The sequence below is a fragment of the Mesorhizobium sp. B2-4-14 genome, from assembly GCF_006442155.1.
Taxonomy (GTDB): domain Bacteria; phylum Pseudomonadota; class Alphaproteobacteria; order Rhizobiales; family Rhizobiaceae; genus Mesorhizobium.
The window spans coordinates 113,764-202,841 of sequence record NZ_VFVA01000007.1 but is presented as its reverse complement, the minus strand read 5'-3'; the positions used below and the strand labels follow the sequence as shown (position 1 = coordinate 202,841).

The 89,078-nt window shown below is 62.9% G+C and carries 80 protein-coding genes and 5 pseudogenes (1 of these 85 running past the window's edge); 47 read left to right on the top strand and 38 right to left on the bottom strand.

Annotation, left to right across the window (positions count from 1 at the left end; translation table 11 throughout):
- A pseudogene (locus tag FJ938_RS29850) lies at nucleotides 1-123 on the top strand (glutamine--fructose-6-phosphate transaminase (isomerizing)); the annotation flags it as partial.
- Between the two features lie 109 nt (nucleotides 124-232).
- Here FJ938_RS29850 and FJ938_RS09495 read toward each other — a convergent pair.
- Nucleotides 233-500, bottom strand: a pseudogene (locus FJ938_RS09495) (GIY-YIG nuclease family protein).
- A gap of 298 nt (nucleotides 501-798) precedes the next feature.
- On the opposite strand from FJ938_RS09495, the gene FJ938_RS09490 reads away from it, so the two are divergent.
- Nucleotides 799-1,551 (top strand): DUF502 domain-containing protein, encoded by a 753-nt coding sequence (locus FJ938_RS09490; RefSeq protein ID WP_140612374.1) that lies wholly within the window; start codon nucleotides 799-801, stop codon nucleotides 1,549-1,551.
- On the opposite strand, the gene recG is transcribed toward FJ938_RS09490, so the two are convergent.
- Nucleotides 1,503-3,611, bottom strand: coding sequence for an ATP-dependent DNA helicase RecG (gene recG / locus FJ938_RS09485; RefSeq protein ID WP_140693043.1), 2,109 nt, complete (start codon nucleotides 3,609-3,611; stop codon nucleotides 1,503-1,505). The two genes, FJ938_RS09490 and recG, sit on opposite strands and share 49 nt — an antisense overlap.
- Nucleotides 3,612-3,703: 92 nt before the next feature.
- Here recG and FJ938_RS09480 point away from each other — a divergent pair, with 92 nt between their 5' ends.
- From FJ938_RS09480 to FJ938_RS09470, 3 genes are all read left to right on the top strand, one after another.
- A complete protein-coding gene (locus tag FJ938_RS09480; RefSeq protein ID WP_140612378.1) occupies nucleotides 3,704-3,991 on the top strand; it encodes a succinate dehydrogenase assembly factor 2 in 288 nt (95 codons plus the stop codon).
- Between the two features lie 72 nt (nucleotides 3,992-4,063).
- Entirely contained in the window at nucleotides 4,064-7,561 is a 3,498-nt protein-coding gene (gene mfd / locus FJ938_RS09475) for a transcription-repair coupling factor (protein ID WP_140693041.1), read from the top strand.
- 214 nt (nucleotides 7,562-7,775) lie between these two features.
- Complete coding sequence (locus tag FJ938_RS09470; RefSeq protein WP_140693039.1) at nucleotides 7,776-9,149, top strand: 3-deoxy-7-phosphoheptulonate synthase class II; 1,374 nt, start codon at nucleotides 7,776-7,778, stop codon at nucleotides 9,147-9,149.
- A gap of 51 nt (nucleotides 9,150-9,200) precedes the next feature.
- On the opposite strand, the gene FJ938_RS09465 is transcribed toward FJ938_RS09470, so the two are convergent.
- A complete protein-coding gene (locus FJ938_RS09465) occupies nucleotides 9,201-10,271 on the bottom strand; it encodes a diguanylate cyclase (RefSeq protein ID WP_140693037.1) in 1,071 nt (356 codons plus the stop codon).
- A gap of 412 nt (nucleotides 10,272-10,683) precedes the next feature.
- Here FJ938_RS09465 and FJ938_RS09460 point away from each other — a divergent pair, with 412 nt between their 5' ends.
- The 3 genes from FJ938_RS09460 (at nucleotide 10,684) to FJ938_RS09450 (ending at nucleotide 12,254) form a co-directional block, all read left to right on the top strand.
- Nucleotides 10,684-11,100 (top strand): GFA family protein, encoded by a 417-nt coding sequence (locus FJ938_RS09460; protein ID WP_140693035.1) that lies wholly within the window; start codon nucleotides 10,684-10,686, stop codon nucleotides 11,098-11,100.
- Nucleotides 11,101-11,177: 77 nt separating this feature from the next.
- Complete coding sequence (locus tag FJ938_RS09455; RefSeq protein WP_140693033.1) at nucleotides 11,178-11,537, top strand: diacylglycerol kinase; 360 nt, start codon at nucleotides 11,178-11,180, stop codon at nucleotides 11,535-11,537.
- 129 nt (nucleotides 11,538-11,666) lie between these two features.
- On the top strand, nucleotides 11,667-12,254 hold the full coding sequence (locus tag FJ938_RS09450) for a hemerythrin domain-containing protein (protein WP_140693031.1): 588 nt from the start codon (nucleotides 11,667-11,669) through the stop codon (nucleotides 12,252-12,254).
- 8 nt (nucleotides 12,255-12,262) lie between these two features.
- On the opposite strand, the gene FJ938_RS09445 is transcribed toward FJ938_RS09450, so the two are convergent.
- Nucleotides 12,263-12,850 carry a DedA family protein gene (locus FJ938_RS09445; protein WP_140612392.1) on the bottom strand — a complete coding sequence of 196 codons (588 nt, stop codon included), beginning with the start codon at nucleotides 12,848-12,850 and terminating at the stop codon, nucleotides 12,263-12,265.
- Nucleotides 12,847-13,410 (bottom strand): DUF1003 domain-containing protein, encoded by a 564-nt coding sequence (locus FJ938_RS09440; RefSeq protein ID WP_140612394.1) that lies wholly within the window; start codon nucleotides 13,408-13,410, stop codon nucleotides 12,847-12,849. Before FJ938_RS09440 ends, FJ938_RS09445 begins: the two co-directional genes overlap by 4 nt.
- 88 nt (nucleotides 13,411-13,498) lie before the next feature.
- On the opposite strand from FJ938_RS09440, the pseudogene FJ938_RS09435 reads away from it, so the two are divergent.
- From FJ938_RS09435 to gltX, 4 genes and pseudogenes are all read left to right on the top strand, one after another.
- Nucleotides 13,499-14,214, top strand: a pseudogene (locus FJ938_RS09435) (DNA-3-methyladenine glycosylase I).
- Nucleotides 14,215-14,339: 125 nt separating this feature from the next.
- A complete protein-coding gene (locus tag FJ938_RS09430; protein ID WP_140693028.1) occupies nucleotides 14,340-16,016 on the top strand; it encodes an NAD+ synthase in 1,677 nt (558 codons plus the stop codon).
- A gap of 54 nt (nucleotides 16,017-16,070) precedes the next feature.
- Complete coding sequence (locus FJ938_RS09425; RefSeq protein ID WP_140693026.1) at nucleotides 16,071-16,475, top strand: GNAT family N-acetyltransferase; 405 nt, start codon at nucleotides 16,071-16,073, stop codon at nucleotides 16,473-16,475.
- A 255-nt stretch (nucleotides 16,476-16,730) separates the two neighbouring features.
- Nucleotides 16,731-18,104 (top strand): glutamate--tRNA ligase, encoded by a 1,374-nt coding sequence (gene gltX, locus FJ938_RS09415; RefSeq protein WP_140693022.1) that lies wholly within the window; start codon nucleotides 16,731-16,733, stop codon nucleotides 18,102-18,104.
- Here the strand turns inward: gltX and FJ938_RS09410 are convergent.
- The 3 genes from FJ938_RS09410 to FJ938_RS09400 form a co-directional block, all read right to left on the bottom strand.
- The gene (locus tag FJ938_RS09410) at nucleotides 18,022-19,221 is read right to left on the bottom strand and encodes a DUF2865 domain-containing protein (RefSeq protein ID WP_140693020.1); all 1,200 of its coding nucleotides are present in this window, start codon (nucleotides 19,219-19,221) and stop codon (nucleotides 18,022-18,024) included. The genes gltX and FJ938_RS09410 overlap by 83 nt on opposite strands.
- Nucleotides 19,222-19,293: 72 nt before the next feature.
- Nucleotides 19,294-21,618 (bottom strand): NADP-dependent malic enzyme, encoded by a 2,325-nt coding sequence (locus FJ938_RS09405; protein WP_140693017.1) that lies wholly within the window; start codon nucleotides 21,616-21,618, stop codon nucleotides 19,294-19,296.
- Between the two features lie 176 nt (nucleotides 21,619-21,794).
- Nucleotides 21,795-22,574, bottom strand: a complete 780-nt coding sequence (locus FJ938_RS09400) for an SDR family oxidoreductase (protein ID WP_140693015.1) — start codon at nucleotides 22,572-22,574, stop codon at nucleotides 21,795-21,797.
- A 120-nt stretch (nucleotides 22,575-22,694) separates the two neighbouring features.
- Here FJ938_RS09400 and FJ938_RS09395 point away from each other — a divergent pair, with 120 nt between their 5' ends.
- Nucleotides 22,695-23,510 (top strand): UDP-2,3-diacylglucosamine diphosphatase, encoded by an 816-nt coding sequence (locus FJ938_RS09395; RefSeq protein WP_140612408.1) that lies wholly within the window; start codon nucleotides 22,695-22,697, stop codon nucleotides 23,508-23,510.
- Between the two features lie 127 nt (nucleotides 23,511-23,637).
- Nucleotides 23,638-24,852, top strand: coding sequence for an MFS transporter (locus FJ938_RS09390; protein WP_140693013.1), 1,215 nt, complete (start codon nucleotides 23,638-23,640; stop codon nucleotides 24,850-24,852).
- Here FJ938_RS09390 and dgcA read toward each other — a convergent pair.
- On the bottom strand, nucleotides 24,823-25,806 hold the full coding sequence (gene dgcA / locus FJ938_RS09385; RefSeq protein WP_140693011.1) for an N-acetyl-D-Glu racemase DgcA: 984 nt from the start codon (nucleotides 25,804-25,806) through the stop codon (nucleotides 24,823-24,825). The two genes, FJ938_RS09390 and dgcA, sit on opposite strands and share 30 nt — an antisense overlap.
- A gap of 76 nt (nucleotides 25,807-25,882) precedes the next feature.
- Here dgcA and FJ938_RS09380 point away from each other — a divergent pair, with 76 nt between their 5' ends.
- From FJ938_RS09380 to FJ938_RS09365, 4 genes are all read left to right on the top strand, one after another.
- Nucleotides 25,883-27,070 carry an ABC transporter permease gene (locus FJ938_RS09380; protein WP_140612414.1) on the top strand — a complete coding sequence of 396 codons (1,188 nt, stop codon included), beginning with the start codon at nucleotides 25,883-25,885 and terminating at the stop codon, nucleotides 27,068-27,070.
- A 1-nt stretch (nucleotide 27,071) separates the two neighbouring features.
- Nucleotides 27,072-27,881, top strand: a complete 810-nt coding sequence (locus tag FJ938_RS09375) for an ABC transporter ATP-binding protein (RefSeq protein WP_140612415.1) — start codon at nucleotides 27,072-27,074, stop codon at nucleotides 27,879-27,881.
- A gap of 14 nt (nucleotides 27,882-27,895) precedes the next feature.
- Nucleotides 27,896-29,269, top strand: coding sequence for an MlaD family protein (locus FJ938_RS09370; RefSeq protein WP_140612417.1), 1,374 nt, complete (start codon nucleotides 27,896-27,898; stop codon nucleotides 29,267-29,269).
- An 88-nt stretch (nucleotides 29,270-29,357) separates the two neighbouring features.
- Nucleotides 29,358-29,954 (top strand): ABC-type transport auxiliary lipoprotein family protein, encoded by a 597-nt coding sequence (locus FJ938_RS09365; protein WP_140612419.1) that lies wholly within the window; start codon nucleotides 29,358-29,360, stop codon nucleotides 29,952-29,954.
- 26 nt (nucleotides 29,955-29,980) lie between these two features.
- Here FJ938_RS09365 and FJ938_RS09360 read toward each other — a convergent pair.
- Nucleotides 29,981-30,274: pseudogene (locus tag FJ938_RS09360) on the bottom strand (exonuclease); the annotation flags it as partial.
- A 94-nt stretch (nucleotides 30,275-30,368) separates the two neighbouring features.
- A complete protein-coding gene (locus tag FJ938_RS09355; RefSeq protein WP_140693009.1) occupies nucleotides 30,369-36,959 on the bottom strand; it encodes a kinesin in 6,591 nt (2,196 codons plus the stop codon).
- 272 nt (nucleotides 36,960-37,231) lie between these two features.
- On the opposite strand from FJ938_RS09355, the gene FJ938_RS09350 reads away from it, so the two are divergent.
- From FJ938_RS09350 to FJ938_RS09340, 3 genes are all read left to right on the top strand, one after another.
- Entirely contained in the window at nucleotides 37,232-37,600 is a 369-nt protein-coding gene (locus tag FJ938_RS09350; protein ID WP_140612423.1) for an Hpt domain-containing protein, read from the top strand.
- A gap of 99 nt (nucleotides 37,601-37,699) precedes the next feature.
- A complete protein-coding gene (locus FJ938_RS09345) occupies nucleotides 37,700-38,020 on the top strand; it encodes a 2Fe-2S iron-sulfur cluster-binding protein (RefSeq protein WP_010909663.1) in 321 nt (106 codons plus the stop codon).
- Nucleotides 38,021-38,102: 82 nt separating this feature from the next.
- Nucleotides 38,103-39,134, top strand: coding sequence for an NAD(P)/FAD-dependent oxidoreductase (locus tag FJ938_RS09340; protein ID WP_140612425.1), 1,032 nt, complete (start codon nucleotides 38,103-38,105; stop codon nucleotides 39,132-39,134).
- A 90-nt stretch (nucleotides 39,135-39,224) separates the two neighbouring features.
- Here FJ938_RS09340 and FJ938_RS09335 read toward each other — a convergent pair whose 3' ends face one another.
- Nucleotides 39,225-40,706 carry an MDR family MFS transporter gene (locus FJ938_RS09335; protein ID WP_140612427.1) on the bottom strand — a complete coding sequence of 494 codons (1,482 nt, stop codon included), beginning with the start codon at nucleotides 40,704-40,706 and terminating at the stop codon, nucleotides 39,225-39,227.
- 220 nt (nucleotides 40,707-40,926) lie between these two features.
- On the bottom strand, nucleotides 40,927-41,550 hold the full coding sequence (locus FJ938_RS09330) for a DUF922 domain-containing Zn-dependent protease (protein ID WP_181165720.1): 624 nt from the start codon (nucleotides 41,548-41,550) through the stop codon (nucleotides 40,927-40,929).
- A gap of 99 nt (nucleotides 41,551-41,649) precedes the next feature.
- Here FJ938_RS09330 and folP point away from each other — a divergent pair, with 99 nt between their 5' ends.
- The 3 genes from folP to folK all read left to right on the top strand — a co-directional run bounded on the left by folP (nucleotide 41,650) and on the right by folK (nucleotide 43,463).
- The gene (folP, locus tag FJ938_RS09325; protein WP_140612431.1) at nucleotides 41,650-42,510 is read left to right on the top strand and encodes a dihydropteroate synthase; all 861 of its coding nucleotides are present in this window, start codon (nucleotides 41,650-41,652) and stop codon (nucleotides 42,508-42,510) included.
- Between the two features lie 97 nt (nucleotides 42,511-42,607).
- A complete protein-coding gene (gene folB / locus FJ938_RS09320; RefSeq protein WP_140612433.1) occupies nucleotides 42,608-42,967 on the top strand; it encodes a dihydroneopterin aldolase in 360 nt (119 codons plus the stop codon).
- Nucleotides 42,951-43,463 carry a 2-amino-4-hydroxy-6-hydroxymethyldihydropteridine diphosphokinase gene (gene folK, locus FJ938_RS09315; protein WP_140612435.1) on the top strand — a complete coding sequence of 171 codons (513 nt, stop codon included), beginning with the start codon at nucleotides 42,951-42,953 and terminating at the stop codon, nucleotides 43,461-43,463. The genes folB and folK overlap by 17 nt, the downstream gene beginning before the upstream one ends.
- Before the next feature lie 6 nt (nucleotides 43,464-43,469).
- Here folK and FJ938_RS09310 read toward each other — a convergent pair whose 3' ends face one another.
- The 6 genes from FJ938_RS09310 to FJ938_RS09285 form a co-directional block, all read right to left on the bottom strand.
- Nucleotides 43,470-44,015, bottom strand: coding sequence for a DUF924 family protein (locus FJ938_RS09310; RefSeq protein WP_140612437.1), 546 nt, complete (start codon nucleotides 44,013-44,015; stop codon nucleotides 43,470-43,472).
- A gap of 14 nt (nucleotides 44,016-44,029) precedes the next feature.
- On the bottom strand, nucleotides 44,030-45,865 hold the full coding sequence (locus FJ938_RS09305; RefSeq protein ID WP_140612439.1) for a monovalent cation:proton antiporter-2 (CPA2) family protein: 1,836 nt from the start codon (nucleotides 45,863-45,865) through the stop codon (nucleotides 44,030-44,032).
- A gap of 321 nt (nucleotides 45,866-46,186) precedes the next feature.
- Nucleotides 46,187-46,738 carry a hypothetical protein gene (locus FJ938_RS09300; RefSeq protein ID WP_140612441.1) on the bottom strand — a complete coding sequence of 184 codons (552 nt, stop codon included), beginning with the start codon at nucleotides 46,736-46,738 and terminating at the stop codon, nucleotides 46,187-46,189.
- A gap of 125 nt (nucleotides 46,739-46,863) precedes the next feature.
- Complete coding sequence (locus tag FJ938_RS09295) at nucleotides 46,864-47,958, bottom strand: YcjF family protein (protein WP_140612443.1); 1,095 nt, start codon at nucleotides 47,956-47,958, stop codon at nucleotides 46,864-46,866.
- Entirely contained in the window at nucleotides 47,955-49,433 is a 1,479-nt protein-coding gene (locus FJ938_RS09290) for a YcjX family protein (protein WP_140693007.1), read from the bottom strand. The genes FJ938_RS09295 and FJ938_RS09290 overlap by 4 nt, the downstream gene beginning before the upstream one ends.
- A gap of 76 nt (nucleotides 49,434-49,509) precedes the next feature.
- A complete protein-coding gene (locus FJ938_RS09285; protein ID WP_140612447.1) occupies nucleotides 49,510-50,013 on the bottom strand; it encodes a histidine phosphatase family protein in 504 nt (167 codons plus the stop codon).
- Nucleotides 50,014-50,286: 273 nt separating this feature from the next.
- On the opposite strand from FJ938_RS09285, the gene dksA reads away from it, so the two are divergent.
- Nucleotides 50,287-50,703, top strand: coding sequence for an RNA polymerase-binding protein DksA (gene dksA, locus FJ938_RS09280; protein WP_006202025.1), 417 nt, complete (start codon nucleotides 50,287-50,289; stop codon nucleotides 50,701-50,703).
- 161 nt (nucleotides 50,704-50,864) lie between these two features.
- Here the strand turns inward: dksA and FJ938_RS09275 are convergent, their stop codons facing one another.
- Nucleotides 50,865-51,617 carry a flagellar biosynthetic protein FliO gene (locus tag FJ938_RS09275; protein WP_140693004.1) on the bottom strand — a complete coding sequence of 251 codons (753 nt, stop codon included), beginning with the start codon at nucleotides 51,615-51,617 and terminating at the stop codon, nucleotides 50,865-50,867.
- Between the two features lie 224 nt (nucleotides 51,618-51,841).
- Between FJ938_RS09275 and FJ938_RS09270 the strand changes: the two genes are divergently transcribed.
- Nucleotides 51,842-54,418 carry a PAS domain-containing sensor histidine kinase gene (locus FJ938_RS09270; protein ID WP_140693002.1) on the top strand — a complete coding sequence of 859 codons (2,577 nt, stop codon included), beginning with the start codon at nucleotides 51,842-51,844 and terminating at the stop codon, nucleotides 54,416-54,418.
- Nucleotides 54,419-54,502: 84 nt separating this feature from the next.
- A complete protein-coding gene (locus tag FJ938_RS09265; RefSeq protein ID WP_140693000.1) occupies nucleotides 54,503-55,216 on the top strand; it encodes a DeoD-type purine-nucleoside phosphorylase in 714 nt (237 codons plus the stop codon).
- Here the strand turns inward: FJ938_RS09265 and FJ938_RS09260 are convergent.
- A complete protein-coding gene (locus FJ938_RS09260; protein ID WP_140607073.1) occupies nucleotides 55,213-55,515 on the bottom strand; it encodes a ribbon-helix-helix domain-containing protein in 303 nt (100 codons plus the stop codon). The genes FJ938_RS09265 and FJ938_RS09260 overlap by 4 nt on opposite strands.
- Nucleotides 55,516-55,748: 233 nt before the next feature.
- Here FJ938_RS09260 and FJ938_RS09255 point away from each other — a divergent pair, with 233 nt between their 5' ends.
- From FJ938_RS09255 to FJ938_RS09245, 3 genes are all read left to right on the top strand, one after another.
- Complete coding sequence (locus tag FJ938_RS09255; protein ID WP_140607072.1) at nucleotides 55,749-56,144, top strand: VOC family protein; 396 nt, start codon at nucleotides 55,749-55,751, stop codon at nucleotides 56,142-56,144.
- A gap of 76 nt (nucleotides 56,145-56,220) precedes the next feature.
- Nucleotides 56,221-56,751 (top strand): gluconate 2-dehydrogenase subunit 3 family protein, encoded by a 531-nt coding sequence (locus tag FJ938_RS09250; protein ID WP_140692997.1) that lies wholly within the window; start codon nucleotides 56,221-56,223, stop codon nucleotides 56,749-56,751.
- A gap of 44 nt (nucleotides 56,752-56,795) precedes the next feature.
- Complete coding sequence (locus FJ938_RS09245; RefSeq protein WP_140692994.1) at nucleotides 56,796-58,367, top strand: GMC family oxidoreductase; 1,572 nt, start codon at nucleotides 56,796-56,798, stop codon at nucleotides 58,365-58,367.
- 70 nt (nucleotides 58,368-58,437) lie between these two features.
- Here FJ938_RS09245 and FJ938_RS09240 read toward each other — a convergent pair whose 3' ends face one another.
- Both FJ938_RS09240 and FJ938_RS09235 read right to left on the bottom strand, forming a co-directional pair.
- A complete protein-coding gene (locus FJ938_RS09240; RefSeq protein ID WP_140692992.1) occupies nucleotides 58,438-60,351 on the bottom strand; it encodes a PhoX family phosphatase in 1,914 nt (637 codons plus the stop codon).
- A 114-nt stretch (nucleotides 60,352-60,465) separates the two neighbouring features.
- Nucleotides 60,466-60,873: a hypothetical protein gene (locus tag FJ938_RS09235; protein WP_140607068.1), complete on the bottom strand. Its 408-nt coding sequence runs from the start codon at nucleotides 60,871-60,873 to the stop codon at nucleotides 60,466-60,468.
- 312 nt (nucleotides 60,874-61,185) lie between these two features.
- Here FJ938_RS09235 and urtA point away from each other — a divergent pair, with 312 nt between their 5' ends.
- The 6 genes from urtA to FJ938_RS09205 all read left to right on the top strand — a co-directional run bounded on the left by urtA (nucleotide 61,186) and on the right by FJ938_RS09205 (nucleotide 67,393).
- Nucleotides 61,186-62,496, top strand: a complete 1,311-nt coding sequence (gene urtA / locus FJ938_RS09230) for an urea ABC transporter substrate-binding protein (protein ID WP_140607067.1) — start codon at nucleotides 61,186-61,188, stop codon at nucleotides 62,494-62,496.
- Nucleotides 62,497-62,612: 116 nt separating this feature from the next.
- Nucleotides 62,613-64,229, top strand: a complete 1,617-nt coding sequence (urtB, locus tag FJ938_RS09225) for an urea ABC transporter permease subunit UrtB (RefSeq protein WP_140692989.1) — start codon at nucleotides 62,613-62,615, stop codon at nucleotides 64,227-64,229.
- Nucleotides 64,226-65,437, top strand: coding sequence for an urea ABC transporter permease subunit UrtC (gene urtC / locus FJ938_RS09220; protein ID WP_140692987.1), 1,212 nt, complete (start codon nucleotides 64,226-64,228; stop codon nucleotides 65,435-65,437). The genes urtB and urtC overlap by 4 nt, the downstream gene beginning before the upstream one ends.
- Before the next feature lie 2 nt (nucleotides 65,438-65,439).
- Entirely contained in the window at nucleotides 65,440-66,186 is a 747-nt protein-coding gene (gene urtD, locus FJ938_RS09215) for an urea ABC transporter ATP-binding protein UrtD (protein WP_140692984.1), read from the top strand.
- A gap of 69 nt (nucleotides 66,187-66,255) precedes the next feature.
- On the top strand, nucleotides 66,256-66,951 hold the full coding sequence (gene urtE / locus FJ938_RS09210) for an urea ABC transporter ATP-binding subunit UrtE (protein WP_140692982.1): 696 nt from the start codon (nucleotides 66,256-66,258) through the stop codon (nucleotides 66,949-66,951).
- A gap of 265 nt (nucleotides 66,952-67,216) precedes the next feature.
- Nucleotides 67,217-67,393, top strand: coding sequence for a hypothetical protein (locus FJ938_RS09205; protein WP_140607062.1), 177 nt, complete (start codon nucleotides 67,217-67,219; stop codon nucleotides 67,391-67,393).
- Nucleotides 67,394-67,444: 51 nt separating this feature from the next.
- On the opposite strand, the pseudogene FJ938_RS09200 reads toward FJ938_RS09205, so the two are convergent.
- From FJ938_RS09200 to FJ938_RS09160, 9 genes and pseudogenes are all read right to left on the bottom strand, one after another.
- A pseudogene (locus tag FJ938_RS09200) lies at nucleotides 67,445-68,574 on the bottom strand (GGDEF domain-containing protein).
- A 184-nt stretch (nucleotides 68,575-68,758) separates the two neighbouring features.
- Nucleotides 68,759-69,565: a DUF72 domain-containing protein gene (locus FJ938_RS09195; protein ID WP_140692979.1), complete on the bottom strand. Its 807-nt coding sequence runs from the start codon at nucleotides 69,563-69,565 to the stop codon at nucleotides 68,759-68,761.
- Between the two features lie 37 nt (nucleotides 69,566-69,602).
- A complete protein-coding gene (locus tag FJ938_RS09190; RefSeq protein ID WP_140607059.1) occupies nucleotides 69,603-70,061 on the bottom strand; it encodes a GNAT family N-acetyltransferase in 459 nt (152 codons plus the stop codon).
- Nucleotides 70,058-70,468, bottom strand: a complete 411-nt coding sequence (locus tag FJ938_RS09185; protein ID WP_181165481.1) for a DUF302 domain-containing protein — start codon at nucleotides 70,466-70,468, stop codon at nucleotides 70,058-70,060. The genes FJ938_RS09190 and FJ938_RS09185 overlap by 4 nt, the downstream gene beginning before the upstream one ends.
- Nucleotides 70,468-73,389: an excinuclease ABC subunit UvrA gene (gene uvrA / locus FJ938_RS09180; protein WP_140607057.1), complete on the bottom strand. Its 2,922-nt coding sequence runs from the start codon at nucleotides 73,387-73,389 to the stop codon at nucleotides 70,468-70,470. The genes FJ938_RS09185 and uvrA overlap by 1 nt, the downstream gene beginning before the upstream one ends.
- Nucleotides 73,390-74,110: 721 nt before the next feature.
- Nucleotides 74,111-74,407 carry a hypothetical protein gene (locus FJ938_RS09175; protein WP_140692977.1) on the bottom strand — a complete coding sequence of 99 codons (297 nt, stop codon included), beginning with the start codon at nucleotides 74,405-74,407 and terminating at the stop codon, nucleotides 74,111-74,113.
- A gap of 82 nt (nucleotides 74,408-74,489) precedes the next feature.
- The gene (locus FJ938_RS09170) at nucleotides 74,490-75,095 is read right to left on the bottom strand and encodes an ATP-dependent Clp protease proteolytic subunit (protein ID WP_140692975.1); all 606 of its coding nucleotides are present in this window, start codon (nucleotides 75,093-75,095) and stop codon (nucleotides 74,490-74,492) included.
- Nucleotides 75,096-75,117: 22 nt separating this feature from the next.
- Complete coding sequence (locus tag FJ938_RS09165; RefSeq protein WP_140692973.1) at nucleotides 75,118-75,594, bottom strand: SRPBCC domain-containing protein; 477 nt, start codon at nucleotides 75,592-75,594, stop codon at nucleotides 75,118-75,120.
- Between the two features lie 31 nt (nucleotides 75,595-75,625).
- Nucleotides 75,626-75,940, bottom strand: a complete 315-nt coding sequence (locus FJ938_RS09160; RefSeq protein ID WP_140692971.1) for a metalloregulator ArsR/SmtB family transcription factor — start codon at nucleotides 75,938-75,940, stop codon at nucleotides 75,626-75,628.
- Between the two features lie 226 nt (nucleotides 75,941-76,166).
- Between FJ938_RS09160 and ssb the strand changes: the two genes are divergently transcribed.
- Nucleotides 76,167-76,685, top strand: a complete 519-nt coding sequence (ssb, locus tag FJ938_RS09155) for a single-stranded DNA-binding protein (RefSeq protein ID WP_140692969.1) — start codon at nucleotides 76,167-76,169, stop codon at nucleotides 76,683-76,685.
- A gap of 129 nt (nucleotides 76,686-76,814) precedes the next feature.
- A complete protein-coding gene (locus tag FJ938_RS09150) occupies nucleotides 76,815-77,240 on the top strand; it encodes an OsmC family protein (RefSeq protein ID WP_140607052.1) in 426 nt (141 codons plus the stop codon).
- Nucleotides 77,241-77,264: 24 nt separating this feature from the next.
- On the opposite strand, the gene FJ938_RS09145 is transcribed toward FJ938_RS09150, so the two are convergent.
- Nucleotides 77,265-77,894, bottom strand: a complete 630-nt coding sequence (locus tag FJ938_RS09145; protein WP_140607051.1) for a MarC family protein — start codon at nucleotides 77,892-77,894, stop codon at nucleotides 77,265-77,267.
- A 185-nt stretch (nucleotides 77,895-78,079) separates the two neighbouring features.
- Entirely contained in the window at nucleotides 78,080-78,616 is a 537-nt protein-coding gene (locus FJ938_RS09140; RefSeq protein ID WP_140607050.1) for a hypothetical protein, read from the bottom strand.
- An 85-nt stretch (nucleotides 78,617-78,701) separates the two neighbouring features.
- Between FJ938_RS09140 and FJ938_RS09135 the strand changes: the two genes are divergently transcribed.
- Nucleotides 78,702-79,529, top strand: a complete 828-nt coding sequence (locus FJ938_RS09135; protein WP_140607049.1) for an AraC family transcriptional regulator — start codon at nucleotides 78,702-78,704, stop codon at nucleotides 79,527-79,529.
- Between the two features lie 7 nt (nucleotides 79,530-79,536).
- On the opposite strand, the gene FJ938_RS09130 is transcribed toward FJ938_RS09135, so the two are convergent.
- Both FJ938_RS09130 and FJ938_RS09125 read right to left on the bottom strand, forming a co-directional pair.
- Nucleotides 79,537-80,157, bottom strand: a complete 621-nt coding sequence (locus FJ938_RS09130) for a ParB-like protein (protein WP_140607048.1) — start codon at nucleotides 80,155-80,157, stop codon at nucleotides 79,537-79,539.
- Nucleotides 80,111-80,299 (bottom strand): hypothetical protein, encoded by a 189-nt coding sequence (locus FJ938_RS09125; protein ID WP_181169040.1) that lies wholly within the window; start codon nucleotides 80,297-80,299, stop codon nucleotides 80,111-80,113. The genes FJ938_RS09130 and FJ938_RS09125 overlap by 47 nt, the downstream gene beginning before the upstream one ends.
- Nucleotides 80,300-80,543: 244 nt before the next feature.
- Between FJ938_RS09125 and gyrA the strand changes: the two genes are divergently transcribed.
- Nucleotides 80,544-83,345, top strand: coding sequence for a DNA gyrase subunit A (gyrA, locus tag FJ938_RS09120; RefSeq protein WP_140607046.1), 2,802 nt, complete (start codon nucleotides 80,544-80,546; stop codon nucleotides 83,343-83,345).
- A gap of 85 nt (nucleotides 83,346-83,430) precedes the next feature.
- Here the strand turns inward: gyrA and FJ938_RS09115 are convergent, their stop codons facing one another.
- Nucleotides 83,431-83,583, bottom strand: coding sequence for a hypothetical protein (locus FJ938_RS09115; protein WP_140607045.1), 153 nt, complete (start codon nucleotides 83,581-83,583; stop codon nucleotides 83,431-83,433).
- A gap of 194 nt (nucleotides 83,584-83,777) precedes the next feature.
- On the opposite strand from FJ938_RS09115, the gene coaD reads away from it, so the two are divergent.
- The 6 genes from coaD to tgt all read left to right on the top strand — a co-directional run bounded on the left by coaD (nucleotide 83,778) and on the right by tgt (nucleotide 88,167).
- The gene (gene coaD, locus FJ938_RS09110; protein WP_140607044.1) at nucleotides 83,778-84,278 is read left to right on the top strand and encodes a pantetheine-phosphate adenylyltransferase; all 501 of its coding nucleotides are present in this window, start codon (nucleotides 83,778-83,780) and stop codon (nucleotides 84,276-84,278) included.
- Between the two features lie 110 nt (nucleotides 84,279-84,388).
- Nucleotides 84,389-84,883: a peptidylprolyl isomerase gene (locus FJ938_RS09105; RefSeq protein WP_226890686.1), complete on the top strand. Its 495-nt coding sequence runs from the start codon at nucleotides 84,389-84,391 to the stop codon at nucleotides 84,881-84,883.
- Nucleotides 84,884-84,910: 27 nt separating this feature from the next.
- Nucleotides 84,911-85,423, top strand: coding sequence for a peptidylprolyl isomerase (locus tag FJ938_RS09100; RefSeq protein ID WP_140607042.1), 513 nt, complete (start codon nucleotides 84,911-84,913; stop codon nucleotides 85,421-85,423).
- Between the two features lie 11 nt (nucleotides 85,424-85,434).
- Complete coding sequence (locus tag FJ938_RS09095) at nucleotides 85,435-85,884, top strand: DMT family transporter (protein ID WP_140607041.1); 450 nt, start codon at nucleotides 85,435-85,437, stop codon at nucleotides 85,882-85,884.
- Nucleotides 85,885-85,890: 6 nt separating this feature from the next.
- Entirely contained in the window at nucleotides 85,891-86,976 is a 1,086-nt protein-coding gene (gene queA, locus FJ938_RS09090) for a tRNA preQ1(34) S-adenosylmethionine ribosyltransferase-isomerase QueA (protein WP_140692964.1), read from the top strand.
- 60 nt (nucleotides 86,977-87,036) lie between these two features.
- Entirely contained in the window at nucleotides 87,037-88,167 is a 1,131-nt protein-coding gene (gene tgt / locus FJ938_RS09085; RefSeq protein WP_140692960.1) for a tRNA guanosine(34) transglycosylase Tgt, read from the top strand.
- A gap of 4 nt (nucleotides 88,168-88,171) precedes the next feature.
- Here tgt and FJ938_RS09080 read toward each other — a convergent pair whose 3' ends face one another.
- Entirely contained in the window at nucleotides 88,172-88,591 is a 420-nt protein-coding gene (locus tag FJ938_RS09080) for a DUF4864 domain-containing protein (protein ID WP_140607038.1), read from the bottom strand.
- 415 nt (nucleotides 88,592-89,006) lie between these two features.
- Here FJ938_RS09080 and FJ938_RS09075 point away from each other — a divergent pair, with 415 nt between their 5' ends.
- On the top strand, nucleotides 89,007-89,078 hold the start of the coding sequence (locus FJ938_RS09075; RefSeq protein ID WP_091574954.1) for an Lrp/AsnC family transcriptional regulator. The gene runs 165 nt beyond the window's last position; the window shows 72 of its 237 coding nt (coding positions 1-72); the start codon lies at nucleotides 89,007-89,009; its stop codon lies off the right edge, out of view.

Sequence of the window (89,078 nt, the reverse complement as noted above, 5' to 3'; positions counted from 1 at the left end):
GAAATCATCTCGCCGATCATCTACGCGCTGCCGATCCAGATGCTGGCCTACTTCACCGCCGTGTTCATGGGCACCGACGTCGACCAGCCGCGCAACCTGGCGAAGTCGGTGACGGTGGAGTAGGTTTCATCCTTTCGTCATCCTCGGGCGGAGCAGGCGCGAAGCGACTGCGCAGACCCGAGGATCCATTCCGTGACCTTTGTGGCGGATCAAAACGGTGCAAAACCGAGCGCTACCATCCGATTCCACGGAAAAGCTCGAACCACTCTGAATTGGCCTTTTCGATCAGTTCGATCTTTCATTGGCGGCCAGCGTTTCAGCGACTTCTCGCGCTGAATTGCATCGCGAATGTCGAAGTATTCCTCGTACCAGACCAGCCGCTGCACGCCGTAGCGCCCGGTAAAGCGCGAGCCTTCACCGGATTTGTGCTCTGGCATCCGGCGCCCGAGATCGTTTGTGACACCAATGTAGATGGTGCCGCGCTTCCTGCTTGCAGTCATGTAGACATAGCCCGTAACGAGCGAAGGGATAGCGGCCAGACGGCCCGGCGACAATCTTGAGGTTTTGCATTCTTCGGCGCACGTCACGGAATGGATCCTCGGGTCTGCGCAGTCGCTCCGCGACTGCTTCGTCCGTGGATGACGAAGGGAAGGATGTTTCGGCTAATCGAGGATGGAAGCGGCTTCCGCTCGAACCACTCGGGGCTGCGGCATAACAAGCGCTCTTTAAAAACTTCGCAGTTCCAAACCGGCTTCCGGTTCACTAATGTTGCGTTGCAACCCGCGCCTCCGGTGAACCATGTCCGATGCTCCGAAGACCTCCGGCATGACCCGGCTGAGGAACTATTTCCTCACGGGCTTCATCGTCTGCGCGCCCTTGGCGATCACCGCCTATATCGCCTGGTCGTTCATCGGCTGGGTCGATTCCTGGGTAAAACCCTATATTCCGGCACGCTACAGCCCCGATACCTACCTGCCATTCCCGGTGCCCGGGTTCGGGCTGATCGTCGCGCTTATCCTGATCACGCTGATCGGTTTCTTCGCCGCCAACATTGTCGGTCGTGCCATTGTGGGTTTCGGCGAGCGCCTGCTTGGTCGCATGCCGCTGGTGCGCGGCATCTACGGCTCGCTGAAGCAGATTTTCGAGACCGTCCTGTCGAACAAGGGCGACATGTTCCGCCAGGTTGGGCTGGTCGAATATCCGCGCAAGGGCGTCTGGTCGCTGGTGTTTGTTGCCAGCGAAAAGGAGACAGAGATCAATGAGAAGCTTGACCAGGAGGGCGACCCGCTGATCGCCGTGTTCATGCCTTGCACCCCCAATCCGACGACCGGCTTCCTTATGTATGTGCCGAAGTCCGACATCGTGCTGCTGGACATGACGATCGAGGACGGCGCAAAGCTGATCGTGTCGGCTGGACTGGTGGCGCCGGAAGTAAAAACCAAAGTGGTGACGCTGAATGGCGAGCCAATCAACGGAACCGTGGCCAACCCGCCGCTAGGACCTCATCCGGCGCGAAGAAGCCGAACGGCCTCGTCGCGACCGAACAAATAGAGCAGCAGGCGCAGCGCTTCCCCACGGTCGGATTGCAGCTCCGGGTCGCGCGACAGGATCAGCCTTGCGTCGTCGCGAGCGGCCTCGAGCAGATCGGCATGCGCCTCGATGCGCGCCACCTGAAAACCCGGCGTGCCGGACTGGCGGGTGCCCAGCAATTCGCCTTCGCCGCGCAATTTCAGGTCTTCCTCGGCAATCAGGAAACCGTCTTCGGTCTCACGCATCACCGACAGCCGGCGTCTTGCGGTCTCGCCAAGCGGATCCTTGTAGAGCAGCAAGCAGGACGAGGGTTTGTCGCCGCGTCCGACCCGGCCACGCAGCTGGTGCAATTGGGCAAGGCCGAAGCGTTCGGCATGCTCGATGACCATCACGGTGGCGTCCGGCACGTCGACGCCGACCTCAATGACCGTGGTGGCGATCAGAATGCGCGTCTCGCCCTGCTTGAAGGCACGCATCGCCTCGTCCTTCTCGGCACCCTTCATGCGGCCATGGACGAGGCCGATCCGGTCGCCGAACAGCGGTTTCAGCGAGGCGAAACGGTCCTCGGCCGACATCAGCTTGATCTCCTCGGATTCCTCGACCAATGGGCAGATCCAATAAATCTTCTGGCCACCGGCGACGGCGTCGATCATGCGGCCAACGAGTTCGTCGAGCCGCTCCAACGGCAAGGTGACAGTGCGGATCGGCTGGCGGCCGGCGGGTTTCTCCGTCAATTTCGACACGTCCATGTCGCCGAAGGCGGTCAGCACCAACGTGCGTGGAATGGGGGTTGCGGTCATCACCAGCATGTCGGGCGCATCGCCCTTGGCGGTGATGGCAAGCCGCTGGTGGACGCCGAAGCGGTGCTGCTCATCGATGACGGCCAGCACCAGATCATGAAAGGTGACGGTCTCCTGGAACAGCGCGTGGGTGCCGACGACGATGTCGATGTCGCCGCTTGCCAGGCCGGTCAGCGTGTCGATGCGCTCGCGGCCTTTCTCTCGGCCGGTCAGGATGGCGATGCGCAGCCCGACCCTGGCGGCAAGCGGCGCGATCGTCGCCAGATGCTGGCGTGCCAGGATTTCGGTGGGCGCCATCAATGCCGCCTGACCGCCAGCCTCGACGGCGCGCGCCATGGCCAGTAGTGCGACAACCGTCTTGCCGGAGCCGACATCGCCCTGCAGCAGCCGCAGCATGCGTTCGGGGTCGGCAAGGTCGGCATTGATCTCGGCGAGCGCGAATTCCTGGCTTGATGTCAGCGAATAGGGAAGGGCGGCGCGCAGTTTCTCAACGATGCTGCCGTCACCCACCAAAGGACGGCCGGACAGCCGGCGGACCTTTGCCCGGACCAGCGCCAGCGAGACCTGGCCTGCCAGAAATTCGTCATAGGCGAGGCGTCGCCAGGCCGCGCCCTCAACCGAGACGTCGATCGGATCCGCCGGGTTGTGAATACGGGAAAGCGTGTCGGCGAAGGCGGGAAAGGTGTGCCGGCGCATGAAAGCGCCATCCTGCCACTCCGGCAAATCGGGCACGCGCGCCAGCGCCTGGCCGATCGCGCGGCGCAGCACCTTGCCCGAGAGGCCGGCGGTGAGCGGATAGACCGGTTCGACGAGCGGCAGGTTTTCCGCTTCGCTGGCCAGCGCGATATGGTCGGGGTGGACCATGGTCGGGCGGCCGTTGAACCATTCCATGCGGCCGGAGACCACGACATGCTCGCCCACGGGCATTGCTTTTTCGAGATAGGCAGCGTGGGCATGGAAAAAGGTCAGGCCGATTTCGCCGGTATCGTCATGCGCGAAGACCCGGTAGGGTACCGACCTGTTGCCGCGCGGTGGCGGCTGGTGGCGATCGATGCGCACCTCGAGCGTGACGATCGCGCCTTGGGCGGCAAGCGCAATGCCGGGCCGGTTGCGGCGGTCGATGACGGTGTGCGGCAGCACGAACAGAAGATCGCCGGCGCGCGCGGCGCGATCGCCGAGATCGGCGGCTACCACCTTTTCGATCAGCGCGCCGACCTTCGGCCCGACGCCGGCAAGCGAAGTGATCGGGACAAACAGCGGATCGAGGATGGATGGGCGCATGATGTCAGCTTATGTCGCGACGGTCGCAGCGCAAGGCTGACAGCACCCTCTATCCACGCTATATGCGCCGCAGCAAGCGAGGATGCGGCACAATGACCGGAACGAAACGATCAAGCGAGGGGCTGGATGCCCGCCGCCGCAAACTCCTGTTCCGCTCCTGGCATCGCGGCCTGCGCGAGATGGACCTGATCCTCGGCACGTTCGCCGACGCCGAGATCGGTTCCTTGACCGGCGAGGAAATCGACCAATATGAGAGGCTCCTCGACATTCCCGACGCCGAATTCCTGCCGCTGGTCACCGGCGAGCGCCCCGTTCCGGCGGATATCGATTGTGCTGTCCTGCAAAAAATCCTGGCGTCCCGCCGGACCATGACTTTCTGAACACAAGCAATTCCAGGAAAAGTGCGAAGCGGTTTTCCGTCCGGAATTGCGACAACCAAGACCGTGATTTTGATGAGCCTCATTCCAACCATTGGCCTGCCGAAGGGCCGCGCCGGCCAGTTCATCGTCGACGGCGTCGCCGACGGCTATGAAGCTTTTGCCCTGGTGCAGACGGCCCTCGAAATCGCACCTGACAAGCCGGTGCTGTTCGTGGCGCGGGACGGCCAGCGCCTGCCGGCGATCATCGAGGCGCTGTCTTTCGCCGCACCCGGCCTGCCTGTGCTGGAGCTGCCGGCATGGGATTGCCTGCCCTACGACCGGGTCTCGCCGGGTTCGGATGCCGCCGCCAAACGGCTCGACGCGCTGACGGCGATGATTGCGCTAGCCAAGAAGCCGCATCGTGCCGTTATCCTCACCACCGCCAATGCGCTTCTGCAGCGTGTGCCGCCGGCCGATCTCGTCGAGGCGCAGACCTTCCATGCCAGGCCGGGCAACCAGATCGACATGAACGTGCTGATCGCGCGACTGGAAACGTCAGGCTTCGAACGCGTGCCGACGGTGCGCGGCATCGGCGAATTCGCGGTGCGCGGCGGCATTCTCGACCTGTTCGCCCCCGGCTGGACCGAGGCGCTGAGGCTGGATTTCTTCGGCGATACGCTGGAATCGATCCGCGTCTTCGACGCGGCCACCCAGCGCACAACTGGTCAGCGCAAGTCGATGGCGCTGCAGGCGATGAGCGAAGTGGCGCTCACGCCCGAAACCATCAGCCGTTTCCGCCGCGCCTACATCGAAGCGTTCGGCGCGCCGTCGCGTGACGACGGCCTCTACGCCGCGGTCAGCGAAGGCCGGCGCTTCGCCGGCATGGAGCACTGGCTGCCGTTCTTCTATGAGCGGCTGGAGACGGTATTCGATTATCTGCCGGACACGCCCGTCGTTTTCGACCATCTGGCGCATGAGGCGCTCGCCGAACGCCACACATTGATCCTCGATCATTACGAGGCGCGCAGGAAGCAGGCCGACAGCGCGCTAAGGGATGCCGTGCCTTACAAGCCGGTGGCGCCGGACCTGCTTTACCTCTCGCCGGAAAACCTGATCGCCTCGCTCGGACCGCGCGAAGCGATCGATTTCACGCCCTTCGACGCACCCGATGCCGGCGCCAAGAAAGTCTATCACGCCGGCTCACGCCATGGCCGCAGCTTCGTCGAGGAACGCGCCGATCCGAACGTCAATGTCTTCGATGTTGTCGTCAGGCATATCGCCGACGAACGCGCGGCGCGCCGCCGTGTCGTCATCGCCGGCTGGACCGAAGGTTCGCTCGACCGGCTTGGGCAAATCCTGGCCGAGCATCATCTCGGCAATCTCAAGCAGGTCGACACGCTGGCGGAGGCCGAACAGCTTGAGCCGGGGCAGGCGGCATTGGCCGTTCTGCCATTGGAATCCGGCTTCGAGACCGGAAAGCTGGTCGTCATCGCCGAACAGGACATTCTCGGCGACCGGCTGATCCGGCGCTCGAAGCGCAAGAAGCGCGCGTCCGACTTCATTGCCGAAGCTTCGGCCCTATCGGCCGGCGATATCGTCGTCCATGCCGACCATGGCATTGGCCGTTTCATCGGGCTGCGCACCATCGAGGCGGTCGGCGCGCCGCACGACTGTCTCGAGATCCATTATGCCGGCGACGACCGGCTGTTCCTGCCGGTGGAAAATATCGAGCTTCTGTCGCGCTACGGTTCGGATTCGGCCGAAGCGACGCTGGACAAGCTTGGCGGCGGCGCCTGGCAGTCGCGCAAGGCAAAGCTGAAGCGGCGCCTGCTCGACATGGCCGGACAGCTGATCCGCATCGCCGCCGAGCGGCAGATGCGCGCCGCACCGCCGCTGGTGCCGGCCGAAGGCCTCTATGATGAATTCGCCGCCCGGTTCCCCTACGAGGAGACCGACGACCAGCAGACAGCGATCGATTCGGTGCGGGATGACCTTGGCGCCGGCAAGCCGATGGACCGGCTGATCTGCGGCGATGTCGGCTTCGGCAAGACCGAAGTGGCGCTTCGTGCCGCCTTCATCGCGGCGATGGAAGGATTTCAGGTCGCCGTCGTGGTGCCGACGACACTGTTGTCACGCCAGCATTTCAAGACGTTCTCCCAGCGTTTCTCAGGGCTTCCCATCCGCGTCGCCCAGGCCTCCCGGCTGGTCGGCGCCAAGGAGCTCGCGGAAACGAAGAAGGCTTTGGCCGAAGGTCAGGTCGACATCGTCGTCGGCACCCATGCGCTGCTCGGATCCTCGATCTCGTTCAAGAATCTCGGCCTGCTGATCATCGACGAGGAGCAGCATTTTGGCGTCAAGCACAAGGAGCGGCTGAAGGACCTGAAGACCGATGTGCATGTGCTGACGCTGTCGGCGACGCCAATCCCGCGCACGCTGCAACTGGCGCTGACGGGCGTGCGTGAACTGTCGCTGATCGCCACGCCGCCGGTCGACCGCATGGCGGTGCGCACCTTCATCTCGCCGTTCGATCCGCTGGTCATCCGCGAAACGCTGCTTCGCGAGCGCTATCGCGGCGGGCATTCCTTCTATGTGGTTCCGCGCATCAGCGATCTCTCGGAAATTCATGATTTCTTGAAGGAATCCGTCCCCGAACTGAAGGTGGCGGTGGCTCATGGCCAGATGCCGCCTGGTGAACTCGACGACATCATGAACGCCTTCTATGACGGCCAGTACGATGTGCTTCTGTCGACGACCATCGTCGAATCCGGCCTCGACATCCCGACCGCCAACACGCTGATCATCCACCGCGCGGACATGTTCGGCCTGTCGCAGCTCTACCAGCTGCGCGGTCGTGTCGGCCGCTCGAAGGTGCGCGCCTACGCGCTCTTCACGCTGCCGGCCAACCGCAAGCTCACCGACACGGCCGAGCGCAGGTTGAAGGTGCTGCAATCGCTCGACACGCTGGGCGCCGGCTTCCAGCTTGCCAGCCATGATCTCGATATCCGTGGCGCGGGCAATCTTCTGGGCGAAGAGCAGTCCGGCCACATCAAGGAGGTCGGTTTCGAGCTCTACCAGCAGATGCTGGAGGAGGCCGTCGCCGAGGTGAAGGATTCCGGCGAGGTTCAGGATGGCGGCTGGTCGCCGCAGATCGCCGTCGGCACGGCGGTGATGATCCCGGAAAGCTATGTGCCCGACCTGCAACTCAGGCTGGCGCTCTACCGCCGTCTCGGCGATCTCGAAAACACCGAGGAGATCGATGGCTTCGGCGCCGAGCTGATCGACCGTTTCGGCCCGCTGCCGGAGGAGGTGAAGCATCTCTTGAAGATCGTCTTCATCAAGGCGCTCTGCCGCAAGGCCAATGTCGAGAAGCTCGATGCCGGGCCGAAGGGCGTCGTCATCCATTTCCGCAAGCGCGAATTCCCCAATCCGGTCGGGCTGGTCAAATTCATCGGCGAGCAGGGCTCGCTGGCCAAGATCAGGCCAGACCACAGTGTCGTCTTCGTGCGCGACTGGCCGAATGCCGAAAAACGCCTGGCGGGCTCCGCGGTTGTGATGACGCAATTGGCGAAGTTGGCGGAGAAGGCGGCCTGATCTGAGGTTTCAGGCCGTCTTGCGTGCGGCAACCCATTCGCCAGCGCTGAAATTCCGGTCTAGAATAGGAAATCGGCTTCGTGTATGGAGCCGCCACCCCATATCGGGGCAGATAGTGTGGGCGAGGTCGCCCATTCGTTGGTTTGACGCAATTCCGGACGGAAAACCGTCTCATACTTTCCTGGAATTGCTCGGAAAGAGCGTTGGTGCAGCGATGACGAAATGGTCGCCGAATTCTTGGAGAGCAAAGCCGATCAAGCAGGTCCCTGCCTATCCGGATCTTGCAGCTCTGAAGAACACGGAAGCCCAGCTCGCCACCTTTCCGCCGCTGGTCTTTGCCGGTGAGGCACGCAAGCTGAAGAAGCAGTTGGCGGCGGTCGCCGCCGGTGAAGCCTTCCTCCTTCAAGGGGGCGATTGCGCCGAGAGCTTCGCCGAACATGGCGCGGACAATATCCGCGACTTCTTCCGCGTCTTTCTGCAGATGTCGGTCGTGCTGACCTTCGCTGGCGCGCAGCCGGTGGTGAAGGTCGGCCGCGTCGCCGGCCAGTTCGCCAAGCCGCGCTCGTCCGACAACGAGACCAAGAGCGGCGTCACGCTGCCGAGCTATCGCGGCGACATCATCAACGGGATCGAGTTCGACGCCAAGTCGCGTATTCCCGATCCCGCCCGCCAGGAAATGGCATACCGCCAGTCGGCGGCGACGCTCAACCTTTTGCGCGCCTTCGCGCAGGGCGGCTATGCCAGCCTGGAGAACGTGCATCGCTGGATGCTCGGCTTCGTGTCAGACAGCCCGCAGGGCGAAAAATACGAGTCGCTGGCCAACCGCATCACCGAGGCGATGGACTTCATGAAGGCCGTCGGTATCACCTCGGAAACCAACTACGCGCTGCGCGAGACCGATTTCTACACCAGCCACGAGGCGCTGCTGCTCGGCTACGAGGAAGCGCTGACCCGCGTCGATTCTACCTCGGGCGACTGGTACGCCACCTCTGGCCACATGATCTGGATCGGCGATCGCACGCGCCAGCCCGACCACGCGCATGTCGAATATTGCCGCGGCATTAAGAATCCGCTCGGCCTGAAATGTGGTCCATCGCTGACGCCTGACGGTTTGCTGGAGCTGATCGACCTGCTCAATCCCGAGAACGAGCCCGGCCGGCTGACGCTGATCGCTCGCTTCGGTTCGGACAAGGTCGCCGATCATCTGCCGAAGCTGGTGCGCGCGGTGCAGAAGGAAGGCCGCAGCGTGGTCTGGTCATCCGACCCGATGCATGGCAACACGATCGAGGCCGCGGGCTACAAGACGCGGCCGTTCGACCGTATCCTGAAGGAAGTGCAGACCTTCTTCGAGGTGCACCGCGCCGAAGGCACGCATCCCGGCGGCATCCACGTCGAGATGACCGGCAAGAACGTCACCGAATGCACGGGCGGCGCGCGCGCCATCACGGCCGAGGAATTGCAGGACCGCTACCACACGCATTGCGATCCGCGCCTCAATGCCGACCAGGCGATCGAACTGGCCTTCCTGGTGTCGGATCTGCTGAAGAAGAGCCATCCGGTCCAGCAGAAGCACGCCGTCAACGGCTGACCCATGGCTGGTGCCTCCGCTGATACCGGCGCGATCGGCGAACAGGAGGCATCAGTCCTTCTTGTAGAGAAGCCAGCTCTTGCCGGAGCGGCCGGCCATCGTCGAATGCCTGGTGACGCGGTTGCGGCCGCTGACCTTGGAGCGATACAGCGCTCGGTCGGCCTTGGTGTAAAGGTCCTCGGGACCGTCGGCCTCGGATGCCATGCAGATGCCCATCGAGACCGTCACGGTACCGTATTTCATGCCGGTCTGGCTGCTGGTGAATGGCGTCTGTTCGATCAGCGCGCGAATGCGCTCCGCGATCTCGTAGGTGGCGTCCTCGCTGGCACCCTCGATGATCAGCGCGAACTCCTCGCCGCCGGTGCGCGCGACGAACATATCGCCGCGAATGCTGGTCTGGAAAATCTCGGCGATGACCTGGATGATCTTGTCGCCGACCGGATGGCCATACCGGTCATTGATGTCCTTGAACCGATCAATGTCGGCAAGGATTAAGGCATTGAACAGGATACCCTTGTTGCTGTTGTAGATTCGGGTGATTTCCCTGTCGAAGGCGCGGCGGTTCCAGATCTGGGTCAACGGATCGGTGTTGGCCAGCCGCTTGTATTCCTCGAGCTTCGACTTGACGCTCTCGAGTTCCGCCGTCTTGTCATTGAGCGTCGAGGCGACCTGTCGGCCGTGGTCGATCGTCGAATTGGTAGCGATCGACATGGCGTTGGCGATCTTTTGCAGAAGATCCTGGGAGAGCAGGCTGCGGCTGTTCAGGCCGTTTGATGTCTCATTGAGAATCCTGCCGTATTTCTCGATGTGGCTGCGCTCGCTGCGCAACAGCGATGCGACTTCCTCGAGTTCCCTGGCGATAACGTCCCGCGCATGCTCCACGATGCCTGGGCCATGGTTCTGGGCAAAGAAAGAACGGCCGATCTTGTCCAACTCGTCCTGTGTGGGCCGGCTGTTCAGCGAAAGCACCGCAACGCTGAGTTCGCGATTGGTGCCACTCAGTGCTTCATAGAAGATCTCGTAATTGCGCGGCAGGCCGAGCACGCCCAACTGGCGCATCGTGGCGACAACAGCGGATGCGATGTCAGTGTTCTGTTCGGTTGGTGCTGCTGCCGGCTGCATGTCTGGTACACTCTTCCCTTGGATTCCGACGCAGAAATGCGGGTCCACTGATCGCCGAACTGGGGGAGTGGCCTGCCGACATTCCAGAACATCTTGCGAAGAGACGCGTCCCCACCCACGACCTTTGCTTGAGAGACCATAATTGCGTCAGCGCTAAAGTTTCCTTAATTCGCATGACTTCCACGGGTTTTTCTCTACCTGTGGCTGTAGAGACATGAATTTCCGCACCACCAATCGGGAGACAACACGCAGTTTGGCGGCTTTGAATTCGAAACCTCGCGGCGCGCTGCTGAAAATGAAATTGAATTTCGAAATCGTCACGCCAGTCGGAGTCGTATTTGCTTGCGCGTAACCAACGCAAAGCTGGAATCCTGATGACGATGATGGACGAGGTTCTTCAAGGAGTGCCGAAATGAGTGACAGTCACCAGGGATCGTGCCTGTGCAAAGCGGTCCGCTTCAGGACGCGCGGCGCGCTGCGGGGCGTCGTCTACTGTCATTGTTCGCAGTGCCGTAAACAAAGCGGGCACTTCTATGCCGCGACCAATGTCGCCGACGCCGACATCGTGATCGAAGGCGCGGAAAACATCACCTGGTACGAGGCGTCCGACTTCGCCAGGCGCGGCTTCTGCAAAGTATGCGGGTCAGTGCTTTTCTGGAAACCGAGGGATCGAGACTACATTTCGGTCCTGGCGGGATCGTTCGACAAGCCGACAGATCTCAAGGGCGAATACCATATCTTCGTCGGCGACAAGGGCGACTATTATTCGATCCACGACGGGCTGCCGCAGTTTGAAAAGTCGACGCCGTCGATACTGGTCCCTGAATAAATTTTGGACAAGACGCCTTATTCCATTGACCGGGCCGTTGCTTTATCCCGTGCCGGTGGTTCGCAAAGGGGTCTAGCATGCAGCGGCTGATCGATGCTTTTATCAATTCGGTGCGGGCATTTCGCAAGCTCGCCGTTAGCGAGAAGGCTTTCCAGCAGGAACTGATGCTGCTGGTGCTGGCTTTGCCCGCGGGCTGGTTCATTTCGGTGTCGTGGCGCAGCTACGCGCTGCTGATCGGCGCAGTGCTGCTCCTGATCATGGTCGAGGTGCTGAACACCGGCATCGAGGCGGCCTGTGACGCAATTTCTCGTGAATTCCACATCGACATCCAGCTCGCGAAGGATTGCGGCTCGCTGGCGGTGCTGATTTCGGTCGTGATTGCTGGTGGCGTCTGGGGCATCGCTCTCATCGAGCGCGTTGCCGGGGTTCCGATCTGAGACTCTGATCCCTACATGACAGTCACCAGAGCCTGATCCCGAAGAAATCGGGACGCTCTGGTTTATGTTGGCCATGATCTTTTCCGAAAACCGATTCCACGTTTCGGGATCATGGCTCAGGAAACCGTCATGTCCGAATTTACAAACCCGCTGCTTCTCGAACGCAAAGGCTTGCCGGATGACCTGCGCTGGCTGACCGAGAAATATCCGCGCGAAACCTGGCAGGGCCACGCCAACATCCACGGCATTGCCAATATGTGGCTGCAGCGGCACGACATGTTCCGCGAGCTCGGCGGCATGCTCACCAACGGCATTGGCGACTATCGCGAAGGCAGGCTGGCGGCACCCGATTTCGCGCGCTGGTTCGCACCGCGTCTCAATCATTTTCTTGGAAATCTCAATGGTCATCACAATGTCGAGGACCATCATTATTTCCCGGTCTTTGCCAAGGCGGAGGCGCGGCTCAAGCGCGGCTTTGAAATCCTCGACGCCGACCACCACACGATCCATGAAGGACTGGAACGTAACGCCGAGGCGGCGAATGCCTTTATCCGCACGCTTCAGGAAGGCGAGGACAAGCAGCGCTTCGCCGCCGATGCCTATGCCGACGAGAACAGCCGGCTGATCGCGATGCTGACCCGGCATCTCGCCGACGAGGAGGATCTGATCATCCCGCTGATCCTCGACCGGGGCGATCGGGCGCTGGATATAGACTGACGATCAGCTCAGCTTTCCCTGGCTCGCTCCTTGCTGGCGACATGGCGCGCCACAAGCCAGGCAATGATGGCCACCGCCAGACCGATCCCCAGACCGATCAACAGCCGCTCGTGGCGGGCCAATGCCTTGCCGATAAGCTGCTCGGCTCCCAGCCCGAAGACGTAGCCGATCGTGCCGAACAGGATTGCCCAAACCGTCGACGAGACGGCGTTGAGGACGACGAAACGCAGCATCGAGATGCGCGACAGTCCGGCCGCTATGCCGCCGACGAGGCGCATGCCGTAGACGTAACGGTTCGACAGTACGAAGATGTTGGGATGGGTGTTGAGCAGATGGTAGGCGCGGCGGAAACCGGGGCGCCGGCGCAATCTCACGACATAGCGATGATCGGCAAAGCTTCGCCCAAGGATGAAGAAGCCCGTATCGCCGGCGAAGGCGCCGAGTGCTGCCGCGACGAAGGCATGCCACAGCACGAAGATATGCTGGTGGGCGAAGAAGCCGCCGAGGATGGCCGCACTTTCTCCTTCGGCAACGCAGCCGAGAAAGACCGCAAGCAGCCCGTATTGTTCGATGAAATGATGGATCGGGTCGGTCATGAAGCCGACTGCTGCTGCGACAGCCTTTCATCGATCCGTTGTACCTGTTCGGCCAGCCGCACGATCTCGTCGCGCATGCCGAGGATCTGGCTGTGGCGCAGTTCGTCGAGCTTTTCATGCAGCGCCATGATTTCGATCTCTGCCTTCAGATTGACCTCGTAGTCATGGGCGGCATCGATGCGGTCGCGCTCGGTCTGGCGGTTCTGCGCCATCATGATCACCGGCGCCTGAATGGCGGCAAGCATCGACAGGATGAGGTTGAGGAAGATGAACGGGTAGGGGTCGAAGGCATCGCGTGACAGAAGCCAGACATTGCCAGCGGTCCAAAGGACCAGGAAAGCCAGAAAGGCGAGGATGAAGGACCAGGAACCGCCGATGCGGGCGATGGTGTCGGCAAGCCGGTCGCCAAAGGTCTGGTGGAAGGCGACAGCCTTGTTGGTGTCCCTGGTGATGGTGGTGCGCTCGAACGTTGACTGCAGCACACGGCTCTCCAACTGGGTGAGGCCGTCCGGCCGTCGCTTGAACCAACGGTTCGCCAGTTCATCGATCGTCTTGTACATGGCTGTCTCCAGGTCTGGGCTGGCGATAGAGGTAGAGGCTGCCGGCTCCCAGGGGAAGTGATACATTGCGGCGGACAGCGAGGGACCGATGGCTGATTTTCAAAAAATTCGCCTGCGCGCGGCAAAACGCAAGGGCGGCGAAGCGGAGCTTTCGACGCTGCTCGGGCCGGTGCCCGACAACGCCGCCGTCGCCGAGATCGCGGACGACCGCATTCTCTCGACCATGGCCGAGCGGATCTTCGCCGCCGGTTTCGTCTGGCGGGTCATCGAGCAGAAATGGCCAGGCTTCGAGGAGGCTTTTCTGCGTTTCGAGCCGAAGCGGCTGTTGTTCCAGCCTGACGATTTCTGGCACGATCTGGCTTCCGATCAGCGCATCGTGCGCAATCCGCAGAAGATCAGGTCCGTTCGCGACAATGCCGCCTTCGTCGAGCGTGTGTCCAGAGAGCATGGCGGCTTCGGTCATTTCCTTGCCGAATGGCCGACCGACGACCAGGTCGGACTGATGGCCTATCTCGGCAAGCATGGCAGCCGGCTCGGCGGCAACACCGGCCAGTATTTCCTGCGCTGGCTGGGGTGGGATGCCTTCGTCATTCGACCGATATGGCGGCGGCACTTCGCGACGCCGGGCTCGACATCGCGGAAAGCCCGACCTCGAAGAAGGACCTGGACAAAGTCCAGGCGCAGATCAACCGGTGGGCTGCCGAGACAGGTTTGCCGCGGCGGCACATTTCGCGCATCCTGGCGATGTCGATCGGCGACAACCATTCTCCGCAAGCGCTGCGCGAGTATATGGGCCAGGACTGATCGTCGGTCTGGACACTGTTCACCCAGGTCATCCGGCCTGACACGACTGACGTATGTCACTTGGTCCGGGGTGGTCCAAGCGAACGCCATTGCGAGGCGGATTTTGCCGCGCTAAGTCAGCAGGCATGACCAAGAAGCCTGACATCCTGCGCATTGCAGTCGCCCAACTCAACCCGACTGTCGGCGATGTCGCCGGCAACCTCGCCAAAGCCCGCGAGGCGAGGGCGGATGCCGCCCGCCAGGGCGCCGATCTCGTGCTCTATACCGAGCTTTTCCTCGCCGGCTATCCGCCGGAGGATCTGGTGTTGAAGCCGGCCTTCCTGAAGGCCTGCGAGCGGGCGGCGCAGGATTTCGCCGCCGACACCGCCGATGGCGGCCCCGGCGTCATCATCGGCACGCCGCTGAAGCGCAAGAGCGGCACGCACAATTCGATCGTCTTCGCCGATGCCGGCAAGATCATCGCCGAACGCTACAAGCTCGATCTCCCCAACTACGGCGAATTCGACGAGAAGCGCGTCTTCCAGGCCGGGCCCGAGATCCAGGGGCCTATCAATTTCCGCGGCGTGCGCATCGGGATTCCGATCTGCGAGGACATCTGGGGTGAGATCGGCATCTGCGAGACGCTTGCCGAAAGCGGGGCGGAAATCCTGCTGGTGCCGAACGGCTCGCCCTATTACCGCGCCAAGATCGATGTCCGCCAACAGGTCGTCATCAAGCAGGTTATCGAGTGCGGCCTGCCGATCATCTATGCCAACCAGCTTGGCGGCCAGGACGAGCTGATCTTCGACGGTGCGTCGTTTGCTATTGGCGCCGACAGACGGCTTGCCTTCCAGATGAGCCAGTTCGAGGAAGCGGTCGACGTCACCACCTGGAAAAGACAGGACGATCATTGGGCCTGCTCTGAGGGGCCGATGTCGAAAATCCCCGAGCGGGAGGAAGCCGACTACCGGGCCTGCATGCTGGGCCTGCGCGACTATGTCAACAAGAACGGCTTCAAGAATGTCGTGCTCGGCCTGTCGGGCGGCATCGATTCGGCGATCTGCGCGGCCCTTGCCGTCGATGCACTTGGCGAGGAACGGCTGCGCGCGGTGATGATGCCTTACCGCTACACGTCGAAGGATTCGCTGAAGGATGCCGAGGACTGCGCCAGGGCGCTCGGTTGCCGCTATGACATCGTGCCGATCTTCGAGCCGGTCGAAGGCTTCATGCATGCGCTGACGCAGCTTTTCGAGGGCACCAAGGAAGGCATCACCGAAGAGAACCTGCAGAGCCGTGCGCGTGGCACCATCCTGATGGCGATCTCCAACAAGTTCGGCTCGATGGTCGTCACCACTGGCAACAAGAGCGAGATGTCCGTCGGCTACGCCACGCTCTATGGCGACATGAACGGCGGCTTCAACCCGATCAAGGACCTCTACAAGATGCAGGTCTACGCGCTGTCGCGCTGGCGCAACAGCCATGTGCCGCCGGGCGCGCTCGGGCCTTCCGGCGAGGTCATCCCGAAGAACATCATCGACAAGGCGCCATCGGCGGAATTGCGCGAGAACCAGACCGACCAGGATTCGCTGCCGCCCTATCCGGTGCTGGACGATATCCTGGAATGCCTGATCGAGAACGAGATGGGCGTCGACGACATCGTGGCGCGCGGCCATGACCGGGCGACGGTGACGCGTATAGAGCATCTGCTCTACATCGCGGAATACAAACGCCGGCAGGCGGCACCGGGCGTGAAGATCACCAGGAAGAATTTCGGCCGCGACCGCCGCTATCCCATCACCAACCGTTTCAGGGATCGCGGGTAGGCGCGTTTCGCCTGCTGACCGAAAATTTCGCCGCACTGTGGCGAGGACAGAGCCATGCCTGAGTGTGAAATCAGCTTCGACCTGTCGCGGATCGATTTCCGGGCGACGTCGGATCTGTTGATGGCGAGCTACTGGGGCGACGGGCGCAGCGATGAAACGCACCGCCGCGCCTTTGCCCATTCGTTCTGCGCCGCCGCCTATATCGACGGCAAACAGGTCGGCTTCGGTCGGGCCATCACCGACCGCACGGTGTTCGCCTATCTCGCCGACATCATCGTCTGGCCGCAGCATCGCGGGCGAGGCATCGGGTTGCGGCTGGTGCGGGCACTCATCGACCATCCGGAGCTAAGCACCGTTTCGCACTGGAGCCTGTCGACCAGCGATGCGCACGGCATGTACGAGAAGCTGGGTTTCAAGCCGTCCACCGATGGCCGATATATGCGCCTTGCGCCCGAATGACATCATGGCTTGTTCTAAGATCGATTTGCGCGCGAGCGCGTTTCGCAGTGTTCTTGGCTTCACTTTTCTCCATTGGCGGCGCCAGCCCTGGCGGCTTTCGCTGATCACTGACCAAGGGTCTGGTGGTCTGACCGAACCGGGGCCATGCGTGACGCATGGCCCCGGTCTTTTCAAGACGCGCGCCATGTTCTATGTCTGCGGCATGGTGCGGGGGCGCATCTTGTCAATCACAAAGGCATCCGGTACGCCCCGCTCATGACAGTTACCGTTCGTTTCGCTCCGTCACCGACCGGCCGCATCCATATCGGCAATGCGCGCACCGCTTTGTTCAACTGGCTGTTTGCCGTGAACAACAAGGGCCGCTTCATCCAGCGCTTCGACGACACCGACATCGCCCGCTCGAAGCAGGAATTCTCCGACGCCATCCTCTACGACCTGCATTGGCTGGGCATTTTCCCGGACGCCACGGAATATCAGTCGCGGCGTTTCGAGGTCTATGACGCGGCGGTCGAGCGGCTGAAGGCAGCGGGGGTTCTGTACGCCTGCTACGAAACGCCGGAGGAACTGGATCTCAGGCGCAAAGTGCGCCGCACGCGCGGCCTGCCGCCGGTCTACGGCCGCGAGGCCTTGGCGCTGACCCACGATCAGATTGCCGAATATCAGGCCGACGGGCGCAAGCCGCACTGGCGCTTCCTGCTGCCCAATTTCACCAGCGATCCGCAGCAGCCGGAGCGCACCGAGATCCACTGGAACGATCTGGTGCGTGGCGAGGAAACGGTCGATCTGGGCTCTCTGTCCGACCCGGTCCTGGTGCGGGAGGACGGCACGTACCTTTACACACTGCCATCCGTCGTCGACGACATCGATATGGGAGTCAGCCATGTCATCCGCGGCGACGATCATGTCACCAACACCGGCGTGCAGATCGCTCTGTTCAAGGCGCTGGGCGCCGAGCCGCCGGTCTTCGGCCACCACAATCTCTTGACCACCGTGTCGGGCGAGGGACTGTCGAAGCGCACCGGGGCACTGTCCATCGAAAGCCTGCGCGAGGATGGCATCGAGCCGATGGCCGTCGCTTCGCTGGCCGTGCTGGTCGGGACTTCGGAAAACGTCGCGGCCGCGCACGACCTGACGGAACTCGCCAGTCATTTCGACCCGGCCGCGACGTCAAAATCGTCGGCCAAGTTCGATCCGGACGAGCTTTTCGTGCTCAACCGAGCCCTGCTGCACCATATGCCGTTCGACGAGGCACGAGACAGGCTGATGGTGCTCGGTATCTCCGGCGAACAGGCCGAGCCCTTCTGGCTGGCCGTGCGCGGCAACCTTGACCGGCTCGCCGACGCCGTGGGCTGGTGGCGCATCCTGCGCGAGGGGCCGCAGGAGCGGTCCGAATTCTCCGCCGACGACCGCGATTTTCTGCATCAGGCCTTTGACATCCTGCCGGAGGAGCCCTGGAACGGGACGGTCTGGAAGGACTGGACGGGCAAGATCAGGGAAGCAACTGGGCGCAAAGGCAAGGGGCTGTTCATGCCGCTCAGACTTGCCCTTACTGGACTGCCTTCGGGGCCGGAGCTTGCAGATTTATTGCCGCTGATGGGTCGGGAAGGAACGTTGGCCCGACGACCCTGACCCTGCGCTGCTCCAGCGGCAGGGCCGAGACGGGCGACGTCACCGGCTTCGCGGAAAGCCGCTTGATGGCTTCGCGGTCGAGGCCGCCTTCTCTATTGGCCAGCGTTTCCGGGTCGGCACCCGGATCTGGCTTTGAGGCCGGAATGGGAACGAAAGGCGCGGCCGCTTCGGGCTGCGGTTGTGTCGGATTCGACGGATTGCCGCCAATGATCTGGAAATTCTGCGCGGCGTTGCAGCCGCAGGCCGGGGGCCGCGACATGTTGGACTGCTTGTAGAGATAAGCGGTCGGCAATTCACTGTAGGGCCTGCCGGTGACCGATGACGTCATCGAGGCCGAATCGTCATCCATGCCGCGCGAATAGAAGACCTGCATCTCGGTGCCGGGGCAGCTCGATTCGCAATTTTTCTGGTCGCGTTCGAAATCGCCGGCCGAGGCGGCGTTCGACATGGGAAAGAAATAGCCGTCGCAAGTACGCACGCAGGTGGTGTGGAACTCGCCGCCTGTGCCTGCAAAGTCCGGAGTGCCGGGCAGGTTCAGGACGCGGCGGACGTTGCGCTCCTCGCCGGAATCATCGGGCTGGTCCAATGTATCGACCTGTCGGCTGTCGCCGCCGAAAAGCTGGTCGAACAGGTTCGTGTTGTCGTCTTCCCCACGCTCGGCGTCCTGCAGCGGAGCGCGGTGTTGGGGGGCAGCATCGTCGCGGCAGCCATTGGCGTCGAGCGCCGCCAGGATGCGGCCACGATCGCGGCGTGAGCCGCCGCCGGCGAGCTGTGCACGCTTGGCCTGCAGGCTGTCGAGATTGGCGTTCATGCGGTCGATGGTGGCGTTGAGACCGGCGCATTGATTGATGTTGCGGGAAAACAGCGAAAATCCGCACCCGACGCTGCTCGCCTGATCGCGTGCCCTCGATATCTGTTGGCGCTGCCTATCGATCGCGGCATCGTATTTCCGGATCATTGCCGGACCTCCGCCCCCGCCGCGCGAAGCCGCGGCAAGATCGGCCTCCAACTGGCGGCAGACCCGCGAGGCGGCCTGCGGCTTGGTGATCGCGGCACCCGACAGGAAGAGGCCGAGCAGCACGGCAGCATGCGCCTGCTTCCACCCTCCGCCTGTCATCCGCCCAACTCCGCCATCGTCCGCAAGGCTACCGTGTTCGCGGTTAATCGCAGTTTACCGCGAAATCGTGGCTCAGCCCAGGTTGGCAATCGCCTGTGCCTTGTGCGCGGCCTCGACCACGGCCAGCGCCGTCATGTTGACCACACCGCGTGACGTGACCGACGGCGTCAGAATGTGCGCCGGCTTGTCGGTGCCGAGCAGGATCGGCCCGACATGCAGGGCATCCATCATGGCGCGCAGCGCCGTCAGCGTGATGTTGGCCGAATCGAGGTTCGGGAACACCAGCAGATTGGCTTCGCCCTTCAGGCGCGAATGCGGATAGACGCGCTGGCGCAGATGCTCCGACAAAGCGGAATCGGCATGCATTTCGCCGTCGCACTGCAGTTCCGGCGCGATCCGCGCCAGGATCGCCGCCGCCTGCCGCATCTTGAGCGCGCTCGGCGAATCGCGCGAGCCGAAGTCCGAATGCGAGAGCAATGCTGCCTTCGGCTCGATGCCGAAGCGCTGGATTTCCTCCGCCGCCAGCACGGTCATCTCGGCGATCTCCTCGGCCGTCGGGTCGACGGAGACGTGGGTGTCGGTGAGAAAGATAATGCCGCGCTGCGAGATCAGCATCGACAGCGTCGACAGGTCATGGTCCCTGATGCCGGCGCGCGGCCCGATGATCAGCGTGACGTTGCGCAGATGCCGCTCGAAGCGCCCTTCGAGGCCACAGACCATGGCGTCCGCATCGCCGCGCTTCAGCGCCAGGGCCGCGATCACCGTATTGTCGGTGCGCACCATCGTGCGCGCGGCCTCCGTCGTCACGCCGCGCCGGCCCGCGAGTTCGATCAGGAGGTCGACATAGTGGCGATAGCGCGGATCGTCCTCGGGGTTGATCAGGCCGAAATCGACGCCCGGCTTGATGCGCAGGCCGTAGCGTTTCAGCCTGACCTCGACGACATGCGGACGGCCGATCAGGATCGGCTCGGCGATGCCTTCCTCAAGCACCACCTGGGCGGCGCGTAGCACGCGCTCATCCTCGCCGTCGGCATAGATGACGCGCTTGGCGCTCGAAGCCTTGGCGGACGAGAACACCGGCTTCATCACCAGGCCCGAGCGGAAGACGAAGCGATTGAGCTTGTCGACATAGGCGGCGAAGTCGCTGATCGGCCGTGTGGCGACACCGGTGTCGCATGCCGCCTTGGCAACCGCCGGCGCGATGCGCAGGATGAGACGCGGATCGAAGGGCGAGGGGATCAGGAATTCGGGTCCGAAGATCGGCGTCTCGCCGGAATAGGCGCGTGCGGCGACGTCCGATGGCTCCTCGCGGGCAAGGGCGGCGATGGCCCGCACCGCGGCCATCTTCATCTCCTCGTTGATGGCGCTGGCACCGCAATCCAACGCGCCTCGGAACATGTAAGGAAAACACAGGACATTATTGACCTGATTGGGAAAATCGGACCGGCCAGTGCAGATCATGGCGTCGGGACGCGCCGCGCGCGCCACTTCCGGCATGATCTCCGGATTGGGGTTGGCCAGAGCCAGGATCAAGGGCTTCGGCGCCATATGCTCGAGCAGTTCCGGCTTCAGCACGCCCGCCGCCGAAAGGCCGAGGAAAACGTCGGCGCCTGGGAGGACATCGGCAAGCGTGCGCGCCTCGGTGTCCTTCACATAGGGGTCTTTCCAGCGATCCATCTCGTCGGCCCGGCCTTTGTAGGCGACGCCGAAGCGGTCGGTGACCCAGATGTTTTCGACCTTGGCGCCAAGCGAGACCAGAAGGTTCAGGCAGGCGAGCGCGGCAGCACCCGCGCCGGAGGTGACGATCTTGATGTCCGATATGGTCTTGCCGGCGAATTCCAGCCCGTTGAGCACGGCGGCGGCGACAATGATGGCGGTGCCGTGCTGGTCGTCGTGGAACACCGGAATGCCCATGCGGGCCTTCAGACGCTCCTCGACCTCGAAACACTCCGGCGCCTTGATGTCCTCGAGGTTGATACCGCCGAAAGTGGGCTCGAGAGCGGCGACGGTCTCGACCATGCGCTCGATCTCCGGGGCGTCGATCTCGATGTCGAAGACATCGATACCGGCGAACTTCTTGAACAGGACCGCCTTGCCTTCCATGACCGGCTTCGAGGCCAGCGGGCCGATATTGCCGAGGCCGAGCACGGCCGAGCCGTTGGAGACGACGCCGACGAGGTTGGCGCGCGCCGTGTAGTCGGCGGCGGTCGCCGGATTGTCGCGGATTTCGAGGCAAGGGGCCGCCACGCCGGGCGAATAGGCGAGCGCCAGGTCGCGCTGGTTGCCGAGCGGCTTGGTCGCCTGGATCTCAAGCTTTCCCGGCGTCGGATGCTTGTGGAAGTAGAGGGCGGCTTCGTCGAGATCCGAACGTGCCGTCTTCTTGTTCTCGCCTTCCATGCGGCCGCTCCCTCGAAACCTGCTTCGAGAGTCCTTTTAGCATGAGGTCAGCGGTTTTCGCGACGCTAATTGACGCGCCGATGGCTTTATGGGTCGGCACGTCGAAAATCACTAGATGTCAGATATTTGCGGCTGTTTCATGCCAGATGAGTCGCGCCGTTTTGCCGCCCCTCCGATCAGAAGGCGCTGACGTAGAGACCGCCGTCGACCGGTATGTTCTGTCCGGTCAGATAGCCGGCATGGACCGAGCACAGGAAGGCGCAGATCTGGCCGAATTCCTCCGGCGTGCCGAGCCGCTTGGCCGGCACATCGGCGCTGATGCGGGTCTTGCGCGCCGCGGCCGCCGCGGGATCCTCGACGGTACCGGCCTCGTGCGGGCCGCGCAGGCGGTCGGTGTCGAGCTTGCCGGGCAAGAGAGAGTTGATGGTGACGTTGCGATCGATCACCGTTCGCGCCACGCCGGCAAGGAACGAAGTCAGGCCGGCGCGCGCGCCGGACGACAGGTCAAGGCCGGGGATGGGGACATAGACCGACAGTGAGGTGATGTTGACGATACGGCCGAAGCCGCGCGCCGCCATGCCGTCGAGGACGGCCTGCACCAGCTCGATCGGCGTCACCATGTTCTGGGTGACGCCTTCAAGGATCTTGGCGCGATCGAGCTCGCGGAAATCGCGAAGCGGCGGCCCGCCATTGTTGTTGACGAGGATGTCGGGTTCCGGGCAGGCGGCAAGCAGCGCCTTCTGCACCTCCGATTTCGAAACATCGCCAACGACTTCCGTCACCGTCACGCCATAGCGCTGGCGCAGCTCGGCGGCGGTTTTCGCCACCAGCTCCGCGTTGCGGCCGTTGACGACGATATCGCAACCGGCTTCGGCCAGCGCCATGGCACAGCCTTTCCCAAGCCCCTTGCTCGAAGCGCAGACGATAGCCTTCTTTCCCCTGATACCGAGATCCATGACGAATTTCTCCTGTGATTTGCCCGGCAGGCTAGCGCCAGCGCTGGACCAATCGCAACCGTCATACGGTTGTTGCATGAATCGGCGCATAGGCTGCTCGAAAGCAAGGGTGAAATCGCGATGTCAGGCCAAGAGCCCCGCACTTTCCGCAGCATGTTCATTTCCGACGTCCATCTGGGCTCGAAGGCGGCGAAGGCCGAGTTCCTGATCGATTTCCTGCGCTATCATGACGCCGACATCATCTATCTGGTCGGTGATATCGTCGACGGCTGGCGGCTGCGGCGCAGCTGGCACTGGCCGCAAAGCCACAACGACGTCGTGCAGAAACTGCTGCGCAAGGCGCGCAAGGGCGCCAGCATCACCTATATCGCCGGCAACCACGACGAGTTCGCTCGCCAGTTCCAGGGCGTGCATTTCGGCGGCATCGTCGTCGCCGACCGTGCGATCCACGAAACCGCCGATGGCAAACGCCTGCTCGTCATCCATGGCGACCAGTTCGACACCGTCGTCCACAATCAGCGCTGGCTCGCCTATCTCGGCGATCATGCCTATGACGCCGCGATGATCGTCAACCGCGTGGTGACACGGCTGCGCCAATTGCTCGGCCTGCCCTACTGGTCGTTCTCGTCCTGGGCAAAGGTCAAGGTCAAGAAGGCGGTCAACTTCATCGGCTCGTTCCAGACCGTGCTCACCGAGGAGGCGCGCCGCTCGCATGTCGACGGCGTCATCTGCGGCCACATCCACCATGCGGCGATCGAGAATTTCGAGGACGTGCGCTACATCAACACCGGCGACTGGGTGGAGAGCTGCACGGCCGTGGTCGAACATTTCGACGGCCGGATGGAAATCCTGACCTGGGCGCATGTCCTGCCCGAGGCGCCGGACGAGCCTTTCATTCCGTTGCTCATCGAAGATCGGGTAGGGCAGGCGGCCTGAGCCGAATTTCCTCAGAGGTTCGGCACTAATCGATTAGTCCAACCGGTTTCGCCCGGTTTTCCCCTATGTTATGGGTCGACCCACGTTGCTGACCGGCTGACGGAATGCGGCGCAATTGGATCGATTCATGTCCCTGCCGCCGCTTTCGCCAGAACAACTCGTCAAGCCACGCCATTTCGAACTGCGCATGAGCCTGATCTTCGGCACGTTGTTCCTGTCGCTTGGCACGCATCTGCCCTATTTCCCGCTCTGGCTGCAGGCCAAGGGGTTTCACGCCGAGCAGATCGCCGTCATCCTGGCGGCGCCTATGTTCATGCGTGTGGTGACGACGCCGTTGCTGACCACACTCGCCGATCGGGCGAGGGACCGCGCCGATGTCTATGTCGCGCTGGTGGCGGCCGCGCTGCTTTTGTCGGCGGGGTATTTTCTCACGCCGACCTACTCGACGGTGCTGGCTGTGTCGCTGGCGCTGACTATCGTCTGGACGCCGCATTCGCCGATCGCCGATTCGCTGGCGCTTTCGGGCGTGCGCCGCTTCGGCTCGAACTACGCCAGCATGCGCAAATGGGGTTCAATCTGTTATCTCTGCGCCAATGTCGCGGGCGGCTTCATCCTGGCGGCCAGCGGTCCTCAAGCCGTTCCGGTCATCATATTCCTGGCCCTTGGCGCGGCACTCACTGCAGGGCTGCTGGCGCCGCGCATGGGGCGGCCGCGCAAGGCCTCGCCGTTGTCGGCGGTGGAAATCCAGCACGCGGCGCCGAGTCTCTTCAACGCCTATTTCCTCTACTTCACCCTTGGCGTCGGCATCATCACCGCCAGCCATGCATTCCTCTATGGCTTCGTTTCCATCTACTGGAAATCGATCGGCCTCAGCGATTCGGTCGTCGGCCTGCTGTGGGCCTGGGGCGTGGTGTCCGAAGTCTGCATGTTTTTGTTTTTCAACCGCATTTTTGCCTCTGTGCCCGTCGTCAGGGTGATGGTCATCGCCGGCATCGGGTCGATCGTACGCTGGATCATCTTTCCACTGGTATGGCCGCTCGGCCTTGGCATCGCCGGCTTCTTCGCAGTGCAGTCGCTGCATTCGGTGTCCGTCGCGATGGTGCTGATCGGCCTGCAGAAAATGATCGGCGAGACCGTCTCGGAAGAGCGCACGGGCGCTGCGCAAGGCATCGCCTATTTCTTCAACGGCTTCTTCATGGCCGCCGTCACGCTGGCTTCCGGTCCGCTCTATGATCGTCTCGGGGTCGACGGTTTCCTGGCGATGATTCCGATCGCCATCGTCGGCCTGGTGCTGATCGGGCTTGCCGCGCGCTCAGCCCCACAGCACCCGGTCCGGCGGTGAGACCAGCGAACCCTTGTAGACCAGGCCCGGCTGGCGGTCGCGCGCAAGCAGCAGCGGGCCATCGAGGTCGACGAAATCGGCTCCCTGCGCAAGCAGCACCGCCGGCGCCATCGCCAGCGATGTGCCGACCATGCATCCGACCATGATGCCGAACCCCAGATCCCGAGCCCGGTGGCGAAGCACGAGCGCCTCCGTCAGGCCGCCCGTCTTGTCGAGCTTGATGTTGACCGCGTCATAGAGGCCGACCAGCGAACCGAGGTCCTTTGTCTCATGCACGCTTTCGTCGGCACAGATCGGCACCGGATGCGCAATCCGGCGCAGGATCTCGTCGTGTCCGGCGGGCAGGGGCTGTTCGACAAGCGCGATGCCATGTTGTGCGGCAAAGGCGAGATTGGCCTCGATGTTCTCGTCGGTCCACCCCTCATTGGCATCGAGGATGATACGGCTTTGCGGCGCAGCCTCCGTGACAGCGCGAATCCTGGCCATGTCGTTGTCGCCCCCGATCTTGACCTTGAGCAGAGGCCGCATGGCATTGCCACGCGCCTGCGCCGCCATCGCCTCCGGTTCGGCGAGCGACAGGGTGTAGGCTGTTTCGAGGCTCGACAGCGGAGCGGAATGCATGGCGTCGGCCACCGGTATTCCGCTGATCTTTGCCTCGAGATCCCACAGGGCACAGTCGACAGCGTTGCGCGCGGCGCCGCCCGCCATGGCCGAGAGCAGGGCGGTCCGATCCATGCCGCCGGCAATCCGTTCGCGCATGGCCTCTATCGCGTCGCGCACACCGTCCATGGTCTCGCCGTAGCGTTTGTAGGGAACGCATTCACCGCGCCCGACATGTCCGTTTTCACGGATCGTGCAGGTGATGACCTCGGCCTCGGTCTTGGAACCGCGCGAAATGGTGAAGGTTCCGGCGATCGGGAAACGTTCCGCCTCGACCGAAATGACACGCGCCATATTTTTCTGCTCCGGCTGTGCGAGAAGGGTTGTCGGCAAATCGACAAGGTCGGACCCATCAGGCTAAACAGACGCCATGTTGACCATCGGCAAGCGCGACGCAAGCGGTACGACCGCCTCGGAGGCTGACCACGGCCCACGCGTGGCGGTCGGCGAGGAGGGCGACGTTCTCGGTTGCGCGTTCTCCGGAATCTGGACGACACGAACCGTCGCGCTGATCGACGCCGACATGCGCAAGATCGAGAAGCGAAGCGGTTTCAGGACCTTGGCCCTCGATCTTTCGAAAATCGAGAAGATCGATACCGCCGGCGCCTGGTTGATCGACCGGCTGGTCAGCGTGTTCGAGAAGAAGAACGTCGAGGTCCGGATGCAGGGCCAAAGCGAGATCGCCTCCATCCTGCTCGACGCCGTGGGCGAAGCCGTGCGCCGCGAGCCCGAATCGGGGCCGGCGCGGCCGCCGAACATCATCATTCGTGCCCTGGAGGCGGTTGGCCGGCGCGTTTACGAGATGCGCGACGATTTCCTCGCCTCGATGAACATATTGGGCGCCACCATCCGCGGCGCGCAGATGAAGCTCGGCCGCGGCCATGCCGTCAACCCGGCGGCGATCTTCAACCAGATCGACCGCATGGGCGTCGGCGCCATTCCGGTGGTGGTGCTGATGTCGGCGATCGTCGGTGCCATCGTTGCCCAGCAAGGCGCCTATCAGCTCCGCTATTTCGGTGCCGATATCTTCGTCGTCGACCTCGTCGGCGTGCTGATCCTGCGCGAACTCGGCGTGCTGATGACGGCAATCATGATCGCCGGCCGCTCCGGCAGCGCGATCACCGCCGAGATCGGCTCGATGAAGATGCGCGAGGAGGTCGACGCGCTGAAGGTCATCGGTCTCAATCCGATCGGCGTCCTGGTCTTTCCGCGCCTGGTTGCGCTGGTGATCGCCTTGCCGTGCCTGACGATCATCGCCAACTTCGCCGCACTCGGCGGCGGCATTGTCGCGGCCTGGCTCTATTCCGACATTCCACCGGCCGCTTTCCTCGACAGGCTCCGGGTCGCCATCGATCTCAGCACCATTTTTGCCGGGCTGATCAAGGCGCCGTTCATGGCGATGATCATCGGCACCATCGCTTCCGTCGAAGGCATGAAGGTCGGCGGCAGCGCCGAGTCACTCGGCCAGCACGTGACTGCCTCGGTGGTGAAGTCGATCTTCGTCGTCATCATCCTCGACGGGCTCTTCGCCATGTTCTACGCCGCGATCGAGTTCTAAGATGGCGAAGGGCAGTGGGATGACGACGCAGGAACAGGACGAGAGCGAAATCGTGCTCTCGGTGCGCGACGTCACCGTTGCCATCGAGGACAAGCTGATCCTTGACAAGCTGTCGCTCGACATCAGACGCGGCGAGATCCTGGGTTTCGTCGGTGCGTCGGGCGCCGGCAAGTCCGTCCTGTTGCGAACCATTCTCGGGTTGGTGCCGAAGCAGTCTGGAACGATCCGGCTGTTCGGGGTCGATGTCGACAAGGCAAGCGACATCGAGCGGCTGCGCATCGACATGCGCCTTGGCGTGCTGTTCCAGCATGGCGCCCTGTTTTCGGCGCTGACCGTGCTGGAGAACGTGCAGGTGCCGATGCGCGAATATCTCGACTTGCCGAAGAAGCTGATGGACGAGCTGGCGCTGCTCAAGATCGAGTTGGTTGGACTGCCGCCGGATGCGGCGCAGAAATTCCCCTCCGAACTCTCCGGCGGCATGATCAAACGCGCCGCGCTTGCGCGCGCCCTGGCGCTCGATCCGGACATCGTCTTTCTCGACGAGCCGACGTCCGGCCTCGACCCGATCAGCGCGGCCGAGTTCGACGAACTCGTCGTCAAGCTGCGCGACACCATGGATCTGACCGTCTATATGGTCACGCACGACTTGGACACCCTGTTCACCGCTTGCGATCACGTGGCGGTACTCGGCAAGAAAAAGGTGCTGGTCGAGGGCACAATCGACGACATGCTGAAGAGCGAGGAGCCGTGGGTAAAATCCTATTTCCGCGGAAAACGCGCCCGGCAACTTGATCTTGCCACGCGTGCATAGCCATAAGTGAAGCAATGGAAACCAGAGCCAACTACGTCATTGTCGGCATTTTTACGCTGGTTGCGATCCTGGCGGCGTTCGGCTTCGTCTATTGGACAGCCGCGATCGGCGACAGGGGCGAGACGGCCCTGCTGCGCGTGCGCATCCCGGGCTCGGCTTCCGGCCTCGGCCGCGGCAGCTTCGTGCTGTTCAACGGCGTCAAGGTCGGTGACGTCAAGCGTGTCTATATCGACGTCGACAATCCGACTGTCGCCATTGCCGACACCGAGATCGATCGGCTGACGCCGATCACCAAGTCGACGCAGGCCGATATCGGCCTTGCCGGTCTTACCGGGCAGGCCAATATCGAACTCAAGGGCGCCGATCCCAAGGAAGTGAAGCTGCTCGACCAGGCGGAAAAGGAAGGCAAGGTCGCCGAGATCATCGCCAACCCGTCGGCCGTGACCAATCTGCTGCAGACCGCGCAGAACATCTTCAACCGCGCCGACAAGGTGCTGAGCGAACTCGAGGGCTTCACCAAGGATGTCCGTGGACCGCTGACGCAGACCGTGCACAACGTGCAGACCTTCTCCGATGCGCTGGCCAGGAATTCCGACGGCATCGACAAGTTCCTGTCCAGCGTCAGCGCGCTCTCCGACGAGTTGAAGGGTGTGTCCGGCAAACTCGACGGCACGTTGAAGGCGGCGGAAGGACTGCTCAATGCCGTCGACAAGGACAAGATCAAGAGCATCGTGGCCAATGTCGATACCGTGACCGCGAACCTCAAGGAAACGTCACGGCAGCTCGACGGCGTCATCAGGAATGTCGATACCGCGGTCGGGTCGGTCAATGATTTCGCCAAGCAGACGCAAGGCACGCTGGCCAAGGTCGACGGGGTGCTCGACGGCATCGACCCGGCGCAGGTGCGTACGGCTCTAGCCAACATCCAGAAGGCCAGCGAAAGCGCCAACAAGGCCGCCGCCGATATCGCCGTCGTGACCAACAAGTTCGCCAACCGCGCCGACGATATCAACCAGACCATCAAGGACGCCAAGCAGCTTGCGCAACGGCTCAACGATGCTTCGGTGCGTGTCGACGGCATCCTCGCCAGGGTCGACACCTTGCTCGGATCGGGCCAGGCCGATGGCGTGATGGCCGATGCCAGGGCGACGCTGAAATCATTCAAGCAGGTTGCCGATACACTGAATGCGCGGCTTGGGACCATCACCGACAATCTGGCGCGCTTCTCGGGCCAGGGACTTTCGAATGTCGAGGCGCTGGTGCAGGACAGCCGCCGTTCGATCGGTCGCATCGAGGAGGCGGTGACAGATCTCAGCCGCAATCCACAGCGCATTCTCTCGGGTGGCGAAGGCGAGGTTCGGCAGTTCGACGGCAGGGCGCGGCGTTGACTTCGGCGTCTGCTCGCCTCAGAAACAATCATTGCGGATGTAGGTTATTTTTGAGGTCGATAAATAACGGGGATGGTAGGGGGCGTGCGTGAAGTCGATTGTGTCCAGATCGGGCGTGGCATTGCTTGCCTTGGCCCTCGCCAGCTGCGCGGCTCTGCCGGGCGGCGGACCCGCGCCACTCGACACGTTTGAGCTGTCGGCACCTTCGGTCGAGGCACATGGCCACAGCCGTCGCCAGATCCTGATCGCCCAGCCTTCGGCGCTCAAGGCGCTGGACAGCCAGAACATCGTCATCAAGCCCTCCGACCGCTCGATCCAGTATCTGAAGGGCGCGCAATGGGCTGACCGCCTGCCCCTGATCGTGCAGGCGCGGTTGGCCGAGACGTTTCAGCGCTCGGGCAGTTTTGCCGGCGTCGGCAAGCCGGGCGAGGGGCTGGCGATCGATTACCAGGTGATTGTCGAGATCCGATCCTTCGAAGTTCGCGTCGAGGGCGGCGAACATGCCGAGGTTGACCTGTTCGTGCGCATCCTCAACGACCGCAATGGCGAGGTGCGCGCTTCCAAGAGCTTCACCGCGACCGCGCCCGTTTCGGGGCGCGGCAATCCCGCCTATGTCAGTGCGCTCGACAGCGCGTTCGGCGATGCCGCCAGGCAAATCGTTCGCTGGACCGATTCGGTGATCTGAGCGGCAGGGGCGGCGACGCTTTCTGGCTATCTGTGCTCGAAGACATCAGGCCGCAGCTTTCCAGTCTTCATCAGGTGCTGCAGGGTATAGGTCGGGGACAGCGCATCGTCGAGCGCGTCTTGTCCCCTGCAACGCGGGTGGTCGACGCGATAATAGTCCGCAAGCCTTTTGCTCGGCGTCCTGGCCAAATCCTCGATCGGCATCCCAACCGCGATCAGCAGCTTTACGGCGTTGCCAAACCGGGTGGCCGGGACGGAAGGGGAAATGCCCGCGACATGGCAACTGATGACGATCGTGTTCAGTTCGTCCTTGCCCCAGGACAGAACAGCGCCCCATGGGGACAGGGTCAGCATGCGCCGGAAAGTTTAGGATAGTCACAGGCGAGGCCAAGGCCCCGCCTGTTCAATTCCCGGTTTAATGCAAGCGACCGCTGGCGTGGGCCAGCATGGTGTAGACCTTACCGGTGTCCGAGGTCAGATAGGTCTGCGCCATGATGTTGTCGCGATCGTTGCGCGAGACATCCTTGAGCAGCTTCTCGAAGTCGTCGCAGTAGCGGTCGACGGCGGCGCGGAATTCGGCCTCGGCCTGATATTTGCGGCGAATCTCGTCGAATGTCTGCTGACCCTTCAGCGTGTAGAGCCGGCGGGTGAAGACGTCACGTTCGCCGCGCCGATAACGGTTCCACAACTCGATCGAGGCATCGTGGTCGATGGCTCGCGCGATGTCGACTGAGAGCGAGTTCAGTGATTCCACGACATGCAGCGGCGAGCGCTGGGCAGGGGTTGCGCGCGGTGCTTCCGCGGGCGCCGCCGGTGCCGTGGGCCCGAGGTCTGCGTCGTTCGATGCCGCGGTCAGAAGATCGCGCACCCAGCCGCCCTGCGGCGTCCGGGCACTGGCGTCGGAGCGCGGGCGCGGTGGCGCTTCGGCCGGACGATCGAGGTCGAGCGTGCCGCGCAGCGCCGTGCCACCCAGCGGCGCCTGCGGCGCACGAAGTTCCGGCTGCGGTGCAGGGGCACGACGCGGCGGTTCGGCGGCGCGTGGCGCCGGCGGCGCCGGGCGCAGGCCGCGCGGCTCCGAGGCGTCGCCACCGCGACCGGACTTCGCAACGATGTCCGAAAGCTCCTTCAAGGCGTTGATCTGCTCCGAGACGGCGCGGCGGATGGCAGAGGTCGATTCCTTTGCCTCTTCCGGCATCTCGATGACGCCCTTCTTGAGTTCGGCGCGGGTGAGGTCGAGTTCGCTCTTGATCGAGCCGGCGGTGCGACGCATCTCCTCGGTCGCATCGGCGAAGCGCTTGGTGGCCGAATCAACGACATCGGTGATGGCGTTGCGGATCTTGTCTGCGGACTCCAGCGTCTTGCCCTCGGCGTTCTGCAACGTCTGACCGACGAGGTTTTCGAAGGAGCGCATGACCCTTTCGAGGTCCTCCGACTTCTTGACCAGGCCGACGGCGAGCTCTTCGAGCGACGACTGCCTTTCCAGCGTGTGCTCGAGGTTGCTCTGGGCCGAGCTCAGGAGGTCCGAGGCGCTGACCAGCAGGCGGCTGTGCTCGTCGAACTTGGTGGCGATCGATGCCACTTCGCGCAAGGTCGACGACGACAGCTCTGTCAGTCTCGTGGTGTTGGAATCAACCAGGCGCGCCGAGCTGGCAAAGGTCTGAGCCGCCTTTTCGGTGGTGGCCGCGAAGCTTTGCGTGCTGCCGGTCAGGCGTTCGTCGACCTGGCTGAGGTTGACCGCGGCCTGCTCGATCAACTGACCGAGCTGCGAACTGGACTTTGTCATGCGGCCGATGAGGTCGGCGACGCTGTCGGACAGCGACGAGCGGGCGCCTTCGACCGCCGACAAGGTCTCGGCGGTGCGGCTGGCGAGCGCGTTGACAAGAGCTGCATTCTCGCTGCGCAGCTTCTCGGCGGCGCGTTCGGTGACCTCTTCCATGCTCTTTTGCAGTTCGGAGCCGCCCTGGGCGAAGCGCTCGACCAATGGCCGTGCGGTCTCATCGAGGATCTTCGACATTTCGGCCGACCGCGCCGCGAGCATGGAGTTGAGCTCGCGGGTATTGGCGCCGATCGTCTTGGCGGCGTCGTTGGTGCTTTGGCCGATATGCTGGCCTACCGCGGTAAAGGTCTCCGCGATCACATTGGCGCGCGAAACAAGCTGTGCCTCGGCGGTCGAAACCTGCTCATTGAGCTTTTGGCCGATCGTTTCCGTGGTGTTGGCGAGCCGGTTCTCGACCCCGGCGATCTGCTCCTCGACACGAGCGGCCGCGGCCGCCGCGCTCGATGCCAGACGCTCGTCTGCGCCGGCAAGCGCCTGCTCGATCTCGCGGGCATGCACGGCCAGTTCCTGGCCGGTCTGGCGCGCACGGTCGGCGACCCTCTGCTCGGTGCTGGCGAAAGCACCGACGATGGTCTGCGCATGCTCGCCGATCGTCGAAGAGCTGTCGGCGATGCGCGAAACCAGACGCTGGTCGGCCTCGTCAAAGATACGGCCGATTTCCGACGCACGGTTGGATAGCGCGTCCGATCCTTCCGCGATGCGCGCGACCAATTGCTGGTCGGCGGCGTCGAAAATACGGCCGAGATCGGATGCTCGGGCGGCGAGCGCCTCGGCCGATTCGCCGATACGCATGCCGAGCCTCTGGTCGGCGCTTTCGAAGTTGCGCAGGATGTCGCCGGCGCGGGCGGCCAGCGACTGTGCCGTCTCGACGGCACGGGCAACCAGCTTCTGGTCGGCGTCGTCAAACGTACCGGCGATCTCGCCCGCGCGGGCAGACAGATGATCGGCGGTTTCCTGGGCCCGGGCAGCAAGCTGATCCGCGGTTTCCCGGGCGCGCGCGGCGAGCTTCTGGTCCGCCGCGTCGAAGGTGCCGGCGATTTCGCTTACACGGGCGTTTAGCTGATCGGCGGTTTGCTGGGTGCGCGCGGCGAGCCTCTGGTCCGCCCTGTCGAAGGTGCCGGCGATTTCGCTGGCACGGGCAGCCAGCTGATCGGCGGTTTCGTAGGCACGGGCCAGCAGTGAGCTGGAGGTATCGTCGGCACGGGCAAGCAAGGCGTTCGACGTATCTTCCGCACGGGCGTGGAGGCGGCGATCGGCCTCCTCGAAGGTACGGGCAATATCTTCGGCCCGCGCCAACAGGGCCGCGGACGTCTGTTCGGCGCGCTCGGCGATCTTGCGGTCCGCGTCGCTGAAGGCCGCGCCGGCCTGCTCATGCAGCGCGCTAGTGACTTCCAGGACCTTTTCACGCAATGCGCCGGCAACGAAGACCGCGCTCCTCTCGAGCACGCCGCGAACATTGTCGACACCGGTCGAGAGCGCGCGCTCCATGGTCCCGGCGCGTTCCTCGATGATACCGGTCTGGCGGCTGAACGCCTGCTCGATCTTGTCCACATCGGCTGCGATAGCGGCCGAAATGTCGGTGCTCCTGGCCGCGATCTGGTCGATATGGCCGGACAGGGAGCGATCGACATCCTTGCGGGTCTCGGCGAGCTTGCCGAGATCGTCTTCCAGAGCGCGGCTCAGCATGTTGCGGCCTTCAGCCAGCTTGCCGACATGGCCGGAGATGATGTCATCGATGTCGCTGCGGCTTTCGGTCAGCTTCTGCAGATCGGCTTCGAGCGCGCGTTTGAGAATGTCGCGACCTTCGGCCAGCTTCTCCACCTGACCTGCGACCACGCCGTCGATGCTGGAGCGGCTTTCGGCCAGTTTGGCCAGATCGGCTTCGAGAGCGCGCGTGAGAATGTCGCGGCCTTCGGCCAGCTTCTCCACCTGGCCGGCGACCAGACCGTCGATGCTCGAACGGCTTTCAGCCAGTTTGGCAAGATCGTCCTCGAGCGCCCTCGACAGGGTCGAACGATCCTGGACGAGCCGTTCGGCGTGGCTGTTTACCAAGCCGCTGACGCTTTCAAGGTCGGCTTCGAGAGCCCGGGCGAACTGTGCGCGGTCATCCACCAGTTTCTGCGACTGATCAGCAATGGTGCCCCTGATCGTCTCGAGATCGCCATCGAGCGCACGCTTGAGGATGTTGCGGCCTTCGGCCAGCTTCTCGACCTGGCCCGAAACCAGCCCATCAATACTCGAGCGGCTCTCGGCCAGTTTGGCGAGATCGTCTTCCAATGCCCTGGAAAGTGTCGATCGGTCCTGTGCAAGCCTTTCGGCATGGCCCTGGACAAGGCTGTTGACGCCTTCGAGATCAGCCTCGAGGGCCCGGGCGAACTGGGCGCGGTCATCGACCAGCCTCTGCGACTGGTCGGCAACGGTGTTCTTGATCGTGTTGAGGTCGGCTTCCAGCGCCCGCCGCAGGATGTCGCGGCCTTCGGCCAGCTTCTCGACCTGGCCGGCGACCAGCCCGTCGATGCTGGAACGGCTCTCGGCCAGTTTGGCGAGGTCGTCCTCGAGAGCCTTCGACAAAGTCGAACGATCCTGAACCAGCCTGTTCATGTGGTCGGCGATGACGCTGTTCACATTCTGCAGGTCGGCTTCCAGGATCCGCGAAAGCTGCCCGCGATCCTCCGCCAGTTTTTCCGACTGGCTGGATATGACGCCCTGAATGGTGTTGAGGTCCGATTCCAGCGCGCGCTTGAGAATGTCGCGGCCCTCGGCCAGCTTCTCGACCTGGCCGGCGACGAGGCCGTCGATGCTGGAGCGGCTTTCGGCCAGTTTGGCAAGGTCGGCTTCGAGCGTCTGCGACAGCAGGCTGCGGTCGCTGGCGAGCCTTCCCGAATGATCGTCGATCAGGGTCCTGATGCCCGAGAGGTCGTTCTCGAGCGAACGGCCAAGCTGGCTGCGGTCTTCCGCCAGCATTGCCGAGTGGGTCTCGATCAGGCTCTTGATGCCGACAATGTCGTTTTCGAGCGCCTTGGCGAGCACGGCGCGGCCCTCGGCGATCTTCTCGACCTGGCCGGCAACCAGTCCGTCGATGCTGGCGCGGCTTTCGGACAGTTTGCCGAGATCTGCTTCCAGGGCGCGCGACAGTATGTTGCGGCCCTCGGCCAGCTTGCCGACATGTCCGGCGACCATTTCGTCAATGATCGTACGAGCTTGCACAAGCTTCCCGGAGTCTTCGTTGAGAGCCAGCGAGAGCCGGTTGCGGCCTTCTTCCAGCCTTTCGAGATGACTGCCGAGCGAGGCATCGATGGCAGCACGCGATTCGTTGACCTTGCGCAGGTCCTCTTCGAGGGCACGCGCGATCAGGTTGCGGCCTTCGGCCAGCTTCTGCACCTGGTTGGTCACCGCCGCATCGATGCCTTCGCGGCCTTCGGCGAATTTCGCCAGATCCGCCTCCATCGCGGCCGCCATGCGCTCGCGGCTTTCGGACAGTTTGCGGCTGTGGTTTTCGACGGCTTCCTCGATGCCGGCGCGGGCATCGGCGAGCCGCTGGATATCGGCGTCGAAGGAACGCGAGACGACGTGACGCGCGGCTTCCATGCGCCCGGCGAAATCGCTAGCGCGGGCCTCCAGCATGCTCGATGTCGAGGTGACGATGTCGGCCATGTCGGCGCCGATCTGGGTCTTGCCCTGATCGATCATCGCGGCCAGCGCGTCCTTGCTCTCGGCGAAGGTGTGGGCAATTTCACGGGCGCGTTCGACCAGCGTCTCGTTGATCTGGCGCGCGCGGGCCTCGAGTGCCGCGTTGAGTTTCTGCGTGCCGGTGTCCAGCGCCTCGGCGCGGGTCTGGAATTCGCTGATCAATGCCTGGCCGCGTTCGGCGAGCGTGCGCTCGATGCTGTTGAGGCTGGCCTCGAATTCCGAATTGAGGGTACGCGCGGCGCCGCCGAGCAGCGACACCATGCCGGTGGTGCGATCGTCGAGCAGATCGGTCAACGACCGGGTCAGGCCGTCCGTCGTATCCGTCAGCTTGGCAATGCGCGTGTCGAGCAGGCTGGCGAAAGCCTCGCCGGAGGTCGACAGCCGGTCGGTGATGGTATCAAGCCGGCCTTCCACCGAATCGAAGATCGACAGCGAGCTTTCATTGATGCGGTCGATCAGCGTGTCGCCGGAATTGGTGATCGTCATCGACAGCTTGGTCGATGCGTTGAGGATGCTGTCGCGAATGATGTCGCTGGCGGCACCGATTTCGTCTTTGAGCGTCTCATGCGCGCCGGCGATCGAGGCGCGGACGCGCTCGGCATGGGTGACGACCGCCTCGCGCTCGCTGCCGAGCCCGTCGACGAGCGAACGGATCCGGTTCTCGTTTTCCGTATAGGAGCGCTCGATCTGGTTGACTTCGCTGTGGACCAGGGTTTCCAGCTCCACCGCGCGGGCAAGCGTGCGTTCGATGCCTTCGCCCATGGCCGCCACCTCGCGGCGAACGGCTTGGCCGATCATCATGACGCGATCCTGAGCCATGTTTTCCGGCTCGGTCAGGCGGAACGCCACTTCCGTCATCGACTGGGCGGCGATGCGCATATCCTGGGCACGGCGAATCATCGCCGCGAAGGCCCAGAACAGGATGACCGGCACGATCGCCGCGACCGCAAGGCCAATCAGCTCGGGACGGGCAAAGAACTGGTCAAGGGTGCGGATATGCCAGATGCTCGGTCCGAAAAGCAGGTTGGCCAGCCCGACGGCGCCCGCGATCCAGGCGAGCGAAACAAAGGCAATGACCCAATAGACGGTGTTGGAGGCACGCCTGTTCAGGCTGTGCAGGAGCGTCTTGTAGTCCTTCTGGCGATCGTCATTGGCAGGCGCGAAGCCCGCCGCGGGCTGGCCGCCGTTGCGTGTTTCCACAGGGCGCAGTTCGGTAGGCTTGGGCGTGGGCTGGGTTTTGGACGCGGGCTGAGCGGCCTCGGCCTGATTGGCGGCGGGAGCCGGCTTCTGGTCGCGCCCCTCGCGGGCCAGCTCGTCGGCGGCTTGGGATATCTGCGCTTCCAGATCTTCCATCGAAGCCGCGATATCGAGGTCGCCGCTGCCAAGATCACCGCTGAGGTCGAAATCGAGTGCTTTTTCGAGCTCCCTGGCCACATCGCTGTCGAGAGTTCTGGTCGTTGTCGTTGGTTTCTTCGCCATGCCTTCGCTACCCTGTACTAGCTGCCGCGGGCTTATAATTCTGTTTGTGGTACCCCCGCGCAGGAGGCTGAAAATGGACCCTCGTATCGTAATGACACAGGGGGGTAAAGAAAACATGCATTCGGCGGGATACGTAAAACTTTAAATATAAGGTTAACGGAACCGTGATTTGGGCGCCGCTTTCGCAACATTTTTCCGGGCCATTCGTTAACCCGTTATCCATTGGATTCGCCTAGTTTTTCAGGCGGCCGAAGAAAACGGAGTTCGAGTTCATGCGTAGCGAAAGCGGCATTGCCTTCTCAATGCCCGGGGGCGACGTATCGGGAACGGCGCGGTCCAGGCCGGTCGATTTGGCACACCTTGCCCGGCAGACGATGGGTGACCGCAGCCTGGAGCAGGAAGTGCTGGCGCTGTTTGTACAGCAGGCGCAGTCGGTGCGCGACAAAATAGTCGATGCCGACCTCAAGGACCGGCTGCTGCTGGCTCACGGATTGAAAGGGTCGGCTCGCGGTGTCGGCGCCTTCGCCATCGCCGATTGCGCCACCGAGATCGAGCGTCGGCCTGATGACGGCCAGACACTGAAGCGGCTTGGCACGCTGATCGACGAAGTGCGCGATTTCATCGCCGCCATCAGTCGCTGATCCAGTTTGCGGAAAAACGTCACCGAGCGGCGCTTTCGCGCGGCAGTTGACTTGTCTGCCAGAGTGATTATCTCGGCGGAAACTCCCTTCAGGTGACAAATGACCAAGCTGACCTTCATCGCCCATGACGGCACACAGTTCGACGTGGACGCCGAAAACGGCTCGACGGTCATGGAAAACGCCATCCGCAACGCCGTGCCGGGGATCGAGGCGGAGTGCGGCGGCGCCTGTGCCTGCGCAACCTGCCATGTCTATGTCGATGAGGCATGGACGGCGGAAGTCGGCGAGCCGGAAGCGATGGAAGAGGACATGCTGGACTTTGCCTATGACGTCCAGCCGAACTCGCGGCTGTCCTGCCAGATCAAGGTGCGCGACGCACTCGACGGCCTGGTGGTGCGGGTACCGGAGCGACAGGGCTGAACAGCCGATTTTTCCTGCTGCCGCTTGGCAGCAGGCCGGCGGTCATGCAGTCTCGCGCCAATCCAGCAGCGAGGCACACCGCATGACCGGCATCATCAAGACAGACGTCCTCATTGTCGGGGCAGGGCCGGTCGGCCTGTTTGCCGTGTTCGAACTCGGCCTGTTGGACCTGAAGTGCCGCCTGATCGACATTCTCGACAAGCCCGGCGGCCAGTGCGCGGAACTCTATCCGGAGAAGCCGATCTACGACATTCCCGGCTGGCCTTCGATCTCGGCACAGGGGCTGGTCGAGAAACTCCTCGAGCAGATCCACCCGTTCAAGCCTGACCTCACCTACAACCGCATGGTTTCCAGCCTCGAGACGCTGGAAGACGGCAGCTTTCGCGTCACCACCGACGAGAACGAGGTGTTCGAGGCCAAGGTGGTGGTGATCGCCGCCGGCGGCGGCTCATTCCAGCCCAAACGCCCGCCGATTCCCGGCGTCGAAGCCTATGAAGGCAAAAGCGTCTTCTATTCGGTGCGACGGATGGAGGATTTTCGCGGCCACGACCTTGTCATTGTTGGCGGTGGCGATTCGGCACTCGACTGGACGCTCAACCTTCAGCCGGTGGCCAAAAGCGTGACGTTGGTGCATCGCAGGCCCGAGTTCCGCGCGGCGCCCGACAGCGTCAACAAGATGTATGCGATGCAGGAGATGAAGCAGCTGGAATTCAGGGTCGGCCAGGTGACCGGGCTCGCCGGCGCCGACGGCCAGCTGTCATCGGCGACAATCAAAGGTGGTCCAGACGGCGACATCGAGGTGCCTTGCACGCGCATGCTGCCTTTCTTCGGCCTGACGATGAAGCTCGGGCCGATCGCTGAATGGGGGCTCAACCTCCACGAGAATCTGATCCCGGTCGATACCGAGAAGTTCCAGACCTCGGTGCCCGGGATCTTCGCCGTCGGTGACATCAACTGGTATCCGGGCAAGCTGAAGCTGATCTTGTCGGGATTCCACGAGGTGGCGCTGATGGCGCAGGCGGCCAAACGCATCGTCAACCCGGGGGAGCGAATCGTGTTCCAGTACACGACCTCGTCCACCAGCCTGCAGAAGAAGCTTGGCGTTTCCGGCTAGGGCATTGATGCAATTCCGGACGGAAAACCGCGTCACACGTTCCTGGGAATTGCTTTACGGCGAAAAACCACCAAGCCCTTTTCTGCCACTCTACTCCGCCAGGATCGGCGCCGGAGTGTCGACATGACCGCGAAGCTCTTTCTCGGGCATCAGCGCCAGTGTGATGAGCCCCAGCACCAACGTGGCGGCCGCGACAAGAAAGATCATCACGAAGGGCTGGACCGATGCGGCATGTCCGGCCATCTGCACGCCTTCGCCGGCCAGCGGCAGCCCAAAGCCCAGAGCGACGGCGCCGAGCATTGCGACACCCAATGCACTGCCCAGCGAACGCAGGAAGGTCAGCACGCCCGTCGCGACGCCAAGATGCATGTGGTCGACGCCGTTCTGCACGGAGACCGTGGTCACCGGAAAAGTCGTCCCGGTTCCCAATCCCACGCAGATGGTCAGGATTTCGACAACAAGCAGCGATGCATGGCCGGCGACAAGGGCGAGCAAGCCAAGGCACAGAATGGCGAAGAAGACGCCGACCATCGCGATGCGCTTGTAATGGACGAAGCGTGGTATCAGGCGGCCGCTGGAGGCTGCGCCGCCCACGGTTCCAAGCAGAAGGCCAAGCATCGCAATGCCCGATTCGCTGGCCGTCAGGCCAAGCATCGATTGCAGATAGACGGGCAGATAGACGGCAAGGCCGACGCTGGAGGCCTGCAGCAGGAACATCGACAGAGTGCCGGCAAGGACGATCGGGTTGCCCAGCACCTCGAGCGAGACGAGTGGTTCGGCCGCCCGCATCAGCCGCAGGGCAAAGGCAACCCAGAAAACAGCGGAGCAGATCAGGACGCCAATGACTTCCCGCGATACCCAGGGATAGGCGCTGCCGCCCCAGTTCAGCGCCAGCAGCAGCAGTGCCGTGGCCACGATGAGAAGCAATGCGCCAAGACCATCGATGCTGTGATTCTTGGCGGCGATCGGCAGCTTCTTGAGCGGCTTGTTGATGATCGCCATCGCCAAAATACCAAGCGGGATATTGATCCAGAAGATGAGCGACCAGTGCAGATGTTCCGCGAAGGTGCCGCCCAGCAGCGGCCCGGCGACGCTGGCGACGGCCCAGGTGCCGGAGAACCACGCTGCATAGCGCGCCCGCTCGCGCGGCGGGACAAGGTCTCCGACCACGGTCTGCGTCAGCGCGAAAAGGCCGCCGCCGCCGGCACCCTGGACCGCGCGTCCCAGGACCAGCACGAACATGTTGGGGGCCAGTGCACTGACCAGCGACCCGGCAAGAAAGATGAGGATCGCCGCATAGACGGTCGGCCGGCGCCCATAGACGTCGGAAATCTTGCCGTAGAGCGGCGCCACGGCGGTTGCGGTCAAGAGGTAGCCGGTGACGACCCATGGCAGGTATTCGGCATGTCCGAGAGAGCGCCCGATGGTCGGCATTGCCGGCGCGACGATGGTCTGGTCGAGCGCAGCCAGCAGCATCGACAGGAGAACGCCGCCGATGATGGCGTTCTTCTCGATTTCGGTCAGCGGTGTGGCTGCAGCCGCCATGGTCTGCTTGTCGACAGCCTGGTCCATAGTCCTTTGTCCATGCGCTTGCGCACTGTTGGGATCACCGCTTGGGCTTGCCTGATGCATCCGCCGCGCGATCGGTCCTGGTGCTCGTGCTTCGAGGGTTGTGCCCTGTCAACCCGTGATATGTCGTTCCCTATAGGCCGATTTCGACGGCCACTCGAAAATTTTTCGAAGCTGCCACTACGCTTCGGCTCGGTTGGCTTGCACCGGCGTGCAGAGGAATTCACGCCGGTGGCGGCAGCTGGCCGTTCTTGATGCGCTCGACGCGATAATGCAGGAGCCGCAGGATGCGGCTTTCGAAATTGACGCTTTCGACGCGATCGAACTGAACCTGGGCGCGGTCGTGCTTGGCGAGAATGGCGGCGGTGATTTCGGCGGCCTTGGCCTTAGCCGTATCGCAATCCTTCTGCGGATAGGTCGCCTTCAGCGCGTCTTCCAGTTCGCGGGCATGGTTCTTGGCGATCTCGACATGGCGCTCCTCATGGCGCTTGATGTCCGCGGCCAGCGTATCCCAGAACAGCCGCACATCGGCATCGGCCTTGCGTGGGCGGCGCCATTCGGGGAGGATCACCTTGACCTTGATGGTCACGACGGCGTCCGCGATCCGGCAGGAGCCGGCACGCGTGGCGTAGCTGATGCGAGTGGTGAAGGCCATCCGGGTCGCACCAGGATGGCGCAAGCCCGTGCTTTTGACCTGCGGCCCATGTTTGGAAAGCTGCGCCTCGATATCGTCGAGGGTGCTGCCGCCAACGGAAAAATAGCTGTATGTCTTCACCAGATTGGCCGCGCCCGCCGGAATGGCGGTCACGGCAAGCAGCAATGCGCAGAGCAGGGATCGTTTCATCATGTTGCCTCTTCGGTCACCTTGCTTTACGGCCGTTGCCGGCGCAACGGAATTGACCCGATGCGGATCGCACATCCTTGATAGGCCCATGGTTGACGAGCAATGACGGCGAGGCGATGGCAACTGGCCCACGGACGCCATCTCGATCTTGGCCGCAAGGCCGTGGTCGTCGGTATCCTCAACGTCACCCCCGACAGTTTTTCCGACGGTGGCCTGTTTGATGCACCCGAAACGGCGCTGGGCCAGGCGCATCGCATGGTCGGGGAAGGGGCCGGGATTATCGATGTCGGCGGAGAATCGACGCGCCCCGGTTTCGCCGCGATATCGGCCAGCGAGGAACAGGCGCGTATCCTACCCGTGATCGAGGCTTTGGCGCGCTCCGGCGAGGTGCTGATTTCGGTCGACACCTATCGTGCAGAAACCGCGCGGCTTGCGGTGGCCGCCGGCGCGCATATCGTCAACGATGTCTGGGGTCTGCAGCGCGAGCCCGACATTGCGCGTGTCGCGGCCGAAACCGGCGCCGGGCTGATTATCATGCATACCGGGCGGGATCGCGAGAAGCTGCCCGACGTGATCGCCGACCAGTTTGTATTCCTGGAAAAATCACTGGAGATCGCCCGCGAGCACGGTGTGGCCGACGACCATATCGTGCTCGATCCCGGCTTTGGCTTCGCCAAGGAGACGGCCGAGGAAAACCTCGACCTGATGGCGCGGTTCTCCGAACTCCACGCGCTCGGCTTGCCGTTGATGGTCGGCACCTCGCGAAAACGCTTCATCGGCACCGTCACCGGCCGCGATGCAGCCGACCGCGCTGTCGGGACGGCGGCGACCAGCGTCATTCTCAGGCTCAAGGGCGCGCATCTGTTTCGCGTCCATGATGTCGCAATCAACGTGGACGCGCTGGCGGTGGCGGATGCTATGCTGGCGCGTGACACCGCCGCATCGGCCCGAAAATCGGAATAGATTTGCGGCAAGCACGATGCGTAGATTCAAAAGTGTTAGAGCGTACTTGTGCCTCCAGGTGGACGCACCTCGCCCTAACAGACCAGGACGCTGAGCCATGTATGTCATCCGCCTGAAGAACTGCGCTTTCTTTGCCCGGCATGGCGTGCTGGACGAGGAAGAGACGCTCGGCCAGCGTTTCTATGTCGACGCGGTGCTCTCGGTCGAACCCGGGCGCGCGCTTGTCGACGACGCCATCGGCGAAACGGTCAATTACGGCATCGCCTTCGCGGTGATCGAGAAGATCATCACCGGTGAGCGGCGTTTTCTGATCGAGGCCCTGGCAATGGAGGTGGCAAAGGCGCTGACCGAGCGGTTTCCCCAGATCAGGAAGGCCGAAATCACCGTGCGCAAGCCAAACGCGCCGGTGCCCGGCGTGCTCGATTACGTCGAGGTGACCGTTGTCTGGCCCGAGTAACACCGTCTATCTCAGCCTTGGCGGCAATCTGGGGGACCCGGCGGCCTCGATGGCCGCGGCACTGCGTATTCTCGACGCCGATGCGGAGACGCGCGTCACCGCCGTCTCCTCGCTCTACCGCACGCCGCCCTGGGGCAAGCTCGACCAGCCGGATTTTCTCAACGCGGCCGCCGAACTCTCGACGCGGCTCTCGCCGCGGGCGCTGCTTGATCTCTGTCTCGATGCCGAGCGCAGACTGAAGCGCGTGCGCGAAGAGCGCTGGGGGCCCCGGCTGATCGATATCGACATTCTGGTGTTCGATGACCGCATTATCCACGAGACCGGGCTGGAAGTGCCGCATCCGCGCATGCTGGAGCGCGCCTTCGTGCTGGCGCCGCTGGCCGAGATCGCGCCGGATCTTGCCGTGGGTGGGCGAGGTGTGTCGGAGCGCCTGGACGCCGTCGACGCGGCCGGCATCGAGCGGTTGCCATCCGGCCGTGACTGGTGGCTGCGGTAGCAGGCGTCAGCCTGAGAAACCGCCTTTGTCCAGGAATGCCTTTTCCTCTGCCGTGGTTTCGCGGCCAAGTATCCTGTTGCGGTGCGGAAAGCGGCCGAAGCGCTGGATGATGTCGCGGTGCTCTTCGGCGTATTTGAGATTGTCCGGCGCATTGGCCCGGGTGAGTTCCACCGACCTCTTCTGATCGGCGAGCAGTTCCGAATGTTCGAACGGCAGGTAGAGGAACACGCGGAACTCCGGTTCGAGCAGCCGATCCTGGCCGGCCATGACAGCTTTTTCAGCGAAATGCTTTGCCAGCGGGTCGGTGGCATACATGTGGCCGGTGCCGCGAAAGCAATTGCGCGGAAACTGGTCGAGCAGGATCATCAGGGCCAGCGAGCCTTCGGCGTGATTTGACCAGTTATCGCACTCCCGCCGGGCGGCTGCATAGTGCAGGTCGAGAAACTGGTCGCGAAACGCGGTGTCGAAGGCGTCGCTCTTCTCGAACCAGGCATCCTCGCCGGCGTCACGCCAGAATTTGGTGACCGACAGGGCTCTGCCATCCAATTCCATGCTTGTTTCCCTGTTCAATCGGCGGTTTCGGATTTGTGCAGAACGCCCGCCGTCTCTTCATTGAGGGCCTGGCCGGTGCGGCGCGGCTGGGTGAGGGGGGTGGGAATAGGCGTGCCGATATTGCCTCTCAGGAAACGTTGTCCGGCGCGAATGCCTTCGGCGAGCTGGGTTTCGAAACGGGCGGCGTCGCGGCGCCTGACGTCTTCGATCGTATCCGCGACCTCTTCGGGATCGACACCAAGCGACTCCAGGGCCGAGCCGCCGAAAACCAGTGCCGATTCGAAAGTCTCGCGCAGCTGGTAGTCGACGCCGACGCGGATGAGCTGCAGCGCGGTGCCCCGATCGAAGGCTCGGGCTAGGACGGTCAGCAAAGGAAACTCGGCCTTGACGAGTTCCGCGATGCGGACAGCGGCATCGGGTTTGTCTACGCAGATGAGCACGGCACGTGCCCGGCCGGCACCGGCGGCATGCAGGATGTCTAGCCGGGTGCCGTCGCCATAATAGACCTTGAAGCCGAAATCGGCTGCCGCCTGGATCATCTCCACGTCATTGTCGATGATCGATACGTCGATACCGCGCAGCAGCAGCGGCTGGCTGGCGATCTGGCCGAAACGGCCAAAGCCGATGACCAGCACGCTGCCGGTCAGGCCGTCGGCGACATCGACTCCGTCGAGTGACTGCTCGTCGCGCGGGGTGACGTACCGCAATGCGATGATCGCCAGGGGTGTAAGTACCATGGAGATGATGACGATCGCCGTCAGGGTAGCGTTGGCCTGGCTGTCGATGATGCCGACGGCAGCGGCGGCGGAATAGAGGACGAAGGCGAATTCGCCGCCCTGCGCCATAAAGACCGCGCGTTCGAGCGCTTCACGATGGCCTGTTCTGAGGATGCGGGCGACGATGTAGATGCCGAGAGCCTTCATCACCATGTAGGCGACGACATAGACAGCGATGAGCTTCCAGTTCGCCGCCACCACATGCAGGTCCAGCGACATGCCGACCGCAAGGAAGAAAAGGCCGAGCAGGATGCCGCGGAACGGCTCGATGTCGGCTTCGAGCTGATGGCGGAAGGTCGATTCGGACAGAAGAACGCCAGCCAGGAACGCGCCCATCGCCATCGATAGGCCGCTGAGCTGCATGGCAAGTGCCGATCCGAGCACGACCAGAAGTGCCGCGGCCGTCATCACCTCACGGGCACGGGCATCCGCCAGGATGCGGAAGAAAGGGTTGAGCAGATAGCGTCCGGCCAGCACAAGCCCGACAATCGCCGCAAGGCCGATGCCGACCTCGGTCAGCCGCTCCGACAGGCTGGTGTCGGCACCGCCGGGCGCCAGGAAGGCGATCAGGGCCAGCAGTGGCACGATGGTCAGATCTTCCAGAAGCAGGATGGAGACAATACGCTGGCCTTTCGGCGAGGCGATTTCGCCGCGCTCCTCGAGAAGCTGCATGACGATTGCCGTCGAGGTCAGCACGAAACCGGCGCCGGCGACGAAGGATTGCGAGACTGGAAAACCACCAGCCATTCCCACGCTGGTCAACAAGACGGCGCAGACCCCGACCTGAAGCGCACCGAGGCCGAAAATCTCGCGGCGCAGGCCCCACAGGCGCGACGGCTGCATTTCCAGTCCGATGATGAACAGGAACATGACGACGCCGAGTTCCGCGACATGGAGAATGGCACCGGACTCGGAAAAGATACGCAGGCCGAACGGGCCGATCACCACACCGGCTGCGAGATAGCCGAGAATGGAACCGAGGCCCATGCGCTTGAAGATGGGAACGGCGACGACACCCGCGGCGAGCAGCGCCACCACCTGAACCAGATCGCTGCCCGATGCCTCTGCCGCCATGCCTGTCGTTCCGTTCGTTGGGACCGCAACACGTGCGGTCGGGACCAAGGCGCCAAGGCTGGTCGCCAGGGCAAAGAATAGGGGCTTCGGCGGGGATCGAACAGCCCGAATCCGGAGCGCTGGCGAGGTTGCAGCCGCGTTCCACAAGTTGAGGCGGACGCTGCGTTGCATCTTGCCGCAATCGGAGGTCGACGCCTGCAAGGCCTATGACGAGGTGACTGCAGCGATCAAGGGCTGACGCCCGGTTCGACTGTTGTGAAAGGCGGTAGTGATGGGCTGCCGCCTCCTTGTTTTGGCTATTGAGTAAGGCGCGATAAGCGCTCAGTTCGGCGCGATTGAGCCGACTTCGACGGCGTCGACGCGCTTCAGGCTCATGCCGATGACCGGCACCAACTGGTCCTGGACGCGGACCGCAACCGTCACGGTCATCGAATTATCGTCGGGAATGCGGGCCTGCATCACTCCGCGAAGCTGGTTGCGGTTGATGGTGAAGACCACCTTGCGGGAATCGACGACATTACCGCCGATGATGTCGAGGCCAGCACCGGCAGAACCGCCCATGAAGGAGCCCTTGTAATCGCGGCCCTTGCGCTCGATCTTGGCTGACATCGGCTGTGTGAACATGCCGACCCGGCAACCGCCATCGAGTGTCATGCCCATCTTGCCGTCGGGCGTGGAACCGGTGAAGCTGCAGTTGAATTTGGTGCCCTTGTACTTGCCGGCGACGATCTCGCCCGGGCCGACCCACTTGCCTTCTGCCGACTGGAAGAACTGCTTGTCCGGTTCCGCCGCGGAAGCGCCCGAAGCAACACCGACGACTGCTGTGATCGCGGCCGCCAGGGGCAGGACGCTGGACAGAATTACGCTTTTCATCGACGACACCCGGCAACAACGAGGCTGTTTGAAACCAGTCCGACCATGAAGAATATTGGTTAATGCTTCGTCACTGCAAGCCGTTCGAAACGGCAATCCGCTTACCATCCCCGATGAGCGGCACACTATTTGCCGGCGTCGGCCGTTTCGGCGTCTTTCCTGGCGGCGAATGATGTCAGTGCGGACAGGAAATCGCCCAGCCCCGGACGCTTCGCGGCACTGAAGGGCAGGGGGCGTGCCGTCTCCATCGCCGCGATGCCGATGCGCGCCGTCATCATGCCGTTGACGACACCCTCGCCAAGCTTGGCCGAGAGACGCGCCGCCAAGCCGTGACCGACGATCTGCTGGACAAAACTGTCGCCGACGGCGATCGAGCCGGTGACCGCCAGATGCGCCAGCACGCTGCGCGCCAGGCGAAAGAAACCCAGCGTTCCCGGCCGCCCGCCATAGAGTTCCGACAGGCGGCGAATGAGGCGTCCGGCCTCGAACACGACGTAGGCGACGTCGACGAGCGCACGGGGGCTCACCGCCGTCACCAGAGAGACGCGTTTGGCGGCCTCGAGAATCATCACCTTCGCCCTGGCATCGAGGGGGCCCAGAATTTCCGCTTCGGCCAGACGCACCAGATTGCCGCCGTCGATAATTTCGCCGCGCAACTCGGCCAGTGCGCGCCTGCCGGCAGCGGTCTCAGGCTTGGCCGCGACGAAAGCCGAAAGCTCGTCGACCACCGATCGTGCCGCCTTGGGATCGTCGCGCGCGATGGCATCGAGCGCCCGCTTTTGCAGTTTTTCGACTTCGGCGAGGCGAGCGATCGCCAGGAATTCTCGGATCAGGATCACCGCGAGCGCCAGCACGGCGGTAGCAGCCATGCCGGCGGCCAGCCAGCCCAGCCATTCGGCGCGGGCGAAGAGATCGCGGATCAGCTGGTCGGTCCACAGGCCGACCGCCAGCGAAACCAGCACGCCCATGGCGCCGAAGAAGATGCTGCCAAGCAGCGAGCGTTTTCTGGAGCCGATCGCCGGCGGCGGTTCTGCGGTAATCATGTCGGGTTCGCCGAAAACATCGATCTCCGCCGGTATGACCAGCGCAACATCGGCTTTCATGGCTCGAGGTTTGCGCGGCGGTTCCGTCTGGCGCGCGCCTGGCGTCTGTTGTCTCTGTTGTCTCGTCTCGGCTTCCGGCTCGATGCGGAATGCCGCCGGCTTGCGGGGCGCGGTCATGCCAGATGGTCTCCGATCAGGAACTGCAAGGCACGGTCGAGCCTGATATGCGGCAAGGACAGCGTGACGCCCTCGGCCGTGCATTCAAGCTTTGGCGGGCGGAACCGGACGAAGCGGATTGCCGGGTCGGCGGAATCCTGCCTTTGGTCGGGCCTCGAAAGATCAAACACCTCATCAATTTTCTCCGGTAAGTCACCGGGAAATATGGCTGTTTCCGTCTTTCCATCGAATGTTTCGCCGTTGATCTTCTCGCCGGCTATCGGCGTGCCGATGATAACAGGCAACGTCTCACGGCCCTGCTTGACCGAGCCTTCGCGCGTCGCGCGCACCGCCGCCATGGCGACCACGTCGACGTCGGCGCCGGTAAAATTCGCCCGCGCCACGGCGCGATCGGCCAGCCGCCGCACGATCGCCTGCAGCCGGTCATGGCTTTCATGGTGCAGATGATCGGCCTTGGTCGCGGCGACCAGAATGCGATCGATGCGCCGTGAAAAGAGGTCGGTGAGGAAGCTGCCCCGGCCGGGGCGGAAACAGGCCAGGATCTCGGTCACCGCCCGCTCCAGGTCGGCCATCGCGCCGGGGCCGGCGTTCAGCGCCTGCATGGCGTCTATCAGCACGATCTGGCGGTCGAGACGCGTGATGTGCTCGCGGAAGAAAGGTTTGACGACATGCGTCTTGTAGGCTTCGTAGCGCCTCTCCATCATGGCGTGCAGCGACCCTGGACGCGGGCGCCTGTCGTCGAGGCCGGCCAGCGGCGCGAAGGTCAGCGCCGGTGAGCCTTCGAGATCGCCAGGCATCAGGAAGCGGCCGGGCGGCAACGTCGAAAGCGCCCGCTCGTCAAGCTTGCAAGCCTTGAGATAGGCGGCGAAGCTTTCGGCCTGGTGGCGTGCCGTCATCTCGTCGGCGTCGGCGTTCGGGTCGATCTCGGCGGCGATCGCCCGCCAGGCCCGCGACAAATCCTCGCGCACGGGCAGCGTGGCCATTTCAAAAGCTTCGCACGAAAAATCAGCGAAGGATTTGCCGAGTAATGGCAGGTCGAGCAGCCATTCGCCGGGATAGTCGACGATATCGATCGACAGTTTGCCTGATGAGAACATGCGGCTCCAGCCGGAGGCCGATTCATATTCGATCGTCAGCCGCAGCTCCGAAATGGCGCGCGTCGAATCAGGCCAGACGCGGTCGCTGACCAACGCGGCGATGTGGTCCTCGTACTGGAAGCGCGGCACGGCGTCATCGGGCTGTTCTTCGAGGAAGGCGCGCGCGATGCGCCCAGATTTCTGGGCCTCGAACAGCGGCAGGCGCCCGCCGTGGATGAGATTGTGGACGAGGGCTGAGATGAACACCGTCTTGCCGGCGCGCGAAAGGCCCGTGACACCCAATCGCAGCGACGGAGAAAAGAGCCCGGTGGCGCGTCCCGACAGCGTATCGAGGGCAATTCTCGCCTCGTCGGTGAAGGTGGTCAGCGATGATGCCAAAATGCGGTCTCTCGGGCTTCGGTCCGTCCGATATAGGCTCTGGAACCCGGCTTTGGAATGGCACCGGAGATCGACGTCAAAGATCGGCCGGTGTCAGAAACGCTTCGAGATAACCCGCTTCCTGGGCTGCCTTTGTCAGATCATCCAGGAAACGCACGACCGCCAGCCCCGACGTGGGGAAGCCATAATTGAGCATGGCCCGTGCCGTCTCGTCGCCGTCGCCCGAAACCGCCATGGCAAGATCCTCAGTCATCGGGTTGTGGCCGATGACCAGCAATGAACCGGGGCCGCCGTGCTCCCGGATAAGGCTGAGGTAACCGGCCGCGTCTTCGCTGTAGAGCGTGTCGAAAAACAGGACCTTGCCGGTGTCTGTCTGGCCGGCCAGGCCTTCGAGCGTTTCCCTGGCGCGCTTGGCATTGGAGCACAATGTCAGGTCCGGAACATAGCCGCGAGACCGCATGGCGGCGCCTATCAAGTCGGCATCGGCGCGGCCGGATGCGTCGAGCGGGCGATCGAAATCGCGCATGCCGGGCTGTGCCCAGCCGGCCTTGGCGTGCCGTAACAGATAGAGCCTGCTCACCCAACCCCCGTGATGCTGAATGCCGAAGTCGCACCGCGATTAGCCACAAGAACGGCCCGGCGCACAATGGTTCGTGTTCTCCGGCACGACGAATACTACGGGGTAAGGTGGCAAAGGGTGGGCGCGCCCTGTCGCCGGAACAGCTTGATCTTGCTCCGATCAAGGCCGTTGGGGCACTTTAACAATTGCGTGACCCGGTGGCCGATTGCGCTTGTGCAGGCGTCAGGTGGCGAATATATAAGCGCCAAATTTGGGGCTGTTTGGGTGAGTCGAATGAACGACATCGTTACCGCCGATTACGTACCCTCCGAAGACGAGCCGTTCATGAACGAGCGGCAGAAATCCTACTTCCGCCTGAAGCTCGTCACCTGGAAAAATGACATATTGCGCGAAGCGCGTGAAACTCTCGAAATCCTGCAACAAGAAAACGCCAACCATCCCGATCTTGCCGATCGCGCCTCTTCGGAAACCGACCGCGCCATTGAGCTCAGAGCCCGCGACCGTCAGCGAAAACTCATCTCAAAGATCGATTCGGCGCTACAGCGCATCGACGAAGGCACTTATGGCTATTGCGAGGAAACAGGCGAGCCGATTGCGTTGAAGCGGCTCGACGCACGTCCGATCGCCACCTTGTCGATTGAAGCGCAGGAAAGGCACGAGCGCCGCGAAAAGGTCTATCGCGACGACTGATGCGTCGCTTCCGGGCCGCGTTAAGCGCAGCTCACGTCGAGGCAACTATCAAAATGGCCGGACTTTCCGGCCATTTTTGTTGACCGGCGCGTCTACCCAAACAAACCAAAGCTAACGCCACCCGGTCCAAATTCCGAGCTGACGGCCGGCTTGGCCGACAGTCATCTCTTCTGGCTTGAAAGTTCGCCCAGAAGCTTGGTCATTTCATCGTCGAGCGACTGCGGCGCCTTGGCAGCCGGTTTGGTCACCGGGCCGCCGGCGCGAGGCTGGTCCAGCGAGACTTCAAGCTCCTTCATCAGCGTGTCGTCGATGCTTTCCTGCCGCGGCGGCGGCGCGTGTTTGACAACGCTGGCGTTGGCGGAGCCATAGGCAGGTAGCGGCGTGATATTGGTCGACTGGTGGGGGTGCGCCGCCGCCTTCGGTGCGGGCGCAGAGGCCGGCGGCGGAGCGGCGGGGCGCGGGCGGGCCGGCGGCGGTGCAGCCACCGGCTGCGGAGCCGGCGCCGGCCGTGCCGGTGCCTGTGCGGGAGCCGGCTGAGGCGGCCGCGGTTTTGCCGCCGGGGCCGCGGCTGGGACGGGCTGCAGGCCGCTATCCCCGGTCAGCGCCGGACGGCGGGGTGCAGCCAGACGGATGTCACGTTCGACGACGACGTCGGTCGGGCCGCCGATCAGAAGCAGATGTTCGATATCGTCGCGGCGCACCAGAACCAGCCGGCGATGGCTGTCGACGGCGGTGGCGTCCATGACGGCGAGCCGCGTCTTGCGGTTCCGCCCCCCGGCGACAAACGTGCCGAAGGTCAGGTTGCGAACGAGCCTGATGATGATGAGAACGATGACCAGCAGGATCAGCGCCGCGAACGTCCACAGGAGTGCCGCGGCATAACCGGGACCCGCCACGCTATCCAGCCACTGCATTGGTTTCCCCTGATCGGTTTTGGAAAGTGACGAGACACTAGACCGTTGCGGCTGGCCACCGCAAGTTGCCTTTCGCGCATCGTGAACAGCTCGAAACGCTTCACGCCTGGCCGGCATCATTTTTATCTGACATTTGCCGCCCGGGCCTTTTCCGGACTAGGAGAATGTGATTCAACCCGCTAGGGGCGGGTGTCGGAACATCGGACTTCACGAGCAGGGGGCATATGGCCAAGGAAGCGCGCGGCGATTTCTATCCGGTACCGATCGTCGACCAGAACACGCGACCGGGCGCTGTGACCCGGCTGATCATCTTCATCGTCGTTCTGACAGGGGCCGCGATCGTCTTCGGTCTGTTCCGCGAGCGTCTCGGCGATCCCTTCCTGCTCGGCATGCTCGGCGTGCTGGCGATGATCGGCGTCGGCTTCCTGTTCGCGACCGCGATCGGCTTCGTGCAGATCACACCACGCTCGACCGGCGATGAACTGTCCAAGGCTTTCGTCGATTCGATGTCGCAGGGCCTTCTGGTGACGGACACCAAGGGCCGTGTCGTCTACGCCAACCGTGCCTATGCCGAAATGACCGGAGCCTCATCGGCCGCCGATCTGAAGACGGTCGAGGGCCTTCTTTCGGATGTTCCCGAAGCCTCGATGACCATTTACCGGCTGGCATCCGGCCTGCGCGACGGGCAACCGGGCGACGGTGAGTTCCGGCTGGCGCAATCGATCAGGCCGGGCGCCGAACCCGGCGCCCGCTGGTACAGGACCCGCGCCCGCACCTTCAGCGTTCCGGGCCAGCGGCTGCCCATGCTGGCCTGGCAACTCGCAGATATTTCGCGGGAGCGAGCAGAACAGGAGCGTTTCTTCCTCGACCTGCAGAAGGCCATCGATCACCTTGACCACGCCCCGGCCGGCTTCTTTTCCGCCGACCAGGACGGCCGTGTCACCTACATCAACGCCACGCTCGCGGAGTGGCTTGGCATCGATCTCGCCAGCTTTACGCCCGGCGCCGTGACCTTGCCTGACATCGTTGCCGGCGACGGCATGGCGCTGGTGCGCTCGGTCAAGGCCGACCCCGGCACGACGCGCAATGCGGTCATCGATCTCGACCTGACGACGATGACGGGCGAGGCGCTGCCCGTGCGCTTCATGCATCGCGTTTCAGCCAGCCGGGAAGGCGTCGGCGGCCCGACGCGCACGATCGTGCTCAACCGCACGCAGGGCGAGGATGCCTCGGCCGATCTGCGCGCTTCGGAAGTGCGCTTCACCCGCTTCTTCAATTCCACGCCGATGGCGATCGCAGGCGTCGATGCCAACGGGCGCATCCTGCGCACCAATGCGCCGTTCCTGTTGCTGTTTTCCTCGGTCGTCGACCGGGACGCCGTCGATCGCCGCGTGCGCCTCGATACGGTGATCCATGAGCGCGACCGGCCGGCCTTTGCCGCTGCATTCGAAAAGGCCCGGCAGCGGCAGGCCGACATCGACCCGATCGACACTGTGCTGCCTGGGAATGAAGAGCGGCACATCCGTTTCTACGTCAATGCCGTCGCCGACGGCACCGGCGGCGAGGGGGCCGAGGAATCGGCCATCGTCTACGCCGTCGAGACGACCGAACAGAAGGCGCTCGAAGGGCAGATGGCGCAGAGCCAGAAGATGCAGGCGGTCGGCCAACTCGCCGGCGGCATCGCCCACGATTTCAACAATGTGCTGACCGCCATCATCATGGCGTCGGACCTGCTCCTGACCAATCACCGGCCGTCGGATCCGTCCTTCCCCGACATCATGAACATCAAGCAGAACGCAAACCGAGCCGCCTCGCTGGTGCGGCAGTTGCTGGCCTTCTCGCGCAAACAGACGCTGCGGCCGGAAGTGTTGAACCTCACCGACGTGCTCGCCGATCTCAGAATGCTGCTTGCCCGTCTGGTCGGCAACGACATCAAGCTGAAGATCGACCACGGCCGCGACCTGTGGCCGGTCAAGGTGGATATCGGCCAGTTCGAGCAGGTGGTGGTCAACCTGGCTGTCAATGCGCGCGACGCGATGCCGGCCGGCGGCGATCTCACGGTGCGGACCCGCAACGTGACCGCCGAGGAGTGCAGGACCTTCCCCTACCGTGAACTCACCGCGGCCGACTATGTGGTGGTCGAAGTCGAGGATACCGGCAGCGGCATCGCGCCTGATGTGCTGAAGAAGATCTTCGAGCCGTTCTTCACCACCAAGGAGGTCGGCAAGGGCACCGGCCTTGGCCTGTCCATGGTCTACGGCATCATCAAGCAGACCGGCGGCTTCATTTTCTGCGATTCCGAGGTCGGCAAGGGATCGACCTTCCGCATCTTCCTGCCGCGTCACGTCGCGGAAGCGAAAAACGTGGCCGAACCCGGCGAAGCGCCGGCCACGGCGCCGGTCAAATCGGCCGACAGCGTCAAGGACCTGTCCGGTTCGGCGACGGTGCTGCTGGTCGAGGACGAGGACGCCGTGCGCATGGGCGGCGTGCGGGCGCTGACCTCGCGCGGCTATACCGTGCATGAGGCATCCTCGGGCGTCGAGGCGCTGGAAGTGTTCGAGGCCCTTGGCGGCAAAGTCGACATCGTCGTTTCGGACGTGGTGATGCCGGAGATGGACGGGCCGACCCTGCTGGGCGAACTGCGCAAGCGCCAGCCGGACATCAAGTTCGTCTTCGTGTCCGGCTACGCCGAGGACGCGTTCGCCAGGAACCTGCCGGCGGAGGCGCATTTCGGCTTCCTGCCGAAGCCGTTCTCGCTCAAGCAACTGGCAACGATCGTCAAGGACATGCTGGAGTCGTAGCGTTCTCCCGTAATCCGCCTTGCGCAACGCCCCGACAACGCCATGATTGCGGGTGAAGGGGCAGGCGAGCTCGGGGAGCAGTTGTTGACGCCACACATCGAAGCAGACAGGGGCGACTACGCCGATACGGTCTTGCTGCCGGGCGACCCGCAGCGCGCCGAATGGATGGCGAACACCTTTCTGGAAGGGCCACGTTGCGTCAACCGCAGGCGGGGCGCTCTCGGTTTTACCGGGCTTTATCGAGGCAAGCGTGTCAGCATCCAGGCGACGGGCATTGGTGTTTCGTCGTTCCTGATCTATGCGCATGAATTGTTGGATTATCATGGCGTCCGGACTTTGATCCGCACCGGTACCTGCGGCGGCCTGACTGCCGAGGTTAAGCTGCGAAGCCTTGTCATTTCGCAATCAGCGCGGCCCGAAAATACCCAAAGCGGTCAGGTCTTTGGTCTCTACGGCGCAGCCGCCGGCCCGGATCCGGCGCTGCTTGTCCATGCTTTGGCCAAAGCTGCTGAACTCGGCATCGCGCTCCATGTCGGTCCGACGGTCTGCAGCGACATCTTCCATCATCCGGATGGCCGCGCCCGGTTTGCCGAGGCGCGGTCCGCCGGAATCCTGGCGGTGGATATGGAAACCAGCGCGCTTTATCGCATTGCCGGGCATTTCGGGATCCGTGCGCTGTCGATCTGCACGGTGGTCGACAATATCGAGACTGGCGAACTGACCGACTATTCCGAACGCCAGGGGCTTTTCACCGACATGAGCCGCCTGGCGCTCGAAATCGCTGTGGAAGGGCGCTAAGCCGCTTCCCGCTTCAGCGTCATCCGCTCGTCCATGGGCTTGTGGCCGCGCAGATAGAGCGCGCAGGTGGTGCGCAGCATAGAGGCAAAGTTGGGGATTTCGCCGTTGATCTCGATGGCTTCGTCGTAGAGTTTCGAGATGAATTTCGGCGTCGTCAGGTTCTGGCTTTCCGCGATTTCATCGAGCAAGGCCCAGAACGTCACCTCGAGCTGAATGCTGGTCGAATGTCCGTCGATACGGATCGACCGGTTGATCTGGCGGTAGCCTTCCGGATCCTGCGCGGCAAAGACTCTGCACATCGTTATCTCCCGTTTTTGTTGGTCTTGGGCGCTGACTGAGCCGTCGGCGCCTTTTGAACACTGCCTGCGGTTTCATCTTCGGCCGGACGGCCGATGACCGCAATCAGACTTTCGTCCTTAGAACGGGCTGGACACTACCCGTTTTCCACTCTCATGCGTGGTAATCGGCTGCCACCACCTTTCTTCGCCGGAGCGCATAATAACCTCCAGGCACGAAAGCTACGGAGTCTGATTTGGCGAAGGCGATCCACACGATGATCCGGGTTCTCGAAGAGGACCGCTCCATCGATTTCTACAACAAGGCGTTCGGGTTGGAAGTTGCTCAGCGGCTGGATTTCGAGACCTTCACGCTGATCTATCTCAGCAATGCCGATGCGCCTTTCGAAGTTGAATTGACCGTCAACAAGGGGCGGCAGGAACCCTACACGCTCGGCGACGGCTATGGTCACCTCGCGGTTTCGGTCGCCGATCTCGACGGCGAACATGATCGCCTCGGTGCACTTGGCCTCAACCCGAAAAAGATCGTCGAGTTCGAGCGAGACGGATCGCTCATCGCCCGCTTTTTCTTCATCGAGGATCCCGACGGCTACAAGGTCGAGGTGCTGCAGCGTGGGGGGCGCTTCCAATAGGGACAACAGGCCGCGCGGACCGGCGCGGCGCCAGCAACGGCACCTATGGGTGCGAACAGCAAGCAGGGAGGAACATATGGTTACGATCTATGAGAGGAAGCCCGGCCTGTCTCGGCGCGAGCTTCTCAAACGCGGCGGCGCGGGCGCGTTGCTCATCATTTCCGGCAGTGCCGTCATCAGCCCGGAACACGCCTGGGGGCTGGAAACCTCGGCGCTGAAGCCGGAGACGATGGCGACGCTGATCCAGGTGGCGCGCGACATCTATCCGCACGACCAGGTCCCGGACAGATATTACGCCGTCGCGGTGAAGGGCCATGACGAGATGGCCGGCAAGGATCCGGCCCACAAGGAACTCATCGAAAATGGCATCGCTGATCTCGACAGGAAGGCCGGCAGCGGCGGCTATCGTGCGCTTGGCTGGGAAGAGCAGCGCGTGGCGCTGCTCAGGGACGTCGAGAACTCGCCCTTCTTCCAGGCGGTTCGCGGCGGCCTCGTGGTCAGCTTCTACAATCAGAAGGAGCTCTGGCCGATCTTCGGCTACGAGGGCGAATCCTACTCAAAGGGCGGCTATATCGCGCGTGGTTTCAACGACATCGAGTGGCTTTGAGCGCTTCGCCCAACCGCATCCAATTGATTTCATGGGAGGAAACCATGGCAGCATCATTTGATCTGAAGAACGATGGCGTGGTCGTCATCATCGGCTCCGGCGCCGGCGGCGGCACGCTCGGCAACGAGCTGGCACAGAAGGGCATAGACGTGGTCATCCTCGAGGCGGGCGCCCGTCACGAATATGAGGATTTCGTCAACGACGAATGGGATTCGTTCGCCCAACTCGCCTGGAAGGACAAGCGCACGACGTCGGGTGACTGGCGGGTGGCGAAGGATTTCCCGAACCTTCCGGCCTGGATCGTCAAGTCGGTCGGCGGTTCGACCACGCACTGGGCGGGCGCGTCGCTGCGTTTCCAGGAGCACGAGTTCAAGACGCTGTCGACCTACGGCAAGCTGGAAGGCGCAAACCTCTTGGACTGGCCGGTCACGCTGGCCGAGATGGAGCCTTATTACGCCAAGGCCGAAGCCAAAATGGGTGTGACGGGCACCAATGGCTGGCCGAGATTGCCGGGCAACAACAACTTCAAGGTGCTCAAGGCCGGCGCCGACAAGCTCGGCTACAAGGAATGCCACACCGGCAACATGGCGATCAACTCGGTCGAGCGCGACGACCGCAATTCCTGCCAGCAGACAGGCTTCTGCTTCCAAGGCTGCAAATGGGGCGCCAAATGGTCGACGCTCTACACCGAGATTCCCAAGGGCGAGGCGACAGGCCATCTGGAGGTGCGGCCGAACTCGATGGTGATCAAGATCAACCATGATCCTTCGGGCAAGGTGACCGGCGTCGTCTACGCCGACAAGGACGGCAAGCTGCAGGAGCAGAAAGCCCGTATCGTCGCCGTTGCCGGCAATTCGATCGAGAGCCCGCGCCTGCTGCTCAACTCCGAGTCGGCCAAATTCCCGCATGGGCTTGGCAACTCGTCGGGGGAGGTGGGCAAGAATTACATGCGCCACACCACCGGCTCGGTGTATGCCATCTTCGACAAGCCGGTGCACATGTATCGCGGCACCACCATGGCCGGCATCATCCGCGACGAGGCCCGCCATGATCCGTCACGCGGTTTTGTCGGCGGCTACGAATTCGAGACGCTGTCGCTCGGCCTGCCGTTCATGGCGGCTTTCCTGAACCCCGGCGGGTGGGGACGCTCTTTCACCACCGCACTCGACCATTACGATCATATGGCGGGCCTGTGGATCGTCGGCGAAGACATGCCACGCGAGGAGAACCGCATCACGTTGCACGCCGATGAGAAGGACGAACACGGCATGCCGATTGCCGACGTGCATTTCGACGATCATCCAAACGACACGGCGATGCGCGATCATGCCTACAAGCAGGCCTCGGCGCTTTATGATGCGGTCGGCGCCACGCGCACCTTCCCGACGCCGCCCTATCCGTCGACCCACAATCTCGGTACCAGCCGGATGAGCGAGAAAGCTGCCGATGGCGTCGTCAACAAGCATGGTCAGACGCACGACATCAAGAACCTGTTCGTGTCGGACGGCAGCCAGTTCACCACGGGTGCCGCCGAAAACCCGACCCTGACCATCGTGTCGCTGGCAATCCGCCAGGCCGACTACATCGCCGCCCAGATGTCGGCAAGAAGCATCTAGTCCCACCTCCCGACTGCCTGCTGGCGCGGGACCCGCGAGGGTTCCGCGCCTTTTTTCGTGCTTGCGAAGGCTATGCCCCGACCGGCTGGCCGTCCTTGCGGCGGATGGCGATGACCGAGGGGCGCGGCGGCTGGCCGTCCTTGAAATCGGGCCATAGGGACTGCGCCTTGTCGAGCGTTTCGGCGTCCTCCGATGGATGCTGAACCGAAAGGAACAGCGTTGTGCCATCCGGGGTGAAGCAGGGGCCGGTCGCTTCCGCGCCATGCGGGCAGGTGAACAATAGCTTCGGCAGGCCCCGCGCCGGGCCTTCCGTGTCGATGCCATAGACGCCGTCGGGCAGGTCGAAATCGTTGGCGCCGTCGGTCGCTACCCAGAGACGGCCGGCGGGGTCGAAGGTGATGTTGTCCGGGCACACGAACCAGCCATTGTCCGATGTGTCGGAATGGAAGGTGGCGCCGACCTTGGCATCCCCGGGATTGCCGCACAGAACGAACAGGTCCCAGGTGTATTTGTCGGCGGTGTGGTCGGCGTCGCTGCCGCGGCCGCCCGGCGGGATCAGTTCGACGATGTGGCCCCAGAGGTTTTCGGGCCGCGTGTTGGCTGGATTGACCTTGGATTCCTCGCGCTTCTTGTTCTTAGTCATGACGGCGTAGACGCGGCCGGTGACCGGATTGGTCTCGATGTCCTCCGGCCGGTCCATCGGGGTCGCGCCAAGCGCATCGGCGGCCAGCCGTGTTTTCAGCAGCACCTCCGCCTGGTCGGCAAAACCGTTATCGACGGTGAGCTTGCCCTGGCCATGGATCAGCGGCAGCCATGTCATGGTGCCATCGGCATCGTAACGAGCGACCGAAAGCACGCCATCGTCCAGAAGGCCGTTGCTCGAAGCGGGGTTCGCCTTGTCATAAGCCTTGTTCGAGACGTAGCGGTACATATATTCGAAATAATCGTCGTCACCCATGTAGACGACGATGCGGCCATCCTTGTTGACGACGACCGTAGAGGCCTCGTGCGACATGCGGCCAAGGGCCGTGCGCTTCACCGGTTTGGACTTGGGGTCGTAGGGGTCGATCTCGACCACCCAGTCGAAGCGGTTGGTTTCGTTCGGTTCCTTGTCGATGTTGAAGCGGTCGTGAAAGCGACCGCGGCCGTAAATGTCGGAGCCGTCAAAGCCGTAACGGTCGAGAATGCCTGCTGTAGGGGCCTTCTTTGGATCGCCGCCGAACAGATCGGAAACGCCCTCCTCGCAGGTCAGCACCGTCCCCCATGGGGTAACGCCGCCGCTGCAATTATAGCTGGTGCCGAGCACCTTGGTGCCGGTCGCATCGGCTGAGGTCTTCATCAGCGCATGGCCAGCCACGGGGCCGGAGACGGTCATTTCGGTGTTGGCGGTGATGCGGCGGTTAAGCGGGCTATCGTCGATGGTTTGCCACTTGCCGTCCTTGAGCATGACCTCGACGATCGAATGCCCCATCGCCGCCAGCCCGAGATCGACCTGTTCCTTGCTCATCGCCTTGCCGGCGCCGTCCTCGGTCATGCCGGGGAACATCACGTTCGGCGAGATGTATTCGTTGTTGACGCAAAGCAAGCCGTGGTCGGAGTTCACAGATCCCTTGGGCAGCGGCATGAAGGCGATGTAGTCGCAATTGTAGCCGAAGCGCCTTTCCTGTTCGTCGGCCGCGATCGTATTGCCGTCGAAATCCGGCAGGCCCGCGACAAGCGGATCGCCCCAGCGTGCGACGATCGTCGTTTCATAGCCGTCGGCTGCGGCGTGGGTCTTGCCATAGACTCGGTTCAGTTCGGGAAAACCGAGGGTGGAAAGGGCGGCGGCGGCATGTGTTTCGCCGGCAAACAACGAGCCGACAAAGCCGCCGCCGGCGACCAGGGCGCCAGATGCGAGGCTGCCCTTCAGGAGAGTACGGCGCGAAACGCGCTCGGCGATGACATCGCGAATGACGGGGGAGGATGAGGACGGGGAATCGGCCATGTGTCTGCCTCTCGAGGTGGATGTGACGGCGCAAAGCTGCCTATCCAGCTTCGGCAACATCCAGATGACATGAGAGAAAGCTCGCCTCGCGGCGAGGGCCGTCACCAGGACGGGCTATTGGCTGCCGCCCCTGGTGCAGGTCGAGGCGGTGAAGGCCCCGTCCGGCTGCTTCATGATGATATCGAAGGAGGGCGGGTTCTGGCCATCCAGGGTTGCCTGGGTCAGGGACAGGGAATTGCCACCGGTGGTGTAGCCGCCGAGCGGTCCCAACCAGGAGATCACACCGTTTGCGTCCATCTGGTAGTTATAGCCCTGTTGGACGGCGCCGAAGGTGACAGGGCCGGTGTAGACATTTCCCTTGATGGTGATGACGCCCAGGTTGAGGAACATGCCGAGCAGATAAACTTCGCAGTGATAGGTGCCGTCGGGCATCCTGCCGCCGCTGAAGTCGGCCCGCGCGGCTCCGGTTCCCACCGCCAGAAGTAATATTCCGATGAATATGCGTGAAATGCTGGATGCCATGACGTTGCCTGTCTGAAGTCGAGCTTGCCCCATTTTCGCGTCGGGCCGCAACATTTGTCAGCGGTGATCCGTTCACAAAGGTCAAAATATAGGCATCAGATAAATTTGAGCTAAAATTAGGCAATTTGCCTTGTGCGCTGCGCAAATTTCCCTCACTCAAATTTTTTCGGCTCTCTTTGTTTTGTTTGGTCTGATGTAATAAGCGGCTGACAATGTTTGGCTATTTCGCTTTTTCGGACATCCCATTCGCGGTTGGCATGTAGGTTGCATCGCGTTGTTTCAGTGCAATCAACCAGCTTGGGAGTGTTCAGCATGAGGGGTAGTTTCTCGACAATAACAAAAATGTTTTCGGCGAGCGTGGTGGCCGCTGGCCTGTTGATGTCGGTTCCCGCCAGGGCCGCCGACGACACGATCAAGGTCGGCATCCTCCATTCGCTGTCAGGGACAATGGCGATTTCGGAGACGACGCTGAAGGACGCCATGCTGATGCTCATCGACGAGCAGAACGCCAAGGGTGGCCTGCTCGGCAAAAAACTTGAGGCCGTCGTCGTCGATCCGGCTTCCAACTGGCCACTGTTCGCCGAGAAGGCGCGTGAGCTGATTTCCAAGGACAAGGTGGCGGCGGTGTTCGGCTGCTGGACCTCGGTGTCGCGCAAATCGGTGCTGCCAGTGTTCTCCGAGCTCGACAACATCCTGTTCTACCCCGTCCAGTATGAAGGCGAGGAGAGCGAGCGCAACGTGTTCTACACCGGCGCCGCACCGAACCAGCAGGCCATTCCAGCCGTCGACTATCTGATGAGCGAGGATGGCGGCTTGGTGAAGCGCTGGGTGCTCGAAGGCACCGACTATGTCTACCCACGCACCACCAACAAGATTCTCGAAGCCTATCTGAAGGCCAAGGGCGTCGCGGCGGAAGACATCATGGTCAACTACACGCCGTTCGGCTTCTCCGATTGGCAGACCGAGGTCTCGGCGATCAAGAAGTTCGGTTCGGCCGGCAAGAAGACGGCCGTCGTTTCGACCGTCAACGGCGACGCCAACGTGCCGTTCTACAAGGAGCTCGGCAACCAGGGCATCAAGGCGGAGGACATCCCCGTCATGGCGTTCTCGGTCGGCGAGGAAGAACTGGCCGGTCTCGACACTGCGCCGCTGGTCGGCCATCTCGCGGCCTGGAACTACTTCGAGAGCGTCGACACGCCCGAGAACAAGAAGTTCATCGCCGACTGGCACAAGTTCATCAAGAGCGACAGGCGCACCACCAACGACCCGATGGAAGCCCATTATATCGGCTTCAACATGTGGGTGAAGGCAGTCGAAAAGGCCGGTACCACCGATCCTGACAAGGTTATCGACGCCATGGTCGGCGTATCGGTGCCGAACCTGACCGGCGGCTATTCGACCATGATGCCGAACCACCACATCACCAAGCCGGTGCTGATCGGCGAAATCCAGGCCGACGGGCAGTTCGAGACGGTGTCGCGCACACCTGGCCTGGTGATGGGCGATGAATGGTCCGATTACCTCCCTGACTCCAAGGACCTGATTTCCGATTGGCGCGCGCCCTTGTCCTGCGGCAACTTCAATGTCGCCACAGGCAAGTGCGGCGGCAAGGGCACGAACTGATCCTCCCGGTCTGTCGGGTCGCGGAGTGGTCCGCGACCCGAGACCGCAGCCCGGGCGGACTTATTCCTCCAGTCCGTCCGGGCGCAACATCAACCCTTGGGATTGACCCTATTCCGATGACCGCGATGCGCATGATTGGCCTGACGCTGTTGTTGCTGCTGACGATATTTTCGCCGTCGCATGCCGACGAAGCCGATCTGCGCGCCACCATCGCCAAATTCGCCACGGCCAAAGGTTTTTCGGAGACGGGCGCCGTCGTCCATGAACTGGCGGCCACCGCCGACCCGGTAGTCGCACGGCCGCTTGCCGCGCTTGCCGACGGTAGTCTTTACATCCGCAAGGCCGACTCCCTGGTGTTCACCGGCAAGGAAACCGCCGGAAGTATCGAGCTTTTCGATCCGCTGAGCGGCGACGCGTCAGGTGAGGCCGGCAAGGACGACATCACCAAGATCAAGGTCAACAACACGCTTCGCCGTGTGATCCGTGACGCCTTGGGCACGCTGACGCTCGGCGCCAAGAATCCGGCCGTGCGCCTGGCCGCCGCCGGCACCATGTTCAAGACACCTGACGCAGCCAATATCGAGCCACTCGACACGGCGATCGCCAATGAGACCGTTGCCAGCGTCAAGGCGCTGTTCGAACAGGCCCGCGCCGCGTCGGTTCTTGTCTCCGACCGCCCGGATGCCGACAAGCTGGCGGCTATCGCGCTGATCGGCGCGCGCGGTGACCTCGACGCGATGTCGTTGCTGACCTCGGTGGATGCAAATGCCTCGGAAGCGGTCAGGCAAGCGGCGACGGCGGCGATCGCCAACATCAATTCGACGCTTGCATTGTGGGATGCCGCCCAGAACATCTGGTACGGCATTTCGATGGGCTCGGTGTTGCTGCTCGCCGCGATCGGGCTCGCCATCACCTTCGGCGTCATGGGCGTCATCAACATGGCGCATGGCGAGATGGTGATGCTCGGCGCCTACACCACCTTCGTCGTCCAGCAAGTGATCCGCACATCCTTTCCCGGACTGTTCGACTGGTCGCTGGTGATCGCGCTGCCGCTTGCCTTTTTGGTCGCCGCTCTCGTCGGCCTCGCCATCGAGCGCGGCGTCATCCGCTTCCTCTATGGCCGACCGCTGGAGACGCTGCTGGCGACGTGGGGCGTGTCGCTTATCCTGCAGCAGGCCGTGCGTTCGATCTTCGGGCCGACAAACCAGGAGGTCGGCAACCCCTCCTGGATGTCGGGCTCGTTCGATTTTGGACAACTCGCCATCACCTGGAACCGCCTGTGGATCCTGGTTTTCGCGCTCAGCGTCTTCGCCGTGCTGCTCTACGTGATGAAGCGCACGCCCTGGGGCCTGCAGATGCGCGCCGTCACCGCCAACCGGCTCATGGCCGCTTCCATGGGCATCAGGACGCCATGGGTCGACGCGCTGACCTTTGCGCTCGGCTCCGGCATCGCCGGCATCGCTGGCGTGGCCCTCAGCCAGATCGACAATGTCTCGCCCAATCTTGGCCGCGGATACATCATCGACAGTTTCATGGTCGTTGTCTTCGGCGGCGTCGGCAATCTGTGGGGCACGCTGGTCGGCGCCTTTTCATTGGGCATCGTCAACAAGGTGCTCGAACCCTATGCCGGTGCCGTGCTCGGCAAGATCGTCGTGCTGGTGCTGATCATCCTGTTCATCCAGAAGCGCCCGCGCGGGCTGTTCGCCCTCAAGGGCAGGGCGGTGGAAGCATGATGTCAGGACGCTTCTTCGCCGCGGGCGCCGAGCGACGCATCGCCATCACCATTTTCATCCTGCTGGCGGTGGCCGCCATCGTGCCGCTGCTCAACCTTGCCGTTTTTCCGGCGAGCGCCTTCTATATTCCGTCCTACATCGTCGCGCTGACAGGCAAGTATCTTTGCTACGCGCTGCTGGCGCTCTCGCTCGACCTGGTCTGGGGGTATTGCGGCATTCTTTCGCTCGGCCACGGCGCCTTCTTCGCGCTCGGCGGCTATGCGATGGGCATGTATCTGATGCGCCAGATCGGCTCGCGCGGCGTCTATGGCAACCCTGTCCTGCCTGATTTCATGGTGTTCCTGAATTACAAGGAATTGCCGTGGTTCTGGACCGGTTTCGATCATTTCTGGTTCGCCGCGCTCATGGTATTGGCGGTGCCCGGCCTGCTCGCCTTCATCTTCGGCTGGTTCGCTTTCCGCAGCCGCGTCACCGGCGTCTATCTCTCCATCATCACCCAGGCGATGACATACGCGTTGCTGCTCGCCTTCTTCCGAAACGACATGGGGTTTGGCGGTAACAACGGCCTGACCGACTTCAAGGACATCCTGGGCTTCAACGTGCAAGCCGACACCACGCGCTCGGCGTTGTTCGCGGTCAGCGCCATAATCCTGGCGCTCGCCATCTTCGTTACCTGGGCGATCGTCGGCTCCAAATACGGCAAGCTCCTGATGGCGGTGCGCGACGCCGAGGGCCGCACGCGTTTCCTCGGCTGGCGGGCGGAGAATGTAAAACTGTTCGCCTTCACCGTATCGGCTGTCATGGCCGGCATTGCCGGCGCGCTCTACGTGCCGCAGGTCGGCATCATCAATCCCGGCGAGTTCGAACCGTCCAATTCGATCGAGGTGGTGATCTGGGCCGCCGTCGGCGGGAGGGGCACCATCGTCGGACCGATCATCGGCGCGCTGCTGGTCAATGCCGGCAAATCCTGGTTCACCGGCGTGCTGCCGGAATTCTGGCTGTTCGCGCTCGGCGGCTTGTTCGTCGCCGTCACCTTGCTGTTGCCCAAGGGCATCGTCGGCATGTGGGACAGCTGGCGCGGCGATGCGAAGGCGTTGCGCGGCGTCGAGGGTGGAGTCGCATTGGCGACCTCGAAGCCCGCCCGCTCGCCGGCCAGAAATCCAGGCGAATGGTCCTGGTCCGACCCCGAGCCGCAGGCGGCGGAGTAACCATGAGCAGATCGAACACAATTCTCTACCTTGACGGCGTCTCGGTCTCCTTCGACGGTTTTCGCGCCATCAACAGCCTGTCGCTGGTGCTCGACAAGGGTGAGATGCGCGCCATCATCGGCCCCAATGGAGCCGGCAAGACGACGATGATGGACATCGTCACCGGCAAGACACGGCCCGACGAAGGTGAAGTCTTCTTCGACGGCCAGGTGGACCTGACCAGACATGACGAGGCCGAAATCGCCATGATGGGCATCGGCCGCAAATTCCAGAAGCCGACCGTCTTCGAAAGCCACACGATTGAGGAAAACCTGATGCTGGCCCTGAAAGGGCCGCGCTCGATCTTCCCGGCGCTGTTTCATCGCCGCTCAGCGGCCGAGACGCGGCGGATCGACGATATCCTCGGCGTCATCCGGCTCGGTGATAAACGCGACGTGCTCGCCGCCAATCTCAGCCACGGGCAAAAGCAGTGGCTGGAGATCGGGATGCTGCTGGCGCAGGACCCAAAGCTGCTTCTGGTCGACGAGCCGGTGGCCGGAATGACCGACGCCGAGACCGAAGAGACCGCGCGGCTGCTCAAGGATATCGCGCGCGACCATTCGGTCATCGTCGTCGAGCACGACATGCATTTCGTGCGCGAACTCGGCGTCAAGGTTACCTGCCTGCATGAGGGTTCGGTGCTCTCCGAAGGCACACTCGATTTCGTGTCGGCCGACGAGCGCGTCGTCGAAGTGTATCTGGGGAGATGAACATGCACTGGCGGGTTCCATTCCATCGCTTCGATCTGGCGTTTCGCCGATTCTGGAAACGGCGCTGACATGCTCGAAGTTTCCGATGCCACGCTCCACTACGGCGCCGCCCAGGCGCTGCGCGGCGTGTCGCTGAAGGCAGGCGCCGGCAAGATCACTTGCGTGCTCGGCCGCAACGGCGTCGGCAAGACCAGTTTGATGAGATCGATCGTCGGCCATCACCGGCTGACGAGCGGAAGCGTTGCCTTCGAGGGGAAGGCGCTCGACCGGAGCGCGGCGTATGACCGCGCCCGGTCGGGCATCGCATTCGTACCGCAGGGCAGGGAGATTTTTCCGCTGCTCAGCGTGCGGGAGAATCTCGAATCCGGATTCGCGCCGCTCAAGCGCGCCGACCGCAACGTGCCGGCCCATGTCTTCGAACTCTTTCCGGTGCTGAAGCAGATGCTCGGCCGTCGTGGCGGCGATCTCTCCGGTGGCCAACAGCAGCAATTGGCGATCGGCCGCGCGCTGGTGATGCGGCCGAAGCTTTTGGTGCTGGATGAGCCGACGGAGGGCATCCAGCCGTCAATCATCAAGGACATCGGCCGGGCCATCCGCTACCTGCGCGACCAGGCCGACATCGCGGTGCTGCTGGTTGAACAGTATCTCGACTTCTGCCGCGAACTCGCCGACGAGGTCAACATCATGGATCGTGGCCGGATCGTCCACACCGGTCCGGCGGAGGATCTGGACCGGGCTGATGTTCGCAAATTCCTGACGGTCTAGAATCAGCATTGTTCTTCAGGTGACGGTCCAAAGTCCCTGGCAAGTTCAATATTTCTACCTTCGAGCCGTCCGCATCTCTGGCGCGGCATGGGCTGCATGCTAGTCTTTTCTTGGCTTTTGTGAGTCGGCCGCTTCCGTATCAGTCTGGTTATCGCAGATCGAGGGGCGGCGAAGGCCGCGCAAGTTCCACGCAAGCAAGGCTTCCTAGCGTCCTGTGATCTGATTGTCGTTCAACGCGTTTGGGCACACAGGCTAAGGGACGGCCATGCAACGTTTCGTCGAAGATTACCAGAAGAGGCGGCTTACAGAGCGTGTCGACATCATCGCCGCCATTAACATCCTGAGGTCACAGGGCTGCGACTACGACGATCTGATCGAGGAGATCACCAAGGTCTTCTATGTCGACCTCGACGCCTTCAATGAAATCGTGATGGCGGCATAAGGGCCGCTTTCGCCCGCCCAACAATTACAGGCTCAATATCGATCCGCGCGGTCAACTCGCGCGTCGGAATGGAGAGGCGGTCACGCGGTTGCGGCCGCCACGCTTGGCATCATAGAGCGCCTTGTCGGCGGCGCTGAGCACCTTGTCGAGGCTGAGGCCTTCCTTGCTGCCAAACGCAAAACCAGCGCTAACGGTGCATGTAAGCAAGCCGGTTTCGGTTTCTATCAGGCGCGTCGCGAAAGCGGTCCGGATGCGCTCCGCCACTTCCTGCACCGTTTCCGGCAGCGTGCGCTTCAACACCAGTGCGAATTCCTCGCCGCCCATGCGCGCGGCGACGTCGGTCTGGCGAAGATTGCCGGCGAGTTCGCTGGCGAACACTTTCAGCACCTCGTCGCCCGCCGCGTGGCCGAACTCGTCGTTGATGGCCTTGAAGTTGCCGCGGTAAAGGCGCCGACCGGGGCATTGCCATGTATGTCGAACAGAGCGCGCCGGTTGAGCAGGCCTGTCAGCGGATCGGTCAGGGCATTGCGGCGGTGGTGCCTGGCCAGACGACCCTGGTTGAGAGCAAGCGAGAGCGCGCCGATACCCGTCATGCTGGCGATAACCACGACGAGGCTCAATTCCTCGGCCCAGTTGCTCGGCGCATGGCCCAGGACCAGTTTTCCATCCCAGGCAAGCACCATGGCGCACAGCGCGAAGGAGGCGGCGGTGGCCGAATAGAGCGCGGTGATGCCGATCGTCAGGGCAGGGGCCTCGTCGCGGCCTCTCCAGTATTCGAAGGCCGTCGCGAACAGGAGCAGGGCGGCGAACATGTTCTCGAACATGAAGCCGAGGCCATCATAGCCCAGAGCCATGGGAGGCAGCGCCACCGCCAGCGAAAGGCAGCCAAACATCGTTCGCCGCAGCGGCGAGCCGCCTGTCCTGAACTGGTAGGCAGCACCCAGCATGACTGAGAAACCAATCAACAGGAACGCCAGCGCGGCGATCCCGAGCAGGCGCCCAGGCATGTCGATATAAGCGTCATAGGCAAAAATATCGCCGACCACGAACACCAGGCTGATCGCCCATGTCAGCAGGAACCGCTCCGTGCGCGCGGTCAACCACATGCCGAACAATGTCAGGCTCAGGCAGGCGGCGGAGAACCCGACAGCCAGCAGAAGTGAAGTGTAGTCGAGCGACATGCCCCTCTTTTCCCTGCCGGCGGCGGTTCCAGTTCTGCGGCTTGGCGTCCGCGCATTCATGCAGCAAGGAAGTGTCGAGAAGGTTACGATCGTGGCGAAGATGCCACGAAGTGGGCGCCCGCCTGCGCGCAAAACGCATAGGGGGCGCGCTTATGGCGTGCAGCCGGATACCGGCTGACGCTCGTCAGCCGGCCACACGCTTCATCAGCGCCATGGCCCCGAACGGTGCGCGCACCTTGCCCTCGGTGATGAAGTAGACAAACACGTCGCGTGGCTGCACCGGCGCGTCGGTTGCGGGATCGGCGCGCCGCAGATCGGCCGGCTGCTTGCCTTCCGCCCAGGTCTTTGCCCGCGCCGCCCATTCGTCAAGACCCTTTGGCGTGTAGCAATCGGGATTGTCGTCGCTGCCGGTCTGCAGCCGCGCATAGACGAAATCGCCGGTGACGTCGGCGATATCGGGGTATTTGGCATGATCGGCGTAGACGATCGCCGCCTTGTATTTGCGCGCCAGCGCGGGAAATTCCGGGACGATGAAGCTGTCGTTGCGCACTTCAAGTGCATGGCGCAGCACGACACCGTCCTGCTTCTCCGGCAGCAGTTTCAGAAAGGCTTCGAAATCGTCCGGGTCGAACTTTTTCGTCGGCGCGAACTGCCACAGGATCGGTCCCAGTTTTTCGCCGAGTGCGGCGACGCCCGAGCCAAGGAAGCGCATCATCGATTCGCCGGCTTCGCCGAGTACGCGCCGGTTGGTGACGAAGCGATTGCCCTTCAGCGAATAGACGAAACCGTCCGGCGCTTCGCTGGCCCATTTGATGAAGGTAGGCTCCTTGAAACTGGAATAATAGGTGCCGTTGACCTCGATGCTGGGCACCTGACGGCTGGCATATTGCAACTGTTTCGCCTTCGACAACTTGTCCGGATAGAAGGACGTGTCCCAGGGCTCGAAGGTCCAGCCGCCCATGCCGGCGCGGATTGTTCCCGATTTGCTCATTGTCGTCCTCCCAGGTGCAGAAGTCGGTTCCGAAAGATCAGGCTGTCTCACCGACCGGCTTGGCCATGTCGACGAGCACCCATCCTGGTCGGTAAGGATTGGGCCGGCGACCCGTTTCGCGATAACCGTAAGCGAGATAGAGCGCGATGTTTCGCTCCATTTTCGCATTGGTATAGAGCCGCACCTCCGGCAAGCCCCAAAGGCGGGCCTGTTCATCCGCGTGCTTGAGCAGCGTGATGCCGAAGCCCTTGCCTTGGAAGGCAGGTGACACCGCGACGGAGAAGATCATCGCGTGGTCGGCGTGGCGTTCCAGCGTGATTACCCCGGCGAGCTCGCCGACGCGCTCCAGCAGCCAGACCTCGCCCCGGGCGATGCGCGGCGCGTAGTCTTCGGTAACCGGGATCGGCGGCGCATCGAGTATGGCGTCATAGGGGGCATAGGCTGCTTTCGTCAACGCGACGATCGCGGCAAGATCATCACGGCGGGCGAGCCTCATGATTGATCCATTCCAGCAGCAGAGGCGATCACCTTTTCCATGCCGGCGGCAATCGCCGCGACTGCGGCGCGGCTGGCCTCGCCCAGGCTATGGCGCCCGGCGATCCAATTCGCATCATTGTAGGAGAGCCACACCTTGCCTTGCTCATCCTCCCAGGCCAGCGCCTTGACCGGCAGATCGATGCCGGCGAGCTGCCTGTCCTGCATCAGTGGTGTGCCACCCTTGGGATTGCCGAAAATCAACAGTTCGGTGGGGCGAAGCGCGGCGTCGACATCGCGCGCGCCGGCTGCGTGATCGATGCGCGCGAACTCAAGCAGTCCCGCACGCTTTATCGCTTCCGCCAGGCGGTCGATGGTTTCGGTCACGCCAAACTGGCTCTGGACCGTGATGAGACCATCCCCAGCCATCACTCCGCCGCTTCGCGTTTGCCTCCGGGGCGCCGCTCCAGAAGTTCCTTCAAGAACTGGCCGGTGTAGCTGCGCTTTTCGCGCACGATCGCTTCCGGCGTGCCGGAGGCGACCAGTTCGCCACCGCCGTCGCCGCCTTCGGGACCTAGGTCGAGCACCCAGTCGGCGGTTTTTATCACCTCGAGATTGTGCTCGATGACTACCACCGTGTTGCCCTGGTCGACCAATTCGTGCAGCACTTCCAGGAGCTTGGCGACGTCGTGGAAGTGCAGGCCGGTGGTCGGCTCGTCGAGAATGTAGAGCGTCTTGCCGGTCGCCTTGCGCGACAGTTCCTTGGCGAGCTTGATGCGTTGCGCCTCGCCGCCGGAGAGCGTCGTCGCCTGCTGGCCGATATGGATGTAGCCGAGGCCGACCTGTTTCAGCGTGTCGAGCTTGTCGCGCACGCCGGGCACCGCGGCGAAGAAATCGACGCCTTCCTCGACGGTCATGTCGAGCACGTCGGCGATCGACTTGCCCTTGAACAGCACGTCGAGCGTCTCCCTGTTGTAGCGCTTGCCGTGGCAGACGTCGCAGGTGACATAGACGTCGGGCAAAAAGTGCATTTCGATCTTGATGACCCCGTCGCCCTGGCAGGCCTCGCAGCGGCCGCCCTTGACGTTGAACGAAAAACGGCCCGGTTGGTAGCCGCGCGCCTTGGCTTCAGGCAGGCCTGCAAACCAGTCACGGATCGGCGTGAAGGCGCCGGTATAGGTGGCGGGGTTCGAACGCGGCGTGCGGCCGATCGGCGACTGGTCGATGTCGATGACCTTGTCGAGGAACTCCAGACCCTCGATGCGGTCATGTTCGGCCGAATGCTCGCGCGAACCCATGATGCGGCGCGAGGCCGCCTTGAACAGCGTCTCGATCAGGAAGGTCGACTTGCCGCCGCCCGACACGCCGGTGACGGCGGTGAAGGTGCCGAGCGGTATTTCGGCGGTGACGTTCTTCAGATTGTTGCCGCGCGCACCGACGATCTTCAGGCGCCGGTTCTTCTTCGCCTCGCGGCGCACGGCCGGCGTTGCCACTTCGAGTGCGCCCGACAGATATTTGCCGGTGATCGAATTGGGGTTCGCCATCACCTGCTGCGGCGTGCCCTGGGCGATGATCTCGCCGCCATGGATGCCGGCGGCCGGGCCCATGTCGACGACATAGTCGGCGTGCAGGATGGCATCCTCGTCGTGCTCGACGACGATCACCGTGTTGCCGATGTCGCGCAAATGCTTCAGCGTATCGAGCAGGCGCGTGTTGTCGCGCTGGTGCAGGCCGATCGATGGCTCGTCCAGCACGTAAAGCACGCCGGTGAGACCCGAGCCGATCTGCGATGCCAGCCGGATGCGCTGGCTTTCGCCGCCCGACAGCGTGCCGGAATTGCGCGATAGTGTCAGGTAGTCGAGCCCGACGTCGTTGAGGAACCGCAGGCGCTCGCGGATTTCCTTCAGCACGCGCACCGCGATCTCGTTCTGCTTGTCGTTGAGCTTTGCGGGCAGGTCGGTGAACCAGCGATCGGCGTTGCGGATCGATTGCTCGGTGACTTCGCCAATGTGCTTGCCGGCAATCTTAACCGCCAGCGCTTCCGGCTTCAGCCTATAGCCCTTGCAGACCGGGCAGGGCGTTGCCGACATGAAGCGCTCGATCTCTTCGCGCATCCAGGCGGACTCGGTTTCTTTCCAGCGCCGCTCGAGATTGGGGATGACCCCTTCGAAGGTTTTGGTGGTCTTGTAGGAGCGCAGGCCGTCATCGTACTGGAAGGTGATTTCCCGTTCGCCGGTGCCACGCAGGATCGCCTCCTGGGCCTCGGCGCTCAAATCCTTGAACTTGTCGCCGAGCTTGAAGTTGTAAGCCTTGCCCAATGCCTCGAGGGTTTGCACGTAATAGGGCGAAGTCGACTTCGCCCATGGGCTGACCGCGCCGTCGCGCAACGACACATTCTCATCCGGCACCACGAGATTGGGATCGATGGCGCGCTGGCTGCCGAGACCGTCGCAGGTCGGGCAGGCGCCGAACGGGTTGTTGAACGAGAACAATCTCGGCTCGATCTCGGGAATGGTGAAGCCGGATACCGGGCAGGCGAATTTTTCGGAGAACAGGATGCGTTCATGCGTCTCGTTCTTCGATTTGTTGACCGAATCCTCGCCGGTCTGGCTGGCGTCGAGCGGCTTGTCGGCGAACTCGGCCACCGCCAATCCCTCGGCGAGCTTCAGTGCCGTCTCGATGGAGTCGGCAAGCCTCGTGGCGAGATCGCCGCGCACAACGATGCGGTCGACGACGACATCGATGTCGTGCTTGTACTTCTTGTCCAGGGCCGGAACGTCGGCGATTTCGTAGAAGACGCCATCGACCTTGACGCGCTGAAAGCCCTTCTTCTGCAGTTCCAGCAATTCCTTGCGGTACTCGCCCTTGCGGCCACGCACAATCGGCGCCAGCAGGAACAGGCGTGTGCCCTCCTCGACCGCCAGCACGCGGTCGACCATCTGGCTTACGGTCTGGCTCTCGATGGGCAGGCCGGTGGCCGGCGAATAGGGCACGCCGACACGGGCGAACAAAAGCCGCATGTAGTCGTAGATTTCAGTGACGGTGCCGACCGTTGAACGCGGATTCTTCGACGTGGTCTTCTGCTCGATGGAGATGGCGGGCGACAGGCCGTCGATCTGGTCGACGTCGGGCTTCTGCATCATTTCGAGGAATTGCCGCGCATAGGCCGAAAGGCTCTCGACATAGCGGCGCTGGCCTTCGGCATAGATGGTGTCGAAGGCGAGCGACGATTTGCCGGAGCCCGACAGGCCGGTCATGACGATCAGGCTGTCACGCGGCAGGTCGAGATCGACATTCTTCAGATTGTGTTCGCGCGCCCCGCGAATGGAAAGGAATTTATGGTCGGCCATCGCCGGTCGCCGCCTCAGATCTGGAATTCGTGGGATTGGCGGGTTTTCCCGACCATCCCCTATGTAGGTTTTTTTGCCGCCACGTCGAGAGACGCCACAACTCCCGACAGAAGTCGTTTAACCGCCTTTCGTGCGAACGGGCAAGCGGAAAGAACAAAGGCCGAACACGCTCCTGACAAAGCTGTGCGGAAACTGACCTGCACGTAACCTCCGCGCGATCACATTTTTCCGTAACCGGCTATTGATGGTTGACGCGGCCGGCTCACGGGGGCAGTCTCGGGACGTCAACGAAGCCGGCTGTCTTTCGATGGCCTCGCCACCCAGAGGTGGCCTGCGAGACGCCGCAGGCATTTGCGATTTGCGCTTCGGGACGAGATGTCGCAACGGACAGAGGAGCGGAGCATGACGCCACCGGACAGTCCCTTGAGGCTCCACGTGTCGCTGGAGCCGCGGCAGGCATAAGTGTCAAGGGTTTAGCGTTTGCGCCACCCGACAAACCGTGACCTGCCGTAACCCACCAAAAATCAGAGACTGCTAGTCGGATCGTCGGCTGAAAGCCGCGAAGCATCCGAAATCTAACGCCGGCAGTACACTCCCGGCAAAAGATTGGACTTTGGATCCAGGAAAGCCCCGGCCGTTTGCCTAGAGCACGGCGGGGCTGTTCTTTTTTTGAACGGGAGTTGGCAACGCTCCGGGCCTTTTGGAGGCCTCATCCCACCACCTATCTGGGAGGCTTGATCGCGCCGGCGCCGATATCGACGGTGATGCTGCCGGAAATCCTGACATCCGTATCGCCGATCTTGAACTGGCCATTGCCGCTGGGGAACGCGTCATCGGGCTCCGGCTGTAGGGCTGGCTTGGCGATGCGATAGTCGCCGCTGACGCCGGGCAGGGCGCTTTTCTGCGCCGATGGCGAGGCATTCTCGGCAAGCGCCGTACTGGATACAAAACCTGTGATGGCGAGCACCGTAGCGATGGTGGCGCGATGCGATACTTTGGGCGGATGCGTGTCAGTCATCCCGGGACTATAGGGACGTACCGCCATCGGAACCAGACCGGTATCGTCGAATCCTCGACCGGCGGCAGGCTTTTTGGTCTGATCAAGCCGCTTTTTTGCGAGTGCCGAAGACATGGTCGACGATGCCCCAGGCCTGGGCCTCGCGGGCGGTCATGAAATGGTCGCGGTCCAGCGTGCGTTCGACCTCTTCATAGGTGCGGCCGCAATGCTGGGCGTAGAGTTCGGTCATGTGGCGCTTGGTCTGGCCGATGCGCTCGGCATGGCGCTGGATGTCGGAAGCCTGACCCTGGAAGCCGCCCAGCGGCTGATGCAGCAGGATGGTGGCGTTCGGCAGTGCGATGCGGCGTCCCGCCGTGCCTGCCATCAGCAGGAATGAGCCCATCGAAGCGGCAAAACCCATGCACACGGTCGATACCGGACAGCTGATATATTGCATCGTGTCGTAGATCGCGAAGCCGCTGGTCACCACACCACCCGGCGAGTTGATGTAGAGCGAGATCTCCTTGTCGGGATTGTCGGATTCCAGCGACAGGAGCTGTGCGCAGACCAGCGCCGAGACGTCGTCATTGATCTCGCCGTTGATGAAAATGATGCGCTCGCGCAGCAGCCGCGAGAAAATGTCGAAGGCGCGTTCGCCGCGGCTCGATTGCTCGATCACCATCGGCACCAGACTGGCAAGGCCGCTCATTTTTCTTCTCCGATTTCCGTGTTCAGGCCGCGCGCAGCAGCAGGCATGGCGTGTTCGCGGCGATGGGCTTTCCGGCCCCACGCAACCCGAGCGAAAGCCGGCAGCCGGCGCCCGCCACGGCAACAGCGGGCATTGCCTTGCGGGCAAAGCCGTCATGGACAATGCGCAGATGCGTGCCGCCGGAAATCGTGCGGGCGAGCGTGAAGGTGACGACACTGTCAAGCGGATCCTGACGCGCGGCGTCCCCCGGCTGCTCCCGCCAGGAAAAGCGCAAGAGGCGTTCGGGTTCGGCTTCGAGGATTTCGCATTCGATCGCCGCCTCAGTTCCGGCGAAGGCAAAACGGCTACCGGCCTGCGGCCTGATGTCGTTTGGCATCATCCAGGCTGCGAGCAGTTCCGGCACGGTCAGAGCCCGCCACACTTTTTCCGGCGGTTCGGCAAGATCGTATTCGAACTCGATCGCATCCGGGACGACTTCGCTTTGGTTTTTGGCGTTCATCGATCCTATGTCCTTCACTGATTCGGATCTTTCACTGATCCATGTCCTTCAAAACCGTCTTCAGCCTTTCGATGCGCTCCGGCCAGAACGCGCGGTAGCGTTCGATCCAGGAGAGCAGGGGGGCAAGCCCCTGCGGATCGGCTCGATAATAGGCGTTGCGGCCAGCGCGCCGCTCGACCACCAGCCCGGCGCCGCGCAGCACCGCCAGATGCTGGGAGACGGCCGGCTGCGACACCGTCAGGCCGCTGCGCAGTTCCGACACACTCATCTCGCTTGTCGCCAGACGCTCGAAGACGGCGCGTCGCGTCGGGTCGGCCAGTGCGCGGAAAATCTCTGCTTCAATCATGGCAAAAGCATAAGTCGATACTTATCGATTTGGCAAGCGCTGTTTTGAAACCCATATGATGGCCTCAACCATTGCTGCCATTCCTTGACAACCAGCAGCAGTGCATATAGGAACGAACAGGGAACAAAAACCTTGTGGGAAAAGCCAGCCTTGGCAGGCGGCTGACGTTCGCAGCCTGTAAGGTGCTGCGACAAAAATTTGTTTCGGATGAGCGCGGAGAAGTATCATGGCGGGTAGCGTCAATAAGGTCATTCTGGTCGGCAATCTCGGCGCGGACCCTGAAGTCCGGCGCCTCAACTCGGGCGAGCCGGTCGTCAACATCCGCATCGCCACGTCGGAGAGCTGGCGCGACAAGAATTCCGGCGAGCGCAAGGAAAAGACCGAGTGGCACAACGTCGTCATCTTCAACGACCAGCTCGCCAAGGTGGCGGAGCAGTATCTGAAGAAGGGCATGAAGGTCTATGTCGAGGGCCAGCTGCAGACCCGCAAATGGCAGGACCAGACCGGTAATGACAAGTACACGACGGAAGTCGTGCTGCAGAAGTTCCGCGGCGAGCTGCAGATGCTCGATGCACGCGGCCAGGGTGAGGGCGGCCAGGTCGGCGGCTATTCCGGCGGCGGCAGCAGCCGTGGTTCCGATTTCGGCCAGTCCAGCCCGAACGAGAGCTTCAACCGTGGCGGCGGTGCGCCGAGGGGCGGTGGTGGCGGCTCGTCACGCGAGCTGGACGACGAAATCCCGTTCTGATCGACAGCAATACCGAACGGCTGACGTCAGGTGATCGATATGCCTCGAAGGTCCTGCATGGACTTTTCGGGGTTTTGCATTGTTGATTTGGCCTGAACAGGCGCGATCAAGGACTGAAAGGGCAGAGCGGTGAAAGCACGGGTAAAATGGGTCGAGGAGCGCACCTTCGTCGGCGAGTCCGGCAGCGGCCATAAGGTCGTGTTGGGCACAGCCTCCCGCCCTGATGGCAAGACGCCGGGGCCAAGCCCGATGGAGCTGGTGCTGATCGGCACTGGCGGCTGCTCTGCCTATGATGTCGTCCATATCCTGGAAAAAGGCCGCGAGGCGGTCGAGGACTGTGTGGTCGAACTCGATGCCGACCGGGCCGAGACTGACCCAAAAGTGTTCACGCGCATCCATATGCACTTCATCGTCAAGGGCAGGGCGCTCTCGACCGACAAGGTCAAGCGGGCGATCGACCTGTCGATCGAGAAGTATTGCTCGGCTTCCGCGATGATGGCCAAGACGGCCACGATCACCCACGATTTCGAGGTCATCGATACCGCGGCGAAATAGACCGACAGGCGCGCCTGTCGCGGATTATCCCACCATCAGCGCCTTGATGCCGTCGGCGACGAACTGCACAGCGAGTGCGGCGAGAATGACGCCGAGCAGGCGGGTCAGGATCGAGCGGCCGGTCTGGCCAAGAATGCGGTCGATGCGTTCCGACAAGACGAACACCAGATAGGTGATGACGAGGCACGCGAAGATGATGCCGACCAGTGCCGCCTGCGCGGCAAAGCCCTGAAACGAGCCTGAAAGCAGCACCGTCGCCGAAATCGCGCCGGGGCCGGCGATCAGCGGGATCGCCAGCGGGAAGGCGGCGATGTTGTGGATCATATCCTTGGTGATGGCGACGTCGCCGATCTTCTCCTTGCGGTCCTGCCGGCGTTCGAACACCATTTCGAAGGCGATGAAGAAGAGCAAAAAGCCGCCGGCGACGCGGAACGCTGGGAGCGTGATGCCGAACACCGACAGGATCGAGGCGCCGGCGACCGCGAACAGCGCCATCACCAGGAAGCCGATGACCGAGGCGCGCACGGACACCTGCTGGCGCTCCTCGCGATTCATGCCGCGTGTCACGGCGAGGAACAGCGGCGCCAGCCCGGGAGGATCGATGGTCACGAGAATGGTGACGAAGGCATTGAACAGGCTGTCGAAACTCGGCATCGCTGACCCCTCCCGCCGGGCCGAGCCCGCGCTCCGATATTGGTAGAGCAAAGCCCGGTCGGTGGGAACTGCCAGGGCCGCGAAACTACCGCGCCCGACAGAGGGTCAGCCGGCGGCACCGTGACAGGATGCTGTCTCGCGTCGGCGCGGCGAAGGTTTGTCCATCGCTGCAACGGGTTGCTGCGTCAGGGGGTTGTTGCTCGGCGCGCCAGGAACTCGACCTCCATCCGCCATGTCGCGCCATTGTCGTGCGAGCGCTCGCCGAGCCAGCGGAAGCTATTCGCCGTGATGCGCGAAAAGCTCCAGCGCACCGAGGCGCCGGTGCCGTCAGCGCCGACCTGCACGATCGTGTCGCCCTCGGCGCGGCCGAGCTGGCGGCTGAAATACTGGTTGCGCGGATCGCTCCAGAAGATATGCCAGGCATCGGCGCCGGGATCATAGACGCGCAGCGTTGTGCCATAGAAGGTCCACTTGCCGAGCGAGGGCGACGGGCCGGCATCGCGCGCCGGCAGGATCCAGACATCCTGGATGGCGCGGCCTTCCAGCACCCAGCCGAAATGCACCTCGCCGCGGCCAGTCAGCACGGTGCCATCCTCGAGGCGACGCGAGGCGTCGAAAGTCCAGGCGCCGACGAAGCGACCGTAGAGGTTCAGTTTCTCGGCAAGTCCGTCGATCGGTCCGGCACTGTGCAGGGCTTCGGCAAAGGAGGACGGGGTGAACATGGCTGCGGTCTCTTCTTGTCAGGAGACCGGGAGGAGTAGGCGCTGACGGGGTTCTGGGCTTGGGAAAAATTGCTATATTTCGGCCATGACAGCGACCACCCGCACTATCGCATCCGGATCCGGCTGGCACGTGGCGGATGTGATCTGCACAGCCGGCGCCGGCGATCGGCCGTTCGAGGAGGCACATCAGGATTTCTGCATCGCGGCGGTCACCGGCGGCGCGTTCCGTTACCGCGCGCAACAGGGCACCGCGATGCTGGCGCCGGGGAGCCTCCTGCTCGGCAATTCCGGCACATGCTATGAATGCGGGCACGAGCATGGCAGTGGCGACCGCTGCCTCTCGTTCCATTTCAGGCCGGCTTACATGGAACGGATTGTGGCTGGCGTGCCTGGTGCCAGGGGGCTGACCTTCGAGGCTCCGCGCCTGCCGCCTTTGCCGGCCCTGGCGCCGTTGTTGGCCGAGGCGGAAGCCGCGCGTGAAATGGCCGACACGGACGCTTTCGAGGAACTCTCCCTGCGCATTGCCGCCGCCGCCGTGGCCACGGTTTCCGGCGCCACGCCTGTCCGGCGCGCGCCGAGCCGCCGCGATCAGAAACGGGTGGCCGAAGCCGTGCGGCGGATCGAACTGGATGCTGATGGACCGGTTTCGCTGTCGGCTCTGGCGGATGAAACGGCGACCAGTCCCTACCATTTCCTGCGTACCTTTCGGCGGATCGCCGGCATGACGCCCTACCAGTTCCTGCTCAAAACCCGGCTGCACAGGGCGGCGGTGCGGTTGCGCCTGTCAAATGAAGCGATCTCGGCGATCGCCTTCGACGCCGGCTTCAACGACCTGTCGACCTTCAACCGCCGGTTTCGACGCGTCATGGGTGAGACGCCAGGCAACTATCGTGCCCGCCGGCCAAGCCGTTGAGGCGGGGTCAGTCCGAAGTCGGCCCGCACCAGCCTGGCAGATAGTCCGCGTCCTGGCCCTTGGACACGCGCAGCGCTTCTTTCATCGCCTTGTCGAAGTTCTTCGCCACGGCGCCCGGCGTGATGCGCCGGCGCAGGAAGTCCGCCCACAGGAATTCGCTGAACGGGGTCGTGTCCTTGGCAAAGCCACCTTGCCGGCGCAGTTCGCCCGCCATGCTCCGGTATGGGTCGTCGACGAGTTCGGCCATGGTCTTGGGAATGGCGTCGTAGGGTTGACGCTTGCCGTTCTCGTCGAACGGATGCATCCAGCCCCTGTTATCGAGCACGACGAAGAAGGCGTCCTTGTCGAGCCCCGACAGGTCGCTGATCACCGTGACCAGCACATCCCTGACACCTTCCTCGAGCAAGGCGCGGGCGAGGTGATGATGGTCCGTGACATAATTGCGCTTCTTCGGCCCCAGCACGACGGGAATCATGTGGCTGCCGAGAAAGGTCCCGGTCTTTCTGGCGCTCTGCGAGCGGATCATCTGGCGCTTCAAGGCGACCTCGCGCATGCCGACCGTGATCTGCGTCGGCCGCAGATCACTGACGGCAACGGGGTTCAGCAAGGGTTCCCGTTGGCTCATCATATTGCTTCGTCCTGTTGTTGCGGCTCTCGGCCGCGAAGCCGCCGAGCCGGGCCGTTGCCATCTGCTCGGGAATGGCGATCGCGGCCAGTGTCACGCCGGCGATCAGATCACCATTGAGATCCCGGCGCGTCCAGCCGCTCATCGCTCGCAGAGGCAGCCACGGGGTCCAATTCATTGCGCTCGCGGCTTTCGTTCGGGGAAATTGGTCCATTGCCGGCTTTTGCCTTCCTGGCGGCGAAAGGCACCGTGGCCATATCGTCGCAATCAGCGGTATCCTTTTGAAATTACCACCAAAAATGACACTGGAAAAGTGCCGCGAACGTTGGAGTTTCGGCCTGGCTTCCTATATAAGCAGCAAGTGATTCCTGATTAGATTGTGATCCGATTTGACCGACCAAAAGACACCGCGCGGCGCCGACGGCGGCCCTACCGGCATCGAGCCGATCTCCATCATCGAGGAGATGCAGAGCTCCTATCTCTCTTACGCCATGAGCGTGATCGTCAGCCGCGCGCTTCCTGATGTGCGCGACGGCCTGAAGCCGGTGCATCGCCGTATCCTCTATGCCGCCCATGAGAGCGGCTACCACTGGAACCGCAAATATGTGAAGTCCGCGCGTCCCGTCGCCGACGTGATGGGTAAATACCATCCGCATGGCGATGCCTCGATCTATGACGCCTTGGTGCGCATGGCGCAGGGCTGGTCGCTGCGCGTGCCTCTGATCGACGGGCAAGGCAATTTCGGTTCGATCGACGGCGATCCGCCGGCGGCCATGCGTTATACCGAATCGCGGCTGACCAAGGTCGCGCATGAGTTGCTGGAGGATATCGACAAGGACACCGTCGACTTCCAGGACACTTATGATGCCTCGGACACCGAGCCGAAGGTTCTGCCGGCGCGCTTTCCCAATCTGCTGGTCAACGGCTCCGGCGGCATCGCCGTCGGCATGGCCACCAACATCCCCCCGCACAATCTCGGTGAGGTCTGCAACGCCGCCATTGCCGTCATCGACAATCCGGCGATCGACCTGCCGGCGCTGATGGAGATCATTCCAGGTCCCGATTTCCCGACCGGTGGCATCGTGCTTGGCCGTTCCGGTATCTACAGCGCCTATTCGACCGGCCGCGGCTCCATTGTCATGCGCGGCAAAGTCAACATCGAACAGCGCGGCAATGACCGTGAATCGATCATCATCACCGAGGTTCCCTATCAGGTGAACAAGGCCTCGATGATCGAGAAGATGGCCGAGCTCGTGCGCGACAAGCGCATCGAGGGCATTTCCGACATCCGCGACGAGAGCGACCGCCAGGGCTACCGGGTCGTCGTCGAGCTGAAGCGCGATGCCGTTGCCGATGTCATCCTCAACCAGCTTTACCGTTTCACGCCGCTGCAGACCTCGTTCGGCGCCAACATGGTGGCGCTGAACGGCGGCAAGCCGGAACTGCTGACGCTGACCGATATGCTGAAGGCGTTCGTCACCTTCCGCGAGGAGGTGATTACACGGCGGACGAAATTCCTGCTGCGCAAGGCGCGCGACCGCGCCCATGTGCTGGTTGGCCTGGCGATTGCCGTCGCCAACATCGACGAGGTCATCAAGCTGATCCGTACCGCGCCGGATCCGCAGACGGCGCGCGAACAGTTGATGGAGCGGCGCTGGCCGGCCGGCGACGTCGAATCGCTGATCCTTCTGATCGACGATCCCCGCCACCGCATCAACGAGGACGGCACCTACAATCTTTCCGAGGAACAGGCACGCGCCATCCTCGAACTGCGCCTGCAGCGCCTGACGGCGCTTGGCCGCGACGAAATCGCCGACGAATTGAACACGATCGGCACCGAAATCGTCGACTATCTCGACATTCTGTCATCGCGGGCGCGCGTCCAGCAGATCGTCAAGGACGAGCTCGCCGCCGTGCGCGACGAGTTCGGCACGCCACGCCGCACCGAACTCACCGACGGCGGCGCAGACATGGAAGACGAGGACCTGATCCAGCGCGAGGACATGGTCGTGACGGTGAGCCATTCCGGCTACATCAAGCGCGTGCCGCTGTCGCTCTACCGGGCGCAACGCCGGGGCGGCAAAGGCCGCTCCGGCATGTCGACCAAGGAAGAGGATTTCGTCACCAGGTTGTTCGTGGCCAATACGCACACGCCGGTGCTGTTCTTCTCCTCGCGCGGCATCGTCTACAAGGAAAAAGTCTGGCGGCTGCCGATCGGCAATCCGCAGTCACGCGGCAAGGCGTTGATCAACATGCTGCCGCTCGAGCAGGGCGAGCGCATCACCACCATCATGCCGTTGCCCGAGGACGAGACGAGCTGGGGCGAACTCGACGTGATGTTCGCCACCACGCGCGGCACGGTGCGCCGCAACAAGCTTTCCGACTTCATCCAGGTCAACCGCAATGGCAAGATCGCCATGAAGCTGGAGGAGGAGGGCGACGAGATTCTCGGCGTCGAGACGTGTACCGATAATGACGACGTACTCCTGACCGCGAGCTCCGGCCAGTGCATCCGCTTCTCGGTTGGCGACGTGCGCGTATTCCAGAGCCGCAACTCTGTCGGCGTGCGCGGCATAGCCATGGCCGATACCGACCGCGTCATTTCGATGGCTGTCATCGAGCATGTCGATGCGCCGCCGGCCGAACGCGCCGCCTATCTCAAGCGGGCGGCGGTCGAACGGCGGTTGGCTGCCGGTATACCGGGCGAAGAAGAAGAAATCGCGCTGACCAATGAAGAGGTCGACGAGGAAGCGGAGCTGTCCGACGAACGCTACGAATTCCTCAAGGCGCATGAGCAGTTCGTGCTGACGGTCACGGAATACGGTTACGGCAAGCGCTCCTCGTCCTACGATTTCCGGCTGACCGGCCGCGGCGGCAAGGGCATCCGCGCTACTGACGTCTCGAAGACGGCGGAAATCGGCAGGCTGGTGGCGACCTTCCCGGTCGGCAATGACGATCAGATCATGCTGGTGTCGGATGGCGGCACCGTCATCCGGGTGCCGGTGAACGGCATCCGTTTCGCAAGCCGGGCCACCAAGGGCGTGACCATCTTCAATACCGCCGAAGGTGAAAAGGTGGTTTCGGTCGAGCGCATTTCCGAGCCGCAATCGGACGAGGAAAGCGAAGAGACCGTCGAGGGCGTCGCCGAGACCACTCCTGTGGTGGACACCGGCCCGGAGATTGCCGAGTAAGTCCGGCCGCGGGTCTTTAAACACGGCAACGCCGGCCAATCGGCCGGCGCGGTAGCAAGCTCAGACTGACTTGGTTCAGGCTGACTTAGTGGTGGCGATACGGCTTGCGGAGGCCGAAGCCTTCAAAACGTTTCGTGGTGGCCTTGACGCGGGCGCGTTGCGCCTCCTGATGCAGCCCGAATACTGTGGCGATCAGCATGGCAACGGTCATTGCGGTGGCGAGCATGTAGATCAGCATGTGCGTGTTCTCCTGCGCCTTACCAACGGATAGATGGGGTTTTGGTTTCATCCTATTAAGGTGCAACCTAGTGAACGCTGCGTGAAGGCTTCGTGATCAGCGTGTTCATCTGTCGTTCATGTGCCGGAAAAGGTTCACGGACATGATCTCGATCGGATTTGCCTTTGTGAGAGAGGCTCGCTAGAAGCTCCGGCATGACCGAACGCACAGCCCTCTATGCCGGCTCCTTCGACCCGCTGACCAACGGCCATCTCGATGTGCTGAAGGCGTCTCTGGCGGTTGCCGACATTGTCTATGCCGCGATTGGTATTCATCCGGGCAAGAAGCCGCTGTTCTCCTTCGAGGAGAGGGTGCACCTCATCGAAGCGGCGACGAAGGCTGAATTCGGCCGCGACGGGGGCCGCATCAAGGTGGTCGCCTTTGACGGGTTGGTCATCGATGCCGCCAGGAAACAGGGAGCCTCGATCATGATCCGTGGCCTGCGCGACGGCACCGATCTCGACTACGAGATGCAGATGGCGGGCATGAACGAGACCATGGCGCCGGAATTGCAGACGGTTTTTCTGCCCGCCAGCCCTTCGGTGCGCACCATTACCGCCACACTTGTGCGCCAGATAGCTTCGATGGGAGGCGACATCCGCCCCTTCGTGCCGGCGGCGGTTGCCGGCGCGCTCACCGCAAAATTCGCAAAATAAGTTTCCCGGAGAAGACCATGCAGCTGAAAAAGCTTGCCTCGTTCCTCGTCGTGCTCGCCGGTCTCGTGACCGCATCGGTCTCGGCCTATGCCGCCGATCCCGAGAACACCATGATCATCACGCTGAAGGACGGCGACGTGACCATCGCGCTTCGGCCCGATCTGGCGCCCAAGCATGTCGCGCAGATCAAGAAGCTCGTGCGTGAGCATGCCTACGACAATGTCGCGTTCCACCGCGTCATCGACGGCTTCATGGCCCAGACCGGCGACGTCAAGTTCGGCAACATGAAGAAGGGTTTCAATGCCCAGGCCGTCGGCACCGGAGGTTCCGATCTTCCCGACCTGCCGGCCGAATTCTCGCAGACCGAGCACTACAAGCGCGGCGTGGTCGGCATGGCCCGCTCGCAAGATCCGAACTCTGCCAATTCGCAGTTCTTCATTATGTTCGCGCCGGCGCCGCCGCTCGATGGCCAGTATACCATCGTCGGCAATGTCGTCAGCGGCATGGAACTGGTCGACAAGATTAAGAAGGGCGATGAGGCGGACAATGGCACGGTTGCCGATCCCGACCGGATGATCAAGGTGCGCATCGCCGCCGACAAATAATTCTGTTTTTGGAAAAGGATATCTGACATGGCCGAAATCAAGGACCGCGAGAACGCGCTCATCATGGAAACGACCAAGGGCGAGGTCGTCATCGAAATGTTTCCCGACCTGGCGCCCGGCCATGTCGCCCGCATCAAGGAACTGGCGCGTGAGGGTGCTTATGACGGCGTGGTGTTCCACCGCGTCATCGAAGGCTTCATGGCGCAGACCGGCGACGTCAAGTTCGGTAATTCGTCCAAGCCGACTTTCGCGCCTTCCCGCGCGGGCATGGGCGGCTCCGACAAGCCGGACCTGAAGGCAGAATTCTCCAACGCCAATCACGGCCGCGGCACCTGCTCGATGGCCCGCGCCCAGAACCCGAACTCGGCCAATTCGCAGTTTTTCATCTGCTTCGACGATGCCGCGTTCCTCAACCGCCAGTACACGGTCTGGGGCCAGGTGATCGAAGGCATGGACAATGTCGACAAGATCAAGCGTGGCGAGCCGGTGCAGGACCCCGACAAGATCGTGTCGCTGAAGGTCGCGGCTGACGTCAAGTAAGGCAGATAACAATGATGGGCGTCGTCTGGTCGCTTCTCGGCATCCTGTCCGGCGCCTTCATTGCCATTCAGGCGCCGATCAATTCGCAGTTGGCGCGCGGCCTGGGGCTCCCGGTCGCGGCGGCCGCGTTTTCGTTCCTGTCGGGCGCTATCGTGCTTGGCATCATCTCCGTCACGGTGGTGAAGCTGCAAGGCATTTCGCTCGACTGGAAGGCGCCGGCGCCGTGGCTGTTCGTTGCCGGCGGCATGCTCGGCGGCTTCTATGTCACGCTCTCGACGATTCTCACGCCGCGCATCGGCGCTGCCGCGCTGATGGCGTTCCTGGTGGCCGGCCAGCTGCTGGCCGGCATGCTCATCGACCGCGTCGGCTTCCTTGGTGTCGCGGTGCGTGAAATCTCGCTCGGCCGCGTCGCCGGCGCGGTGCTGCTCTTGGTCGGAGCACTGCTCGTCCGGCTGTTTTGATTTCCAATGCGTGTCGACCTCTTTGATTTTGACCTTCCGGAGCAGCGCATCGCGCTTCGCCCGGCAGAGCCGCGCGACAGCGCCAGGATGCTGGTGGTCAAACCGGGCGAGGCGCTCGATGACCGGACGGTTGGCGATCTGCCTTCCTTGCTCAAGGCCGGCGACGTTCTGGTGTTCAACGACACCAAGGTCATTCCGGCGCAGCTCAAAGGCATCAGACGGCGCGGCGAAGCGCAGGCGCAGGTCGAGGCCACGCTGCATATGCGCGTGGCGCCGGATCGGTGGCTCGCCTTCATGCGGCCAGGCAAGCGCATCGCCGCCGGCGACCGCATCCATTTTGGCCATGACGGCAATTCCTGTTTCCTCGGCCAGCTCGATGCGACGGTGATCGAGAAAGGCGAGGGCGGCGAGGCGCTGCTCGGCTTCGACCTGTCGGGGCCTTTCCTCGACGAGGCGTTGCACGCCGTCGGCCACATTCCGCTGCCGCCCTACATCGCCTCGAAGCGCGACGACGACGAGCGCGACCGCGCCGACTACCAGACCATCTATGCCCGCGAGGAAGGGGCGGTTGCGGCGCCTACGGCCGGCCTGCATTTCACGCCGGAGCTTTTCGCGACACTCGATGCCAAAGGGGTCGAGCGCCACTTCGTCACCTTGCATGTCGGTGCCGGCACGTTCCTGCCGGTGAAGGCGGACGACACCGCCGATCACAAGATGCATGCCGAGATCGGTTCCGTCAGTCAGGCGACCGCCGACGCCTTGAATGCTGCGAAGGCGAGGGGCGGGCGTATCATTGCCGTCGGCACGACCTCGCTGCGCCTGCTGGAGAGCGCCGCGCGCGAGGATGGCACGCTGGCTGAATGGTCGGGCCCGACAGACATCTTCATCACGCCCGGCTATCGCTTTCGCACCGCCGACATGCTGATGACCAATTTCCATCTGCCGCGCTCCACGCTGTTCATGCTGGTTTCGGCCTTCAGCGGCCTCGACACGATGCGTGCGGCCTATGCGCATGCCATCGCTAACCACTACAGGTTCTATTCCTACGGAGACGCGAGCCTGCTTTATCGCGCGCGGATGAGCCCTGCATGATCCAATGCCAGTCGCTCAACACGCAGGCGCCGTGTGCGCCAATCCATGACAGGGACTTCAATGACTAAGCCGTTCAGCTTCAAGGTTCTGGCGACCGACGGCAAGGCGCGGCGCGGTTTGATCGACATGCCGCGCGGCGAAATCCGCACGCCCGCCTTCATGCCGGTCGGCACCGGCGGTACGGTCAAGACCATGTACATGGATCAGGTGCGCGGCGTCGGCGCCGACATCATCCTGGGCAATACCTATCATCTGATGCTGCGGCCCGGCGCCGAGCGCGTGGCGCGGCTGGGCGGTCTGCACGAATTCGCCCGCTGGCCGCATCCGATCCTGACCGACAGCGGCGGTTTTCAGGTGATGTCCCTGTCGAAGCTGAGGAAACTGACCGAGAAAGGCGTTACCTTCCGCTCGCATATCGACGGCGCCCCTTACGAGATGTCGCCGGAGCGTTCGATCGAGATCCAAGGTCTGCTCGATTCCGATATCCAGATGCAGCTCGATGAATGCACGGCGCTGCCGGCCGAGTTGAAGGAGATCGAGCGCGCCATGGAGTTGTCGCTGCGCTGGGCCGAGCGCTGCAAGGTGGCGTTCGGCGACCAGCCCGGCAAGGCGATGTTCGGCATCGTACAGGGCGGCGACAACGCGGCCCTCAGGGTGCGGTCCGCGCAGGCACTAAGCGCGATGAACCTGAAGGGCTATGCGGTTGGCGGGCTGGCCGTCGGCGAGCCCCAAGCGGTAATGCTTGAAATGCTTGACATCACCTGTCCGGAGCTGCCTCAGGACAAGCCTCGCTACCTCATGGGCGTCGGCACGCCGGATGATATCCTGAAATCGGTGGCGCGCGGCATCGATATGTTCGATTGCGTGATGCCGACGCGGGCGGGCCGCCATGGCCTTGCCTACACCAGGCGCGGCAAGGTCAACCTGCGCAACGCCCGCCACGCCGATGATCCGCGCCCGCTCGACGAGGAAAGCGACTGCCCGGCGGCGCGCGATTATTCGCGTGCCTATCTGCATCATCTGGTGCGCTCGCAGGAGGCGCTCGGTGCGATGCTGCTGACCTGGAACAACCTGTCCTATTATCAGAAGCTGATGCACGACATCCGGGCGGCGATCGAGCCCGGCAGCTTCGAGACGCGCGGGGCCGAGATCACGGAGGGCTGGGCGAGGGGCGATATACCGGTGCTGTAACCGTTCAGGTGCTGAGCGAGTTCGACGCCCGCAGGCTGCAGCCGGTGATCCGGAACGTGCCGTCGGGCTGTTGCTGCAACGTGTAGACCGCCTCATAGTCCTTGCCGTCGGGTCCGACGATCAGCACCTGCTGGACGATCGAACCTGGGCTCGTCTCCTTGACCTTGCCGAAGGAGTAGGTCTGTGGCTTGCGTACCGGCGCATAGCCATTGGTGACCATGTTCATGAAGGTGTCGACGGTCGGAAAGATCTGTTTCACATTAGGGGCCGCGAAGCTGTAGGCGGTGGCGCCGTCATTGGCGATGAAGGCTTTCAGCTGACCATCTATGGCTGCCTGGGCCGCCTTGATATCGGCATCGCCGGCAGACGCCGAGGAAGCGAGTATCAGCGGAACCAAGGCGAATGCGAAAAGTGTGCGGCGCATGACCGGTCTCCCTTGTCCTCGAAAGCCGCCATTGAAAAAGCTGTCGGCGGGTATTCTAACATACGCATGACGGCGCTCCACGGTTTCAGCGTCCGCCAATATTCGTTTCCCTGCGGCAGATGCTGACGGCCAATGAGCTGGGGCTTTCCGAAGACCGCACTAACGATATTCTCGGCTCCGTAGGGTCGACATCGCCCTGTCACGCAACGACGCCCAGGCAACCGCCTTCCTGCTGCAGGGCACGCCGGCACTGGTGATCGGCGGCAGGTCCTGCAAGCGCGGCACGCCGGTTGCGCAGCTGCGCGAGGCCGTGGCGAAGGCCCGCGCCGGCTAAGTGCGCATTCCAACGCTTGAAAGGCCGCCTCCAGTCTGCCAGAAGGGCCGCTTGGACCTGGAAGTTTAGCGGGACGAAGCCATGAAGGCGTTTTTCGTGCAGATCAAATGCGAACTCGGCAAATCCTATGAGGTTGCCAGCGCGCTTGCCGAT

What these genes read in the sequence shown, in the direction of transcription:
- FJ938_RS09490 (WP_140612374.1), top strand. Translation starts at nt 799, where the DNA reads ATGTCCGATGCTCCGAAGACCTCCGGCATGACCCGGCTGAGGAACTAT.
- recG (WP_140693043.1), bottom strand. Translation starts at nt 3,611, where the DNA reads ATGCGCCCATCCATCCTCGATCCGCTGTTTGTCCCGATCACTTCGCTT.
- FJ938_RS09480 (WP_140612378.1), top strand. Translation starts at nt 3,704, where the DNA reads ATGACCGGAACGAAACGATCAAGCGAGGGGCTGGATGCCCGCCGCCGC.
- mfd (WP_140693041.1), top strand. Translation starts at nt 4,064, where the DNA reads ATGAGCCTCATTCCAACCATTGGCCTGCCGAAGGGCCGCGCCGGCCAG.
- FJ938_RS09470 (WP_140693039.1), top strand. Translation starts at nt 7,776, where the DNA reads ATGACGAAATGGTCGCCGAATTCTTGGAGAGCAAAGCCGATCAAGCAG.
- FJ938_RS09465 (WP_140693037.1), bottom strand. Translation starts at nt 10,271, where the DNA reads ATGCAGCCGGCAGCAGCACCAACCGAACAGAACACTGACATCGCATCC.
- FJ938_RS09460 (WP_140693035.1), top strand. Translation starts at nt 10,684, where the DNA reads ATGAGTGACAGTCACCAGGGATCGTGCCTGTGCAAAGCGGTCCGCTTC.
- FJ938_RS09455 (WP_140693033.1), top strand. Translation starts at nt 11,178, where the DNA reads ATGCAGCGGCTGATCGATGCTTTTATCAATTCGGTGCGGGCATTTCGC.
- FJ938_RS09450 (WP_140693031.1), top strand. Translation starts at nt 11,667, where the DNA reads ATGTCCGAATTTACAAACCCGCTGCTTCTCGAACGCAAAGGCTTGCCG.
- FJ938_RS09445 (WP_140612392.1), bottom strand. Translation starts at nt 12,850, where the DNA reads ATGACCGACCCGATCCATCATTTCATCGAACAATACGGGCTGCTTGCG.
- FJ938_RS09440 (WP_140612394.1), bottom strand. Translation starts at nt 13,410, where the DNA reads ATGTACAAGACGATCGATGAACTGGCGAACCGTTGGTTCAAGCGACGG.
- FJ938_RS09430 (WP_140693028.1), top strand. Translation starts at nt 14,340, where the DNA reads ATGACCAAGAAGCCTGACATCCTGCGCATTGCAGTCGCCCAACTCAAC.
- FJ938_RS09425 (WP_140693026.1), top strand. Translation starts at nt 16,071, where the DNA reads ATGCCTGAGTGTGAAATCAGCTTCGACCTGTCGCGGATCGATTTCCGG.
- gltX (WP_140693022.1), top strand. Translation starts at nt 16,731, where the DNA reads ATGACAGTTACCGTTCGTTTCGCTCCGTCACCGACCGGCCGCATCCAT.
- FJ938_RS09410 (WP_140693020.1), bottom strand. Translation starts at nt 19,221, where the DNA reads ATGACAGGCGGAGGGTGGAAGCAGGCGCATGCTGCCGTGCTGCTCGGC.
- FJ938_RS09405 (WP_140693017.1), bottom strand. Translation starts at nt 21,618, where the DNA reads ATGGAAGGCGAGAACAAGAAGACGGCACGTTCGGATCTCGACGAAGCC.
- FJ938_RS09400 (WP_140693015.1), bottom strand. Translation starts at nt 22,574, where the DNA reads ATGGATCTCGGTATCAGGGGAAAGAAGGCTATCGTCTGCGCTTCGAGC.
- FJ938_RS09395 (WP_140612408.1), top strand. Translation starts at nt 22,695, where the DNA reads ATGTCAGGCCAAGAGCCCCGCACTTTCCGCAGCATGTTCATTTCCGAC.
- FJ938_RS09390 (WP_140693013.1), top strand. Translation starts at nt 23,638, where the DNA reads ATGTCCCTGCCGCCGCTTTCGCCAGAACAACTCGTCAAGCCACGCCAT.
- dgcA (WP_140693011.1), bottom strand. Translation starts at nt 25,806, where the DNA reads ATGGCGCGTGTCATTTCGGTCGAGGCGGAACGTTTCCCGATCGCCGGA.
- FJ938_RS09380 (WP_140612414.1), top strand. Translation starts at nt 25,883, where the DNA reads ATGTTGACCATCGGCAAGCGCGACGCAAGCGGTACGACCGCCTCGGAG.
- FJ938_RS09375 (WP_140612415.1), top strand. Translation starts at nt 27,072, where the DNA reads ATGGCGAAGGGCAGTGGGATGACGACGCAGGAACAGGACGAGAGCGAA.
- FJ938_RS09370 (WP_140612417.1), top strand. Translation starts at nt 27,896, where the DNA reads ATGGAAACCAGAGCCAACTACGTCATTGTCGGCATTTTTACGCTGGTT.
- FJ938_RS09355 (WP_140693009.1), bottom strand. Translation starts at nt 36,959, where the DNA reads ATGGCGAAGAAACCAACGACAACGACCAGAACTCTCGACAGCGATGTG.
- FJ938_RS09350 (WP_140612423.1), top strand. Translation starts at nt 37,232, where the DNA reads ATGCGTAGCGAAAGCGGCATTGCCTTCTCAATGCCCGGGGGCGACGTA.
- FJ938_RS09345 (WP_010909663.1), top strand. Translation starts at nt 37,700, where the DNA reads ATGACCAAGCTGACCTTCATCGCCCATGACGGCACACAGTTCGACGTG.
- FJ938_RS09340 (WP_140612425.1), top strand. Translation starts at nt 38,103, where the DNA reads ATGACCGGCATCATCAAGACAGACGTCCTCATTGTCGGGGCAGGGCCG.
- FJ938_RS09335 (WP_140612427.1), bottom strand. Translation starts at nt 40,706, where the DNA reads ATGGACCAGGCTGTCGACAAGCAGACCATGGCGGCTGCAGCCACACCG.
- FJ938_RS09330 (WP_181165720.1), bottom strand. Translation starts at nt 41,550, where the DNA reads ATGATGAAACGATCCCTGCTCTGCGCATTGCTGCTTGCCGTGACCGCC.
- folP (WP_140612431.1), top strand. Translation starts at nt 41,650, where the DNA reads ATGACGGCGAGGCGATGGCAACTGGCCCACGGACGCCATCTCGATCTT.
- folB (WP_140612433.1), top strand. Translation starts at nt 42,608, where the DNA reads ATGTATGTCATCCGCCTGAAGAACTGCGCTTTCTTTGCCCGGCATGGC.
- FJ938_RS09310 (WP_140612437.1), bottom strand. Translation starts at nt 44,015, where the DNA reads ATGGAATTGGATGGCAGAGCCCTGTCGGTCACCAAATTCTGGCGTGAC.
- FJ938_RS09305 (WP_140612439.1), bottom strand. Translation starts at nt 45,865, where the DNA reads ATGGCGGCAGAGGCATCGGGCAGCGATCTGGTTCAGGTGGTGGCGCTG.
- FJ938_RS09300 (WP_140612441.1), bottom strand. Translation starts at nt 46,738, where the DNA reads ATGAAAAGCGTAATTCTGTCCAGCGTCCTGCCCCTGGCGGCCGCGATC.
- FJ938_RS09295 (WP_140612443.1), bottom strand. Translation starts at nt 47,958, where the DNA reads ATGACCGCGCCCCGCAAGCCGGCGGCATTCCGCATCGAGCCGGAAGCC.
- dksA (WP_006202025.1), top strand. Translation starts at nt 50,287, where the DNA reads ATGAACGACATCGTTACCGCCGATTACGTACCCTCCGAAGACGAGCCG.
- FJ938_RS09275 (WP_140693004.1), bottom strand. Translation starts at nt 51,617, where the DNA reads ATGCAGTGGCTGGATAGCGTGGCGGGTCCCGGTTATGCCGCGGCACTC.
- FJ938_RS09270 (WP_140693002.1), top strand. Translation starts at nt 51,842, where the DNA reads ATGGCCAAGGAAGCGCGCGGCGATTTCTATCCGGTACCGATCGTCGAC.
- FJ938_RS09260 (WP_140607073.1), bottom strand. Translation starts at nt 55,515, where the DNA reads ATGTGCAGAGTCTTTGCCGCGCAGGATCCGGAAGGCTACCGCCAGATC.
- FJ938_RS09250 (WP_140692997.1), top strand. Translation starts at nt 56,221, where the DNA reads ATGGTTACGATCTATGAGAGGAAGCCCGGCCTGTCTCGGCGCGAGCTT.
- FJ938_RS09245 (WP_140692994.1), top strand. Translation starts at nt 56,796, where the DNA reads ATGGCAGCATCATTTGATCTGAAGAACGATGGCGTGGTCGTCATCATC.
- FJ938_RS09240 (WP_140692992.1), bottom strand. Translation starts at nt 60,351, where the DNA reads ATGGCCGATTCCCCGTCCTCATCCTCCCCCGTCATTCGCGATGTCATC.
- FJ938_RS09235 (WP_140607068.1), bottom strand. Translation starts at nt 60,873, where the DNA reads ATGGCATCCAGCATTTCACGCATATTCATCGGAATATTACTTCTGGCG.
- urtA (WP_140607067.1), top strand. Translation starts at nt 61,186, where the DNA reads ATGAGGGGTAGTTTCTCGACAATAACAAAAATGTTTTCGGCGAGCGTG.
- urtB (WP_140692989.1), top strand. Translation starts at nt 62,613, where the DNA reads ATGACCGCGATGCGCATGATTGGCCTGACGCTGTTGTTGCTGCTGACG.
- urtC (WP_140692987.1), top strand. Translation starts at nt 64,226, where the DNA reads ATGATGTCAGGACGCTTCTTCGCCGCGGGCGCCGAGCGACGCATCGCC.
- urtD (WP_140692984.1), top strand. Translation starts at nt 65,440, where the DNA reads ATGAGCAGATCGAACACAATTCTCTACCTTGACGGCGTCTCGGTCTCC.
- urtE (WP_140692982.1), top strand. Translation starts at nt 66,256, where the DNA reads ATGCTCGAAGTTTCCGATGCCACGCTCCACTACGGCGCCGCCCAGGCG.
- FJ938_RS09205 (WP_140607062.1), top strand. Translation starts at nt 67,217, where the DNA reads ATGCAACGTTTCGTCGAAGATTACCAGAAGAGGCGGCTTACAGAGCGT.
- FJ938_RS09195 (WP_140692979.1), bottom strand. Translation starts at nt 69,565, where the DNA reads ATGAGCAAATCGGGAACAATCCGCGCCGGCATGGGCGGCTGGACCTTC.
- FJ938_RS09190 (WP_140607059.1), bottom strand. Translation starts at nt 70,061, where the DNA reads ATGAGGCTCGCCCGCCGTGATGATCTTGCCGCGATCGTCGCGTTGACG.
- FJ938_RS09185 (WP_181165481.1), bottom strand. Translation starts at nt 70,468, where the DNA reads ATGGCTGGGGATGGTCTCATCACGGTCCAGAGCCAGTTTGGCGTGACC.
- uvrA (WP_140607057.1), bottom strand. Translation starts at nt 73,389, where the DNA reads ATGGCCGACCATAAATTCCTTTCCATTCGCGGGGCGCGCGAACACAAT.
- FJ938_RS09175 (WP_140692977.1), bottom strand. Translation starts at nt 74,407, where the DNA reads ATGACTGACACGCATCCGCCCAAAGTATCGCATCGCGCCACCATCGCT.
- FJ938_RS09170 (WP_140692975.1), bottom strand. Translation starts at nt 75,095, where the DNA reads ATGAGCGGCCTTGCCAGTCTGGTGCCGATGGTGATCGAGCAATCGAGC.
- FJ938_RS09165 (WP_140692973.1), bottom strand. Translation starts at nt 75,594, where the DNA reads ATGAACGCCAAAAACCAAAGCGAAGTCGTCCCGGATGCGATCGAGTTC.
- FJ938_RS09160 (WP_140692971.1), bottom strand. Translation starts at nt 75,940, where the DNA reads ATGATTGAAGCAGAGATTTTCCGCGCACTGGCCGACCCGACGCGACGC.
- ssb (WP_140692969.1), top strand. Translation starts at nt 76,167, where the DNA reads ATGGCGGGTAGCGTCAATAAGGTCATTCTGGTCGGCAATCTCGGCGCG.
- FJ938_RS09145 (WP_140607051.1), bottom strand. Translation starts at nt 77,894, where the DNA reads ATGCCGAGTTTCGACAGCCTGTTCAATGCCTTCGTCACCATTCTCGTG.
- FJ938_RS09140 (WP_140607050.1), bottom strand. Translation starts at nt 78,616, where the DNA reads ATGTTCACCCCGTCCTCCTTTGCCGAAGCCCTGCACAGTGCCGGACCG.
- FJ938_RS09135 (WP_140607049.1), top strand. Translation starts at nt 78,702, where the DNA reads ATGACAGCGACCACCCGCACTATCGCATCCGGATCCGGCTGGCACGTG.
- FJ938_RS09130 (WP_140607048.1), bottom strand. Translation starts at nt 80,157, where the DNA reads ATGATGAGCCAACGGGAACCCTTGCTGAACCCCGTTGCCGTCAGTGAT.
- FJ938_RS09125 (WP_181169040.1), bottom strand. Translation starts at nt 80,299, where the DNA reads ATGAGCGGCTGGACGCGCCGGGATCTCAATGGTGATCTGATCGCCGGC.
- FJ938_RS09115 (WP_140607045.1), bottom strand. Translation starts at nt 83,583, where the DNA reads ATGCTGATCTACATGCTCGCCACCGCAATGACCGTTGCCATGCTGATC.
- coaD (WP_140607044.1), top strand. Translation starts at nt 83,778, where the DNA reads ATGACCGAACGCACAGCCCTCTATGCCGGCTCCTTCGACCCGCTGACC.
- FJ938_RS09105 (WP_226890686.1), top strand. Translation starts at nt 84,389, where the DNA reads ATGATCATCACGCTGAAGGACGGCGACGTGACCATCGCGCTTCGGCCC.
- FJ938_RS09100 (WP_140607042.1), top strand. Translation starts at nt 84,911, where the DNA reads ATGGCCGAAATCAAGGACCGCGAGAACGCGCTCATCATGGAAACGACC.
- FJ938_RS09095 (WP_140607041.1), top strand. Translation starts at nt 85,435, where the DNA reads ATGATGGGCGTCGTCTGGTCGCTTCTCGGCATCCTGTCCGGCGCCTTC.
- queA (WP_140692964.1), top strand. Translation starts at nt 85,891, where the DNA reads ATGCGTGTCGACCTCTTTGATTTTGACCTTCCGGAGCAGCGCATCGCG.
- tgt (WP_140692960.1), top strand. Translation starts at nt 87,037, where the DNA reads ATGACTAAGCCGTTCAGCTTCAAGGTTCTGGCGACCGACGGCAAGGCG.
- FJ938_RS09080 (WP_140607038.1), bottom strand. Translation starts at nt 88,591, where the DNA reads ATGCGCCGCACACTTTTCGCATTCGCCTTGGTTCCGCTGATACTCGCT.